Here is a 95,032-nt window from a genome sequence, read left to right as displayed (position 1 = left end):
TTTTTTTTATGGGTGATCCGAAGCCGTTTCAAGGCGTAATGAATAGCCGATTGTGAGACACCTAAACGTTTTGCTCTTTCCCATTGATAGTCATCGGGAAAGTTTTGGACATCCGCAATGAGCACCGCATCAGGGATTTTCGTGGCGGGTTTATCGCGGGTCATGCAAGGTTCTATCTTATTACACCACCGAAACAAGGTGCGCATGGAGATTTCAAAATGGGCACTCGTTTGTTCGAAAGTCAACGAATGCTTGTCTTTGTATGCCAGTACCCGCTTTCGAAAATCTAAGCTGTAGCCCATCTCGTGTTATGCCTTGTCGTCTAGGGGTTAGGTATTATGTCATATTAATATGATTTGGCTATATCTCAGTTTGCTTAAGCGAGCGGTATTAGTCGTTGTCCCGGCTTTCCATCAGACCAGCCAGACAAAATTGAGTTAACAGTAATTGGCAACGGGGCGCTGATAGCCCCGTCAGGGCAGAAATGTCTGAAACAGAGGCCCAGTCATACACGGATACGGTTTCTAAAACGCAGGCGGCGGCTGTTGTCATATCTTCATGTTTTAGCATGATAATTTAAACCTTTGGTCAGTTATTCGGCATGAACACACATGTAACTCTGACCAATGACAACAGCAAGTCTTACGTTTATTTCAGGCGTAAAAAAACCTTGCATAGGGCAAGGTTTAAGCTGTCTGGTATTAATAAGCCTGGTGACTTTGTCATCACGTTTATCACAATAGCACCGTTTTTACGATCGTAAAGAGTTATTTTCACAAGCCACATAATGGGTATTGCGCTAACAGGATGTCTTTATCCATTTCCAGTGAGATATCCAGCATCATTAACATCCCTTCAATAACACCTTCGGCCTTTTGTAATCGCTTCCCGATGTGCGTATCAGAACAGTGGTGATCATGAGCCAATTGCATAAATGTTTTACCGAACACGTAATAATCAAAGAGCAAGTCATGCGCATCGCGATGCGTCTGATTCAGTTTTGCCATGCAACTGGCGATAACCATGGCATCATCATCACAACATTGCACGCGGGATTTCACTCGGTTCGGGATTAATCCTTTGAAGCCCGCTGCAATAGAGGACCAGTAAACCCCATCGCGATTATCCGCCGCCCATGCCCCCCAGCGTTCCATGACTAATTGAATATCACGCATTCGCACACTCCCCTGTGATTAAAGTGCCCTGTCGGCATAGCGGCGTTCTTTTTGTTTGGTTTGTCGCGGCATCCGGCAAACTTCGGCCGCCGATATCTGATCGGTCGGCAGATAATGTCCGTGCCTGAATGCCTGATAAATCGTGCCGGTTTGCCCGTGACTGTTCTTCTCCAGAATAATTTCCGCGTACTGGCTGGCGGAGCTGAATGGGTTATACACCCCATCCCGGTAAGTAAAAATGATGCGATCCGCATCCTGCTCCAGAGAACCGGAATCACGTAAGTCTGCCGCCACCGGACGACGCTGATGCAAGGGGCGCTTATCCACTTCCCTTGATAACTGGCTCAAGGCCGTGACCGGGATATGCAGTCGTTTCGCCAATCCTTTCAGTGCCTTCGATATTTCTGCCACAGCTAAGTCGTGACGGTCAGCCCGGGGTTTTCTAATCAACCCAAGATAGTCTACGAAAATGCCCTTTAAGTTCGGGTGGCGACGCTTATGGGTTTCACTGATGGCGCAAATTTGTTCGATACTCAAATCACTGGCATCCAGCACATAAATATCCCGATCGATGAGCGAACCCAGTGCATTGCCAATACGCCCCCAGTCTTCATCATACAGTTCACAGTTTCTGAGTTTAGACACGGGCATTGCAGCCGAACCTGCTACCATGCGTTCAGCAATTTGTTGCGCTGCCATTTCCATGGAAAACAACAAAGCACCGCCACCATTTCGGGTCATGCCGTCAATCATGCACAGGGCCAGTTCTGTTTTTCCCATGCCCGGACGTCCACCCAGTAAAATCAGGTCAGTCGGGTTAAATCCGCCTGTCAGTTCGTCCAGCGGCTCAATGCCCGTCAGGATCATGCCTGTCTTGCCCTGATTACGCGCTTCCAGTGTTTCAACATATCTATCCAGCAATGTGCCGATGACAATAGGCTGTAACCTACTGTCACTCCGGGATAATCCATTAAACTGGGACGCAAAAGCCTCAATCAGTTCTTCAGCTTGCGTGTGATTGCCGCAGGCCTGAATCTCTTTCTGGTAACGATTAATCAGGTCAGTGACCTGACGTACACGCCAATAACTCATGACCTTTTCCGCATAGCCTTTTAGGTTTGCCTGCCAGACCGGGGTCTTGGCCAGTTCCAGCAAGTTAGCCAGAATACCGCGTTCTTCGCCCATTGCATCCGCAATGAAAAAGGGATCGATAATGGCACTGCTCAGGACCTGCTTTTTGATTTCCCCGTACACCCGGCGCAGATGAACGGAGCTGAACGCCTCATCCGGTAAAATCGCCAATACGTCGTAGGCATCCGGTGTCGCCCCACCTGATAACAAGCCACTGATGACGGCCATTTCCAAATCATATACGTTCATGCGATTACCCTCCGGTAGCTTTCCCAGTCAAAGGCCAATACCGTGCCACCCTGAAGCACTCTGTCCAGCGTCCGATCCCCCAAAAACTGCGCCAACTCAGTCACGGGTAAATTACTGATCAGGACGGTGGGCAACAGGTCTTCGTAGCGATTATTCAGCACCTCAAACAAAATATTGCGTTCAGACTCTGTACCGTACTGCACGCCAATTTCGTCAATCACCAGCAAATTCAGCTCGCTGTAAAATTTCAAGGTATCAAATTCACTCATCTCCCCTTCGCTATTCCATGAACGACGAAACGCCCGGATAATGCGTGACGCGGTGGTGATAAAAACCGCTTCATCACCGCCTGTGGCAATTTCACGGCAGATGGACACGGCAAGGTGGGTTTTGCCCGTGCCCTGACGTCCGCACAGGATCATGCCTTCCCCTGCCCGCTTGCGTTCTTCCCACGTCTGGACGTAGCCCTGACAGGTTTTCAGGTTGTTTTCTGCCATTCGGTTCTGCGGCTGGTAGGTAGCAAAGCTGGCCTGCGCAAAGCGGGGAACGATTTTCAATATGCCCAGATCGGTTGTTTCCATCACGTCTGCTGCTCCTTAAAGATTTTTTGTCCAGTTCGCGCCATGTGATTCATAACGCTTGTGCTCAAATCCGGTATGGGTGTTGACTTGGGGCTGTCGCACGGATCTCGTTTTGTCAGGAAATAACCCTTGCCAACTGTTGGCAATGGAGGTGCAAATCACTTCGTCAGGGTTGGCACATGCTGCCAATTGCTTGGCCTGCTGTCGGCAACTGGTTTCTGTCAGGGGTTTCCTGATTTCCTGCCTGAACTTCACCCAGTCCGCCCATGTTTCAGCACTGACGTTTTCAGGTTTGGCCGTCAGGGGATCGAATGCTGGTTTTTTTGTCTTTCTTTCCTGTTTTTCCTGCTCAGCCCCTTTGGGGTTTATAGGTTCTTTGATTGATTCATTGACTGGTTCAAAAGAGTGACTGGTTCTGGTGCCATCTGACGGCATAGGAGGGATGTCACCAGACGGCACAGGGGTGCCAGCAAATGACACAGGGCTGCCAACAGGTGGCACAGGGGGTGTGCTTTTTGGTGACACAGGGCCAGCGGATAAATTCAGGTAATAGACATTCGAGGCATTCCCTTTCCCGTTGTGATTACCGAGCCGGTTTTCCTTGGTAAGCAAACCCATCTTAATCAGGGCATCAATGTGGCTTCGCACTGCGCTTTTGCTGCATTCACAGTGATCTGCAATATGCTGATATGAGGGCCAGCACTCCCCTTTATCATTTGCATTGTCGGCCAGCTTAATAAGCACCAGTTTTCTCAGGGAATTACCCACCCGGATAGCCATTGCCTGCGCCATCAGACTCATACTCATGCCGTTTCTCCCTGTTACCGTATGTTAAACAACATCCCCATGTTCAAAACACCCCGCATAATTAATCCCTGTCTAGAATTTATTGAGATTTTTTTTCAGGGGGCGGGAAAACGGTAGGCAGATCAGGACGCAATTCATGAGCCTGAACCGCACCGTTTGAAAAAACCACAATATCGGGGACCCGTGATACTGAAACCCGTTTTTTTCCGTACAACCACGCACTGATAAGCGATTGCGCACACCCCAGAACCTGAGCCAGCTTGGCCTGGCTGCCTGCGATATCTATCACTTTTTTTATCACACTGTTTTTCATTAGTTCCTTTCTCCAACACCACGGTAATAACAATATCACTAACAATCAATATAAATCACTATTGGAGTATTTGTAAAGGTATCACTTTAGAGATAGAATAAGCAAAAATGTTCCAAGACAGCGGTTCTTGGGCTTATCCCCTGTATTTCACATAAATGCGGGAACCACTCATGAGGCACTTATGACGCTTGCTGATAGATTAAAAGAAGCCATGGCAGATAAGGGGCTGACCCAATCTGCTCTGGCAAAAAAAGCCGGCATGGCACAATCCATGATATGGAAATTACTTTCCGGGAACGCCGTCAAAACAGGCCGACTCGTTGATTTGGCCAAGGCGCTTGATGTGCGTCCGGAATGGCTTAGTGATGGCAGTGGTCATAAATCTCAGTCCGGTGATACTGATTTTACTGTCAGGCATGACAACCGTTATGCACCGGTAAAAATTTATGAAGCAGCACAAGAAACCCCGGAGTTCTTCATGGTGCCGGCCTTTTCTGAACAGCAAACCTTGTTTGAATCCTGCCGGGCTTATCGCATCACCCAAAATACCGGCTGCGCTGAAGCGCCGGAAGGGACGGTGATCGTGGTGGATATACAGGAAGATATCGCCAATGATGATTTAGTCTATGCACGCATCGGAGAGCACTATTCCGTTTATCGTTATAAACAAGGGGGAGCTGTCAGCTTTTTATCTGTTGATGACTCACGTATCCCCTTGATAACCCTCTCTCCCGACATGGAAATCGTCGGTGTGATTGTTTATTTATTTCGTAACATGAAGCGAAAACGATAACATTCCCATCCCTACTAGAAACACCGCCAAACCCTGCCTCTATTTGCGACAAGATACTGTTTTTAATGCAGTATCTTTAATTTCATTGAAATTATTATCACCCTCAAGTTCTAAAATCATTCAGATAATATCAAATTAAAATTATTTGATATCAATAAGATAATTAAAAAAACTTGATTTATATCACTTTAGGTATGGATTTGATGGAATTTAAGTGATAATGTTAGCCACATCAAAGTGATAGGAATAATCACTACCATAGTCAGCGAGAGGATTTATGCGTACCTTCATTTCTGCCATCATCAAGAAACCGGCAACAAAACCAAAAAATGCTATCACCATTAATGGCATTGTTGCCAATATCGCACAAAAAAACAGCCTGCATACAGGAACAACACATATCACCTTTTTGGCAGACCAATATCATCAGGGCAAAACCCAGAATCATGGCATGGGCATAAAAAATAAAGATGAATTTAAGCATCATATATTAACGACGTATCGGGTCAGCCCAAAACATACAGAGCCTGTTCCTTGCTATAATTTAGAACCGATTGTCGATTACGGTTATGCGCTCTATAAACGGAGAGGACGATATATGCATTTAATTGATATCATTCCTCTGATTAAAGCAGACAAGAAAACACGGTCAGTAATAAAAATAGCCACACAATAAACGAATATAAATAAAATCTATAAATTTCAATAAACATTAAAACTTAATTACAACGCCTGCGCTGGGGAATGTTTCAATCTAAATTCAGAACGATTACGTACAAGAAGAGAATATAGAAGATGTAATATTATATGACAATTATAAAATTGCATTTAAATAATGCATAGATTACCAATACTGCAGGTGGACACTGGAAGAAATTTCCATACTGATGTGATGAACGGGTACTTGATACGGTGCCCTACAACGGAAGATCAAAAAATTCAAATGGCATTCCTCAGCACTGAGCTGGAATACACCATTTTTGGGTGATAGATGGGAAAATAGCCACTGAAAAAGTGGTCAGGTTGGCTTTGGCAAGCAATTATCAAAAAGGAAATAGTAAATAATGGCAACGAGATACATTAGTCTTAAAGAAATGTGCAAATTGGTAGGAAAGAGCCATCCTACTTTGTGGCGGATGTGGGCAAAGAGAAACGAATTCCCAAAACCATCAAAGACGGAAAGCGGGATTTTTTTGGGCTGGCCCGAAGAAGTTTATGAAAAGTGGGTTAGAGATAAAAATTCTTAAGACACCCATTAGAACACCTGCATTTCTTACAGCATTTAAAAAAATATTGATAACTCATTGATTTTAAATGGTACGCCCTACAGGATTCGAACCTGTGACCTACGGCTTAGAAGGCCGTTGCTCTATCCAGCTGAGCTAAGGGCGCATTTTGTGCGATATGTAAATAAGAAACATCATTAATGCGTTGATGCAGCACCGGATTATACGGGCATAATGGCCTGAGTCAATGCCCTTTTCGTTCGTATGTTCATTTTATGACTATTAATAAAACTGACAGACGGTTTATGTTCTGACAAAATAGCCCCTATTCCTATACTTGATGATGGAATCTTAAATACATGTCAGCAAAAATTATTGATGGGAAAACGATTGCGCAGACAATCAGAAGTGAAGTTGCAGAAAGAGTTAAACAGCGTGTAGCTGCCGGAAAACGAGCGCCGGGTCTTGCCGTCGTTTTAGTTGGAGAAAACCCTGCATCTCAGATTTATGTCGCAAGCAAGCGCCGGGCCTGTGAAGAAGTCGGCTTTATGTCCCGCTCTTATGACCTGCCTGATACCACCAGCGAAGCCGAATTACTCTCCCTGATCGATAACCTGAACACCGATACTGAAATCGACGGTATTTTGGTTCAACTTCCTTTACCTGCCGGCATTGATAATGTCAAAGTACTGGAACGTATTCATCCCGATAAGGATGTTGATGGTTTCCATCCCTATAATATTGGCCGTCTGTGCCAACGAGCGCCGAAGCTGCGCCCTTGTACCCCCCGTGGGATTGTTACGCTGCTCGAGCGCTGCAATATCAATACGTATGGCCTAAATGCCGTTATTATCGGCGCTTCTAATATCGTTGGGCGCCCAATGAGCCTTGAGTTGCTATTGGCTGGCTGTACAACGACGGTCACTCATCGCTTTACCAAAAATTTACGCCAGCATGTTGAACAAGCAGATTTACTGGTCGTGGCTGTCGGTAAACCGAATTTTATTCCCGGTGAATGGATTAAACCAGACGCGATTGTGATTGATGTTGGTATTAATCGGCTGGAAAATGGCAAAGTCATTGGTGATGTAGATTTCGATAACGCATCGGAACGCGCTAGCTGGATCTCCCCTGTTCCGGGCGGTGTTGGCCCAATGACTGTTGCAACATTGATTCAAAATACCTTGCAGGCTTGCGAGGAATACCATGATGTAGGTACAACTGAAGGATACTGATGGAAATTTTTTATTTAGATAATCACCCTTATGTCGAATTATGCGACCTGCTGAAATTACAAGGGTGGTGCGAAAGTGGTGCAGCAGCAAAGGCCATGATTGCAGAAGGTTTGGTTCAGGTTGATAGTCAACTTGAGACGCGCAAGCGCTGCAAAATTACTGCGGGTAAAGTTGTAACCTTTAATGGTGAATCTGTTCGCGTTGAAGAGTAACTTAGTGGGTAAAGATTACCACTAATATTTTTTCGAAAAAAGCACCTGAATTTATACATTTCAGGTGCTTTTTTTCATGCTATAAACGGCAATGATTTTTTTATCATCCTGATTTACAAATTAATATATTAGAAAAAATCAAAAGAATACCAAGAAAAGATCCTGAAAATATCAGGCTAAGAATAAATACAAGAGAAATACTATTATTGGGAGAATCACAGTGTAAAACTTCAAAAACTATTTAACAATATTAAGGAGCTGTTAAATAAATATAATATTAATAATATAAGGCCTTGCTGTTGCTATCTGGAAGAAACAGGATTCGCTCAAAAATAAGCATTATGGTATTGATGTTACTGGCAATAGATTTATCTGGTTTTATCCACAAAATATGTGATGCTGACGATATCTTGATAAACAATCATACCAACAATGTTTTGATTTTCTAATAAGTTGCTATACTGGGAAGCTTACGTACAACTGAAACGGGGTTAATTATGTTAAGTAATCGAGCTGCAAGAAGGTTGTTGGGTATGTCTTATAAATTAAGTAACTCTAAACGTAGGGTGACAATTTCTCTTCTTAATCTTGCTTCCAGTGATAGCACACATCAAGTACCAGAACATCTAAATAATGCTTCTTTTGTTGCCATGAAACGGAACTCCGTTTCTGGAAAAACCACGTATCACACTGGAAATGCTTTCTATCCTGAGTATCTGAATACTCATCGATAAATCTGACGTTTTTATTCCGCTCATGTATTGCAAATAAAAATATTGCTGTAAAGACGTAAATTCAAAAAAATTGAACCGCCCATATCAAGGGCGGTTCTGAGATATAACAACGTTCAATCAATCAAAAATCGATTACTTACGACGCCAGGTTGTTCCCTGTGGACCATCTTCCAGCTCAATGCCCATTTCATTCAACTGATCACGCGCCGCATCTGCCAATGCCCACGCTTTGTTCTTACGGGCATCGTTACGTTGTTTGATGAGTGCTTCGATTTTAGCTACGTCATCGTCCGCTTGCGCGCCGCCCTGCAAGAAGTGTTCAGGATCTTGTTCCAAAAGACCAAGAATTCCCGCCAGCTTACGCAATTCAGCCGCCAGACCATTTGCCGCTGCAACGTCTTCTGCCTTCAGGCGGTTGAGCTCACGAACCATATCAAACAGGACTGAATACGCTTCTGGTGTATTAAAATCATCATTCATCGCTTCAGTAAAACGAGCTTCAAATGCTTCTCCACCAGCCGGTTGAGCGGTTTTATCTGTACCGCGCAGAGCAGTATACAAACGCTCAAGGGAAGTACGAGCCTGTTTCAGGTTTTCTTCTGTGTAGTTCAATTGGCTACGATAATGACCAGACAGCAAGAAATAACGCACAGTTTCAGCGTCGTAATATCCCAGCACATCGCGGATAGTAAAGAAGTTGTTCAAAGATTTGGACATCTTCTCTTTATCCACCATGACCATGCCAGAGTGCATCCAGTAATTAACGTAAGGGCCGTCATGAGCACAGGTGGATTGTGCGATTTCGTTTTCATGGTGCGGGAACATCAAATCAGAACCGCCGCCGTGAATATCAAAATGGTGACCAAGAGTTTTGCCGTTCATGGCAGAACATTCAATATGCCAACCCGGACGACCCGCTCCCCACGGAGATTCCCAGCTAGGCTCACCCGGCTTGGACATTTTCCACAACACAAAATCCATTGGATTACGTTTTACATCTGCGACTTCAACACGCGCTCCAGCTTGTAATTGTCCCAGATCCTGGCGGGAAAGCAAGCCGTAATCAGGATTGGTATCAATGGAGAACATCACATCGCCATTAGCCGCAACATAAGCGTGTCCACGTTGAATCAGCTCTGACGCGATTTCAATAATCTCTGCGATATGTTGCGTGGCACGAGGCTCTAAATCCGGGCGTAGAATATTCAGCGCGTCAAAATCGCTGTGCATTTCTGCCAGCATGCGTGTGGTCAAATCGTCACAGCTTTCATTATTTTCAATTGCACGTTTGATGATTTTATCATCCACGTCAGTGACGTTACGGACATAGGTGAGATCGTATCCCATATAACGCAGATAACGGGCAATGACATCAAATGCAACAAACGTTCTGCCATGACCAATATGACACAAATCATAAATGGTAATGCCACACACGTACATGCCCACTTTCCCTTCATGAATCGGCTTAAATTCTTCTTTTTGGCGGCTGAGAGTATTGAAAATTTTTAGCATCAGGGGGTTTTCCGTAAAAATTGATGTACGTGTATTAAAGATGTACGTGTATAAAATAGAATGAATTCGCTGATTATAGGCCTCTTTATCAGCGATATAAATAAACCAGAATATAGAGAAGCCAGGCAAAGTATTTCACCTTGATATGCAAAGCTTTGCAAGTGCCGCAAATCACCTTATTCTGATGTGATTTCAGAGTACTGACTCAAAATCTCATATATGATATAACTGCGGTTGTTCCGAACCCCCTAGAATACAGGGTCAATCAAAACTATTATTAGGATTTTTATTATGGTGACTTTCCACACCAACTTTGGCGATATCGTGATCAATACTTTCGCGGATAAAGCGCCGGTAACTGTTGAGAACTTCTTAAATTACTGCTCTGAAGGCTTTTATGACAACACAATTTTTCATCGTGTGATCAATGGCTTTATGATTCAAGGCGGTGGCTTTGAACCAGGTATGAAGCAGAAAGTAACAAAAGATCCTATCAAGAACGAAGCAAACAATGGCGTAAAAAACAGCCGTGGTACCCTTGCAATGGCGCGTACCAATGATCCGCACTCTGCAACTGCTCAGTTTTTCATCAACGTTGTTGATAACGATTTCCTGAACTTCCGTTCAGAACGTCCTGACGGATGGGGTTATTGCGTATTCGCCGAAGTGGTTGAAGGCATGGATGTGGTTGACAAAATCAAAGGCGTTTCCACTGGCCGCAGCGGTATGCACCAAGATGTACCACGTGAAGATGTGATCATTGAACGCGTTACCGTTAGCGAATAATGACTGTTAGATAATAATGACTGTTAGATAATAATAACTGTTAGAGAATAGTTAATCGTTACATGAGTACACTGTTTATTGCAGATCTACATCTCAGTGAGCAAGAACCGGCAATTACTGCCGGTTTTCTTCGTTTTTTGCGTGAAGAAGCAATCCATGCTGAGAGTCTTTATATTCTCGGTGATTTTTTTGATTATTGGATTGGTGATGATGATCCCAACCCTCTACACACTAAAGTTGCCTACGCGCTCAATGAACTGAAACAGAAAGGGATTTCCTGTTATTTCATTCACGGTAATCGTGATTTCTTGCTGGGCTCCCGCTTTGCCAGAGAGAGCGGTTTGATCTTACTGCCACAGGAAAACGTGCTGGAATTGTATGGCAAGCGTATTTTAATTCTGCATGGCGATACACTATGCACAGATGACATCGGTTATCAGCAGTACCGCAAGCGGGTACATACTCCGTGGATACAACGTCTTTTCTTACTTCTTCCTTTATTCATCCGGTTGAAAATCGCTGCCAAAATGCGGGCGGGCAGCCAATACTCCAACACTCAGAAGTCTGAATCCATCATGGATGTCAATCAACAAACCGTTATCGAACACTTTGAAAAACATCAGGCCGATTGGATGATTCACGGACACACGCATCGCCCGGCAATACATGATCTTCAAATCGATAATAAAACGGTGCATCGCGGTGTATTGGGCGCATGGCATCATCACGGTTCAATGTTTAAAGTCACAGAAACATCCATTGAGTTGATATCTTTCCCATTTTGAATTGCGTTATTTATTTTGGAAAAATAGACAAATCAGGTAACGCAAACGTTTTCCTTGTGCAATTCGCGTGATATGATCCGTCGCCTTAAACATCACCTTGTTCTGGTAGACACTCTATACAGGAGCATCTGATTTATGACGGCCAGCTCTGATCCCACAACAGTTATGACTTCTACAACAGAAATAGAGACGCAGCACCACGCCAAAATTGCCATTGTCATGGGTTCAAAAAGTGATTGGGCAACCATGCAACACGCAGCCGATATTTTGACTTCTCTTGATATTCCTTTCCATGTTGAGGTTGTTTCGGCACACCGAACCCCCGATAAACTTTTTCATTTTGCCGAACACGCTAAAGAAAACGGTTTTGATGTGATTATCGCGGGCGCAGGAGGTGCAGCACATTTGCCGGGAATGTTGGCAGCCAAAACCTTAGTGCCTGTGTTTGGGGTTCCGGTGCAAAGCGCCGCTCTCAGTGGTGTCGATAGCCTGTATTCGATCGTTCAAATGCCAAAGGGTATTCCTGTTGGCACACTGGCTATAGGTAAAGCCGGAGCCGCAAACGCAGCCTTGCTGGCAGCCCAAGTGCTGGCTTTACATGATGATGCCCTGTTTCAACGTCTGTCAGGCTGGCGCCAGGCACAAACACAGGATGTTTTGGAGAATCCTGATCCACGGGAGGGCGCATGAAGCCTGTTTGTGTATTGGGTAATGGTCAATTGGGTCGGATGTTACGTCAAGCCGGTGAGCCATTGGGGATTGCAGTTTACCCCGTCGGGTTGGATGCAGAGCCGGAAGCAGTGCCTTATCAGAGCAGTGTGATTACTGCAGAAATCGAACGTTGGCCGGAAACTGCGTTAACTCGCGAGCTGGCACATCATAATGCTTTTATTAATCGCGATATTTTCCCGCAACTGGCAGATCGCTTACCACAAAAACAATTGATGGATACGTTGGGTCTGGCAACAGCCCCCTGGAAACTGCTTTCCGATCCAAGCCAATGGCCACAACTGTTCGCTGAATTAGGTGACTTCATCATCGTTAAGCGCCGGACGGGCGGCTATGATGGACGTGGTCAGTGGCGTATACGGCCGGGTGATGAAGCAGAATTACCACCTGAAATTTATGGTGAGTGTATTGTAGAGAAAGGGATCCCGTTTTCAGGGGAAGTTTCTCTGGTGGGTGCCCGTAATGCCCAAGGGGAATCGGTATTTTATACGCTGACTCACAATCTGCATCAGGAAGGCATTTTGCGTACCAGTGTTGCCTTGCCCGATACGGATAAGCAATTGCAGCAACAAGCAGAAAAAATGCTGGCTACCCTCATGGATCACCTGAATTATATCGGTGTGATGGCGATGGAGTGCTTTATTGTCGGTGATAATTTGTTGATCAACGAACTGGCGCCTCGGGTTCATAATAGTGGTCACTGGACACAAAATGGCGCTTCTATCAGCCAGTTTGAACTTCATTTACGGGCAATTCTGGATCTGCCCATGCCTCAACCAGAAATATTTGCTCCATCCATTATGATCAATCTGATCGGCACAGAGGTAAATCCCGCGTGGCTCAGTTTACCGTTGGTTCGTTTACATTGGTATGAAAAGGAAGTTCGTCCGGTTCGTAAGGTAGGGCATTTGAATTTGGTTCATTCTGATCGGGATACCTTGAAAATGGCATTGCAAATGTTAGCGCCATTATTGCCGGCAGAGTACCAAAGTGGTCTGGAATGGGCACAAAATAAATTAAGTTGATCAGCTTTTCATATTCCATGACAAAGGAATAGCAAAACAATTGTCAGGAAGTGGTAATTATTGCCAATAGTTACCGCTTCCTATTTTTTTATCATCCACTATTATTTTCTTGATAGTGTTCTGGTAAGAGTATCCTCTATATGCCCATAAAGACTGTGCCCGCCATTTTCTTTATTCATCTGATGTGAGCGTTCAATGTTGACCTCATCACCAATCGAAAGAAACTTTAACGTAGTGGTGTCAGCAGTGAAATCGGAAATATCAAAAGAAACGCGATCTCCACTGAATTGGGTGACAGTCAGGCATGTGCCATCAACGGCGACACTGGCGCCGACAGTAACATCATCAAAAAAATGATTGTGATTGCTAACAATCAGCGTACTGAATCCGTTATTTTTATTGAGTGATAATACGCTCTCTTTACCTTGTACAATGCCTGTATACATAATTCCTCTCTTCTGCTAAATATAATGTTATTTCAAACACAATCTTTTTATCACGACTTATGGGTTTTATTTAATGATAATTAAATAATTGTGACATGCTCTTGCTTAATAATATATTCAGTAACACCATGTACTAATTAGCATTAAAACTATATTGGTAATTAAAAAATTAAAAGCAAAGCTATTTTATAAAAATCATTTATTTACTTTTCTTTTTATATGAATAATATTTTTAATCTATTTTGTTTTTTCAGGAATAAAAAAACTTTGACAAAATTACCCTGTTAGCACGATGCTACTGCCCATCGCTCTGCCATAACGTGAAAGGAGAAATCATTTGCAATTTATCAACAAGCTAAAAAACCATATAATTAAAATGGGTTTATTTCCTTCCTTATTGCTATCCATTGCCAATGGCGTTCAAGCAAGTGATTTTGTCAATTTTCAATCAATTGATACCAGCCTCTATTTTCAATTCGAAAACAAAGTTGCTCCCCAGAAAACCATTTCTCCCATTGTAGAAGCCTTTGGTGATTACAAAATCGGCGATATGTATGTCTACAGTATTTGGCAAAACTCACTGCAACATGACTATAAAGGCGATAAAAGCACCTATTACTATAAGTTCGTACCAAGACTCAGTGCCAGTAAAATCACAGGATATGATTTTTCCTATGGCCCATTGAAAGATGTGCTGTTTGCTCAGTGGATTGCTAAAACCAAGAACGTAAAACATGATTATTTTCCCGGTATCAGTCTTGATTGGCAAGTAGGCGGGTTCAGTTGGCTGCGCACTATCTTTTATTTTGAAAATAATGCCAAAGGGAGTTGGGACGATCAGCGCATCCACATTGATTATGGTATTCCTTTCAGCAACCCATTGGGGGATTTCCGCATTGTCGGAACTTTCGACTATACACTAGGGTTAGGCGATAATCCTGAAATGATCGATTTCAAGCCTGAATTGCATTATGACTTGGGAAAAAAATTAGGGTATCAGCCCGGCCATTTATGGACAGGAATGGTTGTGAATCCGGTTAAGAATAAGTACAAAATAAAAGATACATCTGATTTTCGCACGAATCAATTTAGCTACGGGGTGTTTATTCGATACAGCTTTTTCTAATAAACACATAAAATAGTGCCGTTTTTAATGGTTTATATCCTTGATGGGGTCACAATGTCCATTCAACACGACAAATTCGGGCGTACTTATCAGTGGTTTTTGCTGATACTTTTAGGCATGGTCTATTTTTTATCCACAGCAACGACCTTTACGTCATTGGGTGTTGTCTTGCCCAGCATGATTTATGAACTGGGCTGGAGTTGGACGAATGCCGGGCTAGGCTTCACCTTGCTTGGGCTAACTTGCGGGCTATCCAGTTTTTTGCCAACGATATTCATCCGTAAGGCTGGTGTTCGATTTACTTTGTTTATTGGCCTGCTGATTTTTCTGGCCGGTTTCTACAATCTTTATCACACACATGTTATTTCATCATATTTTATTGGTACGGCTTTAATCGGCATCGGTTTTACCTTTTTGGCTACCGTTCCGGGCACTTATGTGATTTCACGGTTATATGAGAAGCAATCTCTTGCTTTTGGCTTCTATTTCACGATTGGTGGATTGGGCGGCGTCATTGGCCCTTGGATCTATTTTCTGGCAACCCGGATTTGGGGGACGTGGCGGATGCACTGGATGATTTCTGCCATTGTACTCACCATTTTCGTTATCCTGACGATTATTACTCTTCGGGAAGGAAAACGGGAAATTGCCCACGCCAAGGCCATAAATCAAAAACATAACAGCCGGGATATCTCCGGTATTTATCGCACTAAGCAGCGCTGGACGGCGCATCAGGCACTGCGGACATGGCAATTCTATGTGATTGCAGCCACTTATACTGCATTTTTATGGTGTGGTATTACCGTCAATAGCTTTGCAGTTGCCCATATTATCGAAAATGGTTTCAGCGAAGCCGTTGCCGCAGGGCTACTGAGCACGATGGCCTTTATTAATGCCTTTTCCCGATTGGCCGGTGGTGCCGTCGGGGAATGGATAGATCCGAAAAAATTACTGATTGGCAGCCTGACTATCATCATTCTTGGCCTGATTGCACTGAGTATCGCTTCTTCATGGCCGTTCTTGATCGCATTTACCCTGTTTGTCGGTATGGGCTACGGGATGACTTTCCTCGCTTCCAGTGTATTGCTGGCTAACTATTTTGGCCGCAAGCCTTATCTGGAACTGTTCTCAATCATGAATGTGATTTCTACACTGGCGTGTCTGGCACCTTTTTTTGCCGGTGCCCTCAAAGATTATTCAGGTAGTTTTACTTCAGCATTCTTAATTATTGCTATCCCCGTACTTGTTGTTCTTGTCGTAACATTGATGATGAAACCGCCTGCTCAGAAAATGAAAAAGCGCTCAATCGAAGACACTCAATTTACTGAATAGGGCCAAAATGAACTGAAACAACAACAAACAAGGAAATAGTGATGTCAAAGAAAGAGTTCGGTGTATTTCTGCCCATCGCCAAAGGTGGGTGGATCATCTCCAAAAACACGCCACCACTGGATGCGTCTTATAAACAAAACCGTGAGGCCGCCATTCTGGCTGACCAGATTGGCCTTGATTTCATTATGTCCATGGGTAAATGGCGTGGATTCGGTGGTGAAACAGATCATTGGGGCTGCTCGCTTGAATCTGTCACAATGATGGCCGGCATTGCCGAAGTGACCCACCGCGCAAAATTGATCGCTACAGTTCATGCCGGGCTACATAATCCGGCAGTCACCGCTAAAATGATCGCCACTCTGGATCATATTAGTCAGGGACGCGCCGGGCTGAATATTGTTTCCGGCTCATTCCGGGATGAATTTGAACAAATGGGTGAGTGGGATGGCAGTTTGGATCATGACCAACGCTATGCCATGACTGAAGAGTGGACTCAGTTGATCAAACGACTTTGGCGTGAAAAACAAGTCACTCATGAAGGCACTTATTTTCATTTAAAACAGTGTGTTTCTGAACCAAAACCGCTTTCCCTTCCGTGTCCTTATTTAGTTTGTGCCGGCCAGTCTGAGCAAGGGCTGCGTTTCAGTGTACGTCACACCGATGTTTGTTTTATCGGAGGCAAGGATGAGGCAGAAACTCGCAATATCAGTTTAACCGCAAAGCGTATCGCCGCCGAATACAACACAACCACCAAAACATTCTGCATGTGTACCGTCATTTGTGCCGAAACCGATGCCTACGCGGAAACCCTTGCCCAGTTCTACCGTCAAGGGTTGGATGTGGAAGCCGTCAAAAATATGATGCGCAGTTTTGGCGTCGATATGGATGGAAAAAGTAACGCGATGGTAGAGCGCTCACAAAATGCCTTTATGACCCATACTGCTATCGGTACGCCAGATACCTGCTACAAGCAACTGGTTGATTTAATCCGCACTTGTGACTTGGATGGTGTTATGTTGATTTTTCCCGATTACATAAAGGGGTTAAAGGTTTTCGGGGACCAGCTCCTGCCTAAATTAAGAGAGGAATTTGCCTGATAGTTTCCAACCAGTTTGCTGATAAACCTCGTTTTTTCAAACGAGGTTTATTTCATCCTTGTTAAGGATAAACCGAAAATATGCAGAAATTATTCAGGCAAGCGCCGATAGTGCCCTTGTCCCCGCAATAACCTGATCCCCAACCAACCGCCACATAATGAAAGCAGTAAGCTGCTGATAATGGGAAGTAAAATCCACATCTGCCATTGTGGTTGCCATGGGAAATTAAAGACTTGGGTTTGCAATAACCAGAGTGCAATTTCTGCACCAAATGCCGCAGCCACCCCCGCCATAAAGCCAAGCAAGGCAAATTCACTCCACAGTGTACGGCGCAGAAGTTTTTTGCTCGCCCCCAATGTGCGGTATACCACCAATTCAAGCTGTCGCTGGCTCATACCGACCTGAATTTGCGCCAGTAATAACAATCCGCCACAAACCATCACCAGAACGACCATGATTTCCAACGCCTTGCTGACTTGCTGCAAGATGCCTTGTATCTGTTTGATTATCGAACCAACATCTAACATGCTGATTGTCGGAAAATGCCGGTTAATCTCTGTCAGCAACCGCCCATTACCTTCATAATGGAAGCTGGTCAGCCACATTGCCGGCTGATTTTCCAATGTCTCTTTAGAGAAGATAAAAAAGAAGTTCGGGTTCACACTTTCCCAATCCACCTTACGAATACTGCTTACCGTAGCATGGAATGTCCGGGTATCACCGGTGAATGAGAGTTTATCTCCCACATTGATTTGCAGCCGTTCAGCAACGCCTTGTTCCATGGAAACTTCGTTTGGCTTCGGTGGCCATGTTCCCTCCACGAGGGTATTAAAAGGCGGTAATTCTGATTTCCATGTTAAGTTCAGTTCGCGACGCACCGTTGTACTATTGGGATGCCTTTCATCAGCCCATTCAATAGCGGATTGACCATTTACTTCCGTCAGACGCGCCAACACCACAGGGTAAAACTCAGTGGGTTTGACCTGATATTTGTTCAACATATCATTAACCTGGGCAATTTGTGGTTTAGTTATGTTAAGCAGGAAATAATTTGGGCTATCAGGCGGCAACTGTTGTTGCCACTGATTCAATAAATCGCCCCTTGCCATAATAAGCAAGGCCAACAGCATAAATGACAGTGAAAATGCAGCCAATTGTGTCATGGTCTGAAATGGGCGGCATAATAGACGATTAACAGCCAAACGCAGGCTTAATTGGCTGAATGTCACGCGACGCAATATCCATAAGCCGACCCATCCCAACAGCGCCAATAATAATGCGATAACGGGTACTCCCGCCAGCAATGACCATAACAGCGGCTTGGTTCCTGCCAGTAAGACCAACCCTCCTGTCACAATCAAGGCGACTACAGGCAGGTAGTAACGCAATGGCCATATAGTCGCAGTTACATCACTTCTCAATACGCGTGAAGGCTGGGTAGCCATTAATTGGCGATAAGGGCGAATTCCCACCAACAAGGCAATACCAAACAAGGTGCCAATCGCCCATATCCACGGCCACATTCCCGCTTCCGGCAACATCTTAGGCAGCATTCCAGCTAAAACCCGAATCAAGGCGGACTCAAAAACCAGACCTAAAACAGAACCCACCACAATCGCTGCCAGCAATATCACCAACCATTGTCCAATAATCCACTGCCGCAAAGCCCAACGCCCTGCTCCCAATGTTTTCAGGATGGCAATTAAATTATGTCGGCTGCGGCAATAATGCGCCATGGAAACCGCCATCGCAGCCACGGCAAGCAATAACGTCAACAAGGCTGATAAGAGTAAAAATTGCTGGGCACGCTCAATAGATTGCGCTAATGCACTATTATCCTGTTTTAGCGTTAACCAACGTTGATCTGCTTTTAATTGCGGATCAACAAATTGTTGGAAGGATTGGATAGCCGGCGGAGGACCCGCAAACATATAGCGATAAGTCAATCGGCTACCTGGTTGGATTGCCCCTGTCGCTTTGGCATCCTCAATATTGATTAAGATTCGGGGAGAAATCTGGAATGGACTAAAGCCACTGTCAGGCTCTTGCAGCAATTCTCCGCTCACTTTTAGTGTGGTATCCCCCACGTCAAGGTTATCCCCGATATTAATACCCAATAATGTCAGCAATTGCGGTGCCACCAGCACAGAACCTTTTTCCGGTTTTAACCCCCGCGGGTAAGTTTCCAGCTCTCCATACAATGGATAACGATCATCAGCCGCTTTCACCTGAGCTAATTGCGGAATATCTCCCGCGTATGTCATGGTGGAAAAAGAGATTTGACGACTCAGTGTCAGCCCTTGATCCTGCGCTCTTTTAAGCCAACCTTCATCAACGGGATACGAGGCCCTTAAGACCAGATCACCCGCCAGAAAGTCACGGCTCTGATAATGCACACTTTGATCAATGCGATCACTAATCCGCCCTAATGCCAACACACAAGCGACTGCCAATGTCAGGGACAGCCAGACAATCAGAAGAGACGGAGTACGCCATTCACGCCAAAACCAGCGCCAAATCATTCTTCCTCCCGCAATTTGCCATCCATCAAACGTAAACGACGCTGACAGCGGGCAGCAAGTTGACTGTCATGGGTCACCAGAATCAAAGTTGTGGCGTAATCATGATTGAGGGAAAACAATAAATCAGCAATGCGATCACCTGTCTGGCGATCAAGATTACCTGTTGGTTCATCAGCAAACAGAATCTTGGGACGGGTACAGAACGCCCGGGCCAAAGCCACCCGCTGCTGTTCTCCGCCTGAAAGTTGGGCTGGCATATGTTTCAGACGTTTTCCCAATCCTAACTGCTCAAGTAATTCGATGGCTTGCTGACGACTTTGATTTTCTGACTCACCACGCAGCAACGCAGGAAGCTGGACATTCTCTAACGCGTTCAAGGTAGGGATCAACATAAACGATTGGAAAACAAAACCGACATTTTCTGCCCTTAATTGCGCCCTCTCTTCTTCATTCATGCGGCTGATATTTTGCCCCAACAGGTGAACCTCTCCCCCGCTACCATCATCCAGTCCGGCAATAATGCCCAAAAGGGTTGATTTGCCCGATCCTGATTCACCAATTAATGCAATTGTCTGCGCTGGCTCGACAACCAACTCAATACCTTGCAATATATTAATTACCTCTTCCCCTTGACCGACATGTTTAGTGAGATGATGAACTTCAAGAATACTTTCTACAGCCATGTATTTTTCCTTTTATTGTTGGTTCTATGCAGCGCCAGAGCGGTGGCGGCTGATACCCTGCTGATATTGGGTGATAGCCTCAGTGCCGGATATCGCCTGCCCGTTGAACATTCATGGCCCAGACTAATGGCAAAGCAATGGCAGCAAGCCGGAAAAAAAACAACCATCGTTAACGGCAGCATCAGCGGTAATACGACAGCACAGGCATTTGAACGTCTGCCTGAATTATTGAAACAGCACAATCCCAAGTGGGTTTTGATAGAGCTTGGTGCAAATGATGGATTGCGTGGTTTTCCCATTAAAAACATAGAGCAAGATTTGCAACAGGGCATTACTTTGATCAAACAAGCCGGCGCGCAACCACTGTTAATGCAGATTCGGATTTCACCTAATTATGGAAAACGTTATACCGAATCCTTTGCAAAAATTTATCCTGCACTGGCTGAACGCAACCAAATTCCTCTGCTACCATTTTTCATGGAGCACGTTGTTATTAAACCAGAATGGATGCAAGACGATGGGCTGCACCCCAACCAATCTGCGCAGCCTTTTATTGCTGATTGGATGTCCAATAAACTGTCGGCATATATCAACCATCCTTAATAGCTTACTCCAAGAGGCTATTTTATTTGTCATTTTGTGCGCAGTCAGTATCCAGGCTATCTGCAACAATAAACGCTTACTGAGAGTAAGCGTTTAATCAAAATATTTCTCAATAGTAAATCATTTATTTCCATAAATTAACGCAGATAAACAGGTAAATTTATGCAAAAAGCTATTCTTATTACAGGGTGTTCCAGTGGGATCGGGTTAGCTGCGGCCAAAACACTCCACCAACGTGGTTACCGTGTGCTTGCAGCTTGCCGCAAGCCGGATGATTTGGCCCATATGCGTAAGTTAGGATTCGAACCGATTGAACTGGATTTAGACGATAAAGAAAGTGTTGAACGTGCAGCCAAGACAGTCATTGAATTCACCAATGGCCGTTTGTTTGGGCTATTCAATAATGGCGGATTCGGCGTTTATGGCCCATTGGAAAGCATTTCCCGTGAACAGATGGAAAAACAATTTTCCACAAATTTTTTTGGTACTCATCAACTTACCTGCTTATTACTGCCAGCCATACGTGCTTATGGCGCAGGACGGATTGTCCAGACCAGTTCTGTTATGGGGCTACTTTCAACGCCTGGGCGTGGGGCCTATGCTGCCAGCAAATATGCCCTCGAAGCATGGTCAGATGCCTTGCGGGGAGAATTAGCAAAAACAGGCATTAAAGTCAGCCTGATAGAACCGGGCCCAATCAATACACGTTTTACGGAGAATGTAAATCAAACGCAGCAGGATAATCCTGTCGAAAATCCAAGCCTTGCTAGCCGTTTTACACTGATGCCTGAAGATGTTGTTTCGAAACTGATTCACGCCCTGGAAAGTCCCAACCCTAAATTACGTTATTCTGTTACATTATTAACTCACGTCGTAAAAGTGTCGCGTCGTATACTCCCGGAAAAATGGCTCGATAAAATTGTACGGTGGCAAAGCTAAGACTAATAAAAGCGAATAGACATTGAAAAACGTACAAACGGGTCTTATTTATTCATGTAATCGCCTAGCAAAGAATCAGAGAGAAACGCCCATGGAACCCACAGTGAATACAAACAATAGTACTGCCTATATCATTAATATTGATGAATTAAATATTGCTCAAATTGTTCAGCACTCACTCACCCAACTCGTCGTATTCTACTTTTGGTCTCCGCAAAATCTGCATTGCCATGAATTAGAAGCGACCCTTGATAAAATTGCACACGAATATGCCGGGCAATTTATTCTGGCTAAAGTCAATTGTGACCAACTTCCTCATTTCGCTGCACAATTTGGGGTACGTGGTTTGCCTACGGTACTGTTTGTGCAAGAAGCACGGCCTGTTCAGGGCTTTGAAGGCATTCAAACAGATGAATCTATCCGAAAAATTTTTTCCCAGCTTCTGATCCAAGAGGAAAAATTACCGTTAGAGCAAGTGGATGATCTTCTTGCCGAAGGCAAAAATCAGGAAGCCTTGTCTTTACTGAAAGAAATTCACAAAGAAGCGCCTCAAGATACTGAGATTACTTTATTGTTAGCCCAAGTGTATCTTTTGCTCAATCACCTCGAAGATGCCCAAAAACTGCTGGATACCATTCCATTAGAAGAGCAAGACGAACGCTATCATACGTTACTTGAACATATTAAGTCCCAGAAAGAGGCCGCAGATTCACCTGAGATTCGACAACTACAGCAAGAGTTGGCGACTCAACCAGAAAATGCAGAACTTGCCATTCAACTTGCCTCAAAATTACACGAAGTCGGTCGTGATGAAGAAGCTCTTGAATTGCTGTTCCGCTTTTTGAAAAAAGATCTTGCGGCTGCCGATGGTGCAGTGAAAAAGACAATGATGGATATTATTTCTGCACTGGGTACCGGGGATGCACTGGCATCTAAATATCGTCGTCATGTATACTCTTTACTCTATTAAGTAAAGAAAACTTATACATTCCATAATTAACGAATAAGGGAATTGTTATGGATTTACTCTCTCTTGGTGCGGTACCAATCCTCATCATTATTGCTGTCGTTATCGTCTTTACCTGTGTGAAGACGGTTCCACAAGGCTATCAATGGACGGTTGAACGCTTTGGGCGTTATACCCGTACATTAACGCCCGGCCTGCATATCATCATGCCGTTTGTTGATCGCATTGGCCGTAGAATCAATATGATGGAACAAGTTCTGGATATTCCATCACAAGAAGTTATTTCTCGCGATAATGCGAACGTGACCATTGATGCAGTCTGCTTTATTCAAGTGGTCGATCCGGTACGGGCGGCTTATGAAGTCAGTAATCTGGAGTTGTCCATTATTAACCTGACTATGACCAACTTCCGTACTGTGTTGGGTTCAATGGAACTGGACGAAATGCTGTCTCAGCGTGATTCCATTAACAGCCGTCTGCTGACAATCGTTGATGAAGCCACCAACCCTTGGGGAGTCAAGATCACCCGTATTGAGATCCGCGATGTGCGTCCACCTAAGGAATTGATCTCTGCGATGAATGCTCAGATGAAAGCTGAGCGTACCAAACGTGCAGATATTCTTGAGGCGGAAGGTATTCGTCAGGCGGCCATTTTGAAAGCGGAAGGGGAAAAGCAATCACAAATCCTGAAAGCAGAGGGTGAACGTCAATCTGCCTTTCTTCAGGCGGAAGCCCGTGAACGTGCCGCAGAAGCAGAAGCACGTGCAACTAAAATGGTTTCTGACGCCATTGCCGATGGTGATATGCAGGCAATTAACTACTTTGTCGCCCAGAAATATACTGATGCCCTCACTAACATTGGTGCAGCAAATAACAGCAAAGTTATTATGATGCCGCTTGAGGCCAGCAATTTGATGGGAGCCATCGGTGGTATTGCTGAATTAATTGGCGAAAGCAAAAAGAGCAAACAGGATAAATAACCATGATTGAACAGATCGCCACTCAGCCAGCTTGGTTCTGGCTCTGTTTTGGTGGACTGCTTCTGATTGCGGAATTGCTAGGAGCGGGGGGATATCTATTGTGGACAGGAACCGCAGCCGTCGTTGTTGCCCTGATCACATGGATTTTCCCTGGTATGGGCTGGGAACTGCAAGGCATTTTGTTTGCTGTTCTGACCTTGCTTTCTGTTATTGCATGGCGTAGCTGGCTACGCCACCGCCCACGCCAAGCGAGTGATAAAGCTCTTAATCAGAAAAATCACCAATTGATTGGCCTGCGTACCCGTTTAATCACGGATACCGAAAACGGCTTTGGGCGAGTCAAACTGGCTGATGGCAGTTGGCGCGTTCACTGTGACCGGGAGCTTCCGGCCAATACCGAAGTTGAAATTATCGCCGTTGACGGAATCACATTAAAGGTGAGACCGATTCCCCATTAACCGTGATGGAAACAGCAGCCAGATAAATGCTCAATGATGGGGCAATCCGCTCCATCATCTCCCGGACATTCAGCCGCCAATACCAGCAACTTTTCCTTTATCTTTTGCAATTCCACAATCGTCTTTTCTATTTCAGCCACTTTTTGTAGAGTTGCTGTTTTTACATCTGCACTGTGACGACTGGGGTTGCGAAATAACCGCAACAATTCGCGACACTCCTCCAGCGTAAATCCAACTGCTTTCGACTGACGCAGGAGTACCAACTCATCAATGTGCTTTTGCTGATAAAAACGATAGCCATTATCTCCCCGCTCCGGCGCAGTAATTAGCTCTTTTTCTTCATAAAACCGGATAGCTTTGCTGGTCAAACCGGTCTTCTGAGCAATTTCACTGATATTCATAATTCCCCCTTGACCTTCCCCTTGCAGGAAGGTTTAGCCTTAATGATAAGTATATCACTCTGTATCAGGAGATAGTGTTATGTCCACAGAAACCATTCTTGCACTTCAAGGCTTAACTTGCACACATTGTGTCGGTACGGTCAAAAAAGCGCTGGAAAAAATAGCCGGTGTTGAACAGGCCGATGTGAGTTTAAATTATGCCAAAGTTATCGGTGATGTCTCATCTGATGTATTAATTGCAGCAATTATCGCCGAAAATTATGCCGCTTCTGTTGCTACGCAACCTGATATTGAATTGCGGCTGTCAGGTTTAAGCTGCATGAGATGTGCAGGTAAAACACAAAAAGCATTAGAAGCTGTCGAAGGTGTCATTGCGACAGAAGTCGATACTCAAACCGCAAAGATCTACGGTAAAGCAGAGAGCAGCGTTTTAATTGATGCCGTCAAACAAGCCGGATACCAGGCCGAATTAGCCACGGCAGTAGCCTTCCCAAAAACTGAGCCGCTGGCAACATCTGTTCCACAAACTCCGGAGTCTTTGGCAGCGGCAACATTTTCCTCCTCAATAAAAGCGTCTCCGGTAAAAGCGTCTCCAATAAAAACAAATGCAATTGAAACAGCACCAATTGAGCATAATAAAATCAACGTCATTGATGATGACAGTGTTCAGCTATTACTGGATGGCATGAGTTGTGCCAGTTGCGTCAGCAAGGTACAAAAAGCACTGCAATCCGTTGATGGTGTAGAGCACGCCAGAGTCAATCTGGCGGAAAGAAGTGCGTTGGTCACAGGCAATGCCTCACCAAATGCCTTGGTTGAAGCGGTCATCAAAGCCGGTTATGGCGCAGAAATCATTCAGGATGAAACAGAACGCCGCGAACGCCAGCAACAAGTTGCGCAAGCCAATATGCACCGTTTTCGCTGGCAATCAGCCTTTGCTTTAATCGTTGGGGTGCCTGTCATGATCTGGGGCATGATGGGTGATAATATGATGCTCACCCCGTCAAACCACGCTACTTGGCTGACGATTGGGCTATTGACACTTGCTGTCATGGTCTTTGCTGGCGGGCATTTTTATCGCAACGCATGGCAAAGCCTGAAAAATGGCAGCGCAACTATGGATACATTGGTAGCCCTCGGTACTGGCGCAGCATGGCTCTATTCGATAAGCGTCAATTTGTGGCCTGAAATCTTCCCTCCACAAGCTCGTCATCTTTATTATGAAGCCAGCGCCATGATCATTGGTTTAATCAACCTTGGACATGCCTTGGAACAACGGGCCCGTCAACGTTCTTCCAAAGCGCTTGAACGATTATTAGATTTAACGCCTCCAACAGCACGTGTGGTCACTACAGAAGGCGAGAAAACACTGCCACTTGCTGATGTTAAACCCAATATGACATTGCGTATGGTAACAGGAGACCGTGTTCCTGTAGATGGTGAAATCATCCAGGGTACGGTTTGGCTGGATGAAGCCATGTTGACCGGAGAACCCATTCCTCAACAAAAATCCATCGGGGATGCTGTACATGCAGGTACCGTTGTTCAGGATGGAACGGTATTGTTTAAAGCCAATGCGGTCGGCAGCCAAACCACGCTGTCACGCATTATTAAATTAGTGCGTCAGGCACAAAGCAGTAAACCAGAAATCGGCCAACTGGCAGATAAAATATCATCAATATTTGTGCCTGTTGTTGTTGCCATCGCCCTGATTGCTGGCGCTATCTGGTACTTTATCGGCCCGGCGCCACAAATCATGTACGCATTGGTCATCGTGACTACGGTGCTGATTATCGCCTGCCCCTGCGCACTTGGGCTGGCAACCCCCATGTCCATCATCTCTGGGGTGGGACGGGCAGCAGAATTAGGTGTGCTGGTGCGTGATGCTGATGCACTGCAACAAGCCAGTCAATTGGATACGATTGTCTTCGATAAAACCGGCACCTTAACCGAAGGTATGCCACAAGTGACAGAAATCCATACCTTTAACGGCTTTACTGAAGAACAAGTATTGGTATGGGCTGGTGCCTTGGAAAATGGTTCAAATCATCCTCTGGCAAAAGCCATTTTAGATAAAGTTGAAGAACAAAAGTTACCTGAAATACAACAGTTCCGCACATTAACGGGACTCGGAGTACGCGGAGAGATAGGTGACACCACTCTGTTATTGGGTAATCAAAAGTTGCTTGAGCAAAATCAGGTTGAAGCAGCAGAATTAAAACCATTAATTGCCGCACAGGCCGGAAAAGGCATCACTCCCGTTATTCTGGCTGTTAATGGGAAAGTCGCCGCCCTATTTTCCATCCGGGATCCCCTGCGTCAAGATACTATTTCTGCCCTGCAACGTTTACACCATCAAGGCTATCGTTTGGTCATGTTGACAGGAGATAACCCAGTGACAGCCAATGCCATTGCTAAAGAGGCCGGGATTGATCAAGTGATTGCCGGTGTCCTGCCTGAGGGCAAAGCAGCAGCCATTCAAGCGCTCCAGGCAGAAGGTAAAAAAGTGGCCATGATCGGTGATGGCATTAATGATGCTCCCGCATTGGCACAGGCAGATGTCGGCATCGCCATGGGCGGAGGCAGTGATATTGCCATTGAAACGGCATCGATTACTCTTATGCGCCATAGTCTGCACGGTGTTGCTGATGCAGTTGAATTATCCAGAGGAACATTGCGCAATATGAAACAGAACCTGTTTGGGGCCTTTGTCTACAATACATTAGGCATCCCAATTGCAGCAGGTATCTTATATCCTTTCACAGGCACATTACTGAATCCTGTCGTTGCAGGTGCAGCCATGGCACTATCTTCAATTACTGTCGTGAGTAATGCCAATCGATTATTGCGCTTCAAGACAAAATCCTGAAATAACATTTAGAAAGTTTTCTCTAACCGATGAAAAGCTAAACATATTGAGTTTGGCTTTTCATCCCGCACTTTTCCCCCTTTCCTGTTAACTCTTAACGAGTTAGCATACCCTTCAATGCCAACCACCGGAGTATGCAAAGTGGGAAAATTAATGAAATATTTCAACAAAATATTAGGTCTAAATTCTCAACGGCATTACCCCTATCCTGCTTTTGACATTAATCTTAATCAAAACATACAATTACATGTTATTGGCAGTATTCATATGGGAGCAGAGAATATGTTCCCACTTTCGGAAGTACTGCTCGATCAACTAGAGCAATCTGATGCTCTGATTGTCGAAGCTGATATCACACAGGTTGACTCTCCTTTCAAAGAACAGTTTCCTGAGCAAGTTGCTCTGTCACAACGTTTATCTTCCGAACACTTTGAGCGCTTACAGCACTACTGCCGGGAGATCCAGCATCCTATTGCTCTTCTTGATTCATTACCGTCATGGCAAGTCGCATTGATATTACAGGCCGCCCAAGCCCAATATTTAGGATTACGCCCTCAATATGGCATTGATTACCAATTACTGAACAGTGCAAAAGCTACCAATAAACCTATTATCGAGTTGGAAGGAACGGAAACGCAGGTTAATCTACTCACCAGCCTGCCAAATGGCGGCCTTTCTCTGTTGGAAGATACCCTTATCCATTGGCATACCAATGCCCGTGCTTTACAAACTATGATTAGCTGGTGGATGAATTATAAACCTGAGCAACAGGATCAGATACTACCGATGACATTCTGTGAAGAGATTTATCAAAGTCTAATGATTGAACGCAACCATCAATGGAGTGAACAATTACATTGCTTATCAGAAGGAAAATATCTGGTTGCTGTAGGGGCCTTACATCTTCACGGCGAGAATAATTTACAGCAAATGCTGTTAAAACCGCTGGAATAACAATACCTTCATCTATTCCACTTTTGTAGATAAATAACGATAGGTAAATAATTACAGGAAAAAACATGACTCCCGCTATTGTTTTGCTGGAAAAGCAAAAAATTAATTTCAAACTTCATCCTTATGCACACGATGCCAATGAACATAATTTCGGTGATGAAGTGGTTAAAAAACTCGGCTTAGATGCCAGCCAGGTTTTTAAGACACTACTGGTTTCATTGAATGGCGATGCCAAAAACCTTGCTGTCGCCATTACGCCTGTTTCCGGGCAGCTCGATCTGAAAAAAATCGCCAAAGTTTTTAAAGCCAAGAAAGCAGATATGGCCGAACCTCTGCTGGCACAAAAAGTTACAGGTTACCTCGTTGGCGGCATTAGCCCACTGGGGCAGAAAAAGCGCCTACCGACTGTGATTGACATTCAGGCACAAACTTTACCAACTCTGTTTATTTCCGGTGGCAAGCGTGGATTAGATATTGAATTATCACCCACTGATTTATGCCAACTACTTAATTGTTCATTTGCTGATATCGCTAAACGTTGAAAATAAGTTTCAATTCTTATTGAAATTTTTCGAGCTGGCTCTGTTTTCTTTAAAACAGAGTCTTGTGCTATATGACAATACCGATATACTTTCCTTACAGAGAAAAAACATTAATTACTATTTCAAGTAACTTAGTTAATCTAAATAAAAGAGGAATAAAATGGCTACCTCATCATTTTTCCGTCAAATTGTCATTACTGATCCCAAAGCAATTAAAATGCTAAGGAGAGCTAATAGAAAGCCGCCAAAAGATGATTTTGAAAAAATAGATTTCGAAGCTCAACAAAAAGAGGCAATAGAGATATTAAAACGAAAATTCTCACTCTAAGGAAGATGTTAACGGATTTTGGCAGTGACAAAACAAAAGAATACTTACTTTCTTTTTCCTGTCCGCTAAACCGCGACGTAGAGTCGTTTTTACATTTTAAATCAATTAGATTTGAACAATGTGATGTAACCAGAACTTATCTTATTCTGGATGAAAAAGGAGTTATTCTTGCTTATTTTTCACTAACCTTCAAAGAGTTATTGGTACACAATTTTGCTATTTCAAAAACAAAGTTAAAGAAAATCAATGGCATCAGCAAAAATGCTAATACTATAAAAGTTTACTTAATCGGACAAATAGCCAAAAATTTTTCATTAAATGAAAACCCAATAAGTTTAAAGGATATTTTTCTTTACGCAAAAAACATCATTAATATATCAAAATCACTAATTGGAGGAAGAGTTATTGCTGTAGAATGTGAAGATAACGTTCACCTTATAGAGTTATATATGAAAAATGGACTCGAAAAATTACCAACAAAAGGAGATAACAATTCATTAATTACCATGCTATTTAATAATTAGATTATTATTCAGTTTCAACCATCCCTATTTTAGATTGTGCATAGCTGTCCTTACTGATAGTAAGTCAAAGACCATCTGTTTTTCAGATGGTCTTTTTATGCGACTAATTAACTATAATCTATTAATCAGTTATTATTTTTTATACGAAACTTCACTTTTCGGATCATAATCAGAGGCCTTCAATGGGGAGTGTTTTTCAATATAACCTTTCAACACTTCAGCATCGACAAAACCTGTATCAACGTAACCCGGTAAATTATCAATGCGTGGATAACCGTCACCTCCAATCGCGTTGAAATTCAAGGTCGCCATCCGATAAGTTTTATTTGGATCTAATGGCTTACCACCAATTTTTACGTCACTGATATTCTTACCATCAATCACGAAGCTCACATTATAGAACTGTCCATAAGCGCCGGAATCCTTTTCCATATTCGCAATGGCTGTTAAATATGACAAAACCTCGTTGCCTTTAAAATCCACATAAACCAGTTGATTAGCAAATGGATGAACTTTCAGAACGTCTTTATAAGTGATATCTCCTGATTCAATAGAATCACGAATACCACCACCACTCATCACTGCAAAATCAGCGTTTGTCCGCTCCATTTGAGCAGCCAGCACAAGATGCGCCATGTTAGTTTGCACGAAACGAACTTTACTACGATCACCTTCTAGTTTGTCGTCCACCGAACCAATTTTGACATTCAGTACCTGACCACCTTTGTTTTGATAAGGTGTCAACAGGTTAAGCATCTCAGGGTTTTGCTTAATTTCATGTGTATAGTAAACACGCTCCGTACTGCCATCTTCTTTTGTCACTTTTTTCTTTAAGTTGATGGGAATCAATTGATAATGAACTAACTTGAGTTCACCATTACGGAATTGGAAATCAGCACGACCAACGTATTTTCCCCATTCATGGGCTTGAACGATCCATGTGCCGTTTTGACGATCTGGCGAGCACGGCGTTCCCGGCACATAATTCACTTGTTTATAGTTTTTCTTCTCTGAAGACATGCAGACCGGATCTTGTGAGTGACCACCCACTATCATATCTAAATAGCCCGTCGGTAAACTACGTGCCATTTCAACATCTCCCGGAGCATTAGTGCCATGGTGACCATCGTCATAATGCCCCATATGGGTTGCAGCAATAATAACATCCGGTTTTTCGTTCTTTTTCAGCTCTTCAATAACTTTTTTGGCTTCTGCTGCGGGAACACGGAATTCAACATCCGGAAAATTCGCAGGGTTACCTACTTTCGCCGTATCATCCGTTGTCAGGCCAAGAACGGCGATTTTCACGCCTTGTTTATCAAACATGACATATGGCTTAAATAAACGTTTGCCTGTGCTGGTTTGGTAAATATTGGCAGATAAGAATGGAAAATTCGCCCACTTTTGTTGTTGGTGCAATACATTTAAAGGCTTATCGAACTCATGATTCCCCAATGCCATTGCGTCATAACCGACCAGATTCATCCCCTTAAAATCTGGCTCAGCATCTTGCATATCTGATTCCGGTACACCTGTGTTAATGTCACCACCAGACAACAGCAATACGCTGCCTCCCTTCTTAGCAACTTCCTGACGGATGGAATCTACTACTGTTTTTTGTGCAGCCAAACCATACTCACCATGATCGTTATGCCAGAAGTGACCATGATGATCATTAGTATGCAGAATAGTAATATCGTAAGTTTTATCTTGCTCCCAAGCAGTGGCGATTAGCGGCGTCAACGACAAGGAAACGGCAAGAGCACATACTGACGCTTTAAACGAAAATTTCATGGGTATCTCCATGTTCTTTAAGTGTTATTAGTTATACGATTGTGGTTAATGATATGAATTTTATTCATTATCCCAAAGTGGGATACAAACGATGGCATGCGGCGCTATACCGCATTTTTCTGATCAGGATTACATACTTGTATCATTAAATAATGTCTTCTTTCATTTTTTGAGATAGCTATCAAATTATATCAATATAAATAAAATTTTTGTTAGCAGACTAAGAGGTACTATGGTGTAAACACCAAACAAAATTTACATTAATCACCTGACGTCCCCCTACGGGCTACATAAATAAGCGAATAATCATGAGCGAACAAAGCAACACAAAATCTTTGCCAGCCTCGTCAACAAAAACACGCAAGACGGTTTTCTCTGTACTCGGAGCGATCAGCTTATCCCATCTACTGAATGATATGATTCAATCGCTGATTCTGGCAATTTATCCACTGCTGCAATCTGAATTTACACTGAGTTTCATTCAGGTTGGGTTGATAACCCTGACCTATCAGATAACAGCATCCCTATTACAGCCGCTCATCGGACTCTATACAGATAAACATCCGCAACCTTATTCACTGCCTGTCGGTATGGGATTTACCCTATCGGGGCTGCTCCTACTGGCTTATGCAGAAAGTTTCCCTGTTATATTAGTGGCTGCCGCTCTCGTTGGTACCGGCTCATCAGTTTTTCATCCAGAGTCTTCACGAGTCGCAAGAATGGCATCCGGCGGACGCCATGGGCTGGCTCAATCCTTCTTTCAAGTAGGGGGAAATCTGGGAAGCTCTCTTGGCCCTCTGCTAGCCGCTATTTTCATTGCACCTTACGGCAAAGGGAATGTCGGTTGGTTCTCGCTGGCAGCACTGCTTGCAATCGTGATCCTATTGCAAGTCAGTCAATGGTATAAAATGCAGCACAGAACCGTCCTTCCCCAATCCTTACGCAATGTCTCTCTGCCGACTTTATCCAGAAAAACCGTTATACGTTCTTTTGCCATTCTTCTCATACTGATTTTCTCAAAATATTTTTATCTCACCAGTATCAGCAGCTACTACACCTTTTACTTGATCCAAAAATTTGGTGTATCAATACAAAATGCCCAAATCCATCTGTTTGTTTTTTTATTTTCTGTCGCAGCAGGCACCATGATTGGCGGTCCCATCGGAGATAAAATAGGCCGAAAATATGTTATATGGGGTTCCATTCTCGGTGTTGCGCCTTTTACCCTGATATTACCTTATGCTTCCTTATTCTGGACAGGCATACTGACGATCATCATTGGCATAATCTTGGCATCTGCATTTTCTGCTATTTTGGTTTATGCTCAAGAGCTCATTCCCGGCAAAACAGGCATGATAGCAGGTTTATTCTTTGGCTTGGCATTTGGTATGGGGGGAATTGGAGCAGCAATTCTTGGCTATGTTGCAGATAAGACCAATATAGAATTGGTTTACAAAATTTGCGCTTTCCTACCACTTCTTGGTATATTCACACTGTTCCTGCCGAATATAGAAAAGAAAGTATAAAAAAAATAGAAAAATCATTAGGTAAATGATAATAGTTATTACATTATCTCCCTTTGTAAACAAGCGTAAATAATGACAAAATCTACATAAATTTACATTAAAATAGGGTTTATGCAGATTACTCTTGTTTTCACCACTCAGTATGTTTTTTAGCAAGTTTATCTTTAACTACTTATAAAATATATTTATTACCTTACCCAACCACACAATTTAATATTCTCTACCCCAGAAGGAGCCTTGATGGAGCATTCGACACCTCTTATCACGACCATTGTTGGTGGTTTTGTTCTCGCCTATCTGCTTGGCATGCTTGCACAGCGCCTAAAAATCTCACCTCTGGTAGGGTATCTTATAGCAGGTGTACTCGCGGGGCCTTTTACACCCGGCTTTGTTGCCGATACTTCCCTGGCTCCGGAACTTTCAGAAATTGGTGTGATCTTACTGATGTTTGGTGTCGGTCTGCATTTTTCACTCAAGGATTTGTTAGCCGTCAAATCAATTGCCATTCCTGGGGCCATCGCCCAGATTGCCGTTGCTACCTTATTGGGAGCAGGGTTATCAGCATTACTCGGATGGAGTCTATCCAGCGGTATTGTCTTTGGCCTCTGTTTGTCCACCGCCAGCACAGTAGTATTACTCAGGGCACTGGAAGAACGGCAGCTCATTGATAGCCAAAGGGGGCAAATTGCCATTGGTTGGTTGATTGTAGAAGATCTGGCGATGGTGCTGGCGCTGGTATTACTTCCCGCAATAGCCGGCCTTCTGAGTAATCAGGATGCCAATATTGGTCAGCTTCTGCTTAAGCTGTCCATTACAATTGGTAAAGTTGTTGCTTTTATTTTATTAATGATCTTTGTTGGAAGAAGAGTGATACCTTGGCTACTGGCGAAAACGGCCAGTACAGGTTCCCGTGAGTTATTTACACTGGCGGTGCTTGCAATTGCACTGGGTGTTGCTTATGGTGCCGTAACACTATTCGATGCTTCATTTGCTCTCGGAGCATTCTTTGCCGGCATGGTACTGAATGAGTCAGAATTGAGCCATCGAGCAGCACAAGATACTCTCCCGTTAAGGGATGCGTTCGCGGTTCTTTTCTTTGTCTCCGTTGGCATGCTGTTTGATCCAATGGTTCTGCTCCAGCAGCCTCTCGCTATTTTAGGCACACTTGCCATTATTATCATTGGCAAGTCATTGGCTGCTATGTTGTTAGTCAGAATGTTTGGTCATACACGACGTACGGCCCTGACTATTTCTGCCAGCCTCGCCCAAATTGGTGAGTTCGCCTTTATTCTGGCAGGTCTTGGTGTCATACATGGATTTTTAGATGGGGAAGCGCGTAATCTTGTGCTGGCTGGTGCCATCATTTCCATCATGCTGAACCCTGTTCTGTTCAGTCTGCTGGATCGCTATTTGGAAAAAACAGAGACGATTGAAGAACAATTACTCGAAGAAACACTGGAAGAAGAAACCCAGATCTCCGTTGATATCTGCGGACACGCCATTATAGTGGGCTATGGTCGGGTCGGGCGCCTACTCTGCCAGCGTTTACAAGAAAAAAACTTTCCTGTGGTGGTTATTGAAGATACACGCGCTCGGTTTGAAGAATTGGGCGAAATGGGTATTAGTGCCGTGATGGGTAATGCAGCCAATAAAGATATTATGGCCCTGGCAAGGCTCGATTGCGCCTGTACGTTATTCCTGACAATCCCTAATGGCTACGAAGCCGGTGAAATTGTTGCGAATGCCAGAGAAATTAGACCAGATATCAGTATAATCGTACGCGCCCATTATGATGATGAAGTTGCCTATATTACGGAGCGTGGTACTAACCAGATCATTATTGGTGAGCATGAAATAGCAAGGGCAATGGCTGATGTGCTTCCTGAATATGAAGAAGGTTGTCCGATAGAGCCGCCATTATCACTTTCATCAGCAACCCCACCATCAACAACATAATTTGCTGTTTAAGGAATATCCCTGATTATGGGGATATTCCCAGTTTCCACTATTAACGTTCCCAGTAAGATTCTTCCAAACTATCTTCTTTTTCCGGCAATCCTCGTGTCAGGCGTGGAGCATGTTGGCTCAATACCTGATAACTTACCCTATTTGCGTACTTACACACTTGAGCTAAAGAAGAGTACGTTAAATAAGAACGCATATGTTTGCTAGAATTCGGCACGTTCATGCGATGATAGCTGTTGGCAGTGATATCATGCAGCAATGCGGATAATGCGCCGTCGCCTGCTCCATTGGTATTCATTATTTTTTCAGGGCCGCCCATATAAGGTTCAATATGGGAATAGACTCGCATTGGATTCTGGCAATCTACTTTGCGCATCGCGCGGCTGAATTCATAACGGTTAAATTCTGCAATTGCACCAGGTAATAAAGGATGGGATGTCTGGCGCTTGTACTCTTCTTCAGTATAACCCGCCATATATAACCCTGCAGGCCCTGCCGTGCACAACACCAAATCGACCCAATCAAGCGCCTTATCTGCCGCCAGTAAAGGATCACTGAAGCCTGTCAGCTCATGAGCTTCATCTTCATTCATTGCTACCACTGAAACATTTTCAGCCAGGAAATCACGCCACCATTGAGGATCATCAGCAATAACGTATTTTGTTCCCAATGTCAGCACAACCGGTACATTATGTTTTTTTGCATATTCAATGGCTTTCATCGTTGCTTCCGGCATGGGTTCACCCGGTTTGCAACGTACCAGATACGCGGTAATCACTAATGCTGACGCTTCCGCGATAATATGTTCTGGAATGCTTTCTGGACGAAGCTGATTCATTAAACCCGGACTGATAGCAAAGGTTCTTTCACCATTTTCTGTCACTAAAGTAAAGCAACGACCAATTGGGCCATCAACGCCCTGTAAGTGGTTCAAATTCATACGGCTGGATGTATTACAAAGATAACAATACGCATAACTTCCTATCTGGATGTTATTGCACATAGTACCAAGCAGTACAGATTTGTCGTCGGCTAAAACGGAATAATTATGCAGGGTGTTGCCAATCGTGCCACCTGCAAATTCATGGCTGATCAGATTATTATCTGTCAGTTCCCTATAGAGGGCCTCGGCAACATGGTCTTCAATAACTAACGAATGCCCCTGGCTCAGGTTATAACGTTGGATAAAACTCTCATCAACCTTAGCTTCAATATCCACCAGTGTTTGGTCAATGCCGACGATATAGGCTCGGTTATTTTCAGTGTCCATCATTTCTTTGATGGGCTGGAGAAGAGGATCTCTTAAGCTGACAGGAAAGTAATGTTTAGATTTACGTTTACCAGGGAATTTCATAATTAATTGCTGTTATAGAGCCAAAATATGCGGCATGTTAGCACAATATGGTGTGACACAATACTGGGACAGAACAAAAAACAACACGACAAAAACACAGGCAGCCAATGTTGCAATAACATTGGCTGCCGGATATTAGCGATATGATTTAGCTTTCAAGTAACCGCTTTATTGGCTGCGCTGCAACTTGAAATCTATTGGATAGATTATCATGTTAAGCTGCTTGTTTCTGGCGACTACGTACCATGTGATGCAGCAAAACAAACATAACAGAAAGAATAAATCCGATAAAACCCGCACCAATCAGGATCAATAAACGCTTAGGTGAGTCTTTTGATGTCGGTTCATAAGGTTCCTGCATAAATTTGAATGGTTCAAAATTAACCGTGTTGACATTTATTTTTTCCAGATTTTTGATATATAGCTGGCGGTTACGCAAATCAGCATCAATTTTTGTTGGATCGGTAATTTCTTCAGTAATTTGCAGTTTACGTTGCAAAGCATCAGAGCCCAATGCAATCGAATAATCCGGGTCATCCTTGATCATTGCCCCACCATTGGATACAGGTTTCTTAACACCTGCCGAGTCAGCAATAGAAATTGCATATTTCAATCGCTCAATATTTACACTGCGCATATTGGCGATACGTTCCAAATCGATAGCATAAAGCTTCTGCGAATATTCCAGTTTCTGATGAACCATGTCAGTAAGTTCATCTTTTATTTGATTACGAACAACCGAAGAGACAAATCTGATATAGCCCGTCAACAGATTGTAAGAATCCTTTGAGTTATCTGCACTGAAAGAAAGTGTGGATTCATTATCTTCATCATCTTTCTTAGGCAATGATGCAGAGATGTTTTTATTGACAATTTTCTCGATTAACCTTCTTTTTTCCTGCTCGGAAATATCATTATTCCTGGCAAGCAAGGTCTTAAAGTAATCGGTATTGACCAAATATTCTTCCCGCAATACACGCGAGTTATAGTTTTCAATAAAACGCTGATATAGGGACTCTTCTGTCACTTTCGGCTCAAGGTTCAGAACGTGCAACCCTGTCAAAGCATTTTTCAATGGCTGAAACTCTTCCAACCCCGGTTTAACCACCGCAGCAGTACTGGTCCATTTCTGTGGCATAAATGATGCAACACCGAAACCAACAACCGCAAAAACAAACGAGACTGCAATTATCAAATATTTTGATTGGAAGAGTACGGAAAATAGCTCAAACAAATCGATTTCATCTTCCTGCGCAGGATGGTAATAATTTGAATGTTCTTCATAAAAATCGGGGTGTTTAATAGGTTTGTCACTCATTATCTATATATCCAATCCAAATAGTTTTGCTTTTCATTGATGATACGCGAGCTTCTCTCTTGCTCACAGTACTCATTGATTAAAAACAGTATTCTTAAAAATTATACAACCAACAATGCTTGCCACTCACCCTGTGAGTCATTCCCCTATAACAAGCAGTTGCAACTTATTGAATGATATTATTTACCAAATTTTCGAACAACGAAATATGGCGCTCATTATCATTAAGTGCAGAGATATATTCAAACTTTTTCCCACCTGCATTCAAAAAGATAGTTTTATTCTGTTGCTTAATTTCTTCCAATGTTTCCAAACAATCGGCTGAAAATCCCGGACATATCACTTGAACATGCTCCACGCCTTGTTCTGGCAATGATGCCATTGTTTTGTCTGTATAGGGTGATAACCACGGTAAGCGACCAAAACGAGACTGATACGTCATCATGATTTTATCTGCCGGATAGTCCAATGTTTGAGCTAAGGTTTGAACTAAGAGTTGAGTCGTCACTTTGCAATCCTGCGGATAAACATCTCCTATTGTTGCCAGACGCTCGGGAATACCATGATAAGAAAGGATTAGACGATCAGGCTGACCATGTTTTGTAAAACTCTCTTCAATGGATTCCCTTAACGCGGCAATATAAGCAGGATGTGAGGCATAGCTACGAATAAAATGCAGCGTAGGGATTGTACGATATCCCTTCAATATCTTACTAATGCGATCAAATACCGCTGCTGATGTTGTGCTGGAATATTGAGGATAAAGCGGCAATATAATTAAATCATCAATATCTTGTTGCAACAAACTATCTACTGCCTGAGATAAAGAAGGTGAGCCGTAGGTCATTCCCAAAACAACGGGAATACCCGCCAATTTTTCACTCAGCAATTTCTGCTGACGGCGGCCATGAACCAGCAGAGGAGAACCCTCTTCCATCCAAATTTCTTGGTAAAGTTTAGCAACACGAGAAGAACGGAAAGGAAGAATAAGCCCGTACAGTATCGGCTTCCAAATCAGTGGGGGGATATCAACCACCCTTCTGTCACTCAGAAACTGAGCCAGATAACGCCTAATCGCTGCTGGCGTTGGTGCGTCCGGCGTACCAAGATTGACCAATACAACACCATACTTCTTGCTACTCATTCCTCAGTACTCCATTTAATTGACTGACAATCCAGTATAAAACATGAGTTATAGTCACATATAACATTTCATGGAGTGAATTTCTCATAGAGCGCGGTAGAGTGCAAAAAAGTCAGGCGGCATAAATACCGCCTGTTCCAACAATTCAAGAATACACTAAATCACTCACCCAGAATTTTGGTCAATTCTGCGCTGACTTCAGATACCTGACGTGTACCATCAAGTTTAAAGTATTCTGTGTTACCTGCCTGCGCTTCTTTTTGGTAGTAAGAAACCAGAGGTGCCGTTTGCGCATGGTATTCAACCAGACGTTTGCGAACAGTGTCTTCCTGATCATCTTTACGAATGGTCAGTTCTTCACCAGTAACGTCATCTTTGTTTTCCACTTTTGGTGGGTTGAATCTGATATGGTAAACACGGCCCGATGGCGCGTGTACACGGCGACCAATAATACGTTCAACAATGATTTCATCAGGAACATCAAATTCCAGAACAGAATCAATCTTGATACCCGCTGCTTTCATGGCATCAGCCTGTGGAATGGTACGTGGGAACCCATCCAACAAGAAGCCATTACGGCAGTCATCTTGTTTGATGCGCTCTTCAACCAAGGCAATAACCAGTTCATCAGTGACCAGCTTGCCATTATCCATCAATTCTTTTGCTTTCAAACCCAACTCTGTGCCAGCTTTAACTGCGGCACGCAGCATATCACCTGTTGAAATCTGAGGGATCCCATATTTCTCCATGATAAATTGCGCCTGAGTCCCCTTACCGGCGCCTGGTGCGCCCAGCAGAATAATACGCATTGCGTAAATCCCCTTGCTATTTGCTTTTCGTATTTTTTAAAGAAAACGTACCACCATAACATTTGAATAGGGCATGGCTCAAGAACACAGGTAAACGTTTTCGCATTATAAAAAAATAAACCACGCTCCATTTTCCGCTGAAGCGTGGTTTTTTATCATAATCTCGACGAGATTAAGCTTTTTCAGCTAATAATAATTGATTCATTCTACGAATGAATTGGTTTGGATCATCTAATGTGCCACGTTCTGCAAACAGTGCTTGATCCAGCAGCAATTCTATCCAATCAGCAAACTGCATCTCATCTTCAATATCAGCCGCCTTTTTAACCAAATTATGTTCTGGGTTCAGCTCAAAGTTATAGCTTACTTCTGGCATAGATTGACCGGCAGCAGCAAACAGCTTCGCCATTTGGGTGCTCATTCCATTAGCATCGGTTGTTACGATTGCTGGTGTATCTGTCAGGCGATGAGTTAACTTCACTTCCTTCACACGCTCACCCAGCAATGTCTTCACACGTTCAACGAACGGCTCCAGTTTTTTATCTGCTTCTTCCTGCTCAGATTTGTTTTCATCCGCCAATTTGTCAAGGGATTCATCAGCCTTGCTAACAGATTGGAATGATTTACCGTCGAATTCAGTCAGATAACTCATCATCCATTCATCGATACGGTCAGACAGCAGCAGAACTTCAATACCTTTCTTGCGGAACAGCTCCAGATGTGGGCTATTCTTCGCCGCAGCGTAGCTATCCGCAGTAATGTAATAAATCTTCTCCTGCCCTTCTGCCATGCGGCCGATGTACTCTTCCAGAGAAACGGTTTGTGCCGAACCATCATCGTGCGTTGTCGCAAAACGCAGCAATTTGGCGATAGCCTCCTTGTTTGAGCTATCTTCAGCAGGCCCTTCTTTCAGCACTAATCCAAATTGCTGCCAGAAAGTCTGGTATTTTTCTGCATCGTCTTTTGCCAGTTTATCCAGCATCTGCAATACACGTTTGGTCAACGCGCTGCGCAAGTTGCGAGTGATTGTGCTGTCTTGCAGTATTTCACGAGAAACATTCAATGGCAGATCGTTGGAGTCGATCAGGCCACGAACAAAACGCAGATAGTTTGGCATGAACTGATCAGCTTCATCCATGATGAATACACGCTGTACATACAGTTTCAGGCCATGTTTATGTTCACGGTTCCACATATCCCACGGTGCCTGGGAAGGAATATATAACAGGCTGGTATATTCCTGCTTACCTTCAACGCGGTTATGACTCCAGGTCAGAGAATCGGTAAAATCATGGGAAATATGTTTATAAAACTCTTGGTATTCCTCATCACTGATTTCTGCTTTACCGCGAGTCCACAAGGCTTGGGCTTTGTTGATTTTTTCCCATGTAACGGTGACCGAATCGTCTTCTTCGTTTTTAGTTTGTGTTTCGATTTCAACCGGTAAGGCAATGTGATCAGAATATTTACCGATGATTGAACGCAGACGCCAGTCATTGAGGAATTCACTTTCCCCATCACGCAAATGCAGGGTGATTTCTGTACCACGTCCTGCTTTTTCAATATCTGCAACGGTGTAATCACCTTCACCGGTGGACTCCCAGAACACGCCTTGTTCAGCCGCCGCACCCGCTGCACGGGTACGTACAGTCACTTTATCCGCAACGATGAACGCAGAGTAGAAACCTACACCAAATTGACCAATCAATTGGCTGTCTTTTGCCTGATCAGAACCGATGGATTCAAGAAATGCTTTAGTACCGGATTTTGCAATTGTTCCAAGATTATCAATCACTTCATCGCGGGACATACCGATACCATTATCACTGATGGTGATGGTTTTTTGCTCTTTATCAACAGCCAGACGCACACGTAATTCGCCATCATTTTCATACAGTTCAGGCGCGGATAATGCACGGAAACGTAATTTGTCTGCCGCATCAGATGCGTTTGAAATCAATTCACGGAGGAAAATTTCTTTGTTGGAATAGAGAGAATGGATCATCAACTGCAAAAGCTGTTTGACTTCGGACTGAAATCCACGGGTTTCCTGATCTTTCATGTTCATTTATTACCTCAATCTAAATCCAGTTCAGATATGTAAAATCGGACGATAGCAATCAGATGGGGATAGATCCGGAGGGTTTCAAGTTAGAACAACAAGAATAATGTAAAATTAATCCAGCCAACGTGTAAATGTATTATGGATGGTGGCATATTCTGCAACACCATCCATTTGAATTTACTACAAAGAATTGGAAAAAATCACACTTGAGTGATTTTTTGGCGGCCAGCCAGCGAATGGGATAGCGTTGTACCATCCACCATTTCAAGTTCACCGCCAACAGGAACACCGTGAGCGATTCGGCTGGCTGTCACACCATACTGCGAACACATTTCTGCAATATAGTTTGCGGTCGCCTCTCCTTCGACCGTTGGATTCGTTGCCAAAATAATTTCTGACAATGTTTCAGAAGATAATCGTTCTTCTAAACGATCCAAACCAATATCCATTGGCCCAATGCCATCCAGAGGCGATAAGTGCCCCATCAGGACAAAGTAACGCCCTGCAAACTGACCTGTCTGCTCAATGGCATGAATATCAGCCGGGCTTTCTACCACACAAATCTGCCCATTCTGCTGACGACGGGGATTGGCACAAATAGTGCATTGTTCCTGTTCAGTGAATGTCCGGCAATCCTGACAGTGACCAATTTCAGACATCGCTCGCGTTAATGCCTGCGCCAGCCGCATTCCACCACTGCGTTCCCGCTGCAATAGATGAAATGCCATCCGCTGCGCAGATTTAGGGCCTACGCCGGGTAAACAACGTAGCGCTTCCATCAGCGATTCAAGAAGAGGGCTGGTTTGCATTAGAATGGCATCTTAAAGCCAGGCGGTAATTGCATTCCGCTGGAAACACTTGCCATTTTTTCTTTCTGGGTTTCTTCAATACGGCGAGCCGCATCATTGAAAGCAGCAGCAATCAGATCTTCCAGCATATCTTTGTCATCGTCCATCAGGCTTGGATCGATTTCAATACGGCGGCAGTTGTGTGCACCATTAATAGTCACTTTAACCAGACCCGCGCCAGATTCACCCGTCACTTCCAGACTTGCAATTTCTTCCTGCATTTTCTGCATTTTTTCTTGCATCTGCTGGGCCTGTTTCATCAAATTGCCCAAACCACCTTTACCAAACATAATTCTCTCTCTTCGCTAGAGCCACAGCATAATAAGGTACACTGTGGCGGTTAGACAGGCCGGATACTTTCTTCATCCAATTCTGCATCGAATAATTGCTGAAGTGTTTGAATCGTTCTATCCGAAATAATAGATTGGCGCGCTTGTGCCAATTTTTCTTCATAAATGGCTTGTCGCCACTCCAAAGGCGTTTTTACCGCAGGATTATCATCTTCAACGATATTGAGTTCAATAGGTTTTCCATGCAACTCACTTAATGCTTCGCTCAACGATTTCTGTGCTGACGCCGAATTAAGGTGGCGCTGTTTTGAACGTAAATGCAGACAGAGTTGATTTTCACCAATCTGTTCCTTAAACGCATTCAGCGCTACCTGCTGAACCAACTTAGGAATATGCAGTTTATCAATTTCCGCGGCCCATGAATCCCTCTCTTTCGATTCAATAGCCAATTTCTCTGCTAATTCTGCGGTCTTCTCATGTTCTAACGCTGCTTTTATCGCTTTTGGCGTCGTGACTGGCTGCTGTTTTTCTTCAACATTAGTTGCCCGCCAACGATATGCCTCTTTCTTTACCGGTTTAGTCTCTCGCACTTTAGGGATATAAGATTGAGGCCGTTGTTCAGCAACGGCCACCAAGCGTTCCAGCGCCGAACTTGCCGGCTTTGCCCTTGCAGACTCTGCCGGCTCAGGCTTTTTTGGTGGGCTCTTTCCCTGGCGAGTCAGCGAATCCCTTGCCTGCAATAATTTTGCTGTTGGGCTGTTCGTTGTGGATGCCGAGCCTGTTAGTTGAGGCGATCTCTGTTCGTCTCGCCCATTTCCCTCATTTTTTGGAGAAAACTGGGCTACAGGTGCTGCTGCTGGTGTAACTCCTGTTGGCAATACAGGGACTTCCACAGCAGATAATGGTGTTTCATCAATGATAGCCTTAGGATGGAATGCCAAAGCCCGCAATAGTGCCATTTCAACACCCATCCGACGCTCTGGCGCATAAGGGAGCTCTTTGCGCCCCACCAGTATTGCCTGATAATAAAGCTGCAAATCAGTCGGAGAAATTGACCTTGCCAGCAGACGCAAACGCCCTTCCGTTGAAGAAGATTCACTTTCAGGTTGCTGGGGCAATAACTGGAGCATGGCAATGTGGTGCAACTGGGCCAACATTTCGATCAGCAAATTCTCCCAATCCACACCACGGGATGCCACTTGTTCAACCAAAGCCATCACTTGTTGCCCATCAGCACGAATGAGCGATTCAATTATCGCTAATGGTTGATCATCATTCAGTGTTCCCAGCATCTGGCTGACGATATCTGATGTCAGTTTTCCACCACCAAGAGCAATGGCCTGATCTGTTAAACTCAAGGCATCACGCAGACTGCCATCTGCCGCTCGTGCAAGAAGCTGACGGGCACGGGTATCACTCTCTATCTGCTCTTCATGCAGGACGTGTTCTAACTGGAGACTAATCTGGTTTACATCAAGCGCTTTCAGATGAAATTGCAAGCAGCGTGAAAGAATAGTCACAGGCAATTTCTGTGGATCTGTCGTTGCCAGAAGGAATTTCACATGTTCAGGCGGCTCTTCCAACGTCTTCAGCAAAGCATTGAAGCTATGGCGGGAAAGCATGTGAACTTCGTCGATAAGGTAAACCTTGAAACGACCTCGGGCAGGGGCATACTGAACATTGTCCAGCAATTCGCGGGTATCTTCTACTTTCGTTCGGGAAGCGGCATCGATTTCAATCAGATCGACAAATCGCCCCTGTTCAATTTCAAGACAGTTAGCACACTGACCGCACGGAGTCTTTGTAATACCCGTTTCGCAATTCAGTCCTTTTGCCAACAGACGTGCGATTGTGGTTTTACCTACACCTCGAGTGCCGGAAAAAAGATAAGCGTGATGGAGGCGCTGGTGCTCAAGACCATTCGCCAGTGCAGTCAGCACATGTTGCTGACCAACTACATCAGAAAATATTTGTGGGCGCCACTTACGGGCAAGTACCTGATAGCTCATGAATACCGGAGAAATTGAACATGACTGTCTATCATGCTAGCACAGCCTCACCATGAACGGCGAGGCTGATGTACCAATAATGCAAAAATCGGAGTAATCAGTGGCCAGAGAATTCAATGATCGCGTAGCTATCAACGCCCTGCTTTTTCAAACGCTCAACGCCACCTAAGTCTGGTAACCCAATGATAAAGGCAGCTTCAGACACTTCACCACCCAAACGGCGGATCAGGCTTACCGTTGCTTCAATGGTGCCACCCGTTGCAAGAAGATCATCAACAACCAGAACTTTGTCTCCTTCATTGATGCTGCTTTTATGAATTTCCAATGTATCGGTGCCATATTCCAGATCGTAAGTTTCACTTAACGTCTCACGCGGTAGTTTGCCTTTTTTGCGAACAGGGACAAAACCAACACCCAGGCGCAGTGCGACAGGAGCACCAAATAAGAAACCACGAGCTTCAGTACCAACAATTTTCGTGATGCCTTTTCCCTGATAACGCTCCACCAACAGATCTATCGTAGCTTGGTATGCGGCAGGATTATCCAGCAATGTGGTAATGTCACGAAAAAGTATGCCTGCTTTTGGGTAATCAGGGATCGTTTCGATACTATCTTTAATAAATTGGAGTTGTTGTGCGTTAGCGGTCATAATCGATGCCAGCCAGTTATAAAAAACGAAAACGGTAAAATCTATTCAAACTACTGGGAAAAAGCAACTGCAAAGCAAATGACAGCCTATATTTTGTTGATTTAGGTCAAGCTTTGCATTTATCACATTAGATGTTATTACTACCCAAAACGATAGGCCGATGTTACATCGGCTTTTAAATAGATTATTAACAATAACGGGGTGCTGATGGGCATACAAAATTTATTAAGTGCACTTGAAAAACAAATCAGTATGCTGGAAAAAGATCTCTCCTTACTGCCTGATACCCCCTTTTCCATTCCTCGTTTTGATCAAGCGCTCTTCCATCATCACAGCAGTAAACTTGGTGGCTATATGCAGGAAATCAAACAGAATATGGAACAATTAAAAACCTGCGTAAACGATGGTCGTATTGAGCAAGTTAAATTTCTTTCTGAACGTTTAGTGACACAAATCGAAGCATTAAAACGTGAAATATCAACCCAAGCACTACGAAAACAAGAAGATAAGTTTGAGCGTAGATCACAAGAACAGGATCTTTATCAACGCCTGGCTGAACATCAAGATTATGAGCGCCGCTTAATCGCGATGATTGATGACCGAGAATTACAGTTAAATAAGCAAAATACGATTACCGATAAGTATAAACTACAAAAAGAAATCGCTGCTCTGGCGGGAAGATTAGCCCGCTGTCGCCAAGCCCTGATACGCATCGAAAAATCGATCGAAAAACAGGAAAATTCAGATTAGCCACAAAGGGAATATCCATTTATGACTCTCGAACAAGCATCATCTGAAGTACAACTCGCAGTCGATCTCATTTATTTGCTTGAATGCAATGAGATTCCTCCAGATATCGTTCTCGCTGCCTTGGAGATCGTCAAACGTGACTTTCAGGGAAAACTGGAAAAACAATCTCTACGGCCTGAGGAGTAAGCAGGATTTATCCTTATTCCATTTTTTATTCCATCAGGCCCCATTTTAAAAAAATAACTTAACCAGAAAATAAATTAAGGCAGGAGTGGTTTGTCTCCAGAAGAAGATTTTCCATCTGAATGACGGTTCCCGATGTTCAGTTGCTTGTCGACTTCTTGCAAACTCTCACCCTGCCCATTGTGTAAATAAACTTCTAACTGGTTAAACGCAATATTGATATCGTTTTCCCGACATAATTTATCAATGCTGCGATTAACTTCGTCCACAGTACGGCTGCGATCACCTAATTCTCGTACATAGAGCCTTAATTCATGATCCAGGGTACTGGCACCGAAGCTCATGAAATAGACTTGCGGCCCTGGCTCGCTCATCACGCGTGAATTATCATTCGCCGCTTTTAACAAAACTTCTTTCACTTTATCCAGATCAGAGCCATATGCAACGCCAACCTTAATGATAATTCGCGTAACGGTATCAGAAAGTGTCCAGTTGATAAGACGCTCTGTCACAAATGCCCGATTAGGAATGATCACTTCTTTGCGGTCAAAATCTGTGATCGTCGTTGCACGAATACGGATCTTACTGACTGATCCAGAGTAAGTTCCTATTGTTACCGTATCGCCAATACGGACAGGGCGTTCGAACAAAATGATCAAACCTGAGACAAAGTTGGCAAAGATTTCCTGTAAACCAAAACCTAACCCGACCGAAAGAGCCGCTGCCAACCATTGCAATTTATTCCAGGAAACGCCCAATGTTCCTAATGCAGTTAACCCCCCAACCCCAATGATCAGATAAGTGAGTGTCGTCTTAATGGCATATGAAGAACCTTGCTGTAACTGCAATCGGGATAGTACCAACACTTCCAATAATCCGGGCAAGTTTCTCATCATGACCCATGCAATCACCAACATGGCTATCGACAATGCTAAATCCTTCAAGGTCACGTATTTCAGTACGTTGCCCAACTCTGTTGTTGTGCTGTACTGCCACAGATTAACCCCATCAAGGTAAGAAAATACTGTCACCAGATCAGACCAAATCCAATAAAATGCACCTAAAAAGATCAAAAACAGCACCATACTGGTCAAACGCAATGATTGCTGGTTAATGCGATCCAAGGCCATTGGCGGTTCTTCAATGACTTCCCCTTCAGCCCCTTCTTTTGCCAACGATTGACGTCGGGCAACTGCACGTCGATAGGCAATGCCGCGGGCGGCAATGCCTAATCCCCGTAAACAAGCCTGGTAACTGATATGCCAGAGAAACAGCAGATACAAGCTATAGAGCCAACGTTCTGCCAAACGCAAGGTTGTGTAGAAATAGCCTGATACCATCAACACCATCAAAATCAACGGCGCAAACGTTAATGTTGTCACCACTATGGTGCGAATCATGTGCACACTTTTTTCACGCCATATCTGACGGCAGAATGGAAAGATAAAAAGAAAGACAAAAAACAGACAGATCAATACAGTGCATTGGCCGATAACATCATCTGACAGCCGAAGGGGATGTTTGACGCCCAGTGTTATCCAAAACAAAATAGGCAACACAGCAATTGACAAGCGTGCAAGATTTTTGCGGAATAACGTGCAATCAGCTCTGTTCAAAGAAAAATGTTTCTCTCCAATCCCCCCCTTAGCCAGAATTTGGTAACTACAACTGAACATAATCCAAAATAGTGCCAATTGACGTGAAAATCCCCAAATCAAATCTCCCAAATCATCACCTGATTTCGAATACCAATAACCCACCGCTAGCACAATAAAAGCGAGCGGTAATGTTTTTATCAGCGTTAAAATCAGTGCCAGTGGAGTATGTAACTGGCTATCACGACGAAATTGCCCCACTTCATCAGCGATTTTCTGTAATTGCTCATTAATGCTTTTAGTTTGCCAGCGCAAAAACAAACCAACCAGCAAAAGCGGAATAACAAAATGAATAGAATTCTTCAAACCTATAATCAGGTCACTCAACGTCAAATGAATATTCAGATTGCTCAGCTCTCCTTGAACCTGCTCAGGCAGGGATTTCAGCCAGGCTAAATTCATCGGCTTGTTGCTGTTTACCCAAAAGATTTGCTGGACAAGCGTTTGTTCCAGCGATTCGGTAACATCCGACAATTGCTGCTGATCTGTCTGTAAGTTGATGGCATGAGTAATCTGATTTCCCAACTGATTATTGAGTTGATCCAAAAGCTCACGGCGAACGTCCAGAATTTGGTTGATAGCATTATGGACTTCTTCCAGCATCTCAGGGGATGCATTCTCTATTCTATTGTGATTATCCTTCAATAAATCATCGGCATAAGAATTATCTTGATAAAGCTGTTCTCGTTCCTGAGTGATTTCAAATTGTTCCAGGCGTAAATCAGCAATTTTTGTCGGTAAATCCTTCGTCAGCACATCTTGAGGTACTTTCAACTGTTCCTGAAACAGAATACGCGACAGTAACAAGCTACCACGTAACACCTTGACCTGCTCTTTGAGATTCCTTTCAGACTGAATAACTCTGTCCAGATAATTTTTGACGCGAATGTTTTTCTGCACCAATTGATTATTATCACGGGTTGCAGCAACCAGCCGTTCACTGAGTTCACGGTTGTTATCGATTTCCTCTTGAATCAGCGGATTATCCTGAATGTGTGAATTTTTTCCGTCTTGCGTTTGTGCTTCTTTGGCTTTTTCTTCAGAAAGGATCAGGCGCTTGCCACTTACCACATCTTGGATGAATTGGACATAACGTTCCAATTGCCCAATTTGAAACGTCGTGTAATCCCGTTGCTGCTGTAAAAGCGATTGTAGCTGCGTATTCGCCTGTAAAGATGCTCTTTGAAGATCATTTTGCTGCATCAAGAAAGACTGTTCTACCAACAACAATTCCGTCTGAGTACGGCTTGATTCCTGCTGTTCAGTCAACGCGTTATTGAGTTGATTACGAATTTGCTGCAATCTTTGCACATTGCGAAATAGTACGTTTTGCGCACGTTCTGGTTGCGTTTGCAGCCCGATTAACTGGCTATTGTAGTTGGCAAGATTTTCTTGTGCCCGCTGCAAACTATACAGAGTGTTGTTCAGTTTTGATTCAAGCTGTTTCAGGGATAATGTTCCCAACGCCTGTTTATACTCATTTTCATTTTGCTCAGCGTTATTTCTCAGGCTTTCCAATTCAGTCATAACCTGGCGTGATTTTTGCGGGGCTTCTTGCTGATTTTTTTTCAGTAGATTGGATTCCTGTTTCACCCAATCTATCTTATCAAAGAAAGAGAGGGCTTTTTCCAAGTCAGCTATGGATACCTTTTCCTCAACCGTATGCTCTTTACGTTCTGTCAGGGTATTAAGCTGATTTTGAATATCAGTGCGGGTTGGAATATCACTGCTGAAAGCCGCATTCGCCGGAGAAAAGAACGATGACAGGAGAAAAAGTAACACCATCATCAAAACAAAGCGAAAAAATAGTATATCCGGGAGTTTGTTGCACAAGCCCCCCTTATTGAGCAAAACACCCAAGTATCGGTTAACAGAAACCATGAACTCATCTACTCGTCATTTGCAGATAATGGAATGATAGTGCTAACTATCAGAAACACTGGCTGCATTTCTGATTTCGCACTTCCTGAGGCGTTAATCTTAAAATGATAACACTTTCGATGCAGCCAATGTCCACTGAGCCAATTCACTCAACGTACCAATTTCTACACCATCAACCAATACCAGTTCACTAATCCCTCTGGCATCCGTACAAGTTTTGCACAATTTAACTTCGACATTCTGTGCTGTCAAAATTTCCAGCATCTGCTTTAAATTATAGCCTTCTTTGGGGGCCTGCCCGGCCAAACCAGCAACGACGGCATCAGACATCAGGAACAATTTCAGTTCGTTGCGGGGCTCATGCTCTTTAAGAGCAATAGACAGTCTCAACGCATTAAAAAGAGACTCATTACCATATGCCGCCCCATTGGCAATAATCAGGATGGATTCCATTGACATTGACTTCTGTTATTCCTGTATTCAGCGTGTATTTTTCTCACCGCATCGCAGATGCTGACTATGTTTAAGTGTATCAATGATACTATCCACCAAATGTGCAGATTGTTCTTGAATATTAAAACTGTTCGGTGAGAATAACCAGTTTTCCAGTAACCCCGCCATAAATGCCCTCAACATGATGGCAGAACGCCTGAGATCAAGATCATAGGGCAACTCTCCTGATTGAATGCAATCCGACAATATTTTTTCAATCTTCTGGTAATCAGAAATACATGTCTCCCTAAGCTCCTCTGCTAATAAAGACATTTCTCCAACGAACTCACATTTGTGGAAAAAAATTTCCATTAAATGGCGTATTTGGAAATCATCAATCATCATTCTTAACATAGAAATCAATAAAGATCTCAATGCAAGGAGTGGATTATTAGGGTATTTTGTTTGATACTCTTTCTCTAACTCGTCTATTTTATGCGCTGGCATTTTGCAAACAATAGAAAGTAGATCCATTTTATTTTTAAAGTGCCAGTAAATTGCTCCGCGCGTTACGCCGGCTGCAATTGCGATATCAGATAATGAGGTACCGGAAACACCACACTCAGAAAAGATCTTTATCGCGGCTTCAATGATTTGCTGACGAGTTTGTTGTGCTTGTTGTTTAGTTTTTCGTGCCATTTTCGCGCCATAAACTTTGTTTTTGACTTAAGCTGATTTACATACATTCATGTATGTTTGTACTATAGCACCCTTAATCAATAAAGTAATGATTTCACTCATTAGATTAGAGAATCGACATTGAAAAATTGAGGTTTACTTATGCGAAAAAACAGGGGAGTTTTGCCTCTGGCCACATTACTGGTACTTTCAGGCAGTTTCATTCTTTCAGGATGTAATGACAATCAAAATACACAGCAAGGGACTACCGGCCAGCATGTTCCTGAAGTGGGTATCGTAACGCTGAAAGCAGAACCTCTTACAGTCATCACGGAGTTGCCAGGCCGTACAACAGCCTATCGTGTTGCAGAAGTTCGGCCTCAAGTCAGCGGCATCATTCTGAAACGTAACTATAAGGAAGGAAGTGATGTTACTGCTGGAGAGTCGTTATACCAAATAGATCCGGCAACCTATCAGGCTGAATACAATAAAGCCAAAGCAAGTCTGGCCAGAGCACAAGCCAATGCGAACGTATCTCACTTAACCGTTGAGCGTTATAAGTCTTTGTTAGGGACACAATATGTGAGTAAACAGGAGTTTGATAAAGCAACTTCTGAGTACGAACAGGCAAGCGCAGATGTTCAGTCCTCTCAAGCGGCGCTGGAAAATGCCAGAATCAATTTAGCATATACCAGAGTCACTTCCCCTATCTCTGGTCGCGCGGGTAAATCCACCGTCACAGAAGGGGCATTGGTTTCAGCAGGGCAGTCAACCGCTTTGACAACCGTTCAGCAATTGGATCCTATCTACGTTGATATCACTCAATCAAGTGATGACTATCTACGGCTTAAAAATGAAGTCGCAAGAGGAACTGTGCAGAAAGAGAGTAAGAAAAACAAAATTCGCCTAATTACTGACGCAGGCCAAGAGTACAGCCAAGAAGGCTACCTTGAGTTTTCAGATGTTACGGTTGATGAAACAACAGGCTCTATTACTATGCGTGCTGTTTTCCCAAACCCAAATGAAGAATTACTCCCGGGTATGTTTGTCCGTACCAAGCTAGAAGAAGGTGTGCGCCAAAATGCGATTTTGGTTCCTCAGCAAGCAATTGCCAGAACACCTCGAGGCCAGGCAACCACATTGGTTGTTGATAAAGATAACAAAGTAGAATTGCGTAATATCAATGCTGTTCAGGCACTCGGCAATAAGTGGCTGGTAACAGAGGGTTTGAAAGCTGGGGATAGAATAATCGTTACAGGGTTACAAAAAATAATGCCAGGAATAACGGTTAAGCCAACAGAAACTGATCTGAACGCCAAGCCTACAGCTGATCAAGCTGAGCCTGCAAAAAAGCCTCAATAAGGAGTAGGTGATTCATGCCTAAGTTTTTTATCGAGCGGCCAATCTTTGCATGGGTAATTGCGATTATCACCATGTTATCTGGCCTGCTGGCAATCATGAAATTACCCGTGGAGCAATACCCCGCAATTGCACCACCGGCGATCTCTATTTCAACGTCTTACCCCGGAGCTGACGCGACAACAGTACAGAATACTGTAACACAGGTTATTGAACAGAACATGAATGGTATCGATAACCTGGTGTATATGTCTTCCAGCAGCGATTCAGCCGGTCAGATGAATATCACGCTGACCTTTGAAGCGAACACGGATCCAGATGTCGCGCAAGTACAAGTTCAGAATAAATTGCAATTGGCAATGCCCTTGTTACCTCAGGAAGTTCAGCAACAAGGGATCAGTGTTGATAAAACCACCAGTTCGTTTTTGATGGTGGCAGGTTTTATCTCTGAAGATGGTTCCATGACTCAAGATGATATTGCAGACTATGTTGGCGCCAATATCAAAGACTCCTTGAGCCGTGTTACTGGCGTAGGTGAAACAACCCTGTTTGGTACACAGTATGCCATGCGCATCTGGCTCAACCCTGACAAATTGCTCAACTATAAAATGACCATCAGTGATGTCATTAGTGCGATTAAGGCTCAGAATAATCAGGTTGCAGCCGGGCAATTAGGCGGAACTCCTGCCATTCCGGGTCAGCGCTTAAATGCCTCAATCATTGCACAAACTCGTCTGAATTCGGCGGAAGAGTTCAGCAATATTTTGCTGCGTGTGAATCCCGATGGCTCACACATTAACTTAAGTGATGTCGCCACCGTTGAGTTGGGTGCTGAAAGTTACAGTATTATTGGTCGGTTCAATGGCAAACCTTCAGCAGGGATCGGTATTAAGCTTGCGACAGGCGCTAACGCATTAGATACCTCAAAAGCTGTCAAGAAAGCACTGGCTGAGATGTCGCCTTTCTTCCCACATGCGTTGACGGTTGTATATCCCTATGACACGACTCCATTCGTTAAAATTTCTATTTTCGAAGTGGTAAAAACATTGGCAGAAGCCATTTTGCTAGTGTTTGTTGTCATGTATCTGTTCCTGCAAAACTTCCGCGCAACCTTGATTCCAACCATCGCGGTTCCTGTTGTATTGCTCGGCACATTTGCCATTCTTGCTGCATTTGGCTATTCCATCAATACATTAACCATGTTTGCCATGGTGCTTGCTATCGGCTTGCTCGTGGATGATGCCATTGTTGTGGTGGAAAACGTCGAACGTGTAATGCAGGAAGAAGGGTTATCACCGAAAGAAGCCACCAAAAAATCGATGGGGCAAATTCAAGGGGCACTGGTCGGTATTGCACTGGTACTGTCCGCGGTATTTGTACCCATGGCATTCTTCGGAGGAGCGACAGGGGCAATTTACCGTCAGTTCTCAATCACCATTGTTTCAGCAATGGTGCTGTCTGTGCTGGTAGCCTTAATTCTGACTCCTGCACTATGTGCTACCATGCTCAAACCTGTTGCTAAAGGCAGCCATGGCACACAGAAAGGTTTCTTTGGCTGGTTTAACCGCATGTTTGAAAAGTGCACCCATCATTATACCGATAGTGTTGGTCGGATGTTGCGTGCTACCGGGCGTTATCTGGTGATCTATGTCGTATTGATAGGCGGTATGGCCTGGATGTTTGACCGCATGCCATCTTCCTTCCTGCCAGAAGAAGATCAAGGTGTCTTATTGGCAATGGTGCAATTACCACCTGGCTCCACGCAGGAACAGACGCAGAAAGTATTGGATCAAATCAATGACTATTTCTATACCAAAGAAAAAGATGTTGTTAAATCTGCGTTTACAGTTAACGGCTTTGGTTTCGGTGGTCAGGGGCAAAATACCGGTCTGGCATTTGTCAGCTTAAAAGATTGGGAACTGCGTAAAGATGAAAAAGATAAGGTTCCAGCCATTGTGGCACGAGCAAACGCGAATTTTGCTCAAATCAAGGAAGCTATCGTCTTTGCATTTAATATTCCTTCAATTGTAGAGCTAGGTTCTGCCAGTGGTTTTGACTTCCAATTGATTGACAAAGGAAACCTGGGGCATGAGGCACTGACAGCAGCACGTAATCAACTACTTGGTATGGTTGCACAACATCCAGATATGCTTACGAGCGTTCGTCCTAATGGACAGGATGACACGCAGCAATACCGTATCCATATCGATAAAGAAAAAGCGGAAGCATTGGCTGTATCTACCACAAATATCAACACAACATTAAGTACGATGTTTGGTGGTACTTACATCAATGATTTTATTGACCGCGGTCGTGTCAAAAAAGTCTATATCCAGGCTGACGCACATTACCGCATGTTGCCAAGTAATATCAGCAACCTATATGTCCGTAACTATCTTAGCCAAATGGTGCCGTTTTCTGCATTCATAGACACATCGAAAGAACCTTGGGTTTATGGTTCTCCACGTCTGGAACGCTATAACGGTCTCCCTTCCATGGAAATCGTGGGTGAAGCAGCTTCAGGTAAAAGTACCGGTGACGCAATGGCTCTGATGGAGCAACTAGCATCACAATTACCACCTGGCATTGGCTATGACTGGACTGGAATGTCTTATCAGGAGCGCTTGTCTGGTAATCAGGCCCCGGCTCTATATGCACTATCATTGATTGTTGTCTTCCTTTGTCTGGCAGCGCTTTATGAAAGCTGGTCTGTACCATTCTCAGTAATGCTGGTCGTTCCTCTCGGGATTATTGGTGCATTGTTAGCAACATCAATACGTGGCCTGGGCAATGACGTTTACTTTAAGGTTGGCTTGTTGACGACTATCGGATTATCCGCGAAGAATGCCATCCTTATCGTAGAATTCGCTAAGGATCTGATAGAGAAGGAAGGAAAGGGATTAATAGAAGCAACTTTAGATGCTGTCAGAATGCGTCTGCGCCCAATCCTAATGACATCTTTAGCGTTTATGCTTGGGGTTATGCCTCTGGTATTAAGCAATGGCGCAGGGTCAGGAGCACAAAACGCCGTAGGAACCGGGGTACTGGGTGGCATGATTGCAGCTACATCGCTGGCAATCTATTTCGTTCCAGTATTTTTCGTTGTCATTAAGCGTCGATTTACAAAGAAAAGTGAGGAGATTGAACAGATCTCAACCCATCACTAAATTCAACTATGTTAAAAGGCCACTTGTGTGGCCTTTTTAAATGAAGTTGAATCAGTTCACACAACAAACCATCAACCTTACAATATTTACGTTAAAACACACCCATAATCTAATCAAAATAAACACTTATGAAATCCGGGTTATGTTTAAAATCGGCATCTTTTTGTTTTTTATAATAAATAGAAGATAAATTGGTAACCTTGTTTGTTTTTCTTCTGATAACACCTTTAACGGTAAAAAGTGTTCCATCTCGATGGTGACATATGTAATAATGGCGCTATATTGATTTTGAAAGTCGCAACACAATCGCCTATAATGACTTCTGTGCTATTGCTACAGCATCTACTGTATTAGCTTATTTCAATATATTTAACAGCATATGCAGATATGGCTATCCTTTATAGTAGACTGTTAAGCTATCGCCCGAAATCAGGCTTTGCTAGAACTAAGCATTTTTGTCATAATTAAGCGTAAATTAGTCTTCTTTAAAAACCCTAGTTGATCAGATACGTAATATAGGGCTTTAATATTAATAAATAATAATCATGTTTTGATAGGCTCTATTCTAAAAGAATGACTATAATAAATAGCATGTATAAGCCTTAGTTCAAATAAGCTGCGCCTTGTTTACGGAGGTGATTATGGATGAATATTCACCAAGAAGACACGATATTGCTGAATTAAAATATTTATGTGAAAATTTAATTCACGAGGCACTTTCAGTCCTGAATCGCACTGACAATCATTGGATTCATGATCTAAGTTCCGAAAAAAGCTTAAAATTAAACGAATTGATCGAACACATTGCAGCTTTCGTCTGGAGCTTTAAAATTAAATACGCAGATAACTACGATCTTAGTACCTTAATTGATGAGTATCTGGATGAAACATATAATTTATTTGGAAGTGATAAGATAAGCTTTCTTGAACTTACAAAGTGGCAAAGAACAAACGAACACTTAACTAACATTCTGTTACATGATTTGAATGCTTCTTTAAGCAAAACCTAATAAATATATTTCTAACTATTTTTTATACCAAATAAGATAAGGCGACTATGACTAAAACTGACTATCTGATGCGTTTGAGAAAATGCACTTCTATTGAAACACTGGAACGCGTAATTGAAAAAAATAAATATGAGCTCTCGGATGATGAACTTGAACTGTTCTACTCCGCTGCTGACCACCGTTTAGCCGAACTTACCATGAATAAACTCTATGATAAGATCCCATCGTCTGTTTGGAAATTTGTCCGCTAAACTGAAGTGATCAGATAGGAAGTGACCAAAGCCGGTAGCGATTATCGGCTGACGGGCATAAAGTCAATGATGGGCTTAAAACTGGTGAGGGCCCTGCCAGCGACATCCCGGCACACACATCCCCTGCTATGGCTGCTTCTTTCCAGACCTGACCAAGTTAACAAGTTAGCGTTGCGGGAGAACCAACAGAGCCCTCATTGATATTCGCTTCCAATTGCGAAGCGGTCGACATTATCTTTCATACGTTATGAAATAGCAAGGAAACTTCATTTGAATGCTTGTTTATTGCGCACATGGATGTAAAAATCGCCAAATAGACACAAATGTGGCACATTCTCTATATACAGATAGATAAAGGAATAAACAAATACATTAGGTAACCTCAATAAATCACTTTTATATCATACAAAAAGCCAATAATTTAAAATATCAAATTAACTAAAATATCCTCTTTCTTTTCATGTCTGTCAAAACAAAAAACAGCCATACAAATCAACAAATAAACCAGCAAAACAATATTATCCGCATTATTTGACAAGCATTGATAAAATTAAACGTGATAATTCATCTCCAAAATAAAAAACATAATCATAAATTTTATTTACAAATTTATGAATTTATTTTCAAATCATTTAAAATTTATTAGCTGTAATCGTCGTTTATCCATTTTTTACACACTTAAAAGGCAAAGGCATGTTATGAGCCAAGCATTACAAAATTTAATTAACTTAATACATCTGGAAAAGATAGAAGAAGGAATTTACCGAGGGCAAAGCGAGGATTTGGGATTTCCTCAAGTTTTTGGCGGACAAGTGATAGGCCAAGCGCTATATGCAGCAAAGCAAACCGTTTCTGATGACAGAATGATTCACTCCTTCCATAGCTATTTTTTACGCCCGGGAGATAGCAGTAAGCCAATCGTTTATGATGTCGAAATATTGCGTGATGGGAAAAGTTTTAGCGCTCGTCGTGTCAGTGCAATACAATATGGTCATCCTATTTTCTATATGACGGCCTCTTTCCAAAGTCATGAAGAAAGTTTCGAGCACCAAAACACCATGCCAGTCGTTCCCCCTCCAGAAGAGTTAGAATCCCAAGAAGAAATAGCAAAAAAAATGGCTGACTCACTTCCCGCCAAACTAAAAAATGCTCTTTCTATGCCACCTCTGGAAATGAAAATAATCAAACCTCACATCTTACCTAATCATTCCCCCAAAGCCCCTGTTCGTTATGTTTGGTTCCGCAGCAACGGGGAAATGCCGGAAGACCCATTCATTCATAGCTGCTTACTAGGGTATGCTTCAGACTTCAATTTCCTACCAACATCATTACAGCCTCATGGCGTAGAATTTATGGGGCGTAATATGCAAGTAGCCACAATTGACCATTCAATGTGGTATCACCGCCCTTTTAGTATGAATGATTGGCTGCTCTATGCGATCGAAAGTCCATCAGCATCAGGAGCGCGTGGTTTTGTGCGCGGGCATATTTATACCCGTCAAGGTGTACTCATCGCTTCGACGGTTCAAGAAGGAGTCATCAGAAAGCTGTAATGAATTAAATACACACTGTAAGCCGTAATAACAGAAATAAGTGCTGTGTCATTAGAATTGCCCCGTTATTACGGCACGGCCCACAGTGTTCAAGGAAGAAAAGTATGATTCAGTTATAAGCGCTTTCACCATGTGAAGTAATATCCAACCCTTCCCTTTCTGATTCAATACTAATGCGTAATCCAACCAGTTTATCGGCAATCTTAAATGAAATATAAGCAGCCGACGATGACCAAATAATACAAACTAATATACTAATCATCTGAATACCGAATTGCCGTAACATTGTCATTCCCTCAGGGAATCCTGTTCCACCTAAAATGGACGCGGTAAAAACACTGGTCAACAAACAACCAACGATGCCACATACTCCATGCACACCAAAAACATCACAGACATCATCTGCACGCAACCACCGTTTCAGTACGACCACTCCCCATAAACCAGCGACACCCGCAATCAACCCCATAATCAGTGCGCCACCAATACCAACCGTTGCCGCAGCAGGCGTAATTACCACTAAGCCTGAAATACACCCTGAACATGCTCCCAAAAGTGAAGGTTTCTGACGAAATAACCACTCAGAAATCACCCACGATAATACTGCCCCCGCTGTTGCTATTACAGTGTTCACGAGTGCCAGTGCTGCAATGGCATTTACTGCACCAGCAGACCCCACATTGAACCCAAACCAGCCGATATAAAGGATCGCCATTCCAATAAACGTCATTGGTAAGTTATGGGGTTTAAACGCCTCCCGTCCAAATCCTGAACGCTTTCCTAGTAAATAAGCTCCAACCAGCCCTGCCGCTGCCGCATTAATATGAACGACCGTCCCACCAGCAAAATCCAAAGCGCCATCTTCAGCGAGCCAACCTCCTCCCCACACCATATGTGCCATCGGAATATATGATGCCGTCAGCCATAACACGCTAAAAATCAATAATGCTGAAAAACGGATTCTCTCGCATAAAGCTCCCACCACCAAAGCAACAGTGATACAAGCAAATGCCCCCTGGAAAACAACATGAATTAATTTATAAAATCCTCCGTTCAGATCAGTTATAGATATATTTTTCAGCATGACTTGATCTAATCCACCCCAAAAACGGTTACCTGCCTCAAAAGTCATGCTGTAACCGTAGACAACCCAGAGCACACAAACCAATGAAAAACTAACAATCACCTGCGACATCAATGACAAAACATTTTTGCGGCGCAATAGCCCTCCATAGAACAGAGCAATTCCGGGTATCGTCATAAAAAGTACCAGTACAGTATTTATAAACATAAATACTGTATCAGCCTTATCGAGCGTTGTTTCCGCAGCAAAAGCAAATGAAGGAAAACTGACTGCAAGGCCAACTATGGATAAGGGTTTCTTGTTCATTTTTCGCCTCCTATTTACAGTGCTGAGTCATTCGTTTCACCCGTCCTGATACGAACGGCATGCTGTAACTCAAAGATAAAAATCTTTCCGTCTCCCATTTTCCCCGTGAATGCAGTCTGCTGAATAATATCGACAATTTCCTCAACCCGCTCATCACTGATAGCAATATCAATCTTAACTTTGGGCAAAAAGTTAACGTTATATTCAGCCCCTCGGTAAAGCTCAGAATGACCTTTTTGGCGTCCAAATCCTTTTACTTCTGTGATAGTCATACCTTGCACTCCTATATCAGCAAGTGCTTCTCTCACTTCGTCCAGCTTAAATGGCTTTATGATGATGGTGATTAACTTCATATTTCCCCCCACTTTTTGCTGTATTTGCTGTGTTTACACAGGGGTTGTTTGCAAGGGATATGCCAAAAGTTAAAAGTAATATTTAATCAATATATTACTGAAGAACATTTCTAAGGAAGGGATAAGAAAGGGGAGCAGCAAACACATCTGCTCCCCATATGCACATTAAGCGTGCACAGTCTCATTCAAGATCTCACCAACCTGTTGGAGTTGGTACATTTGATAGTAGCGCCCACGCTGTGCCAATAGCTGTTGGTGCCGTCCTTGTTCGACGATTGCACCACGATGCAGCACGAGTATGGAATCAGCTTCAATAATGGTTGAAAGACGGTGAGCAATAACTACCAGCGTTGTTTGTTTACGGATTATCCCTAGCGCTTTCTGCACTGATTGTTCCGTTCCCGAATCAATATTCGCGGTTGCCTCATCCAAAATAAGGATCTGTGGCGTTTGCACTAGAACCCTGGCCATTGCCAATAACTGTTTTTGCCCTGCAGAAAGGGTATTTCCTTGTTCACCCAATACTGAATTCAAACCATCTGGTAAGCTATGAACAAATTCAGCTAATTGAACCATTTCCAGCACTTCCCAAATTTTCTCTTCACTAATATCCCGCCCTAACGTGACATTGTCGAAAAATGAAGCAGCCAGAACCACAGGATCTTGCTGTACCATTGCCACACCATTACGTAATACAGTATGAGAAAGCGAAGATACCGGACGCCCATCAAGATAAATTTCACCGTCTTGCCACGGATAGTACCCCATAATCAAATTTGCCAGAGTACTTTTACCGCTTCCCGTATGCCCAACCAAAGCCACGAATCCATGTGGGGGAACATGTAGGTTAATATCACTCAAGACACGCTTGTCACTTCGATAGGCAAAATTCAGATTTTCAATATCAATCCTTCCGCTAGCCAACGCTTCCAGATCACCCCCATACTGTTGCTGGGGACTATCCATAAGTTCAAAAACCCGCTCTCCTGAAACTATAGCTTGCTGTAATACTGATTGTTGTGCAGTCAACTCAATCAACGGTTCATTCAATCGGCCAAGATAGTTGATAAAGGCGTACAATACACCTACGCCGATGATTTCGGACCCTTTCAGCCCAAACAGAAAAAGTAAACCGCATAATACTGCGGTAGAAAAAAAGCTCAATAATGGCCTCAATAAGATGCCATCTAACCGTAATGCCTGCATACGAGCCTGATAATGCGCTCGGTTGGTAGCCAGCATTTTTTCACCAAAACGTGCTTGCTGACGAAATTGCTGAATGACGGTCATTCCATTAATGACTTCATTAAAACCATCATTAATATCAGCCAAATAGCCACGAACCCTTCTCACAATTGGAGTACTGAAGCGCTGATAAATTACCATTACCAGCAATACAGCCGGAAATATTACTATTGCAACACACGCCATGCGCCAATCCAGAATAAACATAGCTATCAGCATAGCGCCAATCAATGCAATACTGCGAAACACAGTAGGGATCACATTTACAAACAGATCATTAATCACTTCAGTATCATTTGTTACACGAGATATCAATTGACCCACAGGTTGAGTATCGAAAGCACTTAATGGCTGACGTAATGCCGAGTTCATCACATCAGTACGAAGTTGCTGGACTACTCCCACCGATGCCTGATTAAAAAATAAAGTCTGATAATAATGCAAAGCAGCCGAAACAAGTTGTAAGACTAAAAATACGGCTGCAAGACTAATGACTATATCCAGCGGCAAGTTTCCCGTTGCGACCATGTTGTCGATAAAATAGCTTACAAGCAGTGGCCCGCTCACTTCTGCCAATGCAGCAATCCATAACATCAGTACAGCAATTAGTATTGGTTTTCGATAATTTTTACTGTAAGAGAGCAAGCGCCTTAATGATGGCCAGAGCTTACGCATATGAGTATTAGTCATTTTCCCCATCCAATGCGGCTTCTAATTGCTGGTAATGGTACATGTCAAAATACCAACCTGATTGAGCGATAAGTTGCTTATGCCGCCCCTGCTGCACAATCGTGCCATGCTGCATAACCAAAATATTATCTGCTTCCATTAATGCAGACAGCCGATGCGCACTGATAATAATGGTGCGATTCTGCCGCCATTGGCTGAGATTTTTCATGATTTGATGTTCTGTATGTCCATCGACCGCCGACAAGGCATCATCAAGAATCAAAATCTCAGTATCCAACAACAAGGCTCTTGCGATGGATATACGCTGTTTTTGCCCACCAGAAAGCATGACGCCACGTTCGCCTACTTCAGTTTGATAACCTTGAGGCAATCGCAAAATATCATCATGTACATTTGCCAAGCGAGCAACTTCTTCTATTTGTTCTTGGGTTGCATCTGGTCGCCCTAACGCAATATTGCCGGCAACCGTGTCTGAAAACAGAAAAGGCGTCTGGTTAACAATAGCCAATCGTGAACACCACTCTTCCATTCGGAGAGAAGAGATATTCTGAGATTGAAAAAGAATTTCTCCATCGGTGACATCAAATTGTCGCTGTAATAAAGCCAGCAAAGTACTCTTTCCTGCACCCGTTGGGCCACACAACCCGAATAATTGCCCGGGTTCCAGCTTGAAATGAATATTCCCTAAGACAGGCTTATCATTTTTGGGATAAATAAAAGAGTTAATAGTTGCTTGCAAGGTTCCCCGGCCTGGAGATAAAGACAAAGCGCCATCTTCAATCACCAGTGGCTCCTGCAACAGACTGCGGATACGTGTATACGCAGCACTGCCTCTCTCAACAATGTTAAACATCCACGCCAATGCCAGCATTGGCCAAATCATCAATCCCAGATACATAACAAAGCTGGTCAGTTCACCAAGGGTCATGGAACCATGCACAACCATCCAGCTTCCTCCCCCTACAGCCAAGAGGTTTGCAACAGCAATGGTGATAAAAATCGTGGGGTCAAAACATGCATCCACACGTGCTACGTGCATATTTTTACGCCCGGCATCAATAGCGACTTCTTTAAACTGATTGGATTGTAGCTGTTCCAAGCCAAACGCTTTTATCATGCGAATGCTGGTTAAACTTTCTTGTGCGTGGTTATTCAGGGCAGAGAATGCCCCTTGCGCAGATTTAAAACGGTGATGAAGCTGATTACCATAATGCTTAATTGCAAATGCCATGATAGGCATGGGCAGTAGTGATAACAACGTTAATTGCCAGCTAATTTGCACACTCATTACGATTAGGACAGCACATCCCATCACTAACGCATCAACTAAAGTAAGTACTCCCTCACCTGCCGCAAAAACAACTCTATCAACATCGTTTGTTGCGCGAGCCATAAGGTCGCCTGTTCGATGACGCAAATAAAATTCAGGATTTTGGCTACTCAGTCGCAGATAGAAATCGCTGCGCAATTTCACCGCCAGCCGATAAGAGGCCCCAAACAGCCATACACGCCAGACATACCTCAATCCATAGATTGCCACCGCAATCAGCATCATCAACCCCAACCAAATTAGTAGCTGGCTGGATGACATTGTTTTTGCACTAATGCCGTCAACAATAATTCCGACCAATCGTGGAGGAATCAGCTGTAGCACCGCAATGATGATGAGAAAAACAACAGCGCCTAAATAACGCCGCCATTCACTAATAAAATACCAGCTTAATTGTGAAAATAATCTCACACACCTATTCCCAAGGTAAAAAATGAAAGAATTAACGTCTGCCTACCAAAGGCGACTTCATATTACTGAATCTGGTATCGGCAACGCCGTTGTATATTTTATCTTCTCCATAGCAAAGTTGGAACTTACATCAATCAAACCAGAAATCCCATTCACCATGCGTTTATAAAATCGATCATAACTTTTCATATCAACAACTTCTACATGCATGAGGTAGTCATATTCGCCCGCCATGCGATAAAATGTTAAAACTTCCGGCATCTCTCTGATAAAAGACACAAACTGTTCATACCACTCGCTGTTATGTTGCTGAGTCTTAATCATCACTATCACCGTCAGACTAAGACCAAGTTTAGCGCCATTTATCAATGCCACTTTTCCAACAATATATCCTTCATCTTCAAGTCGTTTAAGCCGTTTCCAGCAAGGTGTGGAAGTCAGATTAACAGCTTCAGCCAGCGCATTCAGGGATAGACTACAGTCCTGTTGGAGCAGTCCCAGTAGCTTACGGTCTATTTTATCTAGCATATCTAAATCCTGTAGAAATATTTTCCAAATATAACGAACAATCTCAGAAAAATAATAATCTATTTCTCTAAATGTAAGGGTAATCTATATACCACTACGGTATTATTATTCAGGGTCAATTTTATGTCGTCTTTATGGGCTAAAAATGCCATAAGAGCTATTCAGGCTGATTATCAACGCAGCGCAGATACACATCTGATACGTCTCAACCTCCCCATGTTTTCGGATATCCACCTTTACCTCAAAGATGAAAGTACGCATCCTACGGGTAGCTTAAAACACCGGCTTGCACGCTCCCTATTCCTTTATGCACTCACTAATGGCTGGATTAAGGAAGGAACTCCAATTATTGAAGCTTCATCCGGCAGTACCGCTGTTTCGGAAGCTTACTTTGCCCGATTACTCGGTTTGCCTTTTATTGCTGTAATGCCTTCCTGCACAGCTAAACGCAAAATTCAGGAAATTGAGTTCTACGGTGGTAAATGCCATTTTGTGGAACATTCAGCTATGATTTATCAGGAGTCAGAACGTCTGGCAAAAGAGCTAAATGGTCATTTCATGGATCAATTTACCTATGCCGAACGAGCGACTGATTGGCGAGGCAACAATAACATTGCAGAAAGCATTTTCCGTCACATGAAACTGGAGCCATTTCCTGAACCGACTTACATCGTTATGAGTGCAGGAACAGGTGGTACATCAGCAACACTTGGCCGCTATATCCGCTATCAGGGATATGACACTAAATTAATCGTTGTTGACCCAGAAAACTCCGTCTTCTACGATTGTTACCGCCAGAATCGCCGCGATATTCTTGGAACTACTGGCAGTAAAATCGAAGGTATTGGCCGCCCACGTGTAGAACCTTCTTTTATTCCTACTGTGATTGATGACATGATCCAAGTTCCTGATCCTGCGACTATTGCTACCATTTATTGGCTTGAAAAATTACTTGGTAGAAAAACAGGGGCATCAACAGGAACCAACGTTTGGGGTGCTTTGCAGCTCGCCAAACAAATGCATGACAACAATCAACAGGGCGCAATTGTGACGTTACTTTGTGATAGCGGAGAACGTTATCTCGATACGTATTACAACCCAGAATGGGTTCACAATAATATCGGTGATCTCACACAGTATCGAACACAACTACCCAAGTTAAACGGTTATGAGTAACATATCTCCTTCAATTTACAGAGGTAGGTATCATGAAACGAGCCGTTGTTGTATTCAGTGGTGGGCAAGATTCCACCACTTGTTTAATTCAGGCACTCCGTCAATATGACGAAGTTCACTGTGTCACTTTTGATTATGGGCAGCGTCACCGTGCTGAAATTGATGTAGCTTGTCGTATCAGCGAAGAATTAGGCGCGGCTGCCCACAAGGTACTGGATGTTACTTTACTGAATGAGCTCGCAATCAGCAGCCTGACAAGAGATAACATTCCTGTGCCAGATTTCAGTGAAAGTGAAAAAAATGGCCTCCCAAATACTTTTGTGCCTGGTCGTAACATTCTGTTTTTAACTCTGGCGGCAATTTATGCCTATCAAGTCGAAGCTGAAACGGTTATTACGGGTGTTTGTGAAACTGATTTTTCAGGTTATCCAGATTGCCGTGACGAATTTGTCAAAGCACTAAATAAAGCGGTCAGCCTTGGTATCGCCCGTGATATCCGTTTCGAAACACCCCTAATGTGGTTAAACAAAGCTGAAACTTGGGCACTGGCTCATTATTATGAAAAACTGGATTTCGTCCGTAACCAAACTCTCACTTGTTATAACGGTATTCAAGGTGATGGATGCGGTGAGTGCGCGGCTTGCCATCTCCGGGCCAAGGGATTAGATAATTATTTAAACAATGTCCAATCCACTATGGCAGATATGAAATCTAAAACACATCTGGGTTAATCAAGCCGTTTTATTTAATTAATACTTATCAGGGAGAGGTTCATTGAACCTCTCATTTCGTTGTGTTATCTCTTATAAGATTCCATTTTTTCTCGTAACTCACCTTCTAAAACAAGCGTTTTTTGAGTTTTCAAATCAATACAGACAAACGTCGTTAAGGCATCAGCAATCACTTTATTATCACTCTTGCGTATAATTTCCTGAAAAAATACACCGCTTCTATTACCTAATTCCCGCATGGAAGAGTTTACTTCCAGCTCATCTGTAACCACTGCTGGATGACGATAATTAATATTGATATTTACCACAATAAAACCAATATTCTTATTGTTTAGCCATTCCAAGGTGTCATCTTCAGTCAGCAAATCCCAACGTGCTGCTTCCATAAATTCCAAATAACGTGCGTTGTTTACATGCTGGAAAATATCAATATGGTAGCCCCTGACTTTTATAATCGTGCTCATTGCTATGTTTTCCTTTAAACTCATCCGACCAGACAATACTTAACAATAGCAAAACAATTTAATTACAATAGTGTTTAATGAATTATTCTTGATCAGCATCACAGCCCTCTTGATAAACTTACAATATAAAATTATTAAGGCCTTACAAGAGGGCTTAACACTCAGTAAGTTAATTTACTTCTATTCTTTTCCATAAACATAGGTCCAATCCCTTGAACTTCCTGTAATTGTTCTATTGCCGTAAATGGGCCATATTTTTCACGATATTCAATAATTGCCTGTGCTTTTTTAGTACCAATGCCGTTGAGTTCTTTCGCGAATTGTTCAGCACTTGCCGTATTGATGTTAAGAGTTCCTTTTCCTTGTATTTGCTGGCTTGAACCTGGTTTTCCTTCCTCTTGCGATTCATTGTTCCCAATGGCAGTTTTCTGCTGGCTAACGGGTTGTTTCACTATTTTATCGGTAGATTCATTCACGGTGCTGGCATGAGATAACGGTATGTTGATACACAAAGCCATAACAAGCGAACTGAATAATATCCTTAAATATTTCATATAAATCCCTCCATGTTTTATTGACGCAGGAGAGATTGCCACAACAATATTTCCAGACAATAGGCAAGATTTAAATATGCGAAAGGCCACGAAAGTGGCCTTTTAAAATTGCTATTTTGCAAAAATAGCTGCGAGTAACTTCGCAATTTTATTCGATTTGACCTAGCTTAATATCTGCATCATCACGCAAATTAATTATTAGTGATTCCAGCATGACATTACCTGTTTGATACTGATAAGCTGACATATATTGTTTAATCTGCTCATCTGTAATAGGTCCTGGAATAACTTTATCCAATTGGATAAATACTGCGTTACCAAGCCCATCTTGAGCTAATCCATATTCAGCCTTACCTTCTTTAGGATGAGGCAGAGTGAATGCCACATCGGTAGCCTGATCGTTTTGTGATATGCGTTTTATCACAGTAGGTTCAGCAAACTGGATTCCTGCTGCTTTCAATGCTTGTTCACCTTTACCTTCTTTCAGCGCAGCCAACAATTTTTCACTATCAACCTGAAGTTGTTTCTCTGCTTTTTGGCGTTTCACCAATTCAGCAACTTCAGTTTTAGCTTGATCGAACGGCTGAACAGTTTCAGGTTTCACATCGTCAACACGCACAATAAAGGCTCTGTCACCCTCAACAGAAATGACATCAGAATTAATGCCTGTTGTCCCTTTATCATCCATCAAATTGCCAGAGAAAATAGCCTGAACAACTTGACTGAAGTTAATATCAGCCGGGATATGGTCACGATCAAACCAGTCAGTGGTTACAGCCTGATAACCTGCTGCTTTCTCTGCTGCTGCCAAAGATTCGTTATCATTGGCTGCGGCATCACTTACTTTTCTCTGTAACGCATAAAATGCGTCAACCGCTTTTTCCTGCTTAACGATTTTTTCTATTTCCAGGCGGACATCCTCCAATGATTTAACAACCTGAGGCTTGATATCGTCCAAACGGAAAATCGCATATCCATTAGATAATTTAACGACACCAGAAAGTTGCCCTTTCTGTGTCAAATTGGCTGCTTTAATCTCATTAGGCAGAGAACTCTCTTCCATCCAGCCGAGATCACCTCCCTTTTGGGCAGAAAATTTATCTGTCGATTTTTCGGATGCCAATTGACTGAAATTGGCCCCTTTATTTAATTCATCCAAAACCGATTTAGCATCAGAGTCTGAAGCTAATTGAATAAAACTGTACTTCTTCTGTTCAGACTTAGTGTATTTTGACAGATTGTTTTGATAATATTTTTCAATATCAGCATCAGATACGGTGATATTTTTCAGCTCATCCGCAGCATCCATCTTGATGTAACTGATTTTTACTTTTTCTGGCACAGTGAAATGTTTACTGTTCGCAGTATAGTAGTTTTTCAGCTCTTCATCGGTGACTTTTTGCTGTGCTTCAATTGATTTCAATTCAAGAGTCGCAAAACGTACTGTTCTTTCTTGAAAAAGAAGCGCAATTTCTTCTTTGACTTCTGTCGGCAATGCAATTTCAGAACCTATCAACACCTGCTCTAATTGGCGATTAATCAGCTCTTGACGAACCTGCTCAGCAAAGACATCAGGACTCATATTGGAACGAGCCAGCCAATTCAAATAATCCTGATATTTGTTGTTATCAAACTTGCTGTCAGTTTGAAGAAACGGTAGGTTACGTATCTCCTGTGCGACTTGCTCATCACTTGCTGATAAACCCAGCTTATGCGCGTATTGTTCAATCAAGGTGGCATTTATGAGGCGATCTAATGATTCTCGTCTAAGCTGTTGTACGGCCTGTTCATTACTCAGCAAAGTTGAGAATCCATCTCCTAGCCTCTCTTGCATAGCATTTTTTTCTTGTTGGAATGCTTGCTCCAGTTGAGCACGACTAATACTTTGACCATTCACCTTGGCAGCATAGCTACCATTTTCGCCTGACAGGTAGCCTGTTACCCCTGTCACCAGAAAGGTCAAAATAATTAGAGCCAACACAATTTTAAGCACAGGGCCATTTGCCGCCGTGCGTAGGTTGTCCATCATAAAGACGTAAAACTCCGCTTTAGTGAAAAAGAAACTGTCATATTACGACAATTCAAACGCTAAGAGAAAAAAAGCGCACCAATTGATTGATGCGCTTATATTCTAACCTATCAACATTGCCTAGTCAGTTTAAGTTTACTGCTATGGCAAAGGCGAGGAGCAAGTTTCTCGCTCATTAGCCGTTGACAGCATCTTTCAACCCCTTTCCAGAACGGAAAGCAGGTACTTTTGCTGCTGCAATTTTGATTTCCTTGCCTGTCTGAGGGTTACGTCCCGTGCGAGCTGCGCGCTCACGCACAGTAAACGTACCGAACCCTACCAAAGCGACATCATCACCGTCTTTCAAGGCATCAGATACTGAAGAAATGAATGCATCTACTACACGTCCGGCTGCTGCCTTAGAAATATTCACATCAGCAGCAATTTTGTCGATCAGTTGTGACTTATTCACTCTTATCATCCCCATTTAGTTTTACTAACGTAACAAAAACCGATTTATAACGGATAACACAACAGTCATGCCGTCATATCAATCCTTTCCAGTATTAGCAAGAAATCTTGGAACAGCAAAATATTTAATCAGATAATTAGACTAAACTAACTTAATGACACAAAAAAAAGCTGGCAAGTCTCAATTTACTTGCCAGCCTATATTTTATATACAGTTCTTGAGTTAGTTCACTATTTTTGTACTATTTTAGTGATACAACTTCTGCACCAAATGCGGGTTCCTGCAAAGCGATAGCCAAAACATCTTCTATACGCTTAACAGGATGGATTTCCAAATCTTGGATCACATTCTGTGGGATTTCTTCCAGATCTCGTTTATTTTCATCTGGAATTATGACAGTTTTAACTCCCCCACGATGTGCTGCCAGTAATTTCTCTTTCAAACCACCAATTGGCAGAACTAAACCGCGTAAAGTAATTTCACCCGTCATCGCCACAGCAGCACGAACAGGATTACCTGTCAGGCAAGAAACTAATGCTGTGCACATGGCAATACCCGCACTCGGGCCATCTTTTGGCGTCGCACCTTCAGGTACGTGGACGTGAATATCGCGTTTTTCATGGAAATCAGAACTGATGCCCAGCTTATCTGCACGAGCCCGAACCACTGTCAATGCTGCCTGAATGGATTCCTGCATCACTTCACCTAATGAACCGGTATAGGTCAATTTACCTTTACCTGGCACACTGGCTGTTTCAACCGTCAGCAGATCACCACCGACTTCTGTCCATGCAAGACCTGTTACCTGACCAACACGGTTTTCTGTATCAGCACGGCCATAATCAACACGCTGCACGCCCAGATAATCTTTCAAGTTACCTGCATTGATTTCAATGTGCTTAAGCTTCTTATCCATCAATAATGCTTTAACGGCCTTACGACACAATTTAGAGATTTCACGCTCCAGACTACGAACGCCAGCCTCACGGGTGTAATAACGGATAATACTGAGGATTGCACCATCATCAATGGTTAACTCGCCTTTTTTCAAGGCATTGCGCTCGGTCTGTTTTGGCAGAAGATGGCGCTTGGCAATGTTCAGTTTTTCGTCTTCTGTATAACCGGACAGACGAATGACTTCCATACGATCCAACAATGGGGCAGGAATATTCATGGAGTTAGACGTTGCCACAAACATAACATCAGACAGATCATAATCCACTTCAAGGTAATGATCGTTAAACGTTACATTCTGCTCAGGATCAAGCACTTCCAACAAGGCTGCCGCCGGATCACCACGCACATCAGATGACATTTTGTCGATCTCATCCAACAAGAACAGCGGGTTTTTCACTCCAATTTTGGACATTTTCTGAATTAATTTGCCCGGCATGGAGCCAATATAGGTGCGGCGATGCCCACGGATCTCTGCTTCATCATGCACGCCACCCAACGCCATACGCACATATTTGCGTCCGATTGCCCGTGCAATGGAACGACCTAACGAAGTTTTACCAACACCTGGAGGCCCGACCAAACAAAGTATTGGCCCCCTGATCTTGCTGACACGGCTTTGTACGGCGAGATATTCAAGAATACGCTCTTTGACGCGCTCAAGACCATAATGGTCTGTATCCAGTACTTCCTGAGCTTTCACTAAATCTTTTTTGACCTTGCTGCGTGCAACCCAAGGAACTTGCACCATCCAGTCAATATAACTACGTATAACCGTTGCTTCTGCCGACATTGGAGACATAATTTTTAATTTCTGCAATTCAGCTTCTGCTTTTTCGCGCGCCTCTTTTGGCATTTTTGCATCTTCGATCTTGCGCTTTAGCGTCTCATATTCATCAGGTGCATCGTCCATCTCACCTAATTCTTTCTGAATCGCTTTCATTTGCTCATTCAGGTAGTACTCGCGCTGGCTTTTTTCCATCTGTTTTTTAACGCGATTGCGGATACGCTTTTCTACCTGTAGAAGATCGATTTCTGATTCCATCATTGCGATCAGATACTCAATGCGCTCAACAACATCAGACATTTCTAAAACAGCCTGCTTGTCATTGATTTTCAAAGGCATATGCGCAGCGATGGTATCTGCTAATTTTGCTGCATCTTCAATACTGTGCAACGATGTCAATACTTCTGGCGGGATCTTTTTATTCAGTTTGACATAGCCTTCAAACTGATTGATAGCGGTTCTTACCAGAACTTCTTGTTCACGTTCATCAACGTCAGGGGATTCAAGATATTCAACTTTCGCATAAAAATACTCGCTATTATCCGTCAGTGTAGTAATGCGAGCACGCTGCAAGCCTTCAACCAGAACTTTTACTGTGCCGTCTGGCAATTTTAACATCTGTAAAATAGAAGCCACTGTACCTACGGAGAAAAGATCATTGACTCCCGGCTCATCAGTAGATGCTTCTTTTTGCGCGACCAACATGACCTGTTTGTCATGATCCATTGCTGCTTCCAGGCAATGAATCGACTTCTCACGCCCAACAAACAGAGGGATCACCATATGTGGGTAAACCACTACATCGCGCAAAGGCAATACAGGGATTTCTATGCGTTCGGAACGCTCAGGATTCATAGAGCTCTCTCTTCATTTATACCCTTCACTTTCAAGCTGCCTCTTTGCTAGCTGCGTTCACTTACCCCGGTCACACAATTCGTTATGCTATCTGGGATTCATTTACCTGCCACCACGGTGCAACTCAAAATCTATTGGGTACAGCTTTCGCCAGTTTTTAGGAATCTCGTGAAACACGGTTTTCACGAGTTTCACTTCAAAGAATACAAAATATATGGGGACAAGAATCTGACATTCAATAGCCTATATCTGCAAAAAACAAAATGAGGGAAAATCCCTCATTTTTGTTTTTTCAATGCGTATTGATAATCGGCATTCCCTACCCTATTTTCTTCACTCACCAGAAACTTGGGCATCCGGCTTGCTATATATCAATAATGGGACGGATTTCTCTTCAACAACCGTTTCATCAACGACCACTTTCTCTACGTGTTCCATTGATGGCAGGTCATACATTGTATCCAGCAAAACATTTTCAACAATTGAACGAAGACCACGAGCACCCGTTTTACGCGCCATTGCCTTTTTCGCGATGGCAGTCAGAGCTTCTTTTCTGAACTCCAGCTCAACACCTTCCAGATTAAACAGAGCCTGATACTGTTTAGTCAGCGCATTTTTTGGCTCTTGCAGGATCTGAATCAGTGCTTCTTCATTGAGTTCAGTCAGTGTCGCCACAACCGGCAAACGACCAATGAATTCAGGTATTAAACCAAACTTGATCAAATCTTCCGGCTGAACCTGAGACAGCAATTCACCTTCTGTTGCTTTCTCCGATTCACCTCTAACTGTAGCACTAAAACCAATACCTGAACTGACATTCAAACGCTGGCTGACAACTTTGTCCAAACCTGCAAACGCACCACCGCAGATAAACAAGATCTTGGAAGTATCAACCTGCAAAAATTCTTGTTGTGGATGCTTACGACCACCTTGAGGCGGAACTGCTGCGACAGTACCTTCTATCAGTTTCAATAAGGCCTGCTGAACCCCTTCTCCTGATACGTCACGAGTAATTGAAGGATTGTCAGATTTACGAGAAATCTTATCTATTTCATCAATATAAACGATACCACGTTGTGCTTTCTGCACATCGTAGTCACATTTTTGCAGAAGTTTCTGGATAATATTTTCTACGTCTTCCCCGACATAACCTGCTTCAGTCAAGGTCGTGGCGTCAGCCATAGTAAATGGTACATCCAAATAGCGGGCAAGTGTCTCAGCCAGCAGAGTTTTACCGCTACCTGTCGGGCCAATCAGCAAAATATTACTTTTGCCTAATTCCACACCATTATTGTTATCCCCATTACGCAGTCTCTTGTAATGGTTATACACAGCCACTGCTAACACTTTTTTCGCCGCTTCCTGACCAATGACATAGTCATCCAGATGTTGACGAATTTCATGAGGAGTAGGCAATGTGCTACGCTCACGATGTGGTACCAGCTCTTTAATTTCTTCGCGAATGATATCATTACATAAATCGACACATTCATCGCAGATATACACTGACGGGCCGGCGATTAATTTCCGGACTTCATGTTGGCTTTTTCCGCAGAAAGAGCAATACAGCAGCTTTCCTGAACCGTCTTTGCGCTTATCTGTCATCAGTCAACCTCACTTTATGAGCTGTTATCCCAGTTTATCTGGCATAACAGAAAAAACGCTGTCATTACTCCGCCTAGTTTAACGTCAACATAAAGAAGCGCCCAGAAAAGACTAGCATCGGAGTAATAAAGTAATTGTCAATAAATTAGTTGCGCTGGGTGAATATATTATCAACCAGCCCGTATTCTACGGCTTCTGCGGCTGATAAGAAACGGTCACGTTCTGTGTCCTCAGCGATCTTATCAAGGGGTTGCCCTGTATGTTTTGCCATTAATTCATTCATACGGGCTTTAACCTTGAGTATTTCCTGTGCATGGATCTCAATATCAGTTGCCTGCCCCTGGAAACCACCTAATGGCTGGTGAATCATAACCCTGGAATTTGGCAGACAGAAACGCTTGCCTTTTGCTCCAGCAGTCAACAAAAATGCCCCCATTGAGCAGGCCTGCCCCATACAAATAGTACTCACATCTGGCTTGATAAATTGCATCGTGTCGTAAATTGACATACCAGCAGTAATAACCCCACCCGGCGAGTTGATATATAAATGAATATCTTTTTCTGGGTTTTCTGCTTCCAAGAATAACATTTGGGCGGCAACCAGGTTCGCCATATGATCTTCAACTGGCCCTGTCAGAAAAATAATACGGTCTTTTAATAAGCGGGAGTAAATATCAAATGCACGCTCCCCACGTGCTGTTTGTTCAACCACCATCGGCACCAAAGACATGTTAGGTGCATATTGATCTTGCTTGCCACTGTATGACATTTCCGTCTCCTAATAGAACTCACGCTGGTGCCATTCATAACTGATTCTACTTGAGATAAGCAATGATGACCATGATCCAAAGTTAACTAACAAGGGGCTTTTCCCCTCTAAAAAGTAGTAAGCTCTTACATAATAGTAAGAAAGGATATGAGGTTAAATCTGTTTTTTTCAAGAACAATAAAAAAACCCGCAAGCAGAGCCTGCGGGTTTACTTCATTGAGAGTGAGATTTCATCATCTCAGGCAATCAATAAATGAAACTTATGCCAGTTGGTTTTGGTTCATAAGATCATTGAAGCCAGTTTCTTTTTCAGAAACTTTAGCTTTACTCAGAACAAGTTCAACAGCCTGCTCTTCCAGAGCAATGTTGCGAATGTTGTTCATCATTTCTTTGTTTTTGCTGTAGTATTCAACAACTTCTTTTGGATCTTCGTAAGCAGCAGCCATCTCTTCGATCAGTGCATTTACACGCTCTTCCTCGACTTTCAGCTCATTGCTGCTGATAACTTCACCTAACAGCAAGCCAACAACAACGCGACGTTTTGCCTGCTCTTCGAACAGTTCACGTGGCAGTTCCAGAGCTTGTGTTTCATTGCCGCCAAAACGCTGAGCTGCCTGACGACGAAGTACATCGATTTCCCCATCAACAACTGCCGCTGGAACGTCAATTTCGTTAGCCTTAACCAGACCATCAAGAACCTGAGTTTTGATGCGGTTACGAACAGCATTTTTCAGTTCACGTTCCATGTTCTTACGAACTTCAGTACGCAGACCTTCAACAGTACCATCCGCGATACCAAAACGCTTGATGAACTCTTCAGTCAGTTCTGGCAGTTCACGCTGTTCAACTTTCTTCAAGTTGATCGCAAACTTCGCAGCTTTACCTTTCAGGTTTTCTGCATGGTAATCTTCTGGGAAAGTTACATCGATGGTAAATTCTTCACCTGCTTTGTGACCAACGATACCATCTTCAAAACCAGGGATCATACGACCCTGACCCATTGCCAGAACGAAATCGGCTGATTTACCACCTTCGAACTCTTCACCATCAATAGAACCATTGAAATCAACAGTTACGCGATCTTCCGCAGTGGCTGCTTCATCAATTTCTTTCCAGTTTGCCTGCTGCTTACGCAGGGTATCCAGCATGGTGTCAACATCTGTGTCTTTAACTTCAACGACAGGTTTTTCAACTTCAATTTCTTCCAGACCTTTCAGTTCGATTTCTGGATAAACTTCAAACTCAACTGCATAAGTGAAGTCTTCTCCTTTTTTGAACTGTTCTGGTTTGTAGCTTGGAGCGCCCGCTGGATTGATTTTCTGCTCAATGATCGCATTGATGAAATTACTTTGCATCAGATCACCCAGAACATCCTGAAGAACAGAAGCGCCATAACGCTGCTCAACGATCTTCATTGGCACTTTGCCTTTACGGAAGCCATCAATACGGACTTTCTTTGCTACATTAACCAGTTCACTGCTAACTGCTTTTTCGATATCGGCAGCAGGAACGGTGATTGACACACGACGCCCAAGGCCTTGAGTGGTTTCAACAGAAACTTGCATCTTGTTACCTCAAAAAAATCATAGTGCTCGGTCAACTTCAGAATGACTGCAATGCTTAAAAAGCGGATTGCATCACTCTTTAAGAACCGGGGCGGTCGCATTTAAAAACCGAGAATCCCTGTGATCAGAAGCGTCCCGAAACCATTCTAAAAATTTAGACGCAGCATTATAGCGACGCAGACAGTATGAGTCGAGAATTGCAGACAAAAGCATGCATGATTCGTTGACTTATGTGATAAACGTTACTCAATGACTCCATCACGATATTGTTTATGCAATATTTATATAAACAAAAATACAGCCCGAAGGCTGTTATCTAAAATTAAATCCAGATTAATAAAATAAAACCAGACAGGTTATTGGATTATCCAGAAAAATCATAAGCTTGATGTCGTTGCACTTCCTCCACGACACGCAGGGGAAAGCAACACTGTATCTCCCAATTCTGCCCATTCCTTTTCCGTATAAGTATGAAGTGCCAAAGCATGTACGCCTTCTTCCAGTTCTTTAACCAAAATACTATATACTGAGCGGTGGCGACTGAGCATTCTTTGTTCAACAAATTCATTGCTTACCACAATAACTTTAAAATGGCTTTCAGAACCTGCTGGCACATTGTGACGATAACTTTCATCGATCACTTCCAGATGAGAAGGCTTAAATGCCGCCCGTAACTTTATTTCTATTTCCTGACGAACCATCTCATTCTCCTTAATCACCAAAGGTTATTTATCAACCACATCATTGATTCTAGTTTATTTCCCATAATTTATAACATCGGGGATAACCAAATCTCTTTAACAGAATTGCCTTGCGGTATTTCTCCCTGAGTTTCAATCATCAGGGATATGCCGTCACCTATGGCAATGCTATGATTACGGCTGTTTATACTACTGTATTAATATGTCGGATACTCGAATCTTGAATTGAGAAAACCTAAATGCTAAAGAAAATATTTATTTCATTGATTACGCTTTTCTTTTTAACTGGTTTATCTGGCTGTGCAGACTCAGGTAATACACTGGCTATTCAGCCCAAAATTACCCTGCCACAAGCAGATCCAACAATGAAAGCGATTACAATCAGTATTAGTGGGGTCGACCATCGTCAATCTCAAGCCCTGACCCAAATTAATCGCGATGCACGATTAGTCACGTTAGTTCCTTCCCGCGACTTACGCTTTTTACTTCAAGAAGCACTGGAAAAGCAAATGGTTGCTCGTGGCTATATGATTGGCTCTCCCTCTAATGCCAATTTGCAAGTCATTGTAAATCAGCTCTATGCCAACGTAAAAGAAGGCAGCCTGCGTCATGATATTTCAACAAAAGCAGAGATCTCCATTGTTGTTTATGCACAGGACGGTAGTAAACAGATTAAAAACTATCGTACTAGCTACAATGTCCAAGGGCCATTGAGTGCAACAAACGCAAAAATTGCTGACGCTGTAAATACTGTCTTATCTGATGTGATCGCAGATATGGCTCAGGACTCCTCAGTCAGCACCTTCATTAAACAAAACGTTCGCTAACCGGATAACAAATAAACTTTCTGCCTGATTTTGGAAAATCAGATAATATGCAGAAAGTTTTTGGGAGGCTCATGACTAACCATAGTTATTTAAACCTATCTGTATTACACAAATATTTGACCCTTCTATTACTGGGCTTTGCCTCAGGTTTGCCTCTTGCACTCACAGCAGGAACATTACAAGCATGGATGACTGTCGAAAATATCGATATACGAACTATCGGTTTTTTCACTTTGGTTGGTCAAGCCTATGTTTTTAAATTTATCTGGGCACCCGCAACGGATCGGTATTCCCCTTCATTTTTAGGACGTCGACGGGGATGGATGCTCATTACTCAACTTTTATTGGTTGTCAGCATTGCTGCGATGGGATTTCTTCAGCCATCCCAGCATTTATGGTGGCTCGCTGCATTAGCTGTTACTGTTGCATTTTTTTCAGCTTCCCAAGACATTATTTTTGACGCCTACAAAACAGACTTACTAAAACAGGAAGAACGAGGTTCAGGAGCCGCTGTTTCTGTACTGGGGTATAGGCTGGCCATGTTGGTATCCGGTGGACTCGCTTTATTGATGACTGTCTATATCGGTTGGCAAAGTATGTATTGGATTATGGCAGGTCTGATGCTGATTGGTGTTTGTGCTACTCTGATAGCCAAAGAACCAGAAATCAGTCATGCACCACCAAAAACATTACATCAGGCAGTATTCGAACCCTTGTCTGATTTTTTCAGCCGGAATAATGCCTGGCTTATCCTGCTATTGATTGTGCTGTATAAACTGGCTGATGCTTTCGCTCTTTCACTTAGTACTACCTTCCTTATTCGTGGTGTTGGTTTCAATGCTGCTGAAGTTGGCATGATCAATAAAACGCTCGGACTTGCTGCTACCATTGTCGGCGCATTGTACGGCGGCTATTTGATGCATAAATTGAGCTTGTTCCGTGCCTTGATGATATTTGGCATTCTGCAAACCATTTCAAACTTTGGATATTGGATACTTGCTGTGACTCCTAAAGACATCTATGCCATGGGGGCTGCTATTTTTGTGGAGAATATCTGCGGTGGTATGGGAACAGCGGCATTTGTCGCACTATTGATGACACTGTGCAATAAATCATTTTCAGCAACACAATTCGCTTTGCTTTCTGCATTATCAGCGGTTGGTCGGGTTTATGTTGGCCCTGTAGCGGGGTGGTTCGCGGAAGCACACGGCTGGTCAATGTTTTACCTGTTCTCTGTTGTGATCGGATTACCAGGGCTTGTACTGTTGTTCATCTGCCGTAAGACGTTAATTTACACTCAGGAAAATGACGGTTTTATTTCCCGGACATTATTTGGCAATCATTACCGATTGGCTTTTATTGCCATGATATGTGCTGCCCTTCTCTTTGTCGTTTGGCTAATATTAAGCATTCTAATATTCCTTGTTAGTCATATAGTCATTTATTTACCTTTAGATTTTCAGGCCCATCTCCTAAATATTAATCATATCAGTGACGTGATATCGCCTATGTTGTCATGGGGCGTGGCTATTGGGGCTTTTGGTCTGGTTCTGGGGGGAATTCTGGATTATTTGGCTTTGAGAAGAACTCACCTCACTTAGGGTGTTCCTCCAGTAAATACACGCTGACAAATCTTCGTTAGTAAACGCTATTACACCAACCTCTTACAACAGAAGGCTAACTAAGTTCAGTCTTCTGTTGCTTTTTTTAGTGACAAACGTCACAAGTAAAATAAAAAACCACCATTATGTGACTCAAAACATCTTTTTCATGACGAAATTATTTATATTCGAACTAACAAATATTATCATTTGAACGTATTTTATTTCGAATAGTCCGAAATATCTTTAACCACCTTAAAGCATTTAAAGGGAATTTATGAAAAGACATATTTTGACACTCTCCGCAGTTGCTACTGCCTTGGTTTCTGCTTCAGCTTGTGCGGAATACCAGTGGGGGTTTGCTAATGTCAGCATGAACTACCTTGACTGGAACAAACACACCACACAAAAAACCGGACAAACCTCGCATAAAGATGATTTTGCTTATCTGGAACTAGAAGGTGGAGCAGGCTTTAACTGGGGCGAACTCTATGGTTTCGCTGATTTAGAAAACCCATTTAACAGTAAAACTGCCCAGCCAGGTGATAACCAACGCTATACCTTCAAAACAACAGGGCGCTTCTATTTGGGGGATACCGGTTTCAACCTTTATGGTCACGTCTATGGAACCTATTCATTACCAGGCAAAGCGAATGGTGGAAACTTCCATGAAGTCAACACACTTTACGGATTGGGCTACAACGCTAATCTTGCAGGGCTTTGGTTCAAGCCTTTCGTCGCACTGCACTATGTTGATCAAACTTTCTACTCAGGAAACAACGGTTATGTTGTAGGCTGGGTTGCCGGGTACGATTTCAACCTTTGGGAACAAAAATTCAGCGTTACAAACTGGAATGAAATTGAACTGAACCGCAATCAGCGCTACGGCAACGGTGGACGCGAAGGCGTGAATGGCGCTATCGCATTGTGGTGGACTCCGCATCCTTCTTTTACAACTGGCATTCAATACCGTTATGCAGATAACAAATTGGGAGAAGATTTCTTGCAGGATGGTATTGTTTATAGTGTAAAATATAACTTCTAGCAATTAATTTAACCCGTGAGCAGCCTCTGGCTGCTCATTGAGTTAAATAAATAGCAGTTATCTCATTATTTAGAAAGCGTATTTTAGGTATTTCTTCTTTGATTCCTGTCAATTTTTTCTTTTAAAAAATAGATAGTTAATCTAAAATAACTTCCTATTTTGATTTCTTGGTTAAGATAACGGTCCGAAGTTAACTTTTTGTTAAATCTCCCACTACATGTGATCCCTCTAACATAAAAAGCCTACAAGCTAACCTGCTTCTATTACAATTGTTTACACTCCGGTAACCATACCGTAGAATGCCCCCACTGATGAAACGACAATAAAGCTTTTGTTATCTGGGGTCGCTCAATGAGACTTATGAAATACAAAAAAACTATTGGGTTATCGTCACTACTCGCAGCCACTTTAATGCTAAGTGGTTGCGATATGGTATTGATGAATCCCAAAGGGGCGATCGGCGCCGAGCAAAAAACGCTGATACTGACAGCGTTTGGCCTGATGCTGATCGTTGTTATTCCCGCTATCGTAATGGCAATTATTTTTGCTCTACGTTACCGTGAAGCCAACAAATCTGCAACTTATCGTCCAAACTGGGCACACTCAAATAAAATTGAGCTTGTCGTCTGGACAGTGCCTATCTTGATTATCATCACCTTGGCAACGATTACATGGAAAACAACCCATGAACTCGATCCATATAAACCATTGGACAGTGATGTAAAACCGGTGACGATCGAAGTTATTTCCCTTGACTGGAAGTGGCTGTTCATCTATCCGGAACAAGGTATTGCAACCGTAAACGAAATTGTATTCCCTAAAGATGTTCCAATTAACTTCAAAATCACCTCTGACTCTGTGATGAACTCTTTCTTCATTCCACAGTTAGGTGGTCAGATTTATGCAATGGCAGGTATGCAGACAAAACTGCACTTAATTGCTAATGAATCAGGTAAATACGATGGATTCTCAGCAAGTTACAGTGGTCATGGCTTCTCAGGCATGAAATTTACTGCAACAGCAACTGATGATCGTGCAGGTTTTGAAGAGTGGGTGCAGAAAGTTAAAGCATCACCTAAAACCCTGGATACCGTGCAAGCATTCAATGAGTTGGCTAAACAAAGCCAAAACAATCCAGTTGAATACTTCTCAAGCGTGAAACCAAAACTGTTCCAAGAAACCATTGCTAAGTTCATGGGTGACATGGGTCATGGTGGTATGCCTGGCATGGCAAATCATGGCAAAACAGAACATGGTGAAGCTGCGGGTCATAATATGAATATGAGTCAGCCGGCTCATTCAGGTGTTGAGGAATAAAGGCATGTGGGGAAAATTAACACTGGATGCGATCCCATTACATGAACCCATTATTGTGGTGACATTGTTGGGGATCCTGCTTGGGGGACTGGCTGTTGCTGGTTCCCTGACTTATTTCCGTAAATGGAAATGGCTCTGGAGTGAATGGTTAACCAGCGTTGACCATAAGAAAATTGGTGTCATGTATATCGTCGTTGCTATGGTAATGATGGTTCGTGGCTTCGCTGATGCTATCATGATGCGTGGACAGCAAGCCCTCGCTTCCGCTGGTGAAGCAGGTTTCCTGCCCCCGCACCATTATGATCAGATCTTTACCGCTCACGGCGTTATCATGATTTTCTTCATGGCGATGCCTTTTGTTGTCGGTCTGATGAACATCGTGGTTCCTCTGCAAATCGGGGCACGCGACGTTGCATTCCCATTCCTGAACTCTTTGAGCTTCTGGTTATTTGTTGTCGGTGTCGCACTGATCAACATCTCCCTGGGGGTAGGTGAGTTTGCACAAACAGGTTGGCTGGCATATCCACCGCTATCGGGTCTGGAATATAACTCGGGAGTTGGGGTCGATTACTGGATATGGAGTCTTCAGCTCTCCGGTGTGGGTACATTGCTGACAGGTGTTAACTTCTTCGTGACCATCCTGCGCATGCGCGCACCAGGTATGTCCATGATGAAACTCCCTGTATTTACATGGGCTTCACTGTGTACCAACGTACTGATCATCGCTGCGTTCCCAATCCTGACAGTAACTATTGCACTGTTAACTCTGGATCGTTATCTGGGCACCCATTTCTTTACCAACGATATGGGCGGCAACATGATGATGTACATCAACCTGATTTGGGCTTGGGGTCATCCTGAAGTTTACATTCTGGTTCTGCCTGTCTTTGGTATCTTCTCAGAAGTCACTGCAACCTTCTCGAAAAAACGCCTGTTTGGTTATACCTCACTGGTGTGGGCGACAATCGTTATTACCATCCTGTCGTTCATTGTATGGCTGCACCACTTCTTTACCATGGGTTCCGGCGCGAACGTTAACGCCTTCTTTGGTATCGCCACGATGATTATCTCCATCCCGACCGGGGTTAAGATCTTCAACTGGCTGTTCACCATGTACCGTGGTCGTATTGAATTCAAAACCCCAATGCTGTGGACTGTTGGCTTCCTGGTCACCTTCTCCATTGGTGGTATGACCGGCGTTCTGCTGGCCGTACCAGGCGCGAACTTCGTTCTGCACAACAGTCTGTTCCTGATTGCTCACTTCCATAACGTTATCATCGGCGGTGTAGTATTCGGCTGCTTCGCAGGTACAACTTACTGGTTCCCGAAAGCATTTGGTTTCACTCTGAATGAAAAATGGGGTGTCCGTGCATTCTGGTTCTGGATCACGGGTTTCTTTGTTGCCTTTATGCCGCTGTATGCACTGGGCTTCATGGGTATGACTCGTCGTCTGAGCCAAGACATTAACCCGGAATTCCATCCTCTGCTGGTTGTTGCCGCTGGTGGTGTTGTCCTGATTGCTCTGGGTATTCTGTGTCAGGTTATCCAGTTCTACGTCAGTATCCGTGATCGCAACCAAAACCTCGACCTGACCGGTGATCCATGGGGTGGCCGTACTCTGGAATGGTCAACTTCATCTCCACCACCGTTCTATAACTTTGCTGAAGTTCCACACATCCAAACTCGTGATGCCTGGTGGGATATGAAAGAAAAAGGCACTGAATATAAGCGTCCTGCTAAATATGAAGAAATTCATATGCCTAGAAATACAGGCGCTGGCGTGATTATCAGTGCATTCTGTCTGGTCTTCGGCTTCGCGATGATCTGGCATATCTGGTGGATGGCTATTGCAAGTTTCGCTGGCATTATCATCAGTTGCATCGTGAAAAGCTTTGATGAAGACGTTGATTATTATGTTCCTGTAGCTGAAGTCGAGAAAGTTGAAAGTCAGCGTTACGAAGAACTGAGAAAGGCAGGTGTGAAATAATGTCGACTCAAACCCTTAATAACACAGCCGCCCATGACGCTCATGGGCACCACGATACAGGAGCCAACAAAGTATTTGGTTTCTGGATCTACCTGATGAGTGACTTGATTCTGTTTGCAAGTCTGTTCGCTACCTATGCAGTGCTGGTTAACGGCACTGCGGATGGCCCAACAGGTAAACAGATTTTTGAACTGCCATTTGTGCTGGTTGAAACCTTCCTGCTGTTGTTCAGTAGTATCACCTATGGTTTCGCCATGCTGAGCATGAACAAAGGTAAAGTTGGTCAGGTTAACCTGTGGCTATTTGTTACCTTCCTGTTTGGCCTTGGCTTCGTTTCAATGGAAGTGTATGAGTTCCATAAACTGATCACAGAAGGCTTTGGCCCTGATAAAAGTGCATTCCTGTCTGCTTTCTTTGCACTGGTTTCTACTCACGGTCTACACGTCACCTTTGGTCTGGTTTGGATCATTATCCTGATGATTCAGGTTTCACGCCGTGGCCTGACTGACGTCAATCGTATGCGTCTGAACTGCCTGAGTTTGTTCTGGCACTTCCTCGACGTCGTCTGGATCTGTGTATTTACTGTCGTTTATCTGATGGGAGCTATGTAATGAGTCATCCAAATACTTCTCATTCCGGCGCCAGCCACGGTAGTTTCAAAACCTATATGATTGGCTTTGTTCTGTCAGTCATACTGACCGTGATCCCATTCTGGATGGTGATGGATGGTACTGCTTCACACAGCACAATCCTGATAACAGTAGTCGCTATGGCGGTTATTCAGATCTTTGTTCATTTCATCTGTTTCCTGCATATGAATACATCGTCTGAAGAGCGTTGGAATCTAGTTGCTTTAATATTCACATTCCTGGTCATCGCTATTGTTGTTGTTGGCTCTCTGTGGATTATGTACAACCTGAACATCAATATGATGGTTGATTAAGGGTTGATTTGAATGATTAAGCAATACCTGCAAGTGACCAAACCAGGAATTATTTTCGGGAATCTAATTTCTGCGATTGGTGGTTTTCTACTCGCTTCCAAGGGCGTAATAGATTACCCCTTGTTCTTTGCAACGATGGTCGGGGTATCGCTGGTGGTAGCATCAGGTTGTGTATTCAACAACTATATCGACCGCGATATCGACCGTATCATGGAAAGAACAAAAGAGAGGGTCCTTGTGAAAGGGCTTATCGATCCGAAAATCAGCCTGATTTACGCCTCAGTGCTAGGTATTGCTGGCATGGTGCTACTCTATGTAGCAGCCAATGCCTTAGCAATGCAGTTAGCTTTCATCGGGTTTGTCGTTTATGTTGGGGTTTATAGCCTCTACATGAAAAGAAAATCTGTTTATGGCACGCTGGTTGGTAGCTTATCAGGCGCAGCACCGCCCGTGATTGGTTATTGTGCAGTAGCGGGACATTTTGATACAGGCGCGTTGATTTTATTGTTGATCTTCAGCTTGTGGCAAATGCCCCACTCTTATGCCATTGCTATTTTTCGGTTCAAGGATTATCAAGCGGCCAACATCCCAGTGTTGCCAGTGATTAAAGGTATTGCTGTCGCGAAAAACCACATCACTCTGTATATTCTGGGCTTTATGGTTGCTACTCTGATGCTAACTATTAGTGGCTATGCGGGTTATAAGTATCTCGTCGTAGCTGCTGCAGTGAGTATCTGGTGGCTAGGTATGGCATTGTCAGGTTATAAAACCTCCAATGACCGTATTTGGGCCCGTAAGTTATTCCTGTTTTCTATTGTCGCTATCATGTCATTAAGCGTCATGATGTCTGTAGATTCATCAGCATCTCCAGAAAGCCTACTAACTTACGTCCGGTAATATCAAAGATGACAGGGCAAGCCCTGTCATCTTTCCCTTTCCTTTATCTCTTTACTCAATGACGAATTATTTGGCTGCAAACATATTTTTTCAGTTTGCCCCCATCGAATTAAGTCAAATGTCATATCAGATTTTTTGAGGTATCCATGAACGATAATAAAATGACTCCGCTTGAATGTCGGGCGACATGGGGTTTAGGTTCCGTTTTCTCTCTGCGCATGTTAGGTATGTTCATGGTTCTCCCCGTTCTGACGACCTATGGCTTAGAACTACATGATTCGACAGAGGCACTTATTGGAATTGCTATTGGTATCTACGGATTAACACAAGCAATATTCCAAATCCCATTTGGGTTACTTTCAGACAAAATTGGCAGAAAGCCCTTAATCATCGGCGGACTACTTATTTTTGTATTAGGCAGTATTATTGCAGCACTTAGTGACTCTATCTGGGGTATTATCATTGGGCGAGCCTTACAAGGCACAGGGGCAATATCCGCTGCAATCATGGCATTGCTTTCTGACCTGACCCGCGAACAGAACCGAACAAAAGCCATGGCATTTATCGGCATTAGCTTTGGCATTACATTTGCTTTCGCTATTGTTGTCGGCCCTATTATTACCCATCACATCGGCTTAAATGGTCTGTTTTGGGCAATCGCAGTCCTTGCCAGTTGTGGAATTTTAATCACACTATTCGCTGTTCCAAATACACATAAACATGTTTTGAATCGTGAATCTGGGTTTGCCCGGGGTAGCTTTAAACGCGTACTCTCTGATCCTCAACTACTAAAACTCAATTTTGGTATTCTCAGCCTACATACTTTACTGATGTCGAGTTTTGTTGCCCTGCCCCTTATCATGGAAAAAGTGGGTTTTCCCCCGCAACAACACTGGAAAGTGTATTTAATTACCACACTTATTTCTTTCGTTGCCGTTCTGCCTTTCATTATTTACGCAGAAACCAAGCGTCGCATGAAACAAGTATTTTTACTTTGCATCGGTATGCTATTCATTGCAGAAGTCGTTTTATGGTCGCAAGGCGCACATCTTTGGAGGATCTTTGCCGGCATTCAAATCTTCTTTCTGGCATTTAATATCATGGAAGCTATTTTGCCTTCACTTATCAGCAAAGAAGCCCCTGCGGGCTACAAAGGCACGGCTATGGGGGTCTACTCTACCAGCCAGTTCCTTGGTGTTGCTTTAGGCGGAAGTCTTGGTGGAATGCTTTATGAGCTACAAGGTGCATCATTAGTATTTATGGGTGGGATAGCGCTGACTACACTCTGGTTTATTATCAGCCTCACATTACGGCAACCTCCGTATGTCAGTAGCATCAGACTTATTCTGCCTGAACAATTGCCCACCCCGGATAACCTGGAGAAAAAGATATTGGCGCAGGCTGGCGTAAAAGATATCGTTATCGTAGCAGAAGAGCTGAGTGCCTACGTCAAAGTCGATACCAAACTGACCAACCGTGCACAATTAGAGCAGATTGTATCGTCCCATGAATAATTTGCTGGTTAGTGATTAAATCAGCTCAGGATCAGAGAGAGGGTTGAATAGCCCTCTCCCATTAGACAAATTCACAATTTCTTGCTGTGTTTCAAAAAATCAGCCTTAAAAATTGCGTTAATTCGCCCCAAAAACCATCTATAGCGGAAATTAATCGCGGAAATTTGTAAACTGGAAAGGCTGTCCTAACTCTGCACCACGAACCAATGCAATGACACTTTGCAGATCATCACGTGCTTTTCCTGTTACCCGCACTTGTTCACCCTGAATCTGGGCTTGTACTTTCAGCTTACTGTCTTTAATCAGCTTCACAATTTTCTTCGCCAACGGTGTATCGATACCTTGCAGCAGCGTAGCTTCCACACTGTATGTTTTACCGCTGTGAACCATATTTTCAGGAATATTAAGCACAGAACCATCAATTCCGCGTTTCGCAAATTTTTCACGCAGAATATCGACCAATTGGTTCACCTGAAAATCAGATTCGCTAGCAATTTTAACTGTTTCGTTCTTTTCGTTTAATTCAAAGCTCGCGTTGACGTTGCGGAAATCCCAGCGATTGGTTAACTCTCTTTGTGCGTTTTCTACTGCGTTACGCACTTCCTGCATATCAACTTCTGAAACAATATCAAATGATGGCATTACCCGTCACCTCCTACTAATCAACAAATCGGCATGATAACCGCTTTCCATTATTGGCAAAAGATCTATACTCGGGAGGCTTAGCGATCTTTGGAAGTTTTACCCTGTTTTGAGGTCAGTTAGCGTTAAATTAAAAATCGAGGTTCCCTATGCAAGTGTCCCTCAAGGAAGAAATATGAAAATAACAATTCTCGGCTGTGGTGCTATAGGTAAACTCTGGCTTGCCGCCTTATCTAAACAGAATCTCAGTGTTCAGGGATGGTTAAGGGTTCCACAACCTTTTGTTTCCGTGCATATCGAAAATTTCAATGGTCAGGTTTTTAATCAACAACTTCCGGCTAATGACGAAAAGCATCTCGCTGAAAGCAAATTACTTCTGGTCTGTTTAAAAGCGTGGCAGGTTTCTGACGCGCTTAATAACCTTGTAGATAAACTTTCTCCCCATTGCCCAATTTTGTTACTACACAATGGAATGGGAACCTTGGAAGAATTTCTGCCTCTCCCCAATCCGATTTTACTTGGCGTGACCACTCATGGTGCCTATCAGAAAAATGGCATTGTTTATCACAAATCACAAGGTATTACCCACATTGGCTCAGTGACTGCCAATGCTAATGAACTCAGTAAATTGGCTGATGTCTTGCACTGTGCACTCCCTGATGTGGCATGGCATAATAAAATACACGCCATTAGTTGGATGAAACTTGCCGTCAATTGTGTCATTAATCCACTCACAGTAATACATGATTGCAAAAATGGTGAATTACAACATCACGTTACACATATTCAATTATTGTGTGATGAAATTCACCGGGTCATGGAACATGATGGTATCCATACAACTAAACAGACACTTGTTGATTACGTCATGAATGTGATTGAGCAGACATCCGAAAATTATTCATCCATGCTGCAAGATATACGTGCACAACGACATACAGAAATAGACTACATTACCGGTTTCTTATTGCGCCGGGCACGTATACACGGCCTGCCTGTCACAGAAAATACGGCTGTTTATCATTATATTAAACGCAAGGAGGGAGAATATGAGCGCCTCAGCCCTTATTTGCCTGGCTCATGGCAGTGAAGAGATAGAAGCAGTCACAACAATTGATTTACTTGTTCGAGCTGGAATCGATGTTACTGTGGCCAGCACCGAAACAGACGGTACCCTCATACTAACCTGTTCACGTAGTGTCAAAATCGTTGCAGATGTTCCTTTAGTTGATGTCGTGGACGAAGATTTCGATGCCGTTGTCCTGCCCGGAGGATTAAAAGGTGCAGAATGTTTTCGGGACAGTTTACTGGTAGTGGAAAAGATTCGAATAGCACAAAGCCAAGGGAAAATCATTGCGGCAATCTGTGCATCTCCCGCTATTGTGTTGGAATATCATCAACTTTTCCCCATCGGAAACATGACCGGCTATCCCGATATGCAGGATAAAATTGCACCAGAAAAATGGATTGATAAGCGGGTTTATTTTGATGAAAGGGTTAATTTGCTGACCAGCCAAGGGCCTGCCACCGCTTTTGACTTTGCCTTAAAGCTGATCGAGTTATTAAAAGGGAAAGAGAAGGCGGCAGAAGTTGCCGCTCAACTCGTGTTACCGCCCGGTATTAATAATTATCAGTAATTATCTCATGGCATAGGCTGCTTAAGGGTATGTTCCATAAGCAGCCCCAATGTCTCGATCTCAGATCTAAGGACGATACACCTTCACGTTTTCGAAACCTTGTTCACGCAGGTAAAGTGCCTGTAAACGGCTCATCACGCCACGTTCACAATAGAGCAAATAGGTTTTTTCCTTCGGCAAATCGCCAAACTGGGTACTCAGTTTATAAAAAGGTAATGACTGAATTTCAATATCATTCATGCTTAACGGGCGATCATCCTGCTCATCTGGAGAGCGGATATCCAGCAACACATCATTGGAGGAAAATTCCGTCACCATTTCCACTTCCACAACCTGCTCGCTGGTTTGCTCTGCAATCTGGCGGATATCCAGATTCTGAGCTTCACTCACTGCCCTCTCCAAGACCTCGAAATCAAAATTGTTTTCTTCTGCTTCAATTTTAGCTTTAACTGCTTTCACGGTTGGGCTTTTTGAAATCACACCACAAAATTCTGGCATGGTACGGGCGAAATCTTCTGTACCAATCTCACGAGCCAATTTAATAATGTGCTCTTTATCATGCGAAATCAGAGGACGAAGGATCAACGTATCTGAAGCATTATCAATCAACCTTAAATTAGTTAAAGTCTGGCTGGAAACCTGCCCTAATGCCTCCCCCGTGACTATCGCCTGTACACCGTAGCGCTCAGCAATTTTCGAGGCCGCCCTGACCATCATTCTTTTCAGAACAACACCCATTTGCCCGTCTTCAACCTTTTCCAGAATTTCTGCGACAACAGGCTCAAAATCGACAGCAACAAAACGGACTTTATGAGAACTCCCAAAGCGGTTCCACAAATAATGAGCAACCTGCTTCACGCCAATTTCATGGGCAGAGCCGCCAAGATTAAAGAAACAGTAATGCACACGGCAGCCACGACGCATCAACATATAACTGGAAACGCCGGAATCAAACCCTCCAGAAATGAGTGACAGCACATCTTCCTGTGTACCGATAGGGAAGCCGCCGATGCCTTCATGACGGGCTTTAACCAGAATCAATTTGTCCTGATCAATTTCCAAATTGACGGTCACATCGGGATGAGTCAACTTAACTTTGGCGGATTCAATATGCTGGTTCAAACCACCACCAACATAGCGTTCTACTTCATTGGATGTAAAATTGTGTTTGCCGCGACGCTTGGCACGAACACAAAACGTTTTACCGGGCAACAAATGGCCATATGTTTCGTAAGCTTGTTCAAAGATATGATGCAGATCACGAAAATCTCTCTCTTCTACTTGCAGGATATGATGAATGCCCGGAATACGTGTTAGTGCGTCACAAATTTCTGCACCGAGATTATCATTTTTAACCCGAACTTCGATATTATCCCAATGACGAACAACAGCAATGCCTTCACCAAATGTTTTCAGCACATTACGGATATTGCTGGCAAGAATTTTAATAAAGCGTAAACGGACAGTTTGGCTCTTGATCGTGATTTCTGGGAATAATTTAATGATAAACTTCATAGTAAGATATAGTAGTCATTCAATGTGGAACTATCACAAACAATGTCCATGATTGTTCTTAAGTGTTCAGTTGGATAGGGTGCAGAGTATAACATCATCTCGCTATATCGACTGTAAAAAAAACAGCGGTAACACATGATTTATTTCTCTTGGTATAGTAGGGTACTCTGCAATTCTGTAACGAACTTGCTTTGCTGTAATTCGTTAAATAACCATACGTTAAGTCATTATGTCTAAAGCAAATCAAACATCAGAAACCGAACAAACACCAGTATTTGAAAGCTCGTTGAAAGAGCTGGAAGAAATTGTTATTCGGCTGGAATCCGGGGAACTCCCATTAGAAGATGCGTTGAATGAATTTGAACGCGGAATTCAACTTGCAAGACAGGGGCAGAAAACCCTCCAGCAGGCGGAGCAACGAGTGCAAATTTTATTGAATCATGATGCACAATCGCCACTTGATGAATTTTCGTCCGATGCTGAGTAAATTTATGTCTGAACAATACGAGACTTCTTTTGCAGAACACTCTTTTGAGGAAAAATTGCGTGCTTGTCAGCAACATGTCAATGACAAGCTGATGGCGACATTTTCTTCATTACCCTTTTTAAACAGCCCGTTAGGCACAGCAATGCAACATGGGGCAGTATTGGGTGGAAAACGGCTACGCCCATTTTTAGTTTACAGTGTGGGCGAAATGTTCGGTCTTCCCAAAAAGAGTCTTGATGCCGCTGCCCTCGCATTAGAATGTATCCATGCTTATTCATTGATCCATGATGATTTACCCGCCATGGATAATGACGATTTACGCCGTGGTCAGCCCACCTGCCATATCAAATTTGGTGAAAGTCAGGCCATTCTGGCGGGAGATGCTTTACAGTCACTGGCCTTTGAAATTTTGGCAAAACAAGATATGCCGGATGTTGCCTTATCCGACCGCCTTGCCATGATCGCTGAACTGGCAAGTGCCAGTGGCTTTGCCGGGATGTGTGGTGGACAATCATTAGATTTAGAAGCAGAAGGTAAACAGATCGACCTTGCCTCGCTGGAGCAGATCCACCGACATAAAACAGGCGCATTGATACGCTCAGCCGCCCGAATAGGGGCTTATAGTGCAGGGCAACGTGGTCATGATGTATTGCCTTTGTTGGATCAATATGCCCAAGCCATTGGCCTCGCATTTCAGGTACATGATGATATTTTGGATATCATTGGCAATACTGAAATTATCGGCAAGCGTCAAGGCAACGACCAACAACTCGGCAAAAGCACCTATCCTGCCTTATTGGGTCTGGAACAAGCCCAGAAAAAAGCCCGGGATCTGTATGAAGAAGCGATCGCCGCACTCACAGAGCTGGAAAAGCAGTCATATAACACCACAACCTTAAAAGAACTGGCTGGTTTTATCATTGAGAGAAACAGCTAAAAAACAGGCCATATTAATCACCAATTAATATGGTCATTAGTTATATAAAAACCCAATAATCAATAAGAACGTATTATGGGGTGAACCCGAAAATTACACACAGATAATAGAGGGTTCTTAATATTCAACTTCTAACGGGTATAGCATTTTATACAGGCATAGCATGAGCATTGATATAGCGAAATATCCAACATTGGCATTGGCGGAAACTCCAGAAGAGCTTCGCCTGCTACCCAAAGACACTTTGCCAAAGTTATGCGATGAACTGCGTCAATTTTTGCTGAACAGTGTCAGCCGCTCCAGTGGTCACTTTGCTTCCGGCCTTGGCGCTATCGAGTTAACCGTCGCACTTCACTATATTTATAAAACACCCTTTGACAATTTAGTCTGGGATGTAGGCCATCAAGCCTACCCACATAAAATTTTAACCGGACGTCGTGATCGCATCGATACTATTCGCCAGAAAAATGGTCTGCACCCTTTCCCGTGGCGGGATGAAAGTGAATATGACACCTTATGTGTGGGTCACTCATCCACTTCAATCAGCGCCGGTTTGGGTATGGCAATCGCGGCGAAGCACGAAGGTAAAGGCCGCAAAACCGTTTGTGTGATCGGCGATGGTGCCATCACGGCGGGCATGGCTTTTGAAGCCATGAACCATGCAGGGGATATTGATCCTGATATGCTGGTTATTCTCAATGACAATGAAATGTCTATCTCTGAAAACGTCGGGGCGTTGAATAACCATCTGGCACAATTGCTGTCGGGCAAGCTGTATACAACGCTGCGTGAAGGCGGTAAAAAAGTCTTTTCCAACCTGCCCCCCATCAAAGAGTTACTGAAAAAAACCGAAGAACACCTTAAAGGCATGGTCGTTCCGGGAACGCTGTTTGAAGAACTTGGGTTTAACTACATCGGGCCTGTTGATGGTCATGACGTACTGGCGCTGACCCAAACCTTAAAAAATATGCGTGAACTGAAAGGACCACAATTCCTGCATATCATGACCAAAAAAGGCCGTGGTTATGCGCCGGCGGAAAAAGACCCAATCAGTTGGCATGCTGTTCCCAAATTCGATCCAAAGACGGGCTCCCTGCCCAAAAGTGTGGATACTCGTCCGACATTTTCCAAGATCTTCGGTGACTGGCTGTGTGAAGAAGCCGTCCATGACAAAAAACTGATGGCGATCACCCCGGCCATGCGGGAAGGTTCCGGCATGGTTCGTTTCTCCCGTGAATATCCTGAACAATATTTTGATGTCGCGATTGCCGAGCAACATTCCGTCACTTTTGCCGCGGGTTTGGCTATTGGTGGCTATAAGCCCATTGTCGCCATTTATTCTACCTTCCTGCAACGCGGTTATGATCAGGTGATCCACGATGTTGCCATCCAGAATTTGCCAGTGCTGTTTGCCATCGACCGTGGCGGCGTTGTTGGTGCCGATGGGCAAACCCATCAGGGGGCATTCGACCTATCCTTCCTGCGTTGTCTCCCAAATATGGTGATTATGGCCCCCAGCGATGAAAACGAATGCCGCCAGATGCTGCATACCGGACATCACTATCAAGAAGGCCCTACAGCCGTCCGTTACCCTCGCGGTGCAGGAACCGGTGCCGAACTTCAACCACTGGAAACATTGCCAATAGGTAAAGGCGTACTCCATCGTCAGGGAGAAAGGATTGCGATCCTTAACTTTGGTACATTGTTGCCTTACGCGTTGCAAGCGGCTGAAAACCTGAATGCAACGGTTGTCGATATGCGTTTCGTCAAACCGCTGGATAAAGAGCTGGTACTGGATATGGCGGCTAGCCATGATTTATTGGTGACTTTGGAAGAAAACGCCATTATGGGCGGTGCAGGCAGTGGCGTTAACGAACTTCTGATGCAGGAAAAACGGCCGATTCCCGTATTAAACCTTGGCTTACCGGATTATTTTATACCGCAAGGAACACAGCAAGAACTTCACGCTGATTTGGGTCTGGATGCGGCAGGTATTCAAAACAGTATCGAGCAATATCTGGCTAAATAATCTCTAATATTCGGATGAGTGTTTTGTTAAACACTCATCCATGCTTCTCTCCACATCAATATTTACCCTACCAAATTTTTCTATTGAGATATTTCATTTAATCCCCTAACACATTCAAAAAACGGTTCTGTCGCATTAAGGCATCGTCGGGTAACATGCTGTTTTTTTATGGTGTTACCTGACCATGTCATTGATCCGAAAAGCCTTCCGGCGCCTGCATTATCCCACCGATGTTATCGCTCAGTGTGTTCGGTGGTGCCTGGCCTATGCCCTGAGTCTGCGCAATCTCGAGGAGATGATGGCTGAGCG

Annotated in this window: 90 protein-coding genes, 1 tRNA gene and 1 other RNA gene (1 of these 92 running past the window's edge); 49 read left to right on the top strand and 43 right to left on the bottom strand. The window is 43.3% G+C overall.

Translation table 11 applies throughout. The annotated features are described in order from the left end of the window. The 7 genes from Xenpb_RS01875 to Xenpb_RS01845 all read right to left on the bottom strand — a co-directional run. On the bottom strand, positions 1-302 hold a 302-nt coding region (locus tag Xenpb_RS01875; protein ID WP_187652823.1), incomplete at its 3' end, for an IS630 transposase-related protein. A gap of 88 nt (positions 303-390) precedes the next feature. Next, the gene (locus tag Xenpb_RS01870) at positions 391-570 is read right to left on the bottom strand and encodes a helix-turn-helix domain-containing protein (RefSeq protein ID WP_187652822.1); all 180 of its coding nucleotides are present in this window, start codon (positions 568-570) and stop codon (positions 391-393) included. Between the two features lie 203 nt (positions 571-773). Continuing rightward, positions 774-1,175, bottom strand: coding sequence for an antiterminator Q family protein (locus Xenpb_RS01865; protein WP_187652821.1), 402 nt, complete (start codon positions 1,173-1,175; stop codon positions 774-776). Between the two features lie 18 nt (positions 1,176-1,193). Beyond that, positions 1,194-2,555 (bottom strand): replicative DNA helicase, encoded by a 1,362-nt coding sequence (locus Xenpb_RS01860; RefSeq protein ID WP_187652820.1) that lies wholly within the window; start codon positions 2,553-2,555, stop codon positions 1,194-1,196. Continuing rightward, positions 2,552-3,136: an ATP-binding protein gene (locus Xenpb_RS01855; RefSeq protein ID WP_187652850.1), complete on the bottom strand. Its 585-nt coding sequence runs from the start codon at positions 3,134-3,136 to the stop codon at positions 2,552-2,554. The genes Xenpb_RS01860 and Xenpb_RS01855 overlap by 4 nt, the downstream gene beginning before the upstream one ends. A 15-nt stretch (positions 3,137-3,151) precedes the next feature. Then, positions 3,152-3,943, bottom strand: coding sequence for a helix-turn-helix domain-containing protein (locus Xenpb_RS01850; protein WP_187652819.1), 792 nt, complete (start codon positions 3,941-3,943; stop codon positions 3,152-3,154). Positions 3,944-4,022: 79 nt separating this feature from the next. After that, positions 4,023-4,256, bottom strand: coding sequence for a YdaS family helix-turn-helix protein (locus Xenpb_RS01845; RefSeq protein ID WP_187652818.1), 234 nt, complete (start codon positions 4,254-4,256; stop codon positions 4,023-4,025). A gap of 181 nt (positions 4,257-4,437) precedes the next feature. Between Xenpb_RS01845 and Xenpb_RS01840 the strand changes: the two genes are divergently transcribed. From Xenpb_RS01840 to Xenpb_RS19840, 3 genes are all read left to right on the top strand, one after another. After that, the gene (locus Xenpb_RS01840; protein WP_187652817.1) at positions 4,438-5,049 is read left to right on the top strand and encodes a helix-turn-helix domain-containing protein; all 612 of its coding nucleotides are present in this window, start codon (positions 4,438-4,440) and stop codon (positions 5,047-5,049) included. A 277-nt stretch (positions 5,050-5,326) separates the two neighbouring features. After that, positions 5,327-5,725 (top strand): hypothetical protein, encoded by a 399-nt coding sequence (locus tag Xenpb_RS01835; protein WP_187652816.1) that lies wholly within the window; start codon positions 5,327-5,329, stop codon positions 5,723-5,725. Between the two features lie 388 nt (positions 5,726-6,113). After that, the gene (locus tag Xenpb_RS19840) at positions 6,114-6,296 is read left to right on the top strand and encodes an AlpA family transcriptional regulator (RefSeq protein ID WP_255522993.1); all 183 of its coding nucleotides are present in this window, start codon (positions 6,114-6,116) and stop codon (positions 6,294-6,296) included. 68 nt (positions 6,297-6,364) lie between these two features. Here the strand turns inward: Xenpb_RS19840 and Xenpb_RS01830 are convergent. Then, positions 6,365-6,441: transfer RNA gene (locus tag Xenpb_RS01830), tRNA-Arg, on the bottom strand. A gap of 193 nt (positions 6,442-6,634) precedes the next feature. Between Xenpb_RS01830 and folD the strand changes: the two genes are divergently transcribed. From folD to sra, 3 genes are all read left to right on the top strand, one after another. Beyond that, entirely contained in the window at positions 6,635-7,510 is an 876-nt protein-coding gene (gene folD, locus Xenpb_RS01825; protein WP_187652815.1) for a bifunctional methylenetetrahydrofolate dehydrogenase/methenyltetrahydrofolate cyclohydrolase FolD, read from the top strand. Beyond that, a complete protein-coding gene (gene ybcJ / locus Xenpb_RS01820) occupies positions 7,510-7,722 on the top strand; it encodes a ribosome-associated protein YbcJ (RefSeq protein WP_187652814.1) in 213 nt (70 codons plus the stop codon). The genes folD and ybcJ overlap by 1 nt, the downstream gene beginning before the upstream one ends. 497 nt (positions 7,723-8,219) lie before the next feature. After that, positions 8,220-8,456, top strand: coding sequence for a stationary-phase-induced ribosome-associated protein (gene sra, locus Xenpb_RS01815; RefSeq protein ID WP_187652813.1), 237 nt, complete (start codon positions 8,220-8,222; stop codon positions 8,454-8,456). A 132-nt stretch (positions 8,457-8,588) separates the two neighbouring features. Here the strand turns inward: sra and cysS are convergent, their stop codons facing one another. After that, positions 8,589-9,971, bottom strand: coding sequence for a cysteine--tRNA ligase (cysS, locus tag Xenpb_RS01810; RefSeq protein ID WP_187652812.1), 1,383 nt, complete (start codon positions 9,969-9,971; stop codon positions 8,589-8,591). Positions 9,972-10,262: 291 nt separating this feature from the next. Between cysS and ppiB the strand changes: the two genes are divergently transcribed. From ppiB to purK, 4 genes are all read left to right on the top strand, one after another. Beyond that, positions 10,263-10,757, top strand: coding sequence for a peptidylprolyl isomerase B (gene ppiB, locus Xenpb_RS01805; protein WP_099114867.1), 495 nt, complete (start codon positions 10,263-10,265; stop codon positions 10,755-10,757). A gap of 62 nt (positions 10,758-10,819) precedes the next feature. Continuing rightward, positions 10,820-11,542 carry a UDP-2,3-diacylglucosamine diphosphatase gene (locus Xenpb_RS01800; protein WP_187652811.1) on the top strand — a complete coding sequence of 241 codons (723 nt, stop codon included), beginning with the start codon at positions 10,820-10,822 and terminating at the stop codon, positions 11,540-11,542. A 165-nt stretch (positions 11,543-11,707) separates the two neighbouring features. Then, on the top strand, positions 11,708-12,232 hold the full coding sequence (gene purE / locus Xenpb_RS01795) for a 5-(carboxyamino)imidazole ribonucleotide mutase (RefSeq protein ID WP_255522999.1): 525 nt from the start codon (positions 11,708-11,710) through the stop codon (positions 12,230-12,232). Beyond that, positions 12,229-13,296, top strand: a complete 1,068-nt coding sequence (gene purK / locus Xenpb_RS01790; RefSeq protein WP_187652809.1) for a 5-(carboxyamino)imidazole ribonucleotide synthase — start codon at positions 12,229-12,231, stop codon at positions 13,294-13,296. Before purE ends, purK begins: the two co-directional genes overlap by 4 nt. Positions 13,297-13,397: 101 nt before the next feature. Here purK and Xenpb_RS01785 read toward each other — a convergent pair whose 3' ends face one another. After that, on the bottom strand, positions 13,398-13,742 hold the full coding sequence (locus Xenpb_RS01785; RefSeq protein ID WP_255522992.1) for a hypothetical protein: 345 nt from the start codon (positions 13,740-13,742) through the stop codon (positions 13,398-13,400). A 337-nt stretch (positions 13,743-14,079) separates the two neighbouring features. On the opposite strand from Xenpb_RS01785, the gene Xenpb_RS01780 reads away from it, so the two are divergent. From Xenpb_RS01780 to Xenpb_RS01770, 3 genes are read left to right on the top strand one after another with little or no spacing between them, the layout of a single operon-like run. Beyond that, the gene (locus Xenpb_RS01780; RefSeq protein ID WP_255522991.1) at positions 14,080-14,868 is read left to right on the top strand and encodes an outer membrane protein OmpK; all 789 of its coding nucleotides are present in this window, start codon (positions 14,080-14,082) and stop codon (positions 14,866-14,868) included. Positions 14,869-14,922: 54 nt separating this feature from the next. Beyond that, positions 14,923-16,200 (top strand): CynX/NimT family MFS transporter, encoded by a 1,278-nt coding sequence (locus tag Xenpb_RS01775; RefSeq protein WP_187652808.1) that lies wholly within the window; start codon positions 14,923-14,925, stop codon positions 16,198-16,200. Between the two features lie 41 nt (positions 16,201-16,241). Further along, complete coding sequence (locus tag Xenpb_RS01770; protein ID WP_187652807.1) at positions 16,242-17,297, top strand: LLM class flavin-dependent oxidoreductase; 1,056 nt, start codon at positions 16,242-16,244, stop codon at positions 17,295-17,297. Between the two features lie 89 nt (positions 17,298-17,386). Here the strand turns inward: Xenpb_RS01770 and ybbP are convergent, their stop codons facing one another. Further along, on the bottom strand, positions 17,387-19,819 hold the full coding sequence (gene ybbP, locus Xenpb_RS01765) for a putative ABC transporter permease subunit YbbP (RefSeq protein ID WP_187652806.1): 2,433 nt from the start codon (positions 19,817-19,819) through the stop codon (positions 17,387-17,389). Then, the gene (gene ybbA / locus Xenpb_RS01760; RefSeq protein WP_187652805.1) at positions 19,816-20,502 is read right to left on the bottom strand and encodes a putative ABC transporter ATP-binding protein YbbA; all 687 of its coding nucleotides are present in this window, start codon (positions 20,500-20,502) and stop codon (positions 19,816-19,818) included. The genes ybbP and ybbA overlap by 4 nt, the downstream gene beginning before the upstream one ends. On the opposite strand from ybbA, the gene tesA reads away from it, so the two are divergent. From tesA to Xenpb_RS01735, 5 genes are all read left to right on the top strand, one after another. Continuing rightward, positions 20,473-21,105 (top strand): multifunctional acyl-CoA thioesterase I/protease I/lysophospholipase L1, encoded by a 633-nt coding sequence (gene tesA / locus Xenpb_RS01755; protein ID WP_187652848.1) that lies wholly within the window; start codon positions 20,473-20,475, stop codon positions 21,103-21,105. The two genes, ybbA and tesA, sit on opposite strands and share 30 nt — an antisense overlap. A 162-nt stretch (positions 21,106-21,267) precedes the next feature. After that, entirely contained in the window at positions 21,268-22,044 is a 777-nt protein-coding gene (locus Xenpb_RS01750; RefSeq protein ID WP_187652804.1) for an SDR family oxidoreductase, read from the top strand. Between the two features lie 91 nt (positions 22,045-22,135). Then, complete coding sequence (locus tag Xenpb_RS01745; RefSeq protein ID WP_187652803.1) at positions 22,136-23,014, top strand: co-chaperone YbbN; 879 nt, start codon at positions 22,136-22,138, stop codon at positions 23,012-23,014. A 47-nt stretch (positions 23,015-23,061) separates the two neighbouring features. Continuing rightward, on the top strand, positions 23,062-23,991 hold the full coding sequence (locus Xenpb_RS01740) for an SPFH domain-containing protein (protein WP_047964242.1): 930 nt from the start codon (positions 23,062-23,064) through the stop codon (positions 23,989-23,991). A gap of 2 nt (positions 23,992-23,993) precedes the next feature. Further along, complete coding sequence (locus Xenpb_RS01735) at positions 23,994-24,449, top strand: NfeD family protein (protein ID WP_187652802.1); 456 nt, start codon at positions 23,994-23,996, stop codon at positions 24,447-24,449. On the opposite strand, the gene cueR is transcribed toward Xenpb_RS01735, so the two are convergent. Next, positions 24,446-24,850, bottom strand: coding sequence for a Cu(I)-responsive transcriptional regulator (cueR, locus tag Xenpb_RS01730; protein WP_187652801.1), 405 nt, complete (start codon positions 24,848-24,850; stop codon positions 24,446-24,448). The genes Xenpb_RS01735 and cueR overlap by 4 nt on opposite strands. Before the next feature lie 79 nt (positions 24,851-24,929). Here cueR and copA point away from each other — a divergent pair, with 79 nt between their 5' ends. The 5 genes from copA to Xenpb_RS01705 all read left to right on the top strand — a co-directional run bounded on the left by copA (position 24,930) and on the right by Xenpb_RS01705 (position 30,067). Beyond that, entirely contained in the window at positions 24,930-27,719 is a 2,790-nt protein-coding gene (copA, locus tag Xenpb_RS01725; protein WP_187652800.1) for a copper-exporting P-type ATPase CopA, read from the top strand. 141 nt (positions 27,720-27,860) lie between these two features. After that, on the top strand, positions 27,861-28,673 hold the full coding sequence (locus tag Xenpb_RS01720; RefSeq protein WP_187652799.1) for a TraB/GumN family protein: 813 nt from the start codon (positions 27,861-27,863) through the stop codon (positions 28,671-28,673). Positions 28,674-28,738: 65 nt separating this feature from the next. Continuing rightward, positions 28,739-29,215 carry a Cys-tRNA(Pro)/Cys-tRNA(Cys) deacylase YbaK gene (gene ybaK / locus Xenpb_RS01715; RefSeq protein WP_187652798.1) on the top strand — a complete coding sequence of 159 codons (477 nt, stop codon included), beginning with the start codon at positions 28,739-28,741 and terminating at the stop codon, positions 29,213-29,215. A gap of 160 nt (positions 29,216-29,375) precedes the next feature. Then, on the top strand, positions 29,376-29,543 hold the full coding sequence (locus tag Xenpb_RS01710) for a hypothetical protein (RefSeq protein ID WP_187652797.1): 168 nt from the start codon (positions 29,376-29,378) through the stop codon (positions 29,541-29,543). A 5-nt stretch (positions 29,544-29,548) separates the two neighbouring features. Continuing rightward, positions 29,549-30,067, top strand: coding sequence for an acetyltransferase (locus Xenpb_RS01705; protein WP_187652796.1), 519 nt, complete (start codon positions 29,549-29,551; stop codon positions 30,065-30,067). 132 nt (positions 30,068-30,199) lie between these two features. On the opposite strand, the gene ushA is transcribed toward Xenpb_RS01705, so the two are convergent. Beyond that, positions 30,200-31,861, bottom strand: coding sequence for a bifunctional UDP-sugar hydrolase/5'-nucleotidase UshA (ushA, locus tag Xenpb_RS01700; RefSeq protein ID WP_187652795.1), 1,662 nt, complete (start codon positions 31,859-31,861; stop codon positions 30,200-30,202). Positions 31,862-32,169: 308 nt separating this feature from the next. Here ushA and Xenpb_RS01695 point away from each other — a divergent pair, with 308 nt between their 5' ends. Further along, positions 32,170-33,387, top strand: coding sequence for an MFS transporter (locus tag Xenpb_RS01695; protein ID WP_187652794.1), 1,218 nt, complete (start codon positions 32,170-32,172; stop codon positions 33,385-33,387). A 240-nt stretch (positions 33,388-33,627) separates the two neighbouring features. Further along, a complete protein-coding gene (gene ybaL, locus Xenpb_RS01690; protein ID WP_187652793.1) occupies positions 33,628-35,343 on the top strand; it encodes a YbaL family putative K(+) efflux transporter in 1,716 nt (571 codons plus the stop codon). A 52-nt stretch (positions 35,344-35,395) separates the two neighbouring features. Here ybaL and Xenpb_RS01685 read toward each other — a convergent pair whose 3' ends face one another. From Xenpb_RS01685 to apt, 9 genes are all read right to left on the bottom strand, one after another. Beyond that, positions 35,396-36,706: an inosine/guanosine kinase gene (locus Xenpb_RS01685; RefSeq protein WP_099114888.1), complete on the bottom strand. Its 1,311-nt coding sequence runs from the start codon at positions 36,704-36,706 to the stop codon at positions 35,396-35,398. A gap of 214 nt (positions 36,707-36,920) precedes the next feature. Beyond that, positions 36,921-38,024 (bottom strand): LPS O-antigen length regulator Wzz(fepE), encoded by a 1,104-nt coding sequence (gene wzz(fepE), locus Xenpb_RS01680; RefSeq protein WP_187652792.1) that lies wholly within the window; start codon positions 38,022-38,024, stop codon positions 36,921-36,923. 166 nt (positions 38,025-38,190) lie between these two features. After that, entirely contained in the window at positions 38,191-39,168 is a 978-nt protein-coding gene (hemH, locus tag Xenpb_RS01675) for a ferrochelatase (protein WP_187652791.1), read from the bottom strand. 161 nt (positions 39,169-39,329) lie between these two features. Then, the gene (adk, locus tag Xenpb_RS01670; protein ID WP_187652790.1) at positions 39,330-39,977 is read right to left on the bottom strand and encodes an adenylate kinase; all 648 of its coding nucleotides are present in this window, start codon (positions 39,975-39,977) and stop codon (positions 39,330-39,332) included. A 172-nt stretch (positions 39,978-40,149) separates the two neighbouring features. Continuing rightward, on the bottom strand, positions 40,150-42,039 hold the full coding sequence (htpG, locus tag Xenpb_RS01665; protein WP_187652847.1) for a molecular chaperone HtpG: 1,890 nt from the start codon (positions 42,037-42,039) through the stop codon (positions 40,150-40,152). Between the two features lie 203 nt (positions 42,040-42,242). After that, positions 42,243-42,851 carry a recombination mediator RecR gene (gene recR, locus Xenpb_RS01660; RefSeq protein WP_187652789.1) on the bottom strand — a complete coding sequence of 203 codons (609 nt, stop codon included), beginning with the start codon at positions 42,849-42,851 and terminating at the stop codon, positions 42,243-42,245. Next, positions 42,851-43,180: a YbaB/EbfC family nucleoid-associated protein gene (locus Xenpb_RS01655; RefSeq protein WP_099114894.1), complete on the bottom strand. Its 330-nt coding sequence runs from the start codon at positions 43,178-43,180 to the stop codon at positions 42,851-42,853. Before Xenpb_RS01655 ends, recR begins: the two co-directional genes overlap by 1 nt. A 50-nt stretch (positions 43,181-43,230) precedes the next feature. Then, the gene (gene dnaX / locus Xenpb_RS01650) at positions 43,231-45,189 is read right to left on the bottom strand and encodes a DNA polymerase III subunit gamma/tau (protein WP_187652788.1); all 1,959 of its coding nucleotides are present in this window, start codon (positions 45,187-45,189) and stop codon (positions 43,231-43,233) included. Between the two features lie 97 nt (positions 45,190-45,286). Further along, positions 45,287-45,838, bottom strand: coding sequence for an adenine phosphoribosyltransferase (gene apt, locus Xenpb_RS01645; protein WP_187652787.1), 552 nt, complete (start codon positions 45,836-45,838; stop codon positions 45,287-45,289). 207 nt (positions 45,839-46,045) lie between these two features. Between apt and priC the strand changes: the two genes are divergently transcribed. Both priC and rsmS read left to right on the top strand, forming a co-directional pair. Continuing rightward, positions 46,046-46,588, top strand: coding sequence for a primosomal replication protein PriC (gene priC, locus Xenpb_RS01640; protein WP_187652786.1), 543 nt, complete (start codon positions 46,046-46,048; stop codon positions 46,586-46,588). 21 nt (positions 46,589-46,609) lie between these two features. Further along, complete coding sequence (gene rsmS, locus Xenpb_RS01635) at positions 46,610-46,774, top strand: pleiotropic regulatory protein RsmS (RefSeq protein ID WP_187652785.1); 165 nt, start codon at positions 46,610-46,612, stop codon at positions 46,772-46,774. Between the two features lie 74 nt (positions 46,775-46,848). Here rsmS and mscK read toward each other — a convergent pair whose 3' ends face one another. The 3 genes from mscK to acrR form a co-directional block, all read right to left on the bottom strand. Further along, entirely contained in the window at positions 46,849-50,211 is a 3,363-nt protein-coding gene (gene mscK / locus Xenpb_RS01630; protein ID WP_255522998.1) for a mechanosensitive channel MscK, read from the bottom strand. Between the two features lie 195 nt (positions 50,212-50,406). Then, the gene (locus Xenpb_RS01625; protein ID WP_099114975.1) at positions 50,407-50,760 is read right to left on the bottom strand and encodes a DsrE/DsrF/TusD sulfur relay family protein; all 354 of its coding nucleotides are present in this window, start codon (positions 50,758-50,760) and stop codon (positions 50,407-50,409) included. Positions 50,761-50,787: 27 nt separating this feature from the next. Continuing rightward, complete coding sequence (gene acrR, locus Xenpb_RS01620) at positions 50,788-51,438, bottom strand: multidrug efflux transporter transcriptional repressor AcrR (protein ID WP_187652783.1); 651 nt, start codon at positions 51,436-51,438, stop codon at positions 50,788-50,790. A 141-nt stretch (positions 51,439-51,579) separates the two neighbouring features. On the opposite strand from acrR, the gene Xenpb_RS01615 reads away from it, so the two are divergent. The 4 genes from Xenpb_RS01615 (at position 51,580) to Xenpb_RS01600 (ending at position 57,204) form a co-directional block, all read left to right on the top strand. Continuing rightward, positions 51,580-52,779: an efflux RND transporter periplasmic adaptor subunit gene (locus tag Xenpb_RS01615; protein WP_187652782.1), complete on the top strand. Its 1,200-nt coding sequence runs from the start codon at positions 51,580-51,582 to the stop codon at positions 52,777-52,779. 14 nt (positions 52,780-52,793) lie between these two features. After that, complete coding sequence (locus tag Xenpb_RS01610; protein ID WP_187652781.1) at positions 52,794-55,943, top strand: efflux RND transporter permease subunit; 3,150 nt, start codon at positions 52,794-52,796, stop codon at positions 55,941-55,943. A gap of 641 nt (positions 55,944-56,584) precedes the next feature. Next, positions 56,585-56,953, top strand: coding sequence for an Hha toxicity modulator TomB (gene tomB, locus Xenpb_RS01605; RefSeq protein ID WP_047965258.1), 369 nt, complete (start codon positions 56,585-56,587; stop codon positions 56,951-56,953). A gap of 47 nt (positions 56,954-57,000) precedes the next feature. Continuing rightward, positions 57,001-57,204 carry an HHA domain-containing protein gene (locus Xenpb_RS01600; RefSeq protein WP_010845060.1) on the top strand — a complete coding sequence of 68 codons (204 nt, stop codon included), beginning with the start codon at positions 57,001-57,003 and terminating at the stop codon, positions 57,202-57,204. Between the two features lie 91 nt (positions 57,205-57,295). Here the strand turns inward: Xenpb_RS01600 and ffs are convergent. Next, positions 57,296-57,392, bottom strand: an RNA gene (gene ffs / locus Xenpb_RS01595) — signal recognition particle sRNA small type. A gap of 510 nt (positions 57,393-57,902) precedes the next feature. On the opposite strand from ffs, the gene tesB reads away from it, so the two are divergent. Further along, entirely contained in the window at positions 57,903-58,757 is an 855-nt protein-coding gene (gene tesB / locus Xenpb_RS01590; protein ID WP_187652780.1) for an acyl-CoA thioesterase II, read from the top strand. 109 nt (positions 58,758-58,866) lie between these two features. Here tesB and amtB read toward each other — a convergent pair whose 3' ends face one another. The 5 genes from amtB to Xenpb_RS01565 all read right to left on the bottom strand — a co-directional run bounded on the left by amtB (position 58,867) and on the right by Xenpb_RS01565 (position 64,704). Next, positions 58,867-60,147, bottom strand: a complete 1,281-nt coding sequence (gene amtB, locus Xenpb_RS01585; protein WP_187652779.1) for an ammonium transporter AmtB — start codon at positions 60,145-60,147, stop codon at positions 58,867-58,869. Positions 60,148-60,161: 14 nt separating this feature from the next. Continuing rightward, positions 60,162-60,500, bottom strand: coding sequence for a P-II family nitrogen regulator (glnK, locus tag Xenpb_RS01580; protein ID WP_099114906.1), 339 nt, complete (start codon positions 60,498-60,500; stop codon positions 60,162-60,164). A 165-nt stretch (positions 60,501-60,665) separates the two neighbouring features. Then, positions 60,666-62,444, bottom strand: coding sequence for a SmdB family multidrug efflux ABC transporter permease/ATP-binding protein (locus Xenpb_RS01575; protein WP_187652778.1), 1,779 nt, complete (start codon positions 62,442-62,444; stop codon positions 60,666-60,668). Next, entirely contained in the window at positions 62,428-64,176 is a 1,749-nt protein-coding gene (locus tag Xenpb_RS01570) for a SmdA family multidrug ABC transporter permease/ATP-binding protein (RefSeq protein ID WP_187652777.1), read from the bottom strand. The genes Xenpb_RS01575 and Xenpb_RS01570 overlap by 17 nt, the downstream gene beginning before the upstream one ends. Positions 64,177-64,233: 57 nt before the next feature. Continuing rightward, complete coding sequence (locus Xenpb_RS01565; RefSeq protein WP_047962169.1) at positions 64,234-64,704, bottom strand: Lrp/AsnC family transcriptional regulator; 471 nt, start codon at positions 64,702-64,704, stop codon at positions 64,234-64,236. Positions 64,705-64,827: 123 nt separating this feature from the next. Here Xenpb_RS01565 and Xenpb_RS01560 point away from each other — a divergent pair, with 123 nt between their 5' ends. Continuing rightward, a complete protein-coding gene (locus Xenpb_RS01560; protein ID WP_187652776.1) occupies positions 64,828-65,880 on the top strand; it encodes a PLP-dependent cysteine synthase family protein in 1,053 nt (350 codons plus the stop codon). A 32-nt stretch (positions 65,881-65,912) separates the two neighbouring features. Beyond that, entirely contained in the window at positions 65,913-66,611 is a 699-nt protein-coding gene (queC, locus tag Xenpb_RS01555) for a 7-cyano-7-deazaguanine synthase QueC (RefSeq protein WP_187652775.1), read from the top strand. 65 nt (positions 66,612-66,676) lie between these two features. Here queC and Xenpb_RS01550 read toward each other — a convergent pair whose 3' ends face one another. The 9 genes from Xenpb_RS01550 to bolA form a co-directional block, all read right to left on the bottom strand. Beyond that, complete coding sequence (locus tag Xenpb_RS01550; RefSeq protein ID WP_187652774.1) at positions 66,677-67,075, bottom strand: thioesterase family protein; 399 nt, start codon at positions 67,073-67,075, stop codon at positions 66,677-66,679. A gap of 161 nt (positions 67,076-67,236) precedes the next feature. Then, a complete protein-coding gene (locus Xenpb_RS01545; protein ID WP_368666789.1) occupies positions 67,237-67,671 on the bottom strand; it encodes a ComEA family DNA-binding protein in 435 nt (144 codons plus the stop codon). A gap of 106 nt (positions 67,672-67,777) precedes the next feature. Next, positions 67,778-69,658, bottom strand: a complete 1,881-nt coding sequence (gene ppiD, locus Xenpb_RS01540; protein WP_187652773.1) for a peptidylprolyl isomerase — start codon at positions 69,656-69,658, stop codon at positions 67,778-67,780. A gap of 175 nt (positions 69,659-69,833) precedes the next feature. Continuing rightward, on the bottom strand, positions 69,834-70,118 hold the full coding sequence (gene hupB / locus Xenpb_RS01535; protein WP_222942832.1) for a nucleoid-associated protein HU-beta: 285 nt from the start codon (positions 70,116-70,118) through the stop codon (positions 69,834-69,836). Positions 70,119-70,350: 232 nt separating this feature from the next. Next, positions 70,351-72,705, bottom strand: a complete 2,355-nt coding sequence (gene lon / locus Xenpb_RS01530; RefSeq protein WP_187652772.1) for an endopeptidase La — start codon at positions 72,703-72,705, stop codon at positions 70,351-70,353. A 333-nt stretch (positions 72,706-73,038) separates the two neighbouring features. After that, positions 73,039-74,310, bottom strand: coding sequence for an ATP-dependent protease ATP-binding subunit ClpX (gene clpX / locus Xenpb_RS01525; RefSeq protein ID WP_187652771.1), 1,272 nt, complete (start codon positions 74,308-74,310; stop codon positions 73,039-73,041). A 145-nt stretch (positions 74,311-74,455) separates the two neighbouring features. Continuing rightward, positions 74,456-75,079, bottom strand: a complete 624-nt coding sequence (gene clpP / locus Xenpb_RS01520; RefSeq protein ID WP_187652770.1) for an ATP-dependent Clp endopeptidase proteolytic subunit ClpP — start codon at positions 75,077-75,079, stop codon at positions 74,456-74,458. 260 nt (positions 75,080-75,339) lie between these two features. Continuing rightward, positions 75,340-76,644 carry a trigger factor gene (tig, locus tag Xenpb_RS01515; RefSeq protein WP_187652769.1) on the bottom strand — a complete coding sequence of 435 codons (1,305 nt, stop codon included), beginning with the start codon at positions 76,642-76,644 and terminating at the stop codon, positions 75,340-75,342. A gap of 377 nt (positions 76,645-77,021) precedes the next feature. After that, positions 77,022-77,345, bottom strand: coding sequence for a transcriptional regulator BolA (gene bolA / locus Xenpb_RS01510; protein WP_187652768.1), 324 nt, complete (start codon positions 77,343-77,345; stop codon positions 77,022-77,024). Between the two features lie 239 nt (positions 77,346-77,584). On the opposite strand from bolA, the gene Xenpb_RS01505 reads away from it, so the two are divergent. The 9 genes from Xenpb_RS01505 to Xenpb_RS01465 all read left to right on the top strand — a co-directional run bounded on the left by Xenpb_RS01505 (position 77,585) and on the right by Xenpb_RS01465 (position 87,476). Next, positions 77,585-78,172: a lipoprotein gene (locus Xenpb_RS01505; RefSeq protein WP_187652767.1), complete on the top strand. Its 588-nt coding sequence runs from the start codon at positions 77,585-77,587 to the stop codon at positions 78,170-78,172. Positions 78,173-78,243: 71 nt separating this feature from the next. After that, the gene (gene ampG / locus Xenpb_RS01500; protein WP_187652766.1) at positions 78,244-79,773 is read left to right on the top strand and encodes a muropeptide MFS transporter AmpG; all 1,530 of its coding nucleotides are present in this window, start codon (positions 78,244-78,246) and stop codon (positions 79,771-79,773) included. A 277-nt stretch (positions 79,774-80,050) separates the two neighbouring features. Beyond that, a complete protein-coding gene (locus Xenpb_RS01495) occupies positions 80,051-80,818 on the top strand; it encodes an outer membrane protein OmpK (protein ID WP_187652765.1) in 768 nt (255 codons plus the stop codon). Between the two features lie 351 nt (positions 80,819-81,169). Further along, positions 81,170-82,135, top strand: coding sequence for a cytochrome o ubiquinol oxidase subunit II (cyoA, locus tag Xenpb_RS01490; RefSeq protein ID WP_187652764.1), 966 nt, complete (start codon positions 81,170-81,172; stop codon positions 82,133-82,135). A gap of 4 nt (positions 82,136-82,139) precedes the next feature. Then, positions 82,140-84,122 carry a cytochrome o ubiquinol oxidase subunit I gene (gene cyoB / locus Xenpb_RS01485; protein WP_187652763.1) on the top strand — a complete coding sequence of 661 codons (1,983 nt, stop codon included), beginning with the start codon at positions 82,140-82,142 and terminating at the stop codon, positions 84,120-84,122. Then, a complete protein-coding gene (locus Xenpb_RS01480) occupies positions 84,122-84,733 on the top strand; it encodes a cytochrome o ubiquinol oxidase subunit III (protein WP_047962153.1) in 612 nt (203 codons plus the stop codon). Before cyoB ends, Xenpb_RS01480 begins: the two co-directional genes overlap by 1 nt. Continuing rightward, positions 84,733-85,065 carry a cytochrome o ubiquinol oxidase subunit IV gene (locus tag Xenpb_RS01475; RefSeq protein WP_187652762.1) on the top strand — a complete coding sequence of 111 codons (333 nt, stop codon included), beginning with the start codon at positions 84,733-84,735 and terminating at the stop codon, positions 85,063-85,065. The genes Xenpb_RS01480 and Xenpb_RS01475 overlap by 1 nt, the downstream gene beginning before the upstream one ends. A 12-nt stretch (positions 85,066-85,077) precedes the next feature. Then, on the top strand, positions 85,078-85,962 hold the full coding sequence (gene cyoE, locus Xenpb_RS01470) for a heme o synthase (RefSeq protein WP_187652761.1): 885 nt from the start codon (positions 85,078-85,080) through the stop codon (positions 85,960-85,962). 146 nt (positions 85,963-86,108) lie between these two features. Beyond that, on the top strand, positions 86,109-87,476 hold the full coding sequence (locus Xenpb_RS01465) for an MFS transporter (RefSeq protein WP_187652760.1): 1,368 nt from the start codon (positions 86,109-86,111) through the stop codon (positions 87,474-87,476). Between the two features lie 150 nt (positions 87,477-87,626). Here the strand turns inward: Xenpb_RS01465 and Xenpb_RS01460 are convergent, their stop codons facing one another. Continuing rightward, positions 87,627-88,118: a YajQ family cyclic di-GMP-binding protein gene (locus Xenpb_RS01460; protein WP_187652759.1), complete on the bottom strand. Its 492-nt coding sequence runs from the start codon at positions 88,116-88,118 to the stop codon at positions 87,627-87,629. Between the two features lie 175 nt (positions 88,119-88,293). On the opposite strand from Xenpb_RS01460, the gene panE reads away from it, so the two are divergent. Beyond that, positions 88,294-89,208 (top strand): 2-dehydropantoate 2-reductase, encoded by a 915-nt coding sequence (gene panE / locus Xenpb_RS01455; protein WP_187652758.1) that lies wholly within the window; start codon positions 88,294-88,296, stop codon positions 89,206-89,208. Then, positions 89,168-89,755 (top strand): protein deglycase YajL, encoded by a 588-nt coding sequence (yajL, locus tag Xenpb_RS01450; RefSeq protein ID WP_187652757.1) that lies wholly within the window; start codon positions 89,168-89,170, stop codon positions 89,753-89,755. The genes panE and yajL overlap by 41 nt, the downstream gene beginning before the upstream one ends. 66 nt (positions 89,756-89,821) lie before the next feature. On the opposite strand, the gene thiI is transcribed toward yajL, so the two are convergent. After that, positions 89,822-91,270, bottom strand: coding sequence for a tRNA uracil 4-sulfurtransferase ThiI (gene thiI / locus Xenpb_RS01445; RefSeq protein ID WP_187652756.1), 1,449 nt, complete (start codon positions 91,268-91,270; stop codon positions 89,822-89,824). 229 nt (positions 91,271-91,499) lie between these two features. On the opposite strand from thiI, the gene xseB reads away from it, so the two are divergent. The 4 genes from xseB to Xenpb_RS01425 form a co-directional block, all read left to right on the top strand. Then, positions 91,500-91,757, top strand: coding sequence for an exodeoxyribonuclease VII small subunit (gene xseB / locus Xenpb_RS01440; RefSeq protein ID WP_047962145.1), 258 nt, complete (start codon positions 91,500-91,502; stop codon positions 91,755-91,757). Between the two features lie 4 nt (positions 91,758-91,761). Further along, positions 91,762-92,694, top strand: a complete 933-nt coding sequence (gene ispA / locus Xenpb_RS01435; protein ID WP_187652755.1) for a (2E,6E)-farnesyl diphosphate synthase — start codon at positions 91,762-91,764, stop codon at positions 92,692-92,694. Positions 92,695-92,857: 163 nt separating this feature from the next. Next, positions 92,858-94,723: a 1-deoxy-D-xylulose-5-phosphate synthase gene (dxs, locus tag Xenpb_RS01430; protein ID WP_187652754.1), complete on the top strand. Its 1,866-nt coding sequence runs from the start codon at positions 92,858-92,860 to the stop codon at positions 94,721-94,723. A 184-nt stretch (positions 94,724-94,907) separates the two neighbouring features. Further along, positions 94,908-95,032, top strand: partial view of an IS6 family transposase gene (locus Xenpb_RS01425; RefSeq protein ID WP_187652753.1) — the 5' portion only. 571 nt of this gene lie beyond the right edge of the window; the window shows 125 of its 696 coding nt (coding positions 1-125); the start codon lies at positions 94,908-94,910; its stop codon lies off the right edge, out of view.

The organism is Xenorhabdus sp. PB62.4 (genome assembly GCF_014467285.1).
In the GTDB taxonomy this organism is placed as follows: Bacteria; Pseudomonadota; Gammaproteobacteria; order Enterobacterales; family Enterobacteriaceae; genus Xenorhabdus.
Note: the sequence above shows the minus strand (reverse complement) of the source record. Positions and strands in the feature narration are given on the sequence as shown.

Coding starts and splice junctions, on each gene's coding strand:
- Xenpb_RS01870 (WP_187652822.1), bottom strand. CDS start 570: ATGCTAAAACATGAAGATATGACAACAGCCGCCGCCTGCGTTTTAGAA.
- Xenpb_RS01865 (WP_187652821.1), bottom strand. CDS start 1,175: ATGCGTGATATTCAATTAGTCATGGAACGCTGGGGGGCATGGGCGGCG.
- Xenpb_RS01860 (WP_187652820.1), bottom strand. CDS start 2,555: ATGAACGTATATGATTTGGAAATGGCCGTCATCAGTGGCTTGTTATCA.
- Xenpb_RS01855 (WP_187652850.1), bottom strand. CDS start 3,136: ATGGAAACAACCGATCTGGGCATATTGAAAATCGTTCCCCGCTTTGCG.
- Xenpb_RS01850 (WP_187652819.1), bottom strand. CDS start 3,943: ATGAGTATGAGTCTGATGGCGCAGGCAATGGCTATCCGGGTGGGTAAT.
- Xenpb_RS01845 (WP_187652818.1), bottom strand. CDS start 4,256: ATGAAAAACAGTGTGATAAAAAAAGTGATAGATATCGCAGGCAGCCAG.
- Xenpb_RS01840 (WP_187652817.1), top strand. CDS start 4,438: ATGACGCTTGCTGATAGATTAAAAGAAGCCATGGCAGATAAGGGGCTG.
- Xenpb_RS01835 (WP_187652816.1), top strand. CDS start 5,327: ATGCGTACCTTCATTTCTGCCATCATCAAGAAACCGGCAACAAAACCA.
- Xenpb_RS19840 (WP_255522993.1), top strand. CDS start 6,114: ATGGCAACGAGATACATTAGTCTTAAAGAAATGTGCAAATTGGTAGGA.
- folD (WP_187652815.1), top strand. CDS start 6,635: ATGTCAGCAAAAATTATTGATGGGAAAACGATTGCGCAGACAATCAGA.
- ybcJ (WP_187652814.1), top strand. CDS start 7,510: ATGGAAATTTTTTATTTAGATAATCACCCTTATGTCGAATTATGCGAC.
- sra (WP_187652813.1), top strand. CDS start 8,220: ATGTTAAGTAATCGAGCTGCAAGAAGGTTGTTGGGTATGTCTTATAAA.
- cysS (WP_187652812.1), bottom strand. CDS start 9,971: ATGCTAAAAATTTTCAATACTCTCAGCCGCCAAAAAGAAGAATTTAAG.
- ppiB (WP_099114867.1), top strand. CDS start 10,263: ATGGTGACTTTCCACACCAACTTTGGCGATATCGTGATCAATACTTTC.
- Xenpb_RS01800 (WP_187652811.1), top strand. CDS start 10,820: ATGAGTACACTGTTTATTGCAGATCTACATCTCAGTGAGCAAGAACCG.
- purE (WP_255522999.1), top strand. CDS start 11,708: ATGACTTCTACAACAGAAATAGAGACGCAGCACCACGCCAAAATTGCC.
- purK (WP_187652809.1), top strand. CDS start 12,229: ATGAAGCCTGTTTGTGTATTGGGTAATGGTCAATTGGGTCGGATGTTA.
- Xenpb_RS01785 (WP_255522992.1), bottom strand. CDS start 13,742: ATGTATACAGGCATTGTACAAGGTAAAGAGAGCGTATTATCACTCAAT.
- Xenpb_RS01775 (WP_187652808.1), top strand. CDS start 14,923: ATGTCCATTCAACACGACAAATTCGGGCGTACTTATCAGTGGTTTTTG.
- Xenpb_RS01770 (WP_187652807.1), top strand. CDS start 16,242: ATGTCAAAGAAAGAGTTCGGTGTATTTCTGCCCATCGCCAAAGGTGGG.
- ybbP (WP_187652806.1), bottom strand. CDS start 19,819: ATGATTTGGCGCTGGTTTTGGCGTGAATGGCGTACTCCGTCTCTTCTG.
- tesA (WP_187652848.1), top strand. CDS start 20,473: ATGAACTTCAAGAATACTTTCTACAGCCATGTATTTTTCCTTTTATTG.
- ybbA (WP_187652805.1), bottom strand. CDS start 20,502: ATGGCTGTAGAAAGTATTCTTGAAGTTCATCATCTCACTAAACATGTC.
- Xenpb_RS01750 (WP_187652804.1), top strand. CDS start 21,268: ATGCAAAAAGCTATTCTTATTACAGGGTGTTCCAGTGGGATCGGGTTA.
- Xenpb_RS01745 (WP_187652803.1), top strand. CDS start 22,136: ATGGAACCCACAGTGAATACAAACAATAGTACTGCCTATATCATTAAT.
- Xenpb_RS01740 (WP_047964242.1), top strand. CDS start 23,062: ATGGATTTACTCTCTCTTGGTGCGGTACCAATCCTCATCATTATTGCT.
- Xenpb_RS01735 (WP_187652802.1), top strand. CDS start 23,994: ATGATTGAACAGATCGCCACTCAGCCAGCTTGGTTCTGGCTCTGTTTT.
- cueR (WP_187652801.1), bottom strand. CDS start 24,850: ATGAATATCAGTGAAATTGCTCAGAAGACCGGTTTGACCAGCAAAGCT.
- copA (WP_187652800.1), top strand. CDS start 24,930: ATGTCCACAGAAACCATTCTTGCACTTCAAGGCTTAACTTGCACACAT.
- ybaK (WP_187652798.1), top strand. CDS start 28,739: ATGACTCCCGCTATTGTTTTGCTGGAAAAGCAAAAAATTAATTTCAAA.
- Xenpb_RS01710 (WP_187652797.1), top strand. CDS start 29,376: ATGGCTACCTCATCATTTTTCCGTCAAATTGTCATTACTGATCCCAAA.
- Xenpb_RS01705 (WP_187652796.1), top strand. CDS start 29,549: ATGTTAACGGATTTTGGCAGTGACAAAACAAAAGAATACTTACTTTCT.
- ushA (WP_187652795.1), bottom strand. CDS start 31,861: ATGAAATTTTCGTTTAAAGCGTCAGTATGTGCTCTTGCCGTTTCCTTG.
- Xenpb_RS01695 (WP_187652794.1), top strand. CDS start 32,170: ATGAGCGAACAAAGCAACACAAAATCTTTGCCAGCCTCGTCAACAAAA.
- ybaL (WP_187652793.1), top strand. CDS start 33,628: ATGGAGCATTCGACACCTCTTATCACGACCATTGTTGGTGGTTTTGTT.
- Xenpb_RS01685 (WP_099114888.1), bottom strand. CDS start 36,706: ATGAAATTCCCTGGTAAACGTAAATCTAAACATTACTTTCCTGTCAGC.
- hemH (WP_187652791.1), bottom strand. CDS start 39,168: ATGAGTAGCAAGAAGTATGGTGTTGTATTGGTCAATCTTGGTACGCCG.
- adk (WP_187652790.1), bottom strand. CDS start 39,977: ATGCGTATTATTCTGCTGGGCGCACCAGGCGCCGGTAAGGGGACTCAG.
- htpG (WP_187652847.1), bottom strand. CDS start 42,039: ATGAAAGATCAGGAAACCCGTGGATTTCAGTCCGAAGTCAAACAGCTT.
- recR (WP_187652789.1), bottom strand. CDS start 42,851: ATGCAAACCAGCCCTCTTCTTGAATCGCTGATGGAAGCGCTACGTTGT.
- Xenpb_RS01655 (WP_099114894.1), bottom strand. CDS start 43,180: ATGTTTGGTAAAGGTGGTTTGGGCAATTTGATGAAACAGGCCCAGCAG.
- dnaX (WP_187652788.1), bottom strand. CDS start 45,189: ATGAGCTATCAGGTACTTGCCCGTAAGTGGCGCCCACAAATATTTTCT.
- apt (WP_187652787.1), bottom strand. CDS start 45,838: ATGACCGCTAACGCACAACAACTCCAATTTATTAAAGATAGTATCGAA.
- priC (WP_187652786.1), top strand. CDS start 46,046: ATGGGCATACAAAATTTATTAAGTGCACTTGAAAAACAAATCAGTATG.
- rsmS (WP_187652785.1), top strand. CDS start 46,610: ATGACTCTCGAACAAGCATCATCTGAAGTACAACTCGCAGTCGATCTC.
- mscK (WP_255522998.1), bottom strand. CDS start 50,211: ATGGTGTTACTTTTTCTCCTGTCATCGTTCTTTTCTCCGGCGAATGCG.
- Xenpb_RS01625 (WP_099114975.1), bottom strand. CDS start 50,760: ATGGAATCCATCCTGATTATTGCCAATGGGGCGGCATATGGTAATGAG.
- acrR (WP_187652783.1), bottom strand. CDS start 51,438: ATGGCACGAAAAACTAAACAACAAGCACAACAAACTCGTCAGCAAATC.
- Xenpb_RS01615 (WP_187652782.1), top strand. CDS start 51,580: ATGCGAAAAAACAGGGGAGTTTTGCCTCTGGCCACATTACTGGTACTT.
- Xenpb_RS01610 (WP_187652781.1), top strand. CDS start 52,794: ATGCCTAAGTTTTTTATCGAGCGGCCAATCTTTGCATGGGTAATTGCG.
- tomB (WP_047965258.1), top strand. CDS start 56,585: ATGGATGAATATTCACCAAGAAGACACGATATTGCTGAATTAAAATAT.
- Xenpb_RS01600 (WP_010845060.1), top strand. CDS start 57,001: ATGACTAAAACTGACTATCTGATGCGTTTGAGAAAATGCACTTCTATT.
- tesB (WP_187652780.1), top strand. CDS start 57,903: ATGAGCCAAGCATTACAAAATTTAATTAACTTAATACATCTGGAAAAG.
- amtB (WP_187652779.1), bottom strand. CDS start 60,147: ATGAACAAGAAACCCTTATCCATAGTTGGCCTTGCAGTCAGTTTTCCT.
- glnK (WP_099114906.1), bottom strand. CDS start 60,500: ATGAAGTTAATCACCATCATCATAAAGCCATTTAAGCTGGACGAAGTG.
- Xenpb_RS01575 (WP_187652778.1), bottom strand. CDS start 62,444: ATGGGGAAAATGACTAATACTCATATGCGTAAGCTCTGGCCATCATTA.
- Xenpb_RS01565 (WP_047962169.1), bottom strand. CDS start 64,704: ATGCTAGATAAAATAGACCGTAAGCTACTGGGACTGCTCCAACAGGAC.
- Xenpb_RS01560 (WP_187652776.1), top strand. CDS start 64,828: ATGTCGTCTTTATGGGCTAAAAATGCCATAAGAGCTATTCAGGCTGAT.
- queC (WP_187652775.1), top strand. CDS start 65,913: ATGAAACGAGCCGTTGTTGTATTCAGTGGTGGGCAAGATTCCACCACT.
- Xenpb_RS01550 (WP_187652774.1), bottom strand. CDS start 67,075: ATGAGCACGATTATAAAAGTCAGGGGCTACCATATTGATATTTTCCAG.
- ppiD (WP_187652773.1), bottom strand. CDS start 69,658: ATGATGGACAACCTACGCACGGCGGCAAATGGCCCTGTGCTTAAAATT.
- hupB (WP_222942832.1), bottom strand. CDS start 70,118: ATGATAAGAGTGAATAAGTCACAACTGATCGACAAAATTGCTGCTGAT.
- lon (WP_187652772.1), bottom strand. CDS start 72,705: ATGAATCCTGAGCGTTCCGAACGCATAGAAATCCCTGTATTGCCTTTG.
- clpX (WP_187652771.1), bottom strand. CDS start 74,310: ATGACAGATAAGCGCAAAGACGGTTCAGGAAAGCTGCTGTATTGCTCT.
- clpP (WP_187652770.1), bottom strand. CDS start 75,079: ATGTCATACAGTGGCAAGCAAGATCAATATGCACCTAACATGTCTTTG.
- tig (WP_187652769.1), bottom strand. CDS start 76,644: ATGCAAGTTTCTGTTGAAACCACTCAAGGCCTTGGGCGTCGTGTGTCA.
- bolA (WP_187652768.1), bottom strand. CDS start 77,345: ATGGTTCGTCAGGAAATAGAAATAAAGTTACGGGCGGCATTTAAGCCT.
- Xenpb_RS01505 (WP_187652767.1), top strand. CDS start 77,585: ATGCTAAAGAAAATATTTATTTCATTGATTACGCTTTTCTTTTTAACT.
- ampG (WP_187652766.1), top strand. CDS start 78,244: ATGACTAACCATAGTTATTTAAACCTATCTGTATTACACAAATATTTG.
- Xenpb_RS01495 (WP_187652765.1), top strand. CDS start 80,051: ATGAAAAGACATATTTTGACACTCTCCGCAGTTGCTACTGCCTTGGTT.
- cyoA (WP_187652764.1), top strand. CDS start 81,170: ATGAGACTTATGAAATACAAAAAAACTATTGGGTTATCGTCACTACTC.
- cyoB (WP_187652763.1), top strand. CDS start 82,140: ATGTGGGGAAAATTAACACTGGATGCGATCCCATTACATGAACCCATT.
- Xenpb_RS01480 (WP_047962153.1), top strand. CDS start 84,122: ATGTCGACTCAAACCCTTAATAACACAGCCGCCCATGACGCTCATGGG.
- Xenpb_RS01475 (WP_187652762.1), top strand. CDS start 84,733: ATGAGTCATCCAAATACTTCTCATTCCGGCGCCAGCCACGGTAGTTTC.
- cyoE (WP_187652761.1), top strand. CDS start 85,078: ATGATTAAGCAATACCTGCAAGTGACCAAACCAGGAATTATTTTCGGG.
- Xenpb_RS01465 (WP_187652760.1), top strand. CDS start 86,109: ATGAACGATAATAAAATGACTCCGCTTGAATGTCGGGCGACATGGGGT.
- Xenpb_RS01460 (WP_187652759.1), bottom strand. CDS start 88,118: ATGCCATCATTTGATATTGTTTCAGAAGTTGATATGCAGGAAGTGCGT.
- panE (WP_187652758.1), top strand. CDS start 88,294: ATGAAAATAACAATTCTCGGCTGTGGTGCTATAGGTAAACTCTGGCTT.
- yajL (WP_187652757.1), top strand. CDS start 89,168: ATGAGCGCCTCAGCCCTTATTTGCCTGGCTCATGGCAGTGAAGAGATA.
- thiI (WP_187652756.1), bottom strand. CDS start 91,270: ATGAAGTTTATCATTAAATTATTCCCAGAAATCACGATCAAGAGCCAA.
- xseB (WP_047962145.1), top strand. CDS start 91,500: ATGTCTAAAGCAAATCAAACATCAGAAACCGAACAAACACCAGTATTT.
- ispA (WP_187652755.1), top strand. CDS start 91,762: ATGTCTGAACAATACGAGACTTCTTTTGCAGAACACTCTTTTGAGGAA.
- dxs (WP_187652754.1), top strand. CDS start 92,858: ATGAGCATTGATATAGCGAAATATCCAACATTGGCATTGGCGGAAACT.